This window comes from Halalkalibacter okhensis (assembly GCF_000787375.1).
Lineage (GTDB): Bacteria > Bacillota > Bacilli > Bacillales > Bacillaceae_D > Halalkalibacter > Halalkalibacter okhensis.
Genome location: NZ_JRJU01000005.1, coordinates 1 through 115,343 on the forward strand (window position 1 = coordinate 1; position 115,343 = coordinate 115,343).

The window sequence follows — 115,343 nt, forward strand, 5'->3', positions numbered from 1 at the left end:
GGCTCGTTGCCTCTTCAGTGACCACTGTAAGAAAATCGCTGTTGATCAATCATTTACATCCATCTTCGTACTATTTAGTTTAAATCAAAATGCTTTCCATTTACTTCATAAACGACCCACTCAGCAAGATTTGTCGCATAATCAGCAATTCGTTCAATGTAACGACCTATGAAAGCTAATTGAGTAATCTGATCAACTTCAATATGGTCATCTTTTAATTTAAAAAGCTCACGTATTAACTCTCCGTAGAGGGCATCCACTTTATCATCCATTGCAGCAATTTTTTGTGCTAGCAATAAATCCGTCTCTCTGTATGCCTGTAACGATTTATGAATCATTTCTTGAGCGAGTGTAAACATCGCTACAATCTTCACTTGATAGGGGAGGAGACTATCTTTTTTCATCCGCTTGGATTGCTTGGCAATATCTACGACTAAATCTGCTACGCGCTCTAAATCACTTGAAATTTTTAATGCGACAATTAACTTCCGTAAATCTGTTGCAACAGGCTGCTGCCTAGAGATTAATCTTGTCACTTGATCATGCATTCCAACCTCTAGCTGATTGATTAGGTAATCATGATGAATAATTTGTTCCATTTGCCTTGCATCTGAAGAGGCAAATGCTTGGATCATTTGATCAATTACCTCCTCAACCCGCGTTCCCATTTCTAAAAGGTGGTGTTTCACTAAATCAAGTTGTGAATGGAAACTTTCGCGAATATCCATGGCTCACCTACTTATCCGAATCTTCCTGTAATATAATCCTCTGTGCGTTTGTCTGATGGATTTGAAAAAATAACATCGGTTTGATCGTATTCAACCACTTCTCCATTTAAGAAGAATGCTGTCTTATCAGATATACGCGCGGCTTGCTGCATATTATGGGTGACAATAATAATCGAATAGTCTTTTTTCAATTCTTGAATTAATTCTTCTACTTTAAGAGTCGATTTAGGATCAAGAGCTGAAGTCGGTTCATCCATTAAAATGACATCAGGCTCAATAGCCAGACAACGAGCAATACATAGGCGCTGTTGTTGTCCCCCTGATAGGCCATACGCATTCTCATGAAGTCTCTCTTTCACTTCATCCCAAATGGCTGCCCCTCGTAAACTTTTCTCAACAATCTGGTCCAAGATTTTTTTGTTTTTAATACCATGAATTCTCGGTCCGTATGCGACATTGTCATAAATGGACTTAGGAAATGGATTCGGCTTTTGAAACACCATCCCGACACGAGTACGTAATTCTTCAACCTGATAGGATTTATCGAGAATACTCTTCCCTCGATAAGAGATTTCTCCAGAAATTCGTACAGTTGGAACTAGTTGAACCATTCGGTTTAATGTTTTAATATAGGTAGATTTCCCACAACCTGAAGGACCAATAATTGCCGTTACTTCTTTTTCATAAATAGCAAGATTTATATTTTTAAGAGCATGATCCTTTCCATACCACAGATTTAAATCTTTCGTATCATATACAACCTTTTTATCTAGAACGGCTGTTTCAACTGGTCCACCTTTGGGACTATACGCTACATTCGCTTTTTGTGACAAAGCCATCATTTTTACCCCCTAAAAAATTAATACCTTTGTTGGAATTTATTTCGAATCACAATCGCAATTGAGTTTAATAAAAATAGAACAACAAGCAAGACAACAATCGTCGCAGCTGCCAAATTCGCATACTCTGCTACAAGCGAAGAATCAAGCGTCCAATAATAGATTTGCATTGGCAAGATCGTAAATCGATCCATTATTCCACCAGGAAATGGGATTAATAGAGCAGGAATTCCAATAACAACGAGTGGAGCTGTCTCACCAATTGCACGTGATAATGACAAGATGGCCCCCGTTAAGATTCCAGGTAGAGCTGCAGGTAGAATGATATTTTTGATCGTCTGCCATTTGGTTGCACCCATTCCAAATGAAGCTTCACTTAAATGAGCAGGTACAGCACGAATCGCTTCTTGAGAAGCAACGACAACAATGGGCAATACCAATAAAGACATCGTTAATCCACCAGCTAAAATCACATTTCCAAAATCCATCGCACGAACAAAAATCGTCAACCCTAAAATACCAAAAACAATGGATGGTACCCCTGCTAAATTAGAAATATTTGTTTGAATGATTGAATGAATCCGTCCTTTTTTGGCATAACACTCTAAATAAATCGCTGTTCCGACACCTAGAAACATCGTAACAGGAGCAACAACTGCCATAAGCCATAGCGTGCCAAGAATTGCTCCCATAATTCCTGCTCGATCAGCATTTGTTGAAAGTTTTCCTGTTAGAAAATCGAGATTAATCCAACCTATCCCGTCTGAAACAACTCGATAAATTAATACGGCCAGAACGACAAGCCCAAATAAGGTCGATAGTAAAAAGACTGTTTTGGCAAACGTATTTAACAACAATCGTCCATTCATCTTCTTTTGAACAAGCGCTGTGTCAACATATTTCATGATTAATATTCCTCCCTAAACTTACGAGAGATATACCTAGCTAGTAAGTTCATCAAGAATGTGAAAACAAATAACGTCATCGCTACAGCATATAGGCTGTAATATATAGTCGATCCAGAAGGAGCATCCCCACTAGATACCTCAACAATATACGCAGTCATTGTCTGCATAGATTGAGTAATGTCAAAAGTAAAGTTTTTAGAACTTCCACTTGCAATCGTAACAATCATTGTCTCACCAATCGCACGTGAAATCCCAAGAACAAATGAAGCGATAATTCCAGACATAGCAGCAGGCATAATGACTTTTCTCGTCACCTCTAACTTCGTAGAACCAAGTGCTAATGCTCCCTCTCTCATAGAGTTAGGAACAGAGCTCATGGCATCTTCAGATAATGAAGCAACCATTGGAATAATCATTATCCCCATGACAATTCCTGGACTTAAAATATTAGTAGCTTGGAGTCCTGGTATAAACTCTCTTAGTATCGGTGTTACAAATGTAAAGGCAAAGAAACCATATACAATCGTAGGAATCCCGGCAAGGATTTCTAACATTGGTTTTAACAATCTTCTTACTTTATCTGATGCATATTCACTTAAATAAATCGCAGTCATCAAACCAATCGGCACAGCGACAAACATCGCAATCACCGAAGAAATAATCGTACCAGTTAATAAAGGCAAGACACCAAATTCAGGATTTTGACTAAGCGGCCTTAACACCGTTCCTGTAAAAAAATCAACGAAAGGAATTCTACTAAAAAATTCTACTGTTTCACTTAACAACGTAAAGATAATTCCAACTGTCGTTAAGACGGAGATGGTTGCAATCATAAGAAGAACTCTCGGCATAATTTTTTCTAATACATTCGTAATGCTTCGCTTGCTCTTCTTCTCTTCAATCATCTCTCTAACGTTAACAGCGTTCCCCTTTTTTAAAGCGCTGTTTGCTTCCATCATCTGCACCCCTTTTAGCCTATATCACTCAGGTAAATAAAGTAGAAGATGAGAACAAATGACCTGCCCTCATCCTCTTAAACCTTGCAAAGATTACTTAAGTCCTTCTAACACTTCTACATATGCTTGTACTTCTTCATCTGGTAATGGAGCAAAGCCAGTTTGACCAGCAAATTCATTTACATTGTTAGCTGTAAATAATGCGAAATCTAATACTTGAGGATTTGCTTTTGCCTTGTCAACATTTAAGTATGTGAACACAGGGCGTGTAAACGGTGCATATTCAGCCTCTTCACCAATTGTATCAAGTGACGGCTCAATAGGACCATCGCCAAAATCAACGTTTACAGCTTGTAATTTGTCTTGATTATTCACGTAATAACCAAAGCCAAAGAAGGCAATTCCATTCACATCTTCAGAAACAAGATTAACAAGTGTCGAGTATTCTTGTTGTAAGTTAACTCCATCTACTAAATCTTCTTTTTCAAGAATTGCTTCATAGAAGAACTCATATGTTCCATGATTTTCATTTGGTCCCATTGCGTGAATCTCTTCATCAGGGAACTCTGGACGAATATCAGACCATTTTTCCACTCCACCATCATGATGGAAGATCGAAATTAATTCTTCTTTTGTTAACTCTGTTGCCCAGTCATTTTCTTTGTTAATAACGAATGTTAATCCGTCTAACGCTACTTTCATTTCCATTACTTCAAAACCAGCTGCATCTGCTTCTGCTAACTCTTCGTCTTTAATTTGACGAGATGCGTTATTAAAATCAGTTCCATCTTCTACTAAAAATCGACCGAAACCAGCACTTGTCCCAGCGCGACTTACTTCAACCGAAACATTTTCTTGCTCCGTGTACATATATTCTTCAGCAACAACTGACATTAAAGGATAAACCGTACCTGAACCATCAACTACCACACTGCCCTCTAAATCCGCTGTCGCTTCTTCCGTCGTTTCATTTCCTTCTGTTTGTTCAGATGCCGTTTGCTCGTTTGACTCTGTTGTTGTCTCTTCATTCCCGCTACCACAAGCAGCCGCTACGAACATAACTGCTACCATTGCTACAAACAATAAAAACTTCTTCACTTCATTGTCCTCCCTTTTTATATCTGCATATGATTTCGTGAGGAACAACTCTCTCTCACAATTGCTAGTATAGTAGAGAAATGTTAAGGAGGTATGGTCGTAATGTAAAGGTTTTGTAAAAGAGCCCACACACAAAAGGACGTTCTTCCCTTTTGTGTGTGGGCTCTTTGCGATGTGCGGAGCCGCTGCTTTGGTTTGAGCCTAAAGGAGCGCTCTTCTCCTTTAGGCGTGCAGCGCGTGGAGCCATCGCCACATCTTCGCTCTCCTTACACAAAAGGACGATTTTCCCTTTTGTGGATTGGCTCTTTGCGATGTGCGGAGCCGACGTTTTGTTTTAAGCCTTTTGAGCGCTCTTCTCAAAAGGCGCACGGCGCGCGGAGCCATCGCCACTTGTTCGCACCCTTTACGCCAAAAGGACGTTCTTCCCTTTTGTGTGTGGGCTCTAAAAAAAGACTAAAGGCTGTATAGGACATCCTCAAGTCTATTAGATAAGTAACTATATTTTTGTCTTTTACATACATCTATCTTTTTCTTTCCGTATCTAAGTCTTCCAGTTCAGATACCTGAAATTATATCGTCTCCCTTTTCATTAAAAGAAATCATAGAAAAATGGCTTCTCCCTTGGAACCATTTCTTCAAATGCACGAATCGATTCCTCATCTCCTGTTATCTGTCCAATCTCCATTAACTCAAGGGGCCGCTTGTAACCAAAGAGAATCGCTGATAAGGCATTAATTGATAACTGTATAGTATTTGCTCTATTCTGATTCATACCACTTGCTTTTAGAACAGATACCTGACCTCCTTTTAATTGAAGTGTTTGGTTATTCCAAGGAGCATAATCATCACTTACTTGTAGAATCAATTGTTCTTGTGTTCCATTCTGGTTAAATGAAACCTCTTTTAAAAATGCTTCAACATCTACAATACGCGTCATAAAATATGGGGTAATCTCCAATTTGACTCGAGGCTCGTGTAAAGAAAACAACAATGGTTCTCTTTCATCTACAATCATTTCTAAATCCTCAATCATTGAATCATGTTGACAAATATAATTCCAAAGACCTCTTCTTGCTTGTGAATCTAGAGCTACAAATTCTTCTACTTTCATTTTTTTCTCTTTTACTGTGTAAGTCATATATCCTCTTGGTTCATTCGCATCATCAGAAAACATAGCTACATGTGTGTCTTTTAATCTATTTTTCCACCAGTCTACTGAACGAACTAACATCCCAGTAAAGCCTTTTGCATATTGCTCGTAAATGACATTCAAATCTGATACTGGCATTGTATTAGAAAAACGCCTTATTCTTCCACACGATTCACCTTGAAATTTCAAATCTGACTTTTTCATCGACACCGTTAACCGATTTGCAAACAATTCCCACCCATATTCTCGGTAAAAAGGAACTGAAAATGGATAAAGCATAGAGACTAGATACCCTTCTGCTTTCATCTTCTCTAAAATATGAGTGAGCATTCCTTTGACTAAACCCTTTCGTCTATACTCAGGATATGTAGCAACTCCAGCGACTCCACCCATATTCACTTTTTTCCTATTTATATAAACTTGTAAAGGCAGAAAGTGCAGTTTGGCAATTAATTTTTCTTCGTCTAACACTCCAATAATTTGATGGTTCTTCTTCATATGCTGTATTCTTTCATCTACTTCATCATTGGGTAATTTTCGTTGAAAGGCGTATTCTGATAACCGAACGGCTTCTAAATAGTGCTTTTCGGTAATATTATTGATATACAAATTGATCACTCCTTAAATGCATTGCTTTTTATTTAATGGTTTAACTTCAAATTATTCTTCTTTTAACTGTTCATTACCTTCTTATAAAAAAAATCCAACCTAAAATCATTTAGATTGGATCTTTTTTATGCTATTTGACAATTAGAACAGGCACTTCCACTCGTTTAGCAATTTTATGACTAACACTACCTAGTACCATCGTTTGCAAATTATTCAAACCTCGAGAACCTACTACTACACAATCATAATCTCTTTTATTGGCAAAGTTAACAACCGTAGGGCCAGGTTCTCCTTGAATAATATGAACTGCATGTTCTATACCTGCCTTCTCCAAAAGTTCAACAATCGGCTTCAATTTTTCCTTCCTTTTCCTTTCAATTTCAAACTTACTATTATTTGTTAACACATCAGCTTTAGACGCGGAGCCATCGACTGCATAAACTACATCTATTTTTCCGTTTTTTAATTTAGCTAAACTCACCGCTTTTTCTGCAGCGCGAATTGAATGTTGTGAACCATCCGATGCTAGTAAAATATGATTAAACATGTTTATGTCCTCCTATCAATACCTTACTTACCTATTTTTATCGTAATCAAACTTATTATGAAAGTAAAGGTCATTTTATTATCCGCTATAACCAAAAAAGACAGAGGATCTCCCCTGTCTTAATGTCCCGATGCTTTAGATAAACCACCAATTTGATCTTTTAACTTTTCACTTTCTGCATTTAGGCCAACGTATTCAACTTTAATACCAGCCTGCACGAACTTTCCTTCAATCTTATCAAGAGCACCTATAGCTGAGTCATCCCATAAATGAGCGTTCGTTAAATCAATCTCAACTACCTTTACGTCTTGCTTATAATCAAATTGATTAACAAAGTCTGTAACAGAAGCGAAGAAGATTTGACCGTGTACTTTATAAACTTGTTTATCTAAATGATTGATATAATTTTTTTCAACTTCTACTTTAGAGATCTTCGCAGCAAAGAAGATAGCACTTAATAGCACACCTGCAAATACTCCATATGCTAAATTATGCGTAATAACCACTGTTGCTACCGTTACGACCATAACAATGGCATCTGTACGTGGAAGCTTATGAATATTACGAACAGATCCCCAATCAAAGGTACTGAAAGAAACCATGAACATAACTCCAACTAATGCAGCCATTGGAATCTGAACAACTAATCCTCCAAGAACTAGAATTAAAAACATAAGCACGATTCCTGCAACTAAAGCTGACAAACGTCCTCTTCCACCTGACTTTACATTAATGACAGATTGACCAATCATCGCACAACCAGCCATCCCGCCAAAAAATCCAGCTACAATATTGGCAATCCCCTGCCCGCGACTCTCCTTGTTTTTATCACTTTCTGTATCCGTCATATCATCAACAATGTTAGCTGTGAGTAATGACTCAAGAAGTCCAACGATAGCAAGCGCTATAGAGTATGGCAATATAATCATCAATGTTTCAAGATTAAATGGAATTTGTGGAATCAAAAACATTGGTAAAGCTTGAGTTAATGCCCCCATATCTCCGACTGTGCGAATATCAATTCCCATAAAAATAACCAAAGCTGTTATCATGACAATTGCCACTAAGGCTGATGGAACAGCTTTCGTAATTCGAGGCAATCCATAAATGATAAACAACGTAGCAGCAACGAGCATATACATTACCCATGTTGCATCAACAAATTGATCAAGCTGAGCCATAAAAATTAAAATGGCTAACGCATTAACGAAACCAACCATAACTGAACGTGGAACAAACTTCATGATCCGCGCTAGCTTAAATACACCAAATAAGATCTGTAAAATACCTGTTAGAATCGTTGCAGCTAATAAATACTGTAACCCATGTTCAGCCACTAGCGTTACCATTAATAAGGCCATTGCTCCCGTTGCAGCAGAAATCATTCCTGGACGTCCACCAACAAAAGCAATCACAACCGCAATACAAAATGAAGCGTAAAGCCCTACCATTGGGTCAACACCTGCAATAATGGAGAAGGCAATCGCTTCTGGGATCAGTGCAAGTGCAACGACTATGCCGGCCAATACATCGCCCCTTACATTCCCAAACCATTCTTGTTTAATAGATTGAATGTTCAATCTAACACCTCTTTCCTATTAAGTTTTTTGTTCGACTTTTGACTCTCACAAAAGTCGGGGTCCGTTGTTAACAAAGGTATCTTACCACCATCCCACATAATTTCAAACTCTTATGTAAGCGTATAACATATTTTATTTACTCGATAATTCTTTATTTCTCTCTATCATTCTCTATTTTTAATGAAATTGTCATAAAATCGCCCAAACTAAATATTGCACAAAACATAATCAAATGAATGTTTCGACATTTGATAGGTGAAATTCTGTTCTCCTAAAAAAAGATTGTCCCAAAAAGTCAACACAGACCTTTTGGGACAATCCTGAAACTATATTTTCTCCATTACATACTTAATAAAACACTCTCTATGAACTTCCTTATCTATAATTTTGCGAACAAAATAAGGATCTTTCAATAAGCCATTTTCCTTATCTGAAGCAATCCAATCTTGCACATTCGGATTTTCTATTAACTTCATGTACCATTCTTCATTCTCTAATTCTTCCCACAGTTGCTCAATATTAGGTTTGTTTGATCTTAAAAACAATTTTTGTATCAATTGAATAAACAAACCACCCATTAATAAACATAATAATAACAAAACGAACATGTGTCTCTCCTGCTATGTTTAATTCTATCTTTCTTATTTATCTTACTACGAAATCTCCTAAGCCGCTTTAAGAATACAGAAAAAAACATAGCAATTTTTGTATCATTTGGTATGCTTTCCATTTAACTTTAACTTCCTAATGTTCAGCAATCTCAATCCATTTAACGTGACAAGCAACGTAGCACCCATATCAGCAATAATGGCAATCCATAGAGTAAGCCAACCTGGGATGACAAGCATTAGAGCCAAAAGCTTTAATACAAGTGACAGCGTAATATTTTGCTTAATAATCGTCCGTGCCTTGCGACTTAATTGAATCGTAAAAGGAAGCTTAGATAAGTCGTCTTTCATAAAGACAATATCCGCTGTTTCTAACGCGACATCTGAACCTGCTCCTCCCATTGCTATGCCGACATTGGCTGTTGCGAGCGCAGCAGCATCATTGACGCCATCACCGACCATTGCCACATGATTTCCTTTTTTGCGGATAGATTCAACATAAGACACTTTTTCGTTTGGCAGCAAATTCGCTTTAACATCCGTCATGCCAACTTGACTAGCAATCCTATGAGCAGACGTTTCATGATCTCCTGTTAGTAAAATCGTGTCACGAATTCCCATTTGATGAAGAGTTCCAATCAACTTCTTGCTTTCTTCACGAACAGAATCGGCAAGTGCGAGTAACCCTATTACCTGTTCTTTTGTTGCAAGAATGACAACCGTTTTCGCCTCACTCTTTAGTTTCTGAATCTTTTCTTTTGCTTGTTCCGATAGATCGGTTACTTGCTTAATAAACGCTTCGCTGCCTACATAGTAGGTCGTATCTGCTACTCTCCCCCTAATTCCTTTGCCTGTTTCTGATTGAAAATCAACGACGGATTCGAAGGAGTGACCGATTTTTTGTTCTGCAAAATGTACTATTGCAACAGCAAGGGGATGTTTGGAGTTTTGCTCTAATGAAGCGATCAATCTTAAACATTCAGATTCATTATGATGTTCCTCTACCCAAATGTCCGTAACTTCAGGTTCACCTTTCGTTAACGTTCCTGTTTTATCAAACGCTACTGCTTTAATTCGGCCTGCTTCTTCTAAGTGTATGCCACCTTTAATAAGAACTCCTTGGCGCGCAGCTGTTCCAAGAGCCGTCACAATGGATACAGGTGTTGAAATAACTAATGCACAAGGACAACCGACAACTAAGACCGCAAGACCTTGGTAAATCCAACTGCTCCACTCTGCTCCAAAAGCAAGGGGTGGAATGATGGCAACAAGAATGGCAATGAAGATAATGATCGGTGTGTATACTTTTGCAAAGCGGTCAATAAATGCTTCGGCTGATGCCCGCTTCGCTTGAGCTTCTTCAACTAATTTCATCATTTTTGAAAGAGTCGAGTCTTCATTGCGCTTCGTAATTTCTACCTCTAATTGACCTTCTTCATTTAACGTTCCTGCAAAAACGGTATCACCTATTTGTTTTTCAACAGGAATCGATTCCCCTGTTATCGCAGCTTGGTTCACTGACGATGCACCTTTTATTACCTTGCCATCAACCGTTACTTTTTCTCCAGGGCGGATCATAACGATTTCCCCAACCGCCAGTTCTTTCACATCAGCATCCATCCAAGCATCATTCCGCCAAACTCTTGCCATTTTTGGTGTGTTTTCAAATAAGGAACGAATGGATTTTCGCGCTCGTTCCATCGAATACGTTTCAAGCATTTGGCTAATCGCAAAAAGAAAAACAACAGTAGCCCCTTCTCCCCATTCTCCTATAATCGCTGCTCCAATCACCGCAATTGTCATTAATGTTTTCATATCAAAGCGTGCTTGTGTTAGATTTTTGATCCCTTGAAGGAAAAGACGATGTCCTCCTATAAGCATGGACGATGTATAAAAGAAAATAGCGAGGAGGCCTTCACCATATAATCCTTGCATCATAAACCCAATTACTAGAAAAAAACCTGAAACAATCGTTTTCCACATAACGGGTGATTTCCACTTCGAACGCCTTTCTATTTGCTCATCCTCTTGAAATAGTTTCAAATTTTCAAAGGCTCCTTCTTGCTCGACAGCCTTTTTCGTTACATTTCCAATGACCGTTATGGTCGAAGCTTGAAAATTCACTTCAGCTTTTTCGACTCCAGGTAGACTGTTAACATTATGTTCAAACTGAGCAGCACAGCTCGTGCATGAAAATCCTTGGACGTGGTACTTCACTTCCTTACTCACCCACGCACCTCCTCATTTTGATGGGCAATCGCCGTCATTAATAACGTTCGTATATGTTCATCATCAAGCGAATAAAATACGAGCTTCCCTCTTTTCTCACTTTTCGCTATACGAAGATTTTTTAGATGTCTAAGGTGATGAGACGCTGTCGCATTCGTTGTACCAATTATTGAGGCAACATCACAGACACAGAGTTCCTTCTCTTGGCAAAGTGCATAAGCTATTTTAACGCGTGTTTCATCAGCAAGAACTTTAAACATATCAGCAAGAAGATCAAAGCGTTGATTGACTAACTGATCTTTTACTTTTCCTACTACTTTTTCATCGTAAGAAAATACTTCACATGTTTCTATTGGTTGTTTCTGCTTGCTCATCTCAACATCCCCCATTCATTCAAACACTCATTTGATTATTAGTATATTCTATTTTTATAAAAAAGTGCAACAAAAAAGCGAGCAAATGGATAAAATTCCATTACTCGCTTGGTCTTAAAATGCAGCAAAGTTTCTCAGACAAGACGTCACTCATCGTTTTCTCATTTAATCGGTAGTAATTCCATTGCCCTTTTTTCTCTCGATCAATGAATCCTGCATCAAGCAATATTTTTAGGTGATAGGATAGTTTGGATTGAGGAATATCGAGAATCTCGGTTAAGTCACACACACATGTTTCTCCGCGTACGCAAAGCTCGTTTAATAATGTAAGTCTTTTTTCATCGGCTAGCGCTTTAAATTTTTGTTCAAAAAATTTAGGATCAAACGATTGACTCTTGGATTCAAATCGTACTGGAATATCCATAAGTACCTCCCATCAATTTTTATTGATATAATTAACATACCATTTTTATGCACTCTATATCAACCACAATAGAAAAGAAGAGGGTGTCTCACCTCTAAGTTAAAGACAACCTACTTCGTTAACGTTTTTAATTGGTCGTAGCCCGTTGCAAGTTCAAGCTGCCATGGAATCACGGCTACTTGTCCTGTTCTTTCTGTCGCCACAAGTTGAATCCATTTCATCTCTGAATGAGATCGAGCGTGTAAGATTGGATCAATAGTATTGGCTGCTGCAAAGCTTTGATTGACAATCCACCAGCTTGGTGTAATATTAGCACGAACTAAATCACCTTGCAGGCGGCTTGCTTCATGAACCGGTGTAGCCTCTGGCAGTGTAACAATGACTACATCTGTCTCTTTCTTATTTCGCAATCTTGGTAATAACTTAGAAACCGATTTTGGAACCTCTCCACTCGCTCGTTCTAACTCCTTATGATAAGACTGTGCTGCATCTAACAAAAGCAATGTGTGCCCAGTCGGAGCTGTGTCGATGACTACAAACGAGTCATCTGCTTGTTCTACGACATTCGCAAATGCGCGGAATACGGCAATTTCTTCTGTGCAAGGTGAGTTTAAATCTTCTTCTAAATAGGCAAGACCATTTTCATCAACTGTTTCTTTTGCCTTCGCTAGAACCTCATGCTTGTATGCATCTACTTCTGCTTTTGGATCAATTCGACTTACGACTAAACGTCCTTGAACTTGCTTTCCAAGAACATGGGACAAATGTGCGGCAGGGTCCGTTGTTGTTAGATGGACAGAATGACCGAGTTCAGCTAACCCAACCGCAATAGCTGCTGCAACCGTTGTCTTTCCGACGCCTCCTTTGCCCATGGTCATGACAACACCTTTTTTCTTTGCCGCTACTTGCTTGATTACGTCTTTTAACGCATATTTGTCTACGATCTCACTCGTTTCTTCACTTTTTTGTGCAAGATGCTGATCACGAAAGAGTGAGCGTAGGGCGTCCATTCCTGTTAATTGATAAGGGACATATGGAAGTTCATACGTAGTCAGAGACCTTAATTGCTCTGGGATATTCGCAAGAGCCTTTTCTTGACGATCATAAAAGGTAGTAGACACCTCATCATCTTCTACATAACTTTGAAGCTTTCCATTTATCAATAGAAGCTGATTCGTCAGCCCAACATGCTTCAACTCTTCAGCGGCTCGATTGGCTTCTTGAAGTGCCGACTCGTCAGGTCTTGAAACAAGAACGAGTGTCGTCTGCTCGGAATTGGATAATGCTTTCACTGCTTCAGCGTACAATTCTTTCTTTTCACCAAGTCCTGAAAGCGGTCCAAGGCATGAAGCACCGTGAGTACTATCTTCGAGAAAAGAGGACCAAGCCGTTGGAAGTTGCAGCAAACGAAGAGTATGCCCAGTAGGTGCCGTATCAAAAATGATATGGTCATATTCTCTTGTTCGCTCTGGATTTGTTAATATTGAAGCAAATTTATCAAAGGCGGCAATCTCAACCGTGCAGGCGCCAGAAAGTTGCTCTTCCATTTGGGCAATAACGGGAGCTGGTAGCTTATCCTTATATGGCCCGACTACCTTTTCTCGATAAGCTGCAGCTGCTTCCTCAGGGTCTAAGTTAATCGCAGATAGTCCAGGTACATTGGGAATTGGTGTTGTTTCATAACCAATCTCGCCTTCAAATACATCTTGTAAATTAGAAGCAGGATCTGTACTCACAATTAATACTTGTTTTCCTTCATCAGCAAGAGCAACGGCTGTAGCACATGCTGTTGACGTTTTTCCTACTCCGCCTTTTCCTGTGAAAAATAAATAGGGAGTAACATTCGTTGATGTTGGCTGAAATCGTCTTGTCATAGCAACTCGATCCCTTTTGATTTTGTCTCTGATTTCGTAAGCTCACTTACAGAAATGTTCGCCCACTGGGCAAACTCTTCATTCGTTGGATATCGCCCTTCTACCTTTAGTTCCCCATCGACGATCGCCGCAGGGAGCGCATCTGTTCCTTGCGTGTTTAAAACCTCTTGAATTTTTGCCTCATCGATAAAAGCTTGAGGTTCAGATCCTAAATTATACCGTGAAATATCGACATTCTTTTTTTCTAATAGAAAAATAGCGGTAGCGACACGCGTTAATTCTGGATCCACACTCGGACCACATACCCCCGTTGCACAACACATCGCAGGATCATAAATTCTAATTTTAGGCATAAGAAACTCCTCCTTCAATAGTGTAAAGAGATAAAGAGGGGTCTGACCCCCTCTTATTTCCCGGTTTCTCCAAATGTTTTAATACGGTCACCGATTTCATCACGGACGCGTTGGAAGAATGCCCATTTTTCTTCATCTGTGCCTTCTGCTTTAGCTGGGTCATCAAAGCCCCAGTGTACACGGTCTTTATTTGGCGGAGTTGCTGGACATACGTCATTTGCATGACCGCATAAAGTAACAACAAGATCTGCTTTCTTTAAAATGTCTGCATCAATCGTATCTGATGTTTGGCTAGAAATATCTACCCCCGCTTCTGCCATTGCTTTTACTGCATTTGGATTCACTCCATGCGCTTCAATTCCAGCAGAATAAACGTCATATTTATCTCCAAGGTATTTCTTTCCCCAGCCTTCTGCCATTTGGCTGCGGCATGAGTTTCCTGTACATAAAAAATAGATGATTGGTTTAGACATAATTAATTGCTCCTTTGGTAGTAAGAATTTTTATATGGAAGACGCAAACTATTGCATCGACTTACAAAATAATGACAAGCCATAAGTAAAGTCCAACAAGTGTGATAAAGAGAGTTGGAACGGTTAAAATGATTCCGACTTTAAAGTAATACCCCCATGAGATCTTCATGCCTTTTTGAGCAAGGACATGCAGCCATAAAAGAGTCGCTAAGGAACCAATTGGCGTAATTTTCGGTCCTAAATCTGAACCAATCACATTAGCATAAATCAGCGCTTCACGCATCGCTCCTGCTGTATTCGTCTCCGCAATAGCTAATGCGTTAATCATGACCGTTGGCATGTTGTTCATAACAGAAGACAAAATCGCTGCAATGAAGCCCATCGCGATCGTCCCGGCAAATAACCCCTGCTCTGCTGATCTCTCAATCACAACGGCTAGAAGGTCTGTTAACCCCACGTTACGCAGGCCATACACGACAACATACATTCCAATCGAAAAGACCACAATCGCCCAAGGTGCACTTTTAATAATTCCCACAGAGCTTAAGACTGGATTCTTTGCACTTATGGAACGGAAGATCAAGTAAAAAACAATGGCAATTGGCATCGCTACAAATGAAACGGGCAAATGGATGAACTCACTGACAAAGTATCCAACTAGAAGAAAAGCTAAGATGTACCATGATAGTTTGAACAGTTTAGGGTCTTTTATCGCTTCTTCTGGCTTTTTCAGTTGATTCATATCATAATTCTTCGGTATGTCTTTTCTGAAATATAAATACAAGACAAGAATGCTCGCACCTAATGCAAAGAAGTTCGGTACAATCATTCTAGAAGCATACTCGACAAATCCGATCCCAAAGAAATCTGCCGAAACAATGTTTACTAAGTTACTGACCAAAAGTGGTAGCGACGTCGTATCAGCAATAAATCCACTTGCCATTATAAAAGGCAAGATCATCGCTTCTTTAAAGCGAAGAGCACGAACCATTGCTAGAACGATCGGTGTTAAAATAAGCGCTGCCCCATCATTTGCAAATAACGCAGCAACAACTGCCCCAAGTAAAGAGACATAAAGGAACATTTTCACTCCGTTCCCTTTTGCAAAGCGGGCCATATGCAAGGCTGACCACTCGAAAAATCCAATTTCGTCTAATATTAGAGAAATAATAATAATAGCTACAAATGTTAACGTGGCATTCCAAACAATCCCTGTTACAGTAACGACATCTTGAAAGTCAACGACACCGACAATCAATGCTAACACAGCACCAATCGATGCTGACCAACCAATAGAAAGTCCTTTTGGTTGCCAAATGACTAATATGAGCGTAAACAGGAAAATGAGCGATGCTAACACTACAGATGTCATCTTCTCCACTCCTTTATTTCTATCTTTTTACTCACAACAACTTACCCGTAACCCTCGCTGCTCGAGATCGACTAAGCGTGCTTTCTGACTTGGAATGTGAGCTAATAAGCTTTCAACTAATGGATAAGCTTCATGTTTTTTATTCACACGATAAAAGATCCACTGCCCTTTTCTCTTTTCATAAACGAGGCCGATATCTTTTAACTTACGAATATGTTGGCTAATTGAAGGCTGGCTCATCTGAAATAACTCAACAAATTCACATACACAGCACTCATCTTCTGATAACATCGCCATCATCGCTAAGCGTGTTTTATCTCCAAGAAGCTTTAATACTTTCGAAGCTGCATCGATTTCAACAATAGAAATAGTATTGCTCATCCCAATCAGTCCTTTCTGTGACCATTATATAATTATATGCTTATATACACAATTAATTTTATGTAAAGAAAAAGTAAAGGGTAAGTAAAGGTGCACCATTTACTTACCCTCATATAATCTCTTATTCACTTACAACATATTCGTCAAAAAACTGTTGGAACTCGTTATTCGAAACGGCACTAACAATTCTCCCGACTTCTATTCCATTTTCAAAATGAACGACCGTAGGAGTGGATTCGAGATTGTACTGGTTCCATCCTTGTTCAAATTCCTTTAAATTATATTGAAGTAAGTTAATTCCATTTTCTTCTGCTAATGGAACCAATCTTGGTGTTGCTTCTTTACAATATGGACAAGTTGAGCTATAAAAATAAACTGTAACAGATTCCTCGTTAGCAAGCTTCTCTTCTAACTCATCAGGTAAAATGAGGTTCTGATAATTAGGATCATCAAGTAATTCAACAGTTGCGGGGTCTAACCGGTCTTTTCCATAAGGGTTTCCCGCTGCCTTTTGCGATTGATTTATATTTGAAACAACAATTAACGCCACAAAAATAAGAACAACAATACTACCAAATAAGATAATTTTCTTCATTTTGAATCCTCCTTCGTTAACTTCAACATAAATAAACTACAAACAAAGATAATGATAAAAGCCGTCATTGCTAGGAATGGAATGGTCACAAATCCAAACCAATTAATATATGCCCCTGTACAAGGCACACGCCCACATGCCGGAGCACTTTGAGTGAACACCGGAACTTTTTGTAACATATAATGATAGCTTGATAGACCCATACCAATAAACGATAAAACTGCTGAATAAAGAGCTACCGTTGCATCCTTTTTAATGATTCCAATAATGAAAATGATGACAAGCGGATACATGACGATTCGTTGATACCAACAAAGCGTACAAGGCTCATACATCCTTACTTGAGAAAAATATAATGAACCTAACGTTGCTACTAGAGCTGTTACCCAAGCCACTATACTTAAGTTCTCTACTTGTTTTTTCATTTTTTTATCCTCTTTTTCTATTTGTTCAATTACTAGATTCATTATACAGATATTCAAAAACCAATGCTACTTTCAAACTTTGACAATCTGGAGAATAAAAAAGAATGACGCCACTATTGTGATGTCATTCCTTGATTAGGCCCGTATAGGCAAGTTCTATGTCACCTGCAAACTGCAAAGATACTTCTTCTACTAACTGCTGATGATTTCCAACGTGTGGGAGGTGGCTTAATATTAGTGCTTTTGGCTTGGCTATACTTGCTAACTTACCAACGTCCTCACTTGTCATATGACCATATTGGGCAATTTGATCCCCTTTATACCCACTGCATTCTGCAATTAATACATCTACTTCTGCTGCGAACTCAGCTAATTCTAGAAAATAGCTGGAATCGGCTGTGTACACATATTTCTTCCCTTTGCTTTCTATCTTCATCGCATAGCAAGGAACAGGGTGTTCCGTCTTTAAAAACGAGAACGTAAACGGCCCAATTTGTAATGCCTGCTGATTATCATAAGCAACAGCCTTGATTAAATCTTTATAAGCAAGTTCTGAAAAAGCTTGTTCATCATCCTTATGTCCATAGATCTTCGGCTGTTTCATCTTTGTCCCTAAGCCATTATGCACGATTTGAGCGTATTGATAGGCGCCAATATCTGCTTTATGGTCATGATGATAATGAGACAAAACAATCGCATCAAGCTCTGTAACCGAACAAAATGCTTGTAATGAGGAGAGTACCCCACTTCCACAATCAAGCAGCACTTTAACATTCTCTTCTTCTATTAAATATCCCGAAGTTGCCCCTCCTTGTTCAGGATAAGCGTGCCAATTACCAACAACCGTTAGTTTCATGATTCCTCACTTCCCCATTTAGATTGAGATGAATTGGACGATTCCTCAATCCGTTCCCTTTCCATAATAAGGGCAAGTTCTGTCATGAGTTTCTTTTGCTCACCCTCATGTTTGGCATCAGATGCGCACTCTTGTAATCGCTTTATTTTTTCGCGTTCATTTTGTTTATTCACCGATAACACCTTTCCCATTTTCAGCATATCTTCCATTTTATCAAGCGTGAAAGATTTAGTAGCTCTAGAAGTAACCCTTTTAGAAAAAGGCAAATGCTGAGGCCACGGAGAGCACTGAAAAAGGAAGAAACGCCTTTTTCAGCACTCTTAAGAACATTACCTTTTTTTAGCGCACTCCAAACTTCTCCCTATTTCAGTGACTAGCTATCCCTATTCATTATACACACATTCCCCATTAATAAACGTCTTTTCAACAATCGCTTGAGCTGTTAATGGATGCGCGCTCCAAATAACGATATCAGCATCCTTCCCCTCTTCTAGACTTCCTACTTGATGCTCAATTCCTAAGTGTTCTGCTGCCCTAATCGTAATCGCCCTCAAAGCCGCTTCTTCTGACAATCCAAATTTTACAGCCGTAATGGCGGATGTAATCAAGTGATCAATCGTAACAACGGGATGATCTGTTGTAATCGAAAATGGAATTCCATGCTTTTCAAGTTCAACAAGAGTATGCCAACCTTTATTATTTAACTCTTGCTTTGTGCGCGAGGTCATCGTCGGTCCGACCGATACGCGAACATCATGCTTTGCAATATAGGAAGTAATCAGGTCGCCTTCTGTACAGTGCTCAATCGTTGCTTCAATATCAAATTCCTTGATAAGTCTTAACAATGTCGCTATATCATCAGCTCGATGTGCATGAGCCCGTAATGGAATCTCTTTGTTCAACACTTTCATTAGTTGTTCCATTCCAAGATCTCGTGTTTTCACTTCTCCAGCTTCTACATTCTTTTTATAGTCTTGTGCTTTCATAAATTGCTCACGAAACAGAGATGCTACTCCCATTCTTGTTATAGGCAACTTTCCTTTTCCACCATGAACACGCTTTGGGTTTTCTCCAAACGCCGCTTTCATACCCGACGGTGATTTGACAATCATCTCATCAACGACCGTTCCTTCCGTTTTAACAATCGACATCTCCCCGCCAATAACATTGGCACTGCCCGGCATAATTTGAACCGTTGTCACTCCGGCCATCCGCGCATCTTCAAACCCTCGGTCAAATGGATTGATCCCATCAATGGCGCGAATATAGGGAGTGGCTGCAGCTGTCGTTTCATTAAAATCATGTCCAGCCTGTCCTAATCCTTCTGAAAAGACACCTAAATGTGTATGAACATCAATTAGCCCTGGTGTTATGTATTTTCCACTTACATTAATAATTTCCGCCTCAGAGGGAATCGTCACTTCCTCCCCAACAGCAATGATTTTTCCCTGATTCATAAGGATGGTCCCTGATTGAATCATTTCATCAGATCCGATTAGAATTGTTCCGTTTACAAAAGCTTTCATTCAGTAGTCACCTCTTTTTATTTCGTAAGACGAATTATATTCTCACTATACTATGTTTCGTCTGAGTTGAATAGTACCGATGTTGTATTCACCTTTTCTTTCCAATACAAAAAAAGTCTCTTCACAGCTACTGCCATGAAGAGACTTTTTCATTATTAAGCTGGGTATACGCTCACTTGCTTGCGGTCACGACCAACGCGCTCATATTTCACAACGCCGTCTACTTTCGCAAATAGTGTATCGTCTCCACCTTTACCTACGTTCACACCAGGATATACGCGTGTTCCGCGTTGGCGTACTAGGATTGAACCACCTGTTACAGCTTGACCGTCAGCACGCTTAGCGCCTAAACGCTTAGAGATCGAGTCACGTCCGTTCTTTGTACTACCTACCCCTTTTTTCGATGCGAAAAATTGAAGGTTCATTTTTAACATGGAATTCACCTCCCGACTGTTTCATTGACTAAAATATTACGGCTGTACTCTTCAGCAATCGACTGAAGGGATATTAGCATCCCTTCGAGAAGAAGCTGAACTTTCTCAAATGTCACATCATCCAATCCAGTTGGAACATGACAGCGGAGAAAACCACCATCCTCCTCCATTTCAACATCAAGCTCTACATCACAAAGTGCAGCAATCGCATTGACGCATCCAAAAGAGACAGCTGAAGCTCCAGCACAAACGATATCATGACCATGCGGACCAGCGTCTGCATGTCCACTCATCGTAAAAGAGACAATGTTACGTTCGTCGTTACGAGCAATTTCAACCGTAATCATAAACTTAAGCGTTAATCTTTTCGATTACCACTTTCGTGTAAGGTTGACGGTGACCTTGCTTACGACGGTAGTTTTTCTTAGCTTTCATTTTCCAAACGATGATTTTCTTTGCACGACCTTGTTTTTCAACTTTAGCCGTTACAGTTGCGCCCTCAACATATGGAGCACCAACTTTCACCTCATCGCCACCTACGAATAAAACGTTATCGAAGCTAACTGTTTCACCAGCTTCTGCGTCTAATTTTTCGATGTAAACTTCTTGACCTTCTTGAACCTTTACTTGCTTACCACCAGTTTCAATAATTGCGTACATACTTGCACCTCCTCATATACTCAGACTCGCCATCCCAGGTAGGTTTGACCTTTAGAAAACCTGTTCTGTGCGGTTATAGTTGTTTGGGTGCGACCAAATAACTAACAAGCGATATTGTAGCATATTTTCTTGAATTATGTCAACGTGTTTATTTCTGTTTTAATCGTTCAAGCCGGGCAATCGCTTCGTCTAACGTCCCTATATAACGAAACGAAAACTTCTCTTCCTGTAAACGTTTATTTGGATAAACAAGAATTCTGAAACCTAGTGCTTCTTCAAGTCGTTTTAAATGCTCTCCTTTTTGTCCAAATAAAACAGTTGAAACTGGAGCTGGCAGTTCCAACACTAGTGCTTCTTCATCCATTCCGCGGTACTCCCATAATTGTCGTTCAATTTTAAATGCTTGCGCTTCATCTGAAAGAACGACCCCTTTTCCTGAACATGTCGGACATGTCTTTGAAAGACTAGACTGTAGGTTTTGTCGTACTTTTTTTCTTGTCATTTCTAACAAGCCTAATCCTGTCATACCAAGGACATTGGTCTTCGTCCGGTCATGTTTCAACGCTTTTTCAAATACATTTTGAACGTATTCACGATCTTCCGCGCGTTTCATATCAATAAAATCAATGACAATAATTCCAGAAATGTCACGTAACCGAAGCTGTCTTGCGATTTCTTTCGCCGCTTCACTGTTCGTTTTCCGAACGGTGTCATGAAGATTCGTTTTTCCAGTGAATTTACCCGTATTTACATCAATCACCGTAAGTGCTTCTGTTTGATCAATCATTAAATAAGCACCATTTTTCAACCAAATTTGGCGCCGCAATGCCCGCTCAAGCTCTTTTTCAATCCCATATGCCGAGAAGATATTTTCCTTTTCTCGGTAAAGCGATAGGGAATCTGCAAGCTTGGGAAAAGGCTCAAGAAGTTCCTTTAATACTTGATAATCATCAAGCCGGTCTACAACCATTTTATCAATATCAGCAAAAGAAAAGTCCCTGACAATTCGTTCAATTAGTCCAGAATCTTGATGAATTAAGGCTGGTGCTTTTTTGGTCTTTCCTTCTTTCCAAAGCTCCTTCCACAATTTGCGTAAGAAATGAAACTCTTGCGTAATAACCTCTGCCTGTTTTCCTTCACATGATGTACGAATAATCAAGCCTTCATTTCCCTCTATGATTCCTTCGGCAATGTCTCTCCACCTCTCGCGTTCTGCCTCATTTGAAAAACGACGAGAGACTCCAACATAATCACCTTCTGGCATATACACGAGAAATTGTCCTGGAAAAGAAACCACTCCAGTTAATCTTGGCCCCTTTGAACCAAATCCTTCTTTAGTAACTTGAACTAAGAGCTCTTCCCCTTGCTTTACAAATTCTGAAATGCTACGCTCTTTTTTCTTTTCTTCGTCTTCATTCGATAGATGAAAGGAGAGGAGATCATCACGATAAAGGAATCCATTTTTCTCACGTCCTATATCAACAAATGCTGCTTGCATTCCTGGTAAAACGTTTACAACTCTTCCTCTATACACATTGCTAACAATTCTATTTTCAAGTGTACGTTCAACCATTAATTCAACGACACGATCATTTTCAACAATAGCTGCTCTTCTTTCTCTTGTCGCCATATTAAAATATATTTTCTTCAATGAGAAAAGCCCCTTTAATTAACTCTTTTCTTCATTGTACCAGTTTCCTAATGAAAAGTCGTACCCTCTACGATTTTAAAATCGACTGAAATAGGGAGGGTTTGCTTCTTTACTTTTACAAACCTAAAAACCTGCTATGAACGTACTCATAACAGGCATACAATGCACAGTTTATTTTGACTTAAGACATAGCTTCTTAGGGATTCACCTTTCATGGCTTTTTTATTAAATGCATCAACTGCGCAAGCGGAGCCTGAGGCTTTTTGGTCGTAAAGAGCATTTGCAATAACTCTTTTTCTTCGACCATACATGCTGTTCCGCTTTTTAAATGAAACACTTTATATAAATGATACCGCCCACGTTTTAGTAATTTCATTGCTTCCCTTAATGGAACCGAATCGCGGACGGCTATCACAGTCTTTTGCTTTGTGTCACCGGATTTATCAAACTTTCTAGCCATAAGAAAGCGCATAAACCTATAATGCCGCTGCTTCCATTCAAGATAGTTTGTAATAAAAAGAAATGAGATGATCACCCATAAATTCAAATGGTAAGGAAACCAAATCAAACTAAGTACAATAATAGCTAACAAAACAAGACAAGATGAGAATCGCGAAATGGTAAGTGCTTGAACATATGGAAAACGGTACGTACACCATAGTTGAACGAGTCTTCCTCCATCTAGAGGTAAAATGGGGATCAAGTTAAATAATAAAATCATCATATTATGCCATACAAAAAGATGATGATCCGTACTCGTCCAAATAGAAGTTTGAACGAATAAATAAGACAGAACCATCATCCAAATATGCTGTAGTGGCCCTGCGATAATAACAATTAGCTCCTCGTGAAAAGGTCGATTTCCGACATCTTCCACTTCAGCCACACCACCAAATGGCAATAACTCAATTTTATGAATTCTCCATTTGAACAAGTGTGCCGCAATCGCATGTCCCATCTCATGAATAAACACAATCATAAAAATCATTAAAACTTCCCTAAAGTACCCAGTAACGACACCGATGGCGAGGACAAACCAAAATAATGGATTGATTTTAAATTTTGATACAAGTTCTCTCATCATTATTCGAAGGAAATAACTTCGCTAGGATTAATGTATTGGTCGCCGTCCTTCAACGCAAAATAGAAAATTCCTTTTTGCGCTTCTTCATTTGTTGAAACCGTACCAATCTTATAGCCCGCTTGGATATGGTCGTACATATTCACTTCGACTTGATCAAGCATGCCATACACTGCTTCGGTTCCATCATAATGCTTAACCGTGACGGTCTTCCCAAGATTTCCTCCCTCTTCATCAGCTCCAACTTTGCTCACTTGTCCACCTTTTACTGCCTCGATTTCAGCGTTCATCCCTGTTTCAATCAAAATTCCTCTACCGTCATGTTCAAAGTCTTGACTGACCGTACCAGATGCTGGTATGGCATAGACCATTTCTACTTGTTCATTTGGATCGCTTTGAGCCATATTTTGATTTCCCGGCAGTAGCGCTAACGGTCGTCCAAATTGATTTTCATACCAATTTGCAACTGCCGCAAACTGAATTTCTTGTTCATACGCCTGTTCCACAAAACGCTTTGCTCCTTCTGCCTGTGGAACGGTTGATTGAAAAAGAATGGCCGTCATCAAAAATATACAAACTGCTGCCATTAGACGAAAAATAAAAAAATCGCCCTTTGGAACATGCACTTTAGCTCCTTTTTCAGGTGTCGATGGTGGTACATAAAAGTCAGGCTCTTCTCTTGCATCCTCATGTCGATTTAAGAGCATGGGCGCCGTCCGCTCGCGATGTCTAACATTGCTATTAATTTGCCGTCGTCTATTTTCTAGCTTTCTACGTACCTTATTCAAATCCTTGGACATATGCTCCCCCATCCTTTTCAAACATAGTTTACTTAACTATATGACTTGTCCGTAGGTGTTATGACATAATAGAGATAATTGAAAAAGGGCGCCCTTGCCTTTTTCAATTATCTCTATTGCAATGAAGCGGAGCCGCCGTTATGTTTTAAGCCTTTTGAGTGCACTCCTCAAAAGGCGCACGGCGCGCGGAGCCATTGCCACGGGGACGCTCTTTTGCAGTGTTTATTTTTTTCAACGAACAGGAATACAACATAATAACTATTACATATTATCGAGAGGAGATGGACTAATGAATACACGTAAACTTGGACATTCTGATTTATTTGTTAGTGAAATAGGACTTGGCTGTATGAGCATTGGAACAGACGTGAGTCAAGCCAGGAAGGTTGTTGAAACAGCACTTGATGGTGGAATCAATTATTTAGATACCGCTGATTTGTACGATCAAGGAGTAAATGAGGAAGTGATTGGCGAGATCTTGAAAGGAAAACGAAACGATCTCATTCTTGCCACAAAAGCAGGCAATCGTTTTGAACAAGGTAAAGAAGGTTGGACTTGGGATCCTTCAAAAAAACACATTACAAATGCCGTGAAAGACAGCTTACGTAGACTCAAAACCGATTATATTGATTTATATCAACTACATGGCGGAACAATAGAAGACAATATTGACGAGACGATCGAGGCGTTTGACGAATTAAAGAAAGAAGGACTCATTCGCTACTATGGCATTTCTTCGATTCGTCCAAATGTTATTCGTGAATATGTTAAGCGTTCAGCCATTGTCAGCGTTATGATGCAATATAGTTTGCTCGATCGTCGTCCAGAAGAGCTATTTTCATTTTTACAGGAGAATGAAGTAAGTATTGTCGCTAGGGGACCTGTTGCTAAAGGATTGCTTACCAATCGGGCCATCCCCGATTCCATTAAAGAGAAAGGCTACCTTACTTATCCATACAATGATCTCGTATCATTACGTTCAAAAATCGAGCATGAACTGCTAAATGGTCGTCCACTTCAAGCATTAGCCTTACAATATTGCCTCGCCTCCCCAGTCGTAGCTTCTGTCGTAGCCGGAGCAAGCAGCGCAGAACAGGTGAAAGATAACATACGCTCCATCCAATCTTATGACGTAACAGCCGGTGACATCGCTTTACTTAAAGATATCACTAAACAAGATCGGTATGAACAGCATAGGTAATCATTTGAATGAAAGGGGTCATCCCTACTTGGCCCCTTTTCCTTTTCACGATATGATTTGTGGACAACAAAAAGACTACTTAAGATTTCCTCTCAAGCAGTCTTATATGATCAACTATACTCTTACTTTATCCATAAGTATTTCTTTCATAACGGATCCGATTTCAGGGAGAATAATTCGGTCCATAGCTAATTGAATCGCTCCAGTTGGTCGAGGCATCGAGAAGATTGCCTTCCCGTCACGTACACCTGCAATTGCACGACTTAAAATCGCAGCTGTACCGATTTCTTCTTTGAAACTTAAATGACGAAATAACTCTCCAAATCCAGGCATCTCTTTATCTAAACTATCTCTAACAGCTTCATGTGTCGTATCATGAAGGGCAATTCCTGTTCCACCTGTAATTAAAATAGCATCAACATCAGCACGAATCGCAGCAATTTTAATCCAGTGTTGAATTAAACTATACTCTGCATTTACAATTTGGTATTCTGTCACACAATGACCTTCTTCTTCTAACATGGATCTGACTAATGCTCCACTCTCATCATCCTCGTATGAACATGAATCCTTTACCGTTAACACCATACAACGAATGCTCTTTGTAGTTTCTTCCAAATGTTCTTCCATCATCGTCATGTATTTTGGCCTCCTATTTTTAAAAACCACATTCTTGGAAACAATCATAACATAGCCAACTTCCTCTGTTACCGAAGTCTGCCAAATAATTGGTACAGTGCCAAGAAAGTGAATGAAAAGAAGCGTCTTTAAACTCACCGCGCCTAATCCTACTTACTCGTTCATTTTCAAGAATAATGACAAAATATGAACTTTCAGAATAAAACCTTTAAAGTCGTACGTTAAGGACGAGTGCCTGACCTTTGCAGCCTAGGAGAATGATCACGAGAGTACCGAAACATATGGTGATAAGTGAGTCCGTGTAACAGTTCCATCTATTGATGACCGTCTTTTATTGCTTCTTCTTTTTTCAGGAGTCATTTCTTCTCATTGACGACTGTCCCCAATACTCCCTTCTCTTTTTCGGGAGTCATACACGCTCTTTGACTACCGTTCGCGCTTCTTCCCTCTCTTTTTGGTAGTCATTCCCACTCTTTGACGACCGTTCGACCACTTCGCCTTTCTTTTCGGGAGTCATCCCCACTCTTTGACGACCGTTCGCGCTTCTTTCCTCTCTTTCAGGTAGTCATTCCCACTCTTTGACGACCGTCCGACCACCTCGCTTCTCTTTTCGGGAGCCATCCCTCTTCTTTGACGATCGTTCGCTCAATTTTCGGGATCCACCCCCGCTCCGCCCTGTCACGTTGTTAATTCAAATGCTATTTGCGATGATATTTTAGGCTATCTATCTACAAAAATATGTCCAACAAAAAAGCATACCAATTAATAGGTTAATTGATATGCTAATTCGTATTCTATTTCTATTGTTTTTTGCCAATAACAGACCACTTACCAACCAGAGCACTTACTCTTGGTTCATAAATTATCTGACACTGAATAATTTTTTAATTTTTGCAAACATGCCTCTTTGTTCTTCAAGTGCCATTAATGGAACTGTTTCACCAAGAATTCTTCGTGCAATGTTCCGATAGGCAATCGAAGCTTTGCTTGTTGTGTGAAGGGCAATTGGTTCTCCCTTGTTAGAGTGCTTAATGACCTCTTCATCGTCAACGACAATCCCTAAAAGATCAATCGCTAAAATAGATGCAATCTCATCAACATCTAACATATCTCCATTTTTCATCATATGTCCGCGAATGCGGTTCACAATCAACCTTGGAGCTTCAACATCCTCCTGCTCAAGCAAACCGATGATTCGGTCAGCATCACGAACAGCAGAAACCTCAGGTGTTGTAACAACGATTGCACGATCTGCACCTGCTACAGCATTTTTAAATCCTTGCTCAATTCCTGCAGGACAGTCGATGAGAACATAATCATATTCTTGTTTTAATTCATCAACAATGACTTTCATTTGTTCTGGTTCAACAGATGTTTTATCTTTCGTTTGTGCAGCTGGCAGCAAGTACAAGCAATCAAAGCGCTTATCTTTGATTAATGCTTGTTTTAACTTACAGCGTCCCTCTATCACATCAACGAGGTCATATATAATTCGATTTTCAAGTCCCATGACAACATCAAGATTGCGGAGCCCGATGTCTGTATCGACTAAGCAAACTTTCTTCCCCGAAAGCGCAAGGGCTGTGCCTATGTTAGCAGACGTTGTTGTTTTCCCAACGCCACCCTTTCCACTTGTAATGACGATTGCCTCTCCCACGCTGATGACCCCTTTCTATAATGCTTTCTAAAATCCACGTTTAAAAAAGATACAAGTGCACTAATTAACTTTCTCCTACACTTGTAACTGTGCTTCATTTTTTGCAAGTTGAGGATGGGTATGTACAAGTTGCTGAACTCGTCCAATTTGAAAGGACTTCTGTTCAGTCAAAAAGGCACTAGCCATCATTTGTTCTCGTTTTTCTTCTGCCTCAAATTGCTTAATCTCATCAGCAATTCGCAACTGCGCCGGTGCTAAAAGAGAAGCAGATATGACCGCTTTTTCATTCCCACCAAAACCAGCATGGGCTATTCCCCTCAAAGCTCCCATTACATAGATATTACCGTTAGCAATTAACGTACCGCCTGGATTCACATCTCCAATTAATAATACATCACCCTTAACATGGAGCACTTGGCCAGAGCGAACAATTCGCATTAACGTGACCGTTTGTGATTCTTGGCGTAATTTCTCAGATTCTTCTTTCGAAAGGACACGAGATTCAAACTGGTCCACAGCTAAATTACGTCCGTTCGTAATAATGTTTTCTAGCTCGGTCAATTGATGTTCTTGAAGAAAGCGATAACCGATATCGACTTTCACACGGACATCAGGACCTTCTGATTGTTGATAATGCTTCGAGGATAACTTTTCGATCAATTCTTCTAGCAAATTTTCATAAGAACAGCTATCATCCAATAGGAAGATCAACCCATCCTTTGTACCTTTTATTGTAACATATTGCTTCTTTTGAACCATTGTTGTGTCCACCTCAGCCTCACTCACCTTCGTTGCTACTCAAAAAGTATGTTTTCCTTTACCTGAGTAAAACGAGAAAACAGTGATAGTACGTTATTCAACATAACGCATTGAAAACCCTTCTTCCATATGTAAGAAGATGTAGAAAAACACCGCATTTTTTGTCGTAACTTATCTTTCACGCAGACTAGCTTGTTTTTGAACATGAGAAAATAGCTTCTTCGCAGGATAGTAAATAATAATAGCAAATGCTACATTGACAATTAACCCCGGAAGGAATCTTTCATGAAAGAATAGCGCTGCTTGTAAATCAGCTAGTCCAATCAGTCTGTATAATCCATACTGATAATATTCAAACAATGAAACTGCGACCGTTGCAAATAGCAGTTGTAATAATAACGAATCTTGAATTTGTTTATAATTATAGGCAAATGCATACCCAATAAGACCAAACCCAAACATATATACACCGAGTAGTTGCGTATAGACAATATCATAGATAAAACCAAAAACAAGGCCATACACAATTGAACTATACCGACCAAAATGAATACCAATAAAGACAATCATCACGACAAGAAACCGCGGAACTAACGTTACATCAAGATCGTGATGAGAGGGCGTAACAATTTGAAACAGAGTCCCTTCTATAACCAACAACAGAAAGAGTAATGTAGGAATATAGAAGCGGCTCACGACGGTTCCTCCTCTAACAACTCAGGATCAAGTGATGTACTCGTCCGTTCAATGATATAAACATAATCTAAAGCATAAAAATCTGCTGTTGGTTCAATATACGCGTTTTGCGTTAATCCATATTCATCTGGTTCTACACGTACAACCTCACCAATTAATAAACCACTCGGATAAACGCCACCTTTTCCTGAGGTCATGACCATTTGATTTTCTTCTATTTCTGCCTCAATATCAATCTTACGCATAATTAATAAACCTGAGTCAACATCATATCCTTCAATAAATCCATATTTCGGTTGATCCATCGAAATCATGGCTGACACTCGATTTGTGCGATCATTATCAGAAAGGAGTTGAATCCTCGACGAAAATTCGCTTACTTGCTTTACCTTTCCAATGAGACCACCCTTTGAATCGACAACGCCCATATTTGGTTCAATTCCATCATTTGACCCTTTATTTAAGCCAATATAATCCGTCCAACGGTCAGGGCTACGATGGATAACGACAGCCGACCTCATTAAATAATCATGTAAGCTTTCTTCTAGCTCTAACATATCTTTTAACGTACTGTTTTCATTTCGTAGCAAATTTCGTTCGACCGAAATTTGTGCATATTCTTCAAGTCTGGCTTTTAACAGCTTGTTCTCTTCGTAGATGTTACGGATGTCTCGGACATTTTCAAAGAAACCCGCTACAGCGTATGCGGGTTTCGTAAAAGTGGTCTGCACCCATCCAACAGCATCTCTGATAACTTGTTCTGGTCCTGTAATTTGTTCTCTATCTGTACGCGAGTACCCAATCAATGCGACCAAAATGATTATGCTGACAAGAAGAATTATTAATTTTTTATTTGAAAAGAAGGATGGCATGCCATACACCTACTTACAATTTTCTATCTGAGCGTGACGTAATTCCCGCTTTGGAACGGAATAGATGTAGATTTTCAAGCGCTCTGCCAGTTCCAATCGCCACACAATCTAACGGATTTTCAGCCACTAATACTGGCATATTCGTCTCTTCGCTTAACACACGGTCAAGGTTACGTAAAAGCGCTCCCCCACCTGTTAGGACAATTCCTCGATCCATAATATCCGCCGCTAGCTCTGGAGGAGATTGCTCTAACGTATTTTTCACTGATTCAATAATCGTTGCCACAGTATCCGCTAATGCGCCAGCAATTTCTTCGGCCGTAACCGTAATCGTCTTTGGCAATCCTGTTAGTAAGTCTCGTCCACGGATATCCATGTCATCAACACCTTCTGGAGCCCCTGCTGAACCAATTTCAAGCTTCAATGCTTCTGATGTTCTTTCACCGATCATTAAATTATACTTCTTTTTAATATATTGGATAATCGATTCGTCCATTTCATCCCCTGCAACACGAATGGATTGGCTCGTGACAATTCCACCAAGTGAGATAATTGCTACTTCTGTTGTTCCGCCACCGATATCAACGACCATACTACCTGTTGGTTCCCATACTGGAAGATCGGCACCAATCGCTGCTGCAAATGGTTCTTCAAGCGTGTATGCTTCTTTTGCACCAGCTTGTTTTGTCGCATCCTCAACCGCTCGTTTTTCAACCGCTGTAATCCCAGATGGTACACATACCATAACTGAAGGTTTACGAGTAAAGATCGAACGATTTTTCAACGCTTGTTGAATAAAGTATTTTAGCATCGTTGCCGTTGTATCAAAATCAGCAATGACCCCATCTTTCATTGGACGAACAGCCACAATATTTCCTGGCGTACGACCGATCATATTCTTTGCATCATTACCTACTGCTTCAATGGAACCTGTATCTGTTCTTAGTGCAACAACCGACGGCTCACGAACGACGATGCCTTTGCTTTTTACGTAAACGAGCGTGTTTGCTGTTCCTAAATCAATTCCTATATCCTTTGAGAACCCACCAAACATCTATGTATCTCCCTTCATACAAATCCGAAATCATAACCTTCATTATAACGAATAATCATTAAAAAAAATAGCCTTAAGTTCCCCAAGTTTCGTAAAAATCTACGAATCAAAAACTTTCATGAACATTGCTTAAAAAATGAAACCTTCCCCCTTGCAAAGCACAGCCAAAGAAAAAAGGCAACAACCTTATGTTACCATTCTCTTACTCGAATCGCTATCCTCTTATTGACTCACATCCTTAAAAATCATTTTAGCCGAAATTATTATATGACATATCCTTGTTCTTTCAGACTAACAAATTTACGATCACCAATAATGATATGGTCAAGAAGCTCAATACCGAGTACTTTTCCTGATTCTGCTAACCTTTTCGTTACTTCAATATCTTCGCGGCTTGGAGTGGGATCGCCTGAGGGGTGGTTATGCATACATATAATCGAGGCGGCTGAACGGCGAAATGCTTCTTTGAATACCTCCCGCGGATGAACAATGCTTGCGTTTAAGCTACCTATAAAAATAGTCTTACGCAGAAGGACTTGGTTCTTTGTGTTTAAATAAAGGCAATCGAAATGCTCCTGCTGCAAAAAACGCATATCCTCCATCACATAATTAGACACATCCTCAGGGGAACGGATTACATAACGTTCATCTGGCTGCATACTATGAATTCTTCTGCCAAGCTCAATAGCTGCCGCAAGCTCTACCGCCTTCGCTTCCCCTATTCCATTAACCGTACATAATTCCTCAATGGCCGCATCTTTTAATAACATTAACCCATCAAACTTTGCTAAAAGATGTTGAGCGACTTGTAAAACGGATTCTTTTCGCGTACCGTTCCTCAGGATAATGGCAAGAATTTCTTGATTCGTCAACGCTTGAGGGCCTTCTTGCAGTAATCGTTCTCGCGGCCTTTCTCGAACAGGAACATCTCGAATAAGGAAGGATGAGTGGGACAACCGAAACACTCCTTTCTAATTTGCACAAATAGGGAAATTTTATGAAGTTGAAAAAGGAAATCGAACAAACCTACACTACCTACATAAAAAACTCAAAACAGTATTTCTTACATATTTGGAGTTATCCCGCATTTTTTTAACTCTCTCATCGTTCTTGCAAGGGGCAATCCAACAACAGCGAAATAATCACCCATAATTCTCTTCACTAAGAAGGCACCAAACCCTTGAATTCCATAGCTACCTGCTTTATCAAATGGCTCTCCACTACGAATGTACATCTCTATATCTTCTTTAGATAAATGGTAAAACTCTACATCCGTCTTCTCATAAAACGTTGTTACACCTTCGCTTGAACAAATAGATACACCTGTATAGACGCTATGCGTATGCCCTGATAACATTTCAAGCATGGCAATGGCTTCTTGTTCATTTTCTGGCTTTCCAAGGATATGGTCGCCAAAAGCCACGACCGTATCCGAGCCAAGGACAATGGAATCTTTTGCTTTTGACCATACATCCTCTGCCTTTTGGTTAGCTAATTGCAAAACAACCTCTTCAGGTGTTGAACCTGCTTTAACAATTTCTTCGACTGTACTTGCTTGAATGGAAAACGAATAATGAGCCTGTTCAAGGAGCTCTTTACGCCTCGGAGAACCTGAGGCTAAAATGAAAGATTTCATGAAGGGGTCACCTCTACAATGTTTTCTTTTTATTGTACAGGTTCAAAAGTAGAATACCAAATTCTTCTTTTTCCAGCCATTTATCTGGTAGAAAAACTACCAGACTACCCGTAATGAGCGGGGTTTCCTTTTCCATGTTCTCCAAGCAATGCGCAAAGACGTTGCTCCTTAATCAAAATAAGCGGGAAACACAAAAAGGATGACCTTCGACAAGGTTCATCCTTTCTTCTATCTATTGCATCGCTTCAATGACGAGCTCATAATTAACGAGTGCATCCAAAAGCGCTTGTTGCGCCAGCCAAAGATCTCTTTCTTCTTTTGTATTTACATAGGAGGAAAGCTTCTCATTGGCTAGGACAAGGTTATCCCCAAGCGCAAGTGCTTGATCCTGCACCGGCTGAGTCATATTGGCAAATGCTTGGTCTCGATCGGCTTGCAAGTTAGCGGTTGTACTCTCTACTTGCTCAATTCGTTCAGCCGTTAATAAAGAGCCCCCGCCAAATCCATCAACAGTCAACTGCAACAGCTCCTTATAATGAGAAATTGCATTTGTGAACCAAGTTGTTACTTCCTCTGCTTGTCCAGATACCGTTTGTCCATCAACACGGTATGTCTTCAAATACGTATCTTGCCCATACCCTTCATATAAAGCGCTAATTTTCGTCGCCTGAGCTCGGTCTCCCCCAGCTCCAATAAACATGTAGATCGGATCTGTCGATTGAGTTAACGTCGCAGCGAGTCCTTGCTCTTGTAGCTTCCCAACAACCTCTTGTCCTGTTGACTGCTCTCCAAATGCGCCCCCTTGTACAACTTCTAACGTAAGATCAGGGAGACCGCTTCCTCCTGCTTCAGATACAGCTGCAACCTCTGGCACAGATTCACCAGCATCTACTATGCTCGTCCCATTTCCAGTAAAAACAGTTAAAACCATAAAGCCCAAACTCAGCCCTACGACGACAGCTGAAAATAAAGCCATCACTAACATTACCGGAAATTTCGGTTTATTTTTTGCATGATACGACTTCTTCTTCCGTTTAAATGGCAGCTTTGGACTTTTCTCACTGAAGCCATCATCCCAATATGGCTGTTCATTTCTTTTTCTCTCTTCATGCTTGCTTCCAAAATCTATGATGTTATCTGGTTGAGGAATGATTTCAGCTTGATCTTCTACTGCATCTTCTCGGACCGCCGCCATTTCATTTTTTCCTTTTTGATGTTCATGAAATTTAGGTTCTTTGCCATTCAACCGGACCGAAATGGTTTGTTTTTTTTCTTCTTCCACAGGAGTCACTCCTCTCGTAACCTTTCTATACCTCCATTCTATTAAATAAGAGTGGATAATAGAACGACTAACACAAAAAAAGAAGGAAAGATTTCAAATGCATAAAAAAGTCCTTGTCTCCTTTATACCTTTCATCATTCCTTCTTCTTTTATTCGTTATAAAGAGGCGAGCGTTTCCCTGCTGGATTTGGGTAATCTATTAATGTTTGTTCTTGCTGTAATTCCTCACTAGCCTCCGGAAAATAAAATGCGGAAATCACCAGTCTAAAATCAAATGGTCTCGCTGATTCATCAACATACACTTGTTCATCTGGACCAATAAATGAAATGGAATCGATATTCAACAAACGCTCCATCCTGTCAATTTCCTCGATAAATAAAGCGAGGCCTTCATAATCATCTGCATGAATCTCAAGTGTAAATCGAACCGATTGTAAACCATCAATGTTGACAGGTAATGATACAGCCTCTACCTCCTCATCGTTAGAACCTGAGACTAATTCGATTGAGTTATTCGACTCTTGCTCATTTGATGGATCCCCTTCTACTAATACACTTCTCCCGTTTTCATCGACTTCGATTAAGGATATATAGGTGTTAGAAATTCCTTCAGCTTGTGAGAAAGCAAGCAGCATCTGATCGACAAGAGACGTCACTGGGAGTTTCTTAAGCAGTTGTTGGCTTGAGAGAGGCTGCGTGGTTTCAGGCCTTTCTTCAGCTTGGGTTTGTAGCTCACTTAATATTTGTTGTTCTACCAGCAATGTTTCTTCTGCTTGATCACGCTCCAACTGCGTGGGAAAAATGAAACTAGTTACGATAAAAAAGAAACATACGAGCAATGCGACAACAGAGCCAGTTGCGATATAGATATGTTTTCTAGTCCACTCTATTCTCATTGTGACTCACCTAAGTTCCTAACTTCAGACGTCTGAATATCTATTATAAAACTAGCAAAATACCTCGGTAATACTTGTTCATTCGAAAGGCTTGCTGCATGACTTGAATCAACGACAGATAACGTTACGGATGAAACAACCGGAGACGTTTCTAACGCATCATAATAAGCTGCCACTTCCTCTATTTGATCGAAGCTAGCCTCAACCTTCACTTCACCTGGCAGCTCATATTCAAAATTAAGAAAGAACCCTCGCTCTGGCAAAAGAGAAACAAGCTCATCAACTAACAATGAGGTTGGAATGACCTTATCTTCAAGGACCGTTACTGCTTGAGCATATTCAGCATAACCTGTGTCATCTTTGACCTGTAGTTGCTCTGTTAATTGCACCGACTCTAATTGAACAGCATAGATTTCCTCACGTAATTGAGTGGTTTCCTCTTTTACAGATGACTGATAGAAATAGAGGGCTGTCGTTCCAACCGCCACTAGGATTAATACAATAAAACTAATAAGAGGATACGTGATGTCACGCTTCTGTTTTTCTGGAAGTAGATTAATTTCAACGAGCATTATCGCACCTCTTTTTTTAAGATCAGCCCTAGTACATCATAATAACGGGCTGGTAACGGGACATCAGATAAGTCATCTAAGAAAACAAGCTGTAGTGAAAAGGAATTTTGAAAGCTTTTCTTAACAAGTTCCAAATACGGATGATCTCCACAAATAAGCATTCGTTCGATCGTCCCTGTCCCCTTTAATACATTAAATCTATAAAAATTTAACACTTTCTCGATTTCATTGGTTTGGTCATCAATTTGATTAAATAATTGATCTTGATCGCCACTCCACTCAAGCATTCCTTGTCTCTTGACTTGCCAATTCGCTTGGTCAAGTTCAGAGAAAATGGATCTTGAAAAGACGGGGTGGTGCTCGTTAAAAAAGGTCACGTTCGTATGGGTTGCATCAACCTGTACTAAAAGGGTGTAGCCATTTGTACTTGTCTGGTCGAGTTCGTGAAACAATCGATACGCGCTTAACGCTGTTAAATCGGCAGCATTTGGTCTTACTTTTACTTCTTCAAACACACTGACATAATCATGGATCGTCTTTTCTTTAGAGGCAAACACTAGCACCTCTTTTTGTCCGTCTTTCATTCCAAGCTCGTGAAAATCAAAAATGGGCTCATCAAAAGGAAGCAACAAAGAATCTCCTAAATCAAAATATAGTTTCCCTTTAATTTCCTCATGAGGAATCGCTCCATCAACTTGATGCATTCGGACGATCACTTGTCCATCTGGAACACAAAATTGAATGTCCTGACGCTTTATGTCCCACTCTTCTATACATTCTTCTAAGAATGTCACAAACGTCTCGCGTTCAACGACCTGACCCTCTCGAATAACCTCAGCAGGTAAATACCGCTCTCCATGTGCATAAACAGTTGATACATCACCTTTTTTACTGCCAACGTATCGCATGACATGGTCTTTTATCACAATCGCATGACGAGCACTTTTTGAACTTGTCCACTTTATCATAGAAATCACCTTACATTTCTAGAAGCATTCTCTTTTGAAAGCCCGTTTTATAAAAATAATCTCATATACCATTCTACTAAAGCTGATCCAAAATAATAAGAAGTAATTGTCCCCATAACAATAAATGGACCAAACGGAATTGGTTTCCTCCGCTCAACCTTGCCTATCAAAAGACCGACACCACCAATAATCGCTCCATATAAGCACGAGAAGAAAAACGCAAGCAAAGTCCCTTGCCAGCCAAGCACGAGGCCAAGCACCGCAAACAGCTTAATGTCTCCTCCACCCATCCCCCCGCGGCTAGCAACGGCTATAAGTAAAAGCAGAGTAAAGCCAATAACGGAACCCACTACCACATCCCACCAAGGATCTAATGGAGCTATCGTGACACGCAACAGCAATAAAATCGGCGCAAAAAAGAGCAGCACTTTATCAGGGATAATCATATACCGAATGTCACTAACAAATATAATAACCAAAAGCGACATTAGTACGATCGAAACGATGGTTTCTAAAGACCAGCCAAAAACAAGAAATGACGTAACAAACAACACCCCTGTCATGAACTCCACAAATGGATAGAGCGGAGAAACCTTCTGATGACAGCCCCGACATCGCCCTTTTAAAAAGAAATACGAAACAACAGGAATTAGATCTATGACGCCCAAATCCCGCCGACAAACCGTACAGTGTGAACGTGGCCTGACAATCGATTGACCATTAGGTACACGCAGCCCGACCACATTATAAAAAGATCCAAATGTCATCCCGAGTACAAACAAATAAATATAGATTAAGAGCATCATAGATTCGACCCTTCTTCACTCATTTCGTTCAATTAGATACGCCGCATAATGGTGAACACCATTTACATTCCAAACGACAACAAAAGACTCTTTAGAGAACTTCCGCAAAAACCGCTCATTCTCCTGCTCATCAAAATGCCCCTCATGAATCAGGTCCTCAACTGACATCGTCAGGCTCCCCCCAGCTTCCGATACATCTTGAAACAAAACCTCATGTTTAACGAGCTCAATTAAGAGCCGCTCGCTTTCTTTGTTACTCACCCGCTCAACCGAATCAAACACGCTCGGAAGCAGAACCACCCCACCTATATAGAGCATAATCATCAACAACACAACCGTCACGAGCTCAAAATGCGGAAAGCGATTCTTGTTGTGATTGAGTGAGAAGTGTTGGATAGGCATTGGGATCAACTCGATTCTAAGTTCCAAATTTGTATTGAAAAAGCCTATCAACAGCGATAGGCCATAAATCTAAATATGTTAAGGAACTGGGATTACTTGTCCTCTATCAAAAGAGCCCTCATCAGCTTCTTCAATTTGTCTCTCTGTACCCACTAATTGAACTCTATAGCTATAGGAACCGCTCTCTTCTCTAGTGACTAACACATAGGAGCCAACTAACTCATCAGTAGCATCGCGACTCCCCTCAACATAATCATCGTTTCCCGAATCAGGATCAACAAAATTTTCAATATAACCATCAGTCACAAGGTCTTGTAAATAAATTGCTACATTTTCATCACTTACAGTTGGCTGTAAACTAGTATCACCAGTCACTGCTAATTTAGCCGAATTAATCATCTGAGTAGCATTCGCCACATGTGCATCCTTTTTACTGTTATCTATAATCCCACCAATACTTGGTACAGCAATCGCTGCAATAATTCCTAAAATAACAACAACTGCTAATAATTCTACTAATGTTAACCCTTTTTGATTCTTTAGTTTTTGGTACCATTTACGCATTGTGTTTCTCCTCCTAAAGTAACTGTTTTTTCTTTTTTTACATGATTAGGGCGACTTGACGACATAAAAAAAACCAAATCTGTAACGGAATATGTACAAATCTGGCCGGTTGCACTACTTGCTCCTAACTACCCAAGTGCCCACATACAGGTAATTACTCATCGCGTCCTTCTAAGTTGTTATAAATCTAGTATACTACAAAAATATCTAATGTATGGCTTAATTTTAATGGGAATTTTTGCATTTGTCTAGTTCTTTTTACCCTATCGAATCAAATATTTCAAACATCGGGATCGCAATGGCTGCGACGATTATACCGACAACGCCTGCTAGCAAAACAATCATTAATGGTTCAATTAACGACTTAATTTGATCGGTTGATGCTTCCACTTCCGCCTCGTAAAAATCAGCAACTTTATCAAGCATCTGATCTAGTGATCCTGTCTTTTCTCCGACGGCAATCATCTGTGTCACAAGTGGTGGAAACGCCCAATGGGTCTCCATCGGAGCGGCAATCGATTCTCCTTTTTCAATCGACTGGCGGCAGTCTCGAATCACTTTGGCAATCACTTCATTTCCAACAATCCGTTCTGTGATGGCTAATGCTTGTAAAATCGGAACGCTACTAGCAAATAACGAGCTTAATGTTCTTGTGAGCCGGGCTAGTGCTGCTTTTTGAAAAAGCTTTCCAAAGAGCGGGAGCCGAAGAAGCGCAAAATCAAATGCATAGCGCTTGTCTTTTTGTTCTTTGATGACTCGCCAGAACAAATACAGTCCAACAAGCAATAAGAGGAACCCCCACCAATAGGCAGAAGCAATGTTCCCAGCTTGCAAGACGAGCACGGTAATAAACGGCAAATCGGCTCCAAAGCCTGCAAACATATCTGCAAAAGTCGGGACAACAAACGACAGAAGAAAGATAACAACAATAATAGCAACGAGACCTACTGCAATTGGGTACGAAAGAGCGGACATCACTTTTTGTTTCGTCCTGTGCTGCTTTTCGTAATAGGAGGCGAGTCGATCTAGAATTTCATCTAAATTCCCTCCGAGCTCCCCGGCCCGCATCATATTGATAAATAATGGTGGGAACAGCTTCCTTTGCTTTTCAGCTGCTTCTGAAAATGGATTTCCTGCTCGTAAGTCTTCTTCTATATCAGCTAAACCCGCTTTCAACGCTTTGCTCGCCGTTTGCTCTGCTAATATACTCGTTGCATCAACAACCGAAATTCCAGCTTGTAGCAATGTAGAAAACTGACGCAAATAAATGACAAAATCTTGTGATTTAATCCGCTTTGTTCCAAATGAAAGATCCTTATACAACACGCTATTTAACTCTTCCATGTGCGTAACAGCTGTCCCTTTTTCACGAATCAACTGTTTGGCTTCACGTTCTGAATCTGCTTTAACCTTCCCGGTTATTCGTTCACCTTTTTTGTTTCTACCTTGATACTTATAAACAGCCATCTAGCTTCCACTCTCTCCGATATATGGTGACGCTACTTCCTCACTAATCACTTGCTTTTCAACTAACTCTCTCACGGACATCTCTAATGTATGCATCCCACTTGCACGTCCGGTTTGCATTACACTAGGAATTTGATGAATTTTCTCATTCCGAATTAAGTTTTTTACAGCCGAATTATTAACGAGAATTTCTGTTGCTGCCCTGCGTCCTTTTCCATCAGCCGTTTTAAACAAACGCTGTGAAATAACCGCCCCAAGAACGGAGGCTAGTTGAATTCTCACTTGCGGTTGTTGCGCGGGTGGGAACACATCAATGATTCGATCAATTGTAGCTGGTGCATCTGTTGTATGCAACGTACCTAAAACAAGATGTCCCGTCTCAGCAGCTGTAATCGCTGTTGAGATCGTTTCAAGGTCACGCATCTCACCAACGAGAATAATATCAGGGTCTTGTCTCAAGCAGCCTTTTAAACCATTCGCAAAATTTTTGGTGTCAAAGCCGACTTCACGTTGGTTAATAATCGATTTCTTATGACGATGTAAGTATTCAATCGGGTCTTCTAGTGTAATGATATGCTTGTTGCACGTGTCATTTAAATAATCGATCATAGCCGCTAGTGTCGTCGACTTCCCACTTCCCGTTGGTCCAGTGACGAGCACAAGTCCTTGTGGCTTTCGTGCGATGTCACGTAATACAGGAGGCATATTTAAATCGTCCAGACTAGGGATCACCGTTGGCACAACACGAATGGCCAGACAAATACAAGACCGCTGGAAATACGCATTTACACGAAAGCGCGATACACTAACGATCCCATAAGAAAAGTCGAGCTCACCTCTTTTTTGGAATTCCTTCCATAACAGTTCTGAAATGATCGATTTCGCCATCCCTTCCGTATCTTTTGGCTTTAATACAGTGCTATCGTGATGGTGAAGCTCTCCATTAATTCGGAACACAGGAGGGACTCCTACTGTTAAATGAATATCTGAGGCTCCTTGATTAAATGCCTCGACTAATAATGCCTCTAATCGTTCTTTCATAGTTACCCTCCTACTCATCTAACGCGACACGAAGTACTTCATCCAATGTCGTTAAGCCTTGCTTTACTTTTAACAAGCCATCATCAATCAGAAAGATCATGCCATTCTTTAAGGCATACTCGCGAATTGAGCTCATCGACTGATTGTTCATCATGAGCTGCCTGATCGTATCATCTATGACGAGCACTTCTTGAATCGCAATCCGGCCTTTATAGCCAGTATCTTTACAAGTTTGGCATCCTTCTCCACGGTAGATCGTCCCCGGTTTCATGCCGCGCCTTTGAAATAAATTTCGTTCCATTTCATTCGGCTCGTATGCTTTTTTGCATTGTGGGCAATTTTTGCGGACCAAGCGTTGTGCAACAATACCAGATAACGAAGAAACGACCAAGTAAGGCTCAATGCCCATATCAATTAAACGCGGAATCGTTGCAATTGCGCTATTCGTGTGTAACGTGCTTAGGACAAGATGCCCTGTCAACGAAGCTCGGATGGCAATTTCCGCCGTTTCGGCATCACGAATCTCTCCTACCATCACAATATTAGGATCTTGACGCAAAATCGAACGTAAACCAGCTGCAAAGCTTAAACCAACCTGGTTATTAACTTGAACTTGGTTAATGCCTTCAATTTGATACTCAACTGGGTCCTCAATCGTAATAATGTTCACTTGATCTGTATTTAAATGATTTAGTCCAGCGTATAAGGTCGACGATTTTCCAGAACCAGTTGGACCCGTAATAACTAATAAACCAGAAGGCTGTTCAATAAGCTTCATAAATTTTTGGTGATTGAGCTTATTAAAGCCAAGCTGAGAAATTTTATTAAGTGTACTCCCTAGATCTAGAATACGAATTACAATCTTTTCTCCATAAACGGTAGGGAGTGTCGAAATTCTTAAATCAATCGGTGTTTTATTGACAAACGTTTTAATCCGCCCATCTTGAGGAAGACGCGTTTCTGTAATATTTAAATTAGCCATGATTTTCACTCGCGCAATTAACGAATTTTGAATACGTTTCGGGAAAGCTTGCTCTGTTTTCAGTACCCCATCTACCCTATAGCGGATAACAAGCTTCTTTTCTTGTGGGTCGATATGAATATCACTTGCTTTTTGACTTAGACCCGTTTGTAAAAGCTGATTGACCAACTTGATGACTGGTGCATCATTTTCTCCAACTTGGCCATTAGTTGTATTCGCTTTTTCCTCTAGTTCTTCTAGTAGTTCGTTATCTACAAGTGCTTCACCCATATTGTAGTGACGATCAATCGCTTGAGTAATCTCATCCTTTGTCGCAATGGCCGTATCGATTTGATAACCCGTAAGCATTCGTAAATCGTCTATCGCAAAATAATCCATCGGATCTGCCATCGCCACTAGCAACTGATTCCCATCGAGTTTTAATGGGATGAGTTTATTTCGTATAGCGAATTCCTTTGGGACAACCTTCATCAAATTCACATCAATCGGATAACGATACAAGCTAATTTGTTCAATCCCAAGTTGAATCTCTAGCGCCTCAATTAATTGCTGCTCTGTAATGAAACCAAGTTCTAGCAACGCATCTCCTAGCTTTTGATCCGATGCTTTTGCATCAAGTGCTTCATTCAGTTGCTTTTCTTGGAGGAGTCCAGCATCAACTAGGAGATCCCCTAACCGTTTTCTTCCTTTTGCCATGTTGCCCCTCCTTATTCTTCACCCTTCACCTTGCTCGGTGCATCTTCATCATTGTTTGAGCTAGACTGACCGCTAGTTGAATCCAACTCTGTGCTGTTTTGTTCATCTGTTTCATCTTGATTTTCTTCCGTTACACTCGAATCATTTGAATCAGTTGATTCCGTTGACCTCTCACTTTCAACATCTTCATTTTGACGCGTAAGCAATCCTCGCTCCTCTATATGATGGACAGCTGGATAATAATCACTTGAAAGTTTAACACGATTCCTCAACGTACCATCCCTATAATGGACCAATTGATACACATCGGCACGATAGCCTTTTTTTCCCGTTCGAATTAGCTGTTGATCACCTCGCATACGCTTACTCGCATATTGGATAATCGTCCTTGGTTCAATCTCCTCGATATTGTCTACAGCTAATGAGTATGTGTAGATAAATTCCTTCCCCTCCAAGGAAAAGTGTAATTTTTCATGTTCATAAGAGGTATGCAATCTGTAAGCATTTGCATTCGGGTTATATGCTTTAAAATCAAGCTCAAAAGACCCGGCTGCTGCATAGCCTACATTGGCATAGGTTGGCAAAACGACACTCGTATGACGTTCCATTAGTTCGAAGTTTGTTTGTCCAAATAATTGGTAAAAGGCCGTTGCTAAAATCGTTAACCCTTGACGGTCATTTACATGGACATTGACTTCTTTTAACACTTCATGCAAAGAAAACAACTGCTGTGGCTCGATTTCATAACCGTCTAATGCCTGTACCCAATTTCTCACATACATAGAGGACACACCTTCTAAAGTTACTTCAGCAACGACGCGTTCTTCTAATTTTGTAATAAAAAAATCATTCAGTTGATAGTTTTCCTGTGGCATTTGCAAGGACCGTACATCCTCGGCTACATGGGCCCCTAGCTGCTCCATGTCGACCTGGCTTGCCACCGTGTATTTCTGTAGTTCTTGCAAATAACTTTCAACTATTGGACGTTTGACAAGAGCATATAACTCAACCTGCCGGGCGTCCCATGCCTCATTTAAAGCTCGCTCGACGTCAAATTCAATTTCTTCCCCTCTAATTTGAACGCTCTCATCTAAGATAACAAAGTCAATAGTGACATTTTTTTGCCATTCTTCAATACGATCAAAAAGTCCTTGTCTTGCTTCTTCTTCTGTTAGTCCTTCTACGGTAATTCCAGCTATTTCGGTTCCTCGCTCATACGTTTTTTCCGATGAAAAAATCGCACCTGCTATCAGATGACCAACGACCGTAAAGAACATTAAGAAAACAATACAAAATAAAAGCCACAAACTAGCTTGTATAAATGGTTGTCTCATCAATCGGATTCATCCTTTACTTATCATTTTCAAGCTGCTCAAATAATTTGTGTCGATTGAACATAACTTCTGCATTCGTATTGTCTTCCTCTGTCCGTAACGTCTTTTCATGCTTGTCTTCAAGCGCTTCTCTATTCAAATCTACTTCGACATCATCCATTGGAATACGGATTGGAAGATCATCTTCATCTCTTGTGTCCTTGAGTTCTCGAGGCAACAAACTCAAGCTCTCCTCTTCTTCGTCATAATCGTCAACTTGTTCAAATATTCTCTTTGGTTGCTGTTCGAAATAATGGACAATATCTGTTTCTGAATCTAGCTCGTGGAAGCTCTCATCCTTCTCTTCGTCTACCGTCAGAAGAACAGCTTCCCTATTATTCTGATTTAAATTGATGGAGTCTTCTTCTACTAAATCCTCTTTCTCAGCACCTGCTATGGATACTGCATTCTCCTGAGGCCAATCCTCTTCCTTTAATCCTATTTCTAGCTCTAGTTGTTTTCCTAGAATAAGAGAAAAAAAGAGAAAGAGCCCAACAAAGGCCAACACGGCAATATATAATGAATAAAGGGAGTACAGTAAAAAAGTAACAAGTAAAAGCAAAGCAGCGATACAGATAAACTGTATTTGAAGTTTACGAGAAAATGAAGTTGGTTTCTTGTAAACAAGTACAAAGAGGACCATTGTTCCAATTAGTAGAGATACAAACAAGACCATCGTAGCTTTCCACCTTTATCAAATATGGTAATATAAACCTGTGAATATAGTCACTTTTCTTTGTGATACTGTGATCATTGTATACTATAGTAGTAGGAATGAAAAGGTACGATAACATGAAAAAAATGCCTCTCGTTTCCCTTTTGAAACAGGAGGCATTTTTCAAATTAAAGAAAAGCCGATACTTAGTCAAAGTTAGAATGAATACGTCTTTCTCACCCTCACTCACTTAAATTAAGTAGCGGCTTCCTTTGTGTTTTTCACTTCACTATATGTTGCTACTCGGTCGCGCCCTTTCTGCTTTGCTCCATTATACATCGCGCGGTCTGCTCTTCGAATCAATGAAAAAGCATCCATCATATTGTCCTCATGTTCATCGATTAACTCTGAACTTGCCACCCCAATACTCGCTGTTACTGTAACGAACTTAGTTTGATTTTCAGACTTCAAGTCACTTTTTATCAAAATAGGAGTTCCTTTTAATTTCTCTTGAAGTGCAAGCCCAATCTCATATGCTTCTGCTTCATTTCTTTTTGGTAAGAGCAATACGAACTCTTCCCCACCATACCTGGCAACTGTAACATCTCTGGGAACGACATCCACTAACCTTCTAGCCACTTCACATAGAACATCATTACCACTTTGGTGTCCATATGTGTCATTAATCCTCTTAAAGTGATCAAGGTCCAATAAAATGAGCGAGAGTGTATCCTCTTGATTTTCAAGGATCGTTTCTTTAAGTACTTCCTCGAAATATCGTAAATTGTACAAACTGGTAAGTGGACAATGGTAACTTTCTCGTTTCGTCTTTTCAAGATTTTGAACGGTTTCTATCGCAACAGATAACATGTTCGCAATGATTTCAACAACCATAATTTGATGTGGCAAAAAACCTTTTTTCTGCTTCGATGCAATGGTTATCACTCGTTTGATGTCCTGCCGATTCTTCAAAGGAATTGCTAGGATCGACTGCAAATCAAGAGGTAGCTCTTTTCCTGTAATCAACCATTGTTGGCGTTCTTCAGCCAAGGCTAGTTCTTTCGTTTTCAACACCTTCATCGAAAAATGATCTCCCTTTTTAAGCTCGAGTGGGACAGGGGCTGAATCTTTTTGATCCATATAAATTAACGAAAGATGGTCATCCTTCACATCATACAAATAGAGATGGTCCCAATTTAAAAATTCATCTAACCTCTCTCTAACTTTCGTCATCAATTCATCTACTGATCGACTTGAACTTAATTCATAGCCAAATTCTGTAACCTTTTTTAATAGATGGTTTATTCGCTTTGTTGAGTTATACACTTTAAAAACAATTGAAATCCCAACAAAAATAATTCCAGATAATAATATCGCCAGTGTTCCAATTTCAGCATAAAGGACAACAAGAATGATGACGAGAGGTAAAAGGATTCCGGCTGCTGTACCTTCCATCCAAAGCCCTTTGATAAAATGTTGTTTTTTTATCCCAAACAAATATTTCCTTGTGGCAAATATAAAGAAATGATTAGCAAATAGAAAAGTCGCCGCATATAACACTAAAGCATGACCATGTCGGATTAATGAGAAGACTTCTCCGACTTGTCCCCCTACTAAATAAAACACAGATGCAGCTGCAATAGACGTTAGCAAAAAAATAATGGAATTAATCGGAATGCGATAAAGCTCCTTCCGTTTTAAGCCAGATACAACTAACACAACTAGTAAAGCTATCTGGGTAACGAATACTTCTAGACTAAAGCCATAATAGATAAAAATAGCAAGAGTTCCCCACTGAAAAGAGGTCAGTGTATGATTTCGATAATGGATAGGAAAGAAGGAGGCGAGTACAACTAAAGCAAGGAACGCCCACACTTGGGGAAACTGGAACATCAAAAAGGCTTCCCTTTGAATGAGAAATATCAACAAGAACACCATTAATAGGAACCAAACCATCCAGATAAACTGTTCTTTTTTCCTTGTCATGTCTCGCAACCTCCTTCCTTATTTCATATAATTCTTACGCCATTCTTCCCTAATCGCCGAGATGAAATAAAGCGATCCAGCGACTACAAGCATTTCCTCATCCTTTAATGCTTGTACTTCCTCAGCTAACGCTTTTTCCCATTGGTCTTCATAACGCTTCACTTCGACTGCTGCCTGATCAAACAAAACTTGGCTACTAGCCGCACGAAAGAAGTCAAAGCTTGTAAATGTAAAAGATGCATCCATTCCTTCAAACGGTTTTAATAATTTCCCCATATCTTTTTCTTTCGTAGCAGCCAGTAAAAAACGAAATGTTTTCTTCGGATAATGAAGAATTAATGTCTTTGCTAATGATTCCATTCCTTCTTGATTATGAGCACCGTCAATAACAACAAGCGGGTGTTCATTCAATTTCTCAAATCTCCCAATCCATGTGGTCGCTTTGAGCCCTTCACGGATCGCTTCTGCAGATATAATAAATCCATATTTTTCGATTAATAATTCTAAGGCACATATGGCAACGGACGCATTTTCACGTTGATGTGGGCCTGGCATTTGAATCGTGACATTCTCAAATGCATGACGGTCACTTGTATAGGTAAATGATTGAACATGTCTATCAATGTCTACTAATGATTCCTCGAAGTGTTCCCTTAATTGAAAATAAGGAGCTTGTTTTTCTTTCGCTGTTTCCATGATGATTTCCTGCGCCTCTTTTTGAGCAATCCCAGAAACAATAGGCGTGTTTCTTTTAATGATTCCTGCTTTTTCAAAAGCAATTTCGCCAAGAGTCTCTCCAAGAATATGCATATGGTCAAATCCAATAGATGTGATCACTGACAATAAAGGGGTAATCACATTGGTCGAGTCTAATCTACCACCTAGTCCTACTTCTAACAAGACGATATCAGGCTTGGCCACATGGGCAAAATAGTCAAATGCGATCGTAGTGATCACCTCAAATTCTGTCGGACTTCCAAGCTCTGTTTGTGCTAATTCCTCTACTAACGGTCGAATCTTGTTTGCTGATTCCACTAGTGAATGTTCATCGATCGGCTGGCCATTCAAAGAAATCCGTTCTTCAAACCGTTCAATATATGGGGAGGTAAACGTGCCAACATTATAATCTGCCTTTTCCAAGACATGTCTCATAAAACTAACCGTTGAGCCCTTGCCATTCGTTCCGCCAATATGAACAACTTTCATCTTTTGTTCAGGATTCCCAAGGCGCTTAAGCATCCATTCCATTCGTTTTAATCCTGGCTTGATCCCAAAAGGGAGTAGACTATGAATCCATTCAATTACTTCCATTCCTTTTTGCACATTCCCACTCCTAATCTTGAAAAACAATAAATATCATAGTAACTTTATTATTTTATCTTACCATTATAATGATGAAAGGCTGACTACAATTCTAGCATCCTAACACTCAATTCTTTAATCAATTTGTCGAACTACCTAGTGGGAAATCTGCTTCATTTTCAATATACTCATCGATGTTTTTAAAGATTACCTTTGTTCCACCACTTGTAACATGAAAACCATCCCTTGCAATGACAAGTCCTTCAAAATGAGTACCATGAAACGTTACTTTTCCATTTGGTGCAAATAACACACCGGTCATTTTGTTAACCCATTGATTATTTCCAATTGTAATATCTCCTTGACTCACAATAATCGCATCTGTAAACGTAGAAATATGCCTCCCTAACTGATCATCATAATAGCTTTGAATATTAACATTATTTGCGAATATTTTCATATTGTTTTCTCTTATCGTTTGATCATACCCTTTATTCCTATACCAATCATCAGCTCGTAACTGTGGAATGCCTAGATCTGGTATTTGTTTAGTCTCAACCTCTGATTGATGAATAACTTTAGAAAGGATGTTTTGATTATAATTATTAGGGTGCTGCAAAGACCCTGTATAATAAATTCTTGTATGTTCACTTAAAGTCGGTGTCCACCCAAGTTCAACATCACCATTCACATACACATTTCCAAATATACGAGCATCTTTCAAACGAAAGTTCCCATTCACATATACATCTCCATACACATTGCGAGAACCACTCCACAATCCAAGGTTCCCATTAATAATTATATCTCCAGGATGCGTCAGTGAACCTAGGCTAGCACTTCCACCATCTAATTGAGCAGAACCATCAATAAAAATATGAGAGACATTGCTAAAGGCCCCCCCATTTAATTGATTCGTCTCTAAATTTCCTCTAATAATCATCGTAGCATTTGGCCCTTCCACATCTCCACCGCTGAAGATAAGTTGGGATCCATATACAAACACATTATCATTTCGAACGATTGTATAAAACGTATCTTCCTCTGATCCTGAATCAGGGATGTCAATTACAATCGGCTCAGAATACATCTCTTTCTGTTTTCCTTCAATAATGGTATCGACAGAAAAATGATAGTCCTTGTTTTCAATCGTAAATTGAACGGGTAAATGTTCATATGGATCAATCAAATTTTCGGTACACGCTTGATCTAAAACATGAGCTTCTTTTAACAACATTTCACTAACGGTTATATGATTAGAAATGAACAATTCATCTACACAAACGCTATAATTTGCTATTTCAGCTTGATGTTTCTGCCTTAGTTGCGTAATAATAATATTAGCCTCTTGTCTTAGGTCGATATGAGATTGGGTTTTGTCATTGTGTTTTGATGTCGTCGTTAAAACACCAAATGCGATTCCGATTATCATCGTAAATAACGCTAACGTTATTAATAGTTCAATTAATGTAATCCCCGATTGCTCTTTGAGATATCTATTTAACAAAAAATTCACCACACTTTTCACTAATTGGCATCAAAGGAGAATTTATGAGATACATTCAAACCAAATTAAATAGTAATGGTCTAACGTTAATTGAATTACTAGCATCTATTACTCTCCTAAGTATCGTCATTCTTACATTCTTAAGTTTCTTTTCTCAATCTATCATGCTTTCAGGAAAAGTTGAAGATAAATTAGTTGCCATTAATTTAGCAGAAAAAGTATTAGTCTCTGTTAAAGAAGAAAAAGAATTGTTTAATGGCCTATACGAGAATGAGGCTTTTGAATATGAACTGGACGAAATAACACAAAATGGAAAGCTATATTGTCCAAAAATAACCTCGTTCCCATTAAACGAACATAGTGAAAACGAGGTCCATCTCGGCTTACGGCAAATTAGCATATCGATTTTCCCTTCTAGTGAGCAATGTAATTATACGACACCTCTAGCTGAAGTTTATAGTTACATTAAGATAGGAGGCGATTAAATTGAGGAAGAAAATAGGCTTGAAAGAAGATGGTTACGCCCTCATTTTAGTTCTCCTCGTCATTGCCGTCATTGGAATATTAGCACCAATCATTATTTCAAATATCATGAGTAGCGCTAATCAATTTAATAAATCTGAAGAGGATATTCAAATGGCGAAGCTAGAAGAAATGGGCACTTTATATATCGAAACAGCCTTGCAAAAAACAATAGAAGACGTACAAGAAGAAGGGGCGTGGCGTGAAACTTTACCAACTAACCCTGGAATGACAGAAATAGGAGATTCGTTAAGAAGTGCCTTGCAAATGAAACTTCAAAACCAAGGCTACACAGAAGAAGTTGAAATCATCGTGCTGGGAGACCATTCGAAAATCTTTCTATCCATTGATGAGATTCATATTCAAATTGAAAATGATCAGACATTTTCTTTGAACATCCATTATACGATACAGACGGCTTTACACTCAGAATTTAGAAACACGTTAAAGGCTGAGACAAGTATACCCTTTACAATTAATTAAGCATGGCTTTCAAACAAAAGAGGGCAGTGAAAAGGTTATAAACCTACCTTTTCACTGCCCTCGACCATTTTTGTCTTATTTATGCCTTCAACTCGGCAATTCTCGCCTCAACTGTTTCACGTTTAGCGATATAATCAGCCTGCTTTGCTTTTTCTTCTTCAATTACTTTTGCCGGTGCTTTGGCAATAAAACCTTGATTTCCTAATTTTTTCTCAACACGCTCAACTTCTTTATTCCATTTATCAAGTTCCTTTTCTAAACGAGCGATCTCGGCATCTAAATCTAACAAGCCAGCAAGTGGTAAGAACAATTCTACTCCTGATAGTACTTGCGACATCGATTTTTCAGGCGCCTTCACATCTGTACCTATTTCAAGCTTGCTCGGATTACAGAACTTCTCAATATAACTTTGACCGCGAGTCAGTTTTCCTAATACATGGTCATCTTTCGCATGAACGAGTAACTCAATTTGCTTACTCATCGGGACGTTTAACTCCGCTCTCGTATTACGAACTGAACGGATCATTTCCTTAAGTAGCTCCATATCTTCAACTGCCTCTTCAAACATATATGCTTCCTGTTTCGTTGGCCATGCAGCAATGGTGATCGATTCGCCTTTATGCGGCAAATGTTGCCAAATTTCCTCGGTAATAAATGGCATCATTGGATGAAGAAGTCGCATCGTCTGATCTAATACATAAGCTAGTACTGAACGTGTCGTTTTCTTTGCTTCCTCATCTTCTCCGTATAATGGTAACTTCGCCATTTCAATATACCAATCACAGAAATCATCCCAGATGAAGTTATAAAGCAAACGCCCAACTTCACCAAATTCATATGCATCGATTAAGCGTGTTACATCAGCGATCGTCTCCTGTAGACGAGTTAAAATCCACTTATCCGCAATCGTTTTTTCACCACTTAAATCAATTTCTTCATACGTTAACCCTTCCATGTTCATTAACGCAAAACGTGATGCATTCCAAATCTTGTTTCCAAAATTCCATGTTGATTCGACCTTTTCCCAGTAAAAACGCAAGTCATTTCCCGGGGAACTACCGGTAGATAAGAAGAATCGTAATGAATCAGCACCGTATTTGTCGATAACATCCATAGGATCAACACCGTTTCCAAGTGACTTACTCATCTTGCGTCCCTCAGAATCCCGAACAAGCCCGTGGATTAATACATCATCAAATGGGCGCTTCCCTGTAAATTCAAGACCTTGGAAAATCATTCTTGATACCCAGAAGAAAATGATATCATAGCCCGTGACTAAAACATTCGTAGAATAGAAACGGTCATAGTCTAACGATGCTTCATCAGGCCAACCCATTGTTGAAAACGGCCATAGAGCTGAGCTGAACCACGTATCTAAAACATCTTCATCTTGCTTCCAATTTTCTATGTCTGCTGGCGCTTCGTGACCGACATACACTTCACCTGTTTCCTTATGGTACCAAGCTGGTATACGGTGTCCCCACCATAGCTGCCTAGAGATACACCAATCACGGATGTTTTCCATCCAACGTAAGTATGTCTTTTCAAATCGCTCTGGTACAAAATTCACTTTTTCTTCTGAGTTCTGTAGGTCAATCGCTGCATCTGCAAGTGGTTGCATTTTCACGAACCATTGTGTTGATAAATATGGTTCGACGACAGCTCCACTGCGCTCTGAGTGCCCTACGGAATGCATGTGCTCTTCAACTTTGAACAGAATGCCTTCGTCTTGTAAATCCTTAACGATTTGCTTGCGGCACTCAAAACGGTCCATGCCTTGGTATTTCCCTGCTTTTGCATTCATCGTTCCATCTTCGTTCATGACAAGAATGCGTTCAAGATTGTGCCTATTCCCAATTTCAAAATCATTCGGATCATGTGCTGGCGTGATTTTTACTGCTCCTGAACCGAATTCCATGTCCACATATTCATCGCCCACAATAGGAATTTCACGATTCGTGATAGGTAAAGTAACCGTCTTACCGATCAGGTGCTTATAACGTTCATCTTCTGGATGAACAGCAACCGCTGTATCACCGAGCATCGTTTCAGGACGAGTTGTTGCAACTTCAATCTGTCCACTTCCATCAGTTAAAGGATAATTCATGTGATAAAACGCGCCTTGAACATCTTGATAAATGACCTCAATGTCTGATAGAGCTGTTTTCGTTTGTGGATCCCAGTTGATGATATATTCCCCGCGATAGATTAATCCTTTTTCATATAGTTTCACAAACACTTCTCGAACCGCTTTAGATAGACCTTCATCTAGAGTAAAGCGCTCCCTGGAATAATCTAATGAAAGACCCATCTTAGACCATTGGTTACGGATAAACGACGCATACTCTTCTTTCCACTCCCAAGACTTTTCCAAAAACTTTTCTCTACCTAAATCATAACGACTAAGTCCTTGTTCTTTAAGCTTCCCTTCGACCTTTGCCTGAGTGGCAATTCCTGCATGATCCATTCCAGGTAACCATAGAGTATCGTAGCCTTGCATTCTCTTTACACGAGCTAAAATATCTTGTAAAGTTGTATCCCACGCATGACCTAAATGCAGTTTCCCTGTAACGTTAGGTGGTGGGATCACAATTGAATATGGTTGTTTCGACTCATCACCAGTCGCCTCAAAGAATTTACCTTCCTTCCAAAAAGAATACCATTTTGCTTCGGTCTCTTGCGGATTGTATTTTGTTGGCATCGTTAACTTTTCATCACTCATCATGTTTCCTCCTCAATTCAAACAAATAAAAAAACCCCCTCCATCCAAAGGACGAAGAAAGTTCACTCGCGGTACCACCTTTGTTTGCAGTACAAAAAATCTAACGTACTACACACTCAATCTGATAACGGTCAGCTGCCGGCTAGCCTTATGAATCAAACGATTTTTCAGGATAGCTGCTCCTAGGCGACATTCGAATCGTACATCTTAAGAAATCTCTCAGCTAATGATTTCTCTCTCTGAAAGGTTCGGATCCTACTCTTCCTATTCAATGCATTCATTATTGTGGTTATATTTTAGCTCGAATTGAGCTCATTCGTCAATAAAAGGATCGCCTATTTTTTTCTTTTGTATACCTTTTTCATGATTATAGACTCCTACCTAAGAGCTAGCACAACTAAATGCAAGCTGCATACCGTAGTAGTAAGGAGTTTATGGAAAGTGAGGTGTTACGATGCGTCGTCGATTTGGACGTTTTCATCATCATCATTATAATCATAACAAGCCAGGCTGGTGGCTAAAAATACGAGCAATATTTGCTCAAATTCTTGTTCCGCTCATCTTTTTTCAACTATTACGTACCCTGCTTTTACCAACTACATTTGATATGATTTTGCTAACGCTAATGATCGTTATGTACTTTTCCATTACATTACGCCTCATATAAAACAGAAAAAACGTTCTCTTTATGAAAAGAGAACGCTACTGATCCATTTGCTGTGCTTGCTGTTGCTCTTGAATGATAATAAGCTTTTGCGTCAGTCGCTGAACCCTGCGCATTGACGTAAGACGCTTTTCAACTCTTTGGACATGCTCAAATTCTCGCATGGTCCCTTTACCAGCAACGTATGCATCAACGGCAAAAGCGATCGGCTCTGGGAAGTTTAAATAGGCACATATTAAGTGCTTTTCTTCCTCTAACAATGGCAGATGTCGTTCATAATTCATAAACCATTGCAGAACCTCTTCTTCGACCCAATATGCATATTTAAAACTGTATCGGCAAAAGCTTGCCAAATCCCGAGATGGTGTATCAATCCCCGCTCGTTCAAAATTAAGCAACATCGGTTCATTTTCTGGTGAGAAAAAAGAATGGGATCGATTGACTCTGCCATGACATAAAACGGTACGGTATTTCCCCTTCTCTAAACAAATGTCATACCACTTCTTTAAATGTTCCTTTGCGGCTTCTGCCATTTGATCGAGCATATAGGCGTGTGTAATAAACGTTAATTCAAAAGGAGACATATATGTCTTTTGTTCTGCCTGATCCGCGAACCGTTTTAATTCAAGCTGGCGCATTTCCCAGCGATGAAGCAATTGATGATAAGCTTCTTCTACATTTTCCTTGACAAAAGGCTGCGTTTTAACCGTCAAACGATGGATGACACCTAGTTGAGAGGCCAGCTTTTGCTCTTGTGATTCTTTGGCTGTATACTCAATTGGCTCGATCCATGGCATAAGATAATACGTATGTCTACCTGTTGATAGAGTATACTCTCCATATTTAGTTGGTAGAATTGGAATTGCTTTATTAAAGCCAAGCTTTGATAACCTCCTCAAAGCATGAATAAATTCATCCGCCTGATGTCTTCCCATCGTTGTCTCTTTTAACGCATACACACCATGATTAGTTGTTATTTTTTTTATTTTCCCGAAATCTTCAATTCGTTGTGGATAAAGATCATAATAAAAGAGCACAGAATCATAGGGTGATTGTGCTTGAATCATTGTGTTAACACCTTCTTTTTCTTATCTATGAGTGAGCTAATCACTTGAACGAGCTCTTTTGATCGTTCCCATTCACTTGACACTTTTTGTAACTCTTCTGCTATTTCCTGATCGGTAACATTTCGTTTCACAACGGCTATCAAGCGGTCAAGCTCATATACTTTTAGACACTCTATTAATAGTACCAGTGCTTGGTCTCTTGACACCTTTTCATGTTCAATGATTGCTGAAACTAATCGAGTCAATGATTCCTTCCCGTATTCCTCTAGCCAACTTGATAAGAACTCCCGTAATGAATAATAACCTAACTCAGGGTTTTGTTTTGACCCATACCAAATGATGACATCATACACTTTCTTCACTTGATCTGACGATGAAACCGGATCGATTAATGGAATCTTTTCCTCTTTTACTTGCTCTTTAAGCATCCTTGCTTTCTTCATCCGTTGATCGGATTCACGAAGAAGTGCTCGGATAAAGGCCCTATCTTTTTCATTAAAATAAGACAAATGAGAGTACAAAGTACGAAATTCGGGTTCTTTTCTTGGTTTCGGTTTTATATCTGGGGCTGCATGAAGTCCGTAATGAATCATATTTCCGATCAGTTGCCCGATTTTGTCTTCCTTCTTTAAGGGTTGAAATGGTTGCTCCAAGTCATCATGAACAGTAACCCATCCTTCTTTCCACTCAATTGCTGGGGCTTGCTCCTTATTTCTTATCATTCGGTCGGTTAGCATATAGGGCGTGACACTACATTTGTCACGCCACGTAATATGCCAATCAAGGAGGGCTTTATCGGACCAATAGCGCAACCTTTTTCGACCATGGTCTGTCTCTATCAATGCTTCATTAACAAATTTTACGTCTCGCCATTGATAATTCTCCTTCAGCCATTCCAACAATTCCATGTTGTAACTCCTTTTTTAAGACTCTGTGCTAACCGGTATATAAAGAATTTGCCCTTCTTCTACCTGCTCCCCTTGCAAGCGATTCATTCTTACAATTTGACTCGTACTAATAGAATACCGATCAGCTATCGTGTCTAATGATTCATTTTCTTGAATGATGCACATTCTCCACTTTGAAAATCTCTCTTCTCCTTTTGAGAGCATTTTTGTTAAGTATAGAGCGTTTTCCTCACGAGGAGTCGGTGCTTTCCCTTGTGCTTCAACCGATTCTTCTTCCTCTGGACGGTCTTCTAATACTGATTCTTCCGCTAGTTCTTTTAATGGATTTAAATTGATTTTCGTTTCACGCTGTGTTGGTACTTCTCTTTCTTCTTCTACTTCTACTATTTCCTCTATCTCTTCTACCTCTCCTGCTGTCTCAAGAGTTGGTTCAGTAGCTTCAATTTCATCCGCTTCTACTTCCTCTTCTCGTTCAGCTTGTTCCGCTGCAGCCTCTGTATATAATTCTTTGTGTGAGTCATTAGATGTCAAAGTAGGTTCCTCCTCTTTTGGTTGCTCATATCTTGATGTTGGAGCTCCCGCCATTGTAGGTGGTTTTTCATGATGTTGGAAAGGTTCGGCATTGAATGGTGGCGATACTGCTAATTGTTCTGCGGGCTCATTTCGTACGGGTACCTCAGGTTCAGGGCGCCTTTTCGCCTCAAAGGAAAATGCTGTTGGGATCGCCTCTTCTTCAGGCTCAGATTGCTGTAATGCCGCTGCTTTTTCGATTTCTTTTTCTACACGTTTTTCAACCGTTTCTTGATGCTGCGTCATACCAGAGATACTAATATCAGCTGTTAGCTGAATGCAGCTTCTCTCCGGTAAATCATAATCAAAAGAGTCGACCTCCACATAGACATCATCAAGATTTTGGATTCTACTTAATGGGATCGTTACATCAATCGGGAAAAAGTGTTTGATTTGTCCAGAACCATCTGCTGCAATCGTTACATCGCCTGCAGAACGAAAAGAAACTTGTTGTTCAAGCGTCTGATAGTTATCACTAGAAGAATCATCTGTGCCTGTAGGACGATATTCCCCAACGAGACGTAAACCACCCCGGATATATACATGATGATCTTTTTCTTCAATAACAATTTCAGGCTCAAGAGACATACCTAAGATTTCCTCTACTTCTTGACCTTTATTTAACCAAACCGATTCCTCAATCGAAAATGATAACTTAGACGGGTGTTCTTGTGTCACGTTGCATTCCTCCTCATCGAATTCTCTACCTTCTGCTACGGTCATAGTCAGTACAATATCACTCTATGACAAGTTCTATTGCAATATGCAAGTTAACGATAAAAAAAGCCTATTCATTACGACAAATCTGTAATGAATAGGCTTTTCTTGCTATTTTAATTTTGAAAATGCTACTTCTGCAGCGGCAATCGTTTGATCGATATCCTTTTCCGTGTGCTTAGTTGATAAGAACATTCCTTCAAACTGAGATGGAGGTAATGAAATACCTTGGTTTAACATCTCTTGGAAATATTTCGTGAAATAATCTAAATTTGAAGTGGACGCCTTCTCAAAGTTAATCACTTTCTCATCCGTGAAGAAAAATCCAACCATTGAACCCGCTCGGTTAATTGAATGAGGAATATCATGTTTAGTTGCTGCAGCGGATAAACCATTGGCTAAACGCTTGGCAAGCTGTTCAAAACGGTCATAATCTGCTTCTGTTAATTGAGCTAACGTCTCATAACCTGCCGTCATGGCAAGTGGGTTTCCAGATAACGTTCCTGCTTGATAAATCGGGCCACTTGGTGCTATTTGTTCCATAATTTCACGCTTCCCACCATAGGCTCCAACTGGCAAGCCACCACCAATCACTTTTCCAAGACACGTAAGGTCAGGTGTTACGCCAAGCTTCCCTTGAGCACAATTGTAGCCAACACGGAACCCTGTCATAACTTCATCAAAAATAAGTAGTGTACCATTTTCTTCTGTAATCTCACGTAGTTCCTCAAGGAATCCTGGCTCTGGTGGGACAACACCCATGTTACCAGCAACTGGTTCAACGATCACACCAGCAATATCATCCCCGAATTCTTTAAACGCATAGCGAACACTCTCTAGGTCGTTGTAAGGAACGGTTAATGTATTCTTAGCAACTGATTCAGGGACACCAGGACTATCTGGTAAGCCAAGTGTTGCTACACCAGATCCTGCTTTAATGAGCAATGAGTCCCCATGCCCGTGATAACAACCAACAAATTTCAGGATTTTATTGCGTCCAGTATAACCTCTTGCTAAGCGAAGGGCACTCATCGTTGCTTCAGTCCCCGAGTTTACCATTCTCACAACTTCAATTGACGGAACTCTCTCAATCACCAATTCTGCAAGCTTTGTCTCAAGTTCACTTGGAGCCCCAAAGCTTGTCCCTTTTTCTGCTACTTCTTTTAAGGAGGCAACGACTTGTTCATCGGCATGCCCTAAAATAAGAGGCCCCCATGATAACACATAATCAATGTATTCATTTCCATCAATATCATAAATTTTCGAACCGACTCCACGTTCCATATAAACCGGATCCATTTTCACCGATTTAAACGCACGAACGGGGCTATTTACCCCACCTGGCATTACTGGTTTTGCTTTTGCAAATGCTTCTTTTGACTTTGTATATGTACGCATGACTTTGCTCCCTTCTTATTGATCTTCTCGTAACCAACGAACAGCATCTTTCGCATGGTACGTCAATATTAAATCGGCACCTGCACGCTTCATGCTTGTAAGCTTCTCTAACACAATTTCTTTTTCATTGATCCAGCCATTTTGACTAGCTGCTTTGACCATCGAATACTCACCACTAACGTTATAAGCAACAACCGGATAACCAGAGAAGTCCTTTACTTCTCGGATCACATCCAAATAAGAAAGCGCTGGTTTCACTATAAGGAAATCGGCCCCTTCATCCATATCCGACTCTGCTTCGCGAATGGCTTCTAGGCGATTGGCTGGGTCCATTTGGTACGTTTTGCGATCTCCAAACTTTGGTGAACTATGAGCGGCATCGCGAAACGGGCCATAAAACGCAGAAGAGTATTTCACGGCATAAGACATGATTGGTACATCCGTATAGCCTGCTGAATCTAACCCATAACGAATCGCAGCTACAAAGCCGTCCATCATATTAGAAGGAGCTATAATATCAGCTCCAGCTTCAGCTTGAGATACAGCCGTTTTTGCAAGCAAATCAAGGGTACGATCATTTAATACTTTGCCTTCCTCAATCACACCACAGTGACCGTGATCTGTAAATTGACATAAGCATGTATCAGCAATAACCGTTAGTTCAGGGTGATTTTCTTTAATTTGACGAATCGCTTTTTGAACAATTCCTTGATCATGGAAAGCAGATGAACCAACATCGTCTTTTGAGTTTGGGACACCAAATACGATGATGGCTGGAATTCCAAGTTCTACTACTTCATTTACTTCAGCATCTATTAAATCTAAAGACCACTGATAAACTCCCGGCATAGATGGTACTTCATTTTTTTCGTTTGACCCTTCTGTCACAAAGATCGGATAAATAAAATCTTCACGATGTAAATGTGTTTCTCTTACCATACTACGAACACTAGCACTTTGTCTTAGTCTGCGATGACGGCGAAATGACAGATCTTTCATGATAACTCTCCTCCTCTTGAATGGATGACGATTTGTTCTACTAAATGTTCAATTGTATAAATAGGTGGAACAATCGTTACGTTCAATCCGTTTTTGACTGCGGTATGAGCTGCGATCGGCCCAATACAAGCAATCGTTGACTGGAATTCACGCTGTTCATATTTAAGCTGATTATGTAGCTTTATGTAATGCATAACAGTGGAAGAGCTAGTAAAAGTGATATAGTCCAGTTTCTTATGTACAATCAGAGCTCTGTGTAACTGCTCTTTTGCCAATTTTGGGCAGACCGTTTCATAAACAAATAGATCTGTTACAATTGCCCCCATTTGAGATAATTGATGAATCAAGTCCAGTCTTCCTAAATTACCTCGAGCTACAATAACCCGCTCACCTTTTTTAATGTGCCCTCTTAAAGCTTCTACTAGCCCTTCGGCAACGTATTCCTTAGGGACAATCGTTGCTTTTAAACCGAAGCTTTCTAGCGTTTGTTTCGTTTTTTCCCCTACTACAGCAATATTTATTGCCGTAAAGTCAAACGCCTGCTTTACGTCCTGGAGCTGTTGCATAAAGAAACGGACTCCATTAGTACTTGTAAAAATAAGCCACTGGTAATTTTGCAAATTGCTTACTGTTCGTTGAACATGCTGATGATTGGTTGATTGAAATTCAATCAAAGGGACTTCAATTGCCACTCCTCCATGTCTTTCAATCAACCTTGATAAATCTTGCGCTTGGTCCTTTGCTCGTGTAACGAGAACCGTCTTACCAGCTAAAGGTCCATTTCTCATCCTTCGTCTAGCTCTTTCTTTACTTGGTCAAGAATTTCCTTCGCTCCTTGATCTAGCAACAGCTGTGATGCTAGTTCTCCTACCGTAACTGGATCAGCTCCTTGAACCGTTTCCTTTAACAAGACCTTTCCATCAGGTGATCCAACCAAAGCGGTAAGCTGCACTTCATTGCTATCATTAATCGTTGCGTAACCTGCAATTGGCACTTGGCATCCACCTTCCATTCGATTTAAGAAGGTACGTTCAGCTGTTACCGTACGAGCGGTATGATCATTATTAATATGTTGTAACAATTCGATTAAATCTTCATCATCAGAACGACATTCTAGTCCTAAAGCACCTTGCCCTACAGCGGGAACACACATGGTCTCATCGAGATATTCTGTGATTAAATCATCTGGGAATCCTAACCGTTTAATACCAGCTACCGCTAAGATGATTGCATCAAACTCTTCTTCTTTTAACTTTCTTAACCTTGTTTCCACATTTCCACGAATCCATTTCACTTCAAGATCAGGGCGCGCTGCTAAGATCTGGGCAGAACGCCTTAAGCTGCTCGTACCAATAATCGAACCAGATGGTAGATCCGCTAATTTTACATGATCATTTGAAATGAATGCATCACGTGGATCTTCGCGCTCTGTAATGGCTGCAAGCGCAAAACCCTCTTGTAGCACAGACGGAACATCTTTCATGCTATGAACTGCCAAATCGATTTGTCCATCAGCCAATGCTTGTTCAATTTCTTTCACGAATAATCCCTTTCCACCTACTTTAGAAAGGGTCACATCTAGAATTTTGTCACCTTTTGTGACGATTTTTTTTCACTTCAAACTCATAAGGCAATCCTGTCTTTTTCAGTTGTTCAATTACCCAATCGGTTTGTACAAGAGCTAGGTTGCTCTTTCTTGATCCAATTACAATTTTACGCATAAAATCCTCCTGTTTTTTACTTACATTTTGGACTATTTATTCATATTTTAAAAGGTTTTTAGTTAGCCGAAACAGAAAAAGGGAAGTTCGTCCTTTTTCCTGAGTTTGCTGGTAACTCGTGGCAGTGGCTTCACTCGCCGTGCGCCTTTTGAGAAGATCGCTCGAATGGCTTAAAACATAGCATCCGCTTCTCTCATTGCTTAGCAGTAACAGAAAAAGATTAGTGCGTCCTTTTTCCTGAGTTTGCTGGTAACTCGGTGGCAGTGGCTTCACTCGCCGTGCGCCTTTTGAGAAGATCGCTCAAAAGGCTTAAAACATAACGGCGGCTCCGCTCACTGCTTCGCCGAAACAGAAAAAGGGAAGTTCGTCCTTTTTCTGTTTCGGCTAATACCACATATGAAACGATGAGTATTGGCCGGATAGGAAGTAGTTGATGAGTAGAACTAGAAATCCGGCTATTCCGAGTAAGGACATGTTGTAGCCTCTTGATAGTTTGACGACTCTTTGATAAATAAAGACGGCATAAATGCCTAACACAAATAATGAGCTGATTACTTTTGAATCAAAAAATGGTACATATGTAAGTTGGCTATGTGCCCAAATAAACCCTAGTATAAGGCCAATTAACAAGAAAGGCCATGCAATCATGACGGCAATAAAAGAAAATGAATCTAATTTTGACAGCGCTCCAAATCGTAACAATCGCTTTCCCCAAACTTTACGCTTTAACATTTGATGTTGAATGACGTACATAATTTGACAGGCAAATGAGAAGGTAAAGGCTGCATAGGAGAGTATAATGAACGAAATGTGGATGATGAGGAGCTCTGAGGCTAAAAGAGCAGAAAGTGATTCAGGGACATCACCATCAGGTGTAAACAAACTAAAGGCCATCATACTAAATCCTATGACATTTGTGAATAAGACAAGAAAGTCAACGCGAAAAGACCAGTTGATTGCTAGTGAAAGTGTAACGACAAGCCAAGCATAGAAAAACAGTCCTTCAAAAGGTGTTAGTAAAGGAACACGATCTAACTCGATAGCCCTAATAACAAAAAAGACCGTTTGAAGTACCCAAACAATAGAAAGCAACCAGAAGGCCATAATATTGACCTTCCGGTTGTGCTGTAAGAAATCAACGAAATAACCAATTAAGCTAATACTGTATAAAACAATCGTAATAGGATAAATCCAATTCATACGTTTGTCCCTTCTTCCCTATGAACGGACAACTGCTGTACGTTGTCTAGATACGTTGACGTATTCTTGTTTATGATTCTCCCATTGTTTCTCGGCTTTTTCAATTCGAAGCTCTTCTTCTTGTGAGGCTAATTCATCTTCAAGTGCAAAGATCTTCGTAAAGAGTTCTAATGCTGTATCCGCATCTGGCTCAGCAGCAAGCTCTTTCACTCTTGTTACTGGATCACGTAAAAGCTGATTCACAATGCTTTTTGTATGCTTGCGTAACACTTTCATTTCACGCTCTGATAAGTTTGGAAGCTTTCTTTCAATGCTTTCCATTGTTTCAGCTTGTACAGCAAGTGCTTTTGTTCGAAGAGCTGAAATGATTGGTACGACACCAAGCGTATTTAGCCACTGCTTAAACTCATCAATCTCGGCTTCGACCATGATTTCAATCTTTTTTGCTTCGCGCTTTCGTTCTGCTAGGTTCGCTTCCACAATATTTTGCAAATCATCAATATCATAAAGATATACATCATCAAAATCAGCTATTGCTGGATCGAGATCACGTGGAACAGCAATATCGACCATAAAAAGCGGACGGCCCTTACGTTTTTTCATAGAACCTTGCATGATGTCTTTTGTTATGACGAAGTCCCGAGCTCCTGTTGAACTAATCAATACATCTGCATCAACTAATGTTTGTTGGAGTTCTTCAAAAGGACGAGCTTGACCGAGAAAACGAGCGGCAAGCTCAATGGCTTTTGCTTCCGTTCGATTTATCACAGTAATTTGCTTTGCTCCATTTGCATGCAGATGCTTTGCCGTTAATTCGCTCATTTTTCCTGCACCTAAAATGACTACATGCTTTCCTGAAAAGTCGCCAAATATATTTTTCCCAAGCTCAACAGCTGCATAGCTAACAGATACAGCGTGAGCTCCAATTTCCGTTCCTGTATGAGCTTTCTTTGCAAGCGTGACTGCTTGTTTGAATAGCTGATTGAAAATCGTTCCTGTAGCTTGATGTTCTTGAGCTAATAAGAAACTATCTCTTACTTGTCCTAAAATTTGCGTTTCTCCAAGGATCATCGAATCTAACCCACAGGAAACACGGAACAAATGCTCAATTGCATGATGATCTTCCCGAATATCTAAATATGGAATGAACTTGTCCTTAGGTAAGTCAAACCACTCTGCCAGAAAGGATTTTGTGAAATGACGCCCCGTATGCAATTGGTCTGCCACAACATACACTTCTGTCCGGTTACAGGTTGATATAATTGTACATTCTAGAATGCTTTTCATCTTGCGTAGTTGTGCCAACGCATTCGGTAGCTCTCCTTCTTGGAACGAGAACTTTTCTCTTAATTCGACAGGAGCTGTTTTGTAATTAAATCCGACAACAAGAATATGCATCCTGACGTTCACCCCCATTGTTAATATCCGTTCAAATCTCTTTATATCTATTATAAAAGGTAACCTTTTCATAAACAACATACTGGATTGACCCTACCAGTATAACTCAGTACATTATAACATGTCTAATGTAGGACTCCAAAAAAAAATTGTGAACAGATCATGAAGCATATGCTATCATGATGGTATTGTTTCAACGTATTGGCTTATCATCCAAACCTTGCCTTATCGCTTTATTGTATCCAATTCATTTAATATGTATGAATAAATGTATAAATTTCAAAAGAATTTATGGTAAGGCACCCATTGTGTAGTCAAAGCTATTCTACTTAGTCACTGGGTAACAGTGTGACTCATTTGAAAGGAGAAGACAAATGAAGACACAGCGCATTTTTCCAGGTGTTTTACTTATTGGGGCTGGTTGCTATTATTTGCTACAGCAAATCTCTATCCCTTTTGATCAACAACTTTTAAGTTGGCCCTCTATCTTACTCGTGCTCGGTCTAGCTCTTCTTTTACAGGCATATGTCGGCAGAGAATATGCAATGATTTTTCCAGGAATCATTTTATTTGGGTTAGCTATTCACTTTCATCTTCAATCCATTGCCAGTTGGTGGCCAGACCATTGGGGAGTGTATACAACTATTGCAGGACTAGCCTTTTTGCTTTCTGCAAAAAAGCAGAAACAAGAAGGTTTGCTCATCGGGTCCATTTTTATTATCTTTTCACTACTTAGCTTCGCTTCTATTAATCCATTTAGCTGGTTATATGATGCTTATTCCTTCTTAAGTTCGCTGTGGCCGATTATGCTTATTGCAATTGGACTCATGTTATTATTTAAACGAAAATAAGATAAGGGTGCCCAAAGGTCAGTATGCTACCTTATGGCACCCTTATCTTATGAATTCATATCACTTAATCCTGGACTGTGTTCATTCGGCATGTCAGGCATCTCAGGTACAGGATGACCTTGAGGTGGTGGGGTAACTTGCAACTGTCCACCATTTCTACTTGGCGTCTCTCCTTGAAAAATCTCTCCCATTCGTGTTTCATCCAGTCTAAAATTAAATTGAGCGTTATGAAAACCCATTTCAACATATTTTCTACATTCCGGATATTTATTAATATCATAATTAGGAACAGGGAACAGCTTAGCCCAGTCTACTCCTAGCGTTTCTAACGCCTTCGCAAACGCATTTTGATGGGCATTATCACGTACAATCAAAAAGGCAAGAGTTTCTCTGAATGCTTTGTTTGTACTCATTTCATAAATTCTCGACTTTTGTAGCACTCCTGTTGACTCTAAAACGACATTATCTAAAAGATCACTGATTAAGTTTCCATGACTGTAGACATACGCACCTGTCCATGGGTTTCCTGCTGCATCGACGGGTAAAGAGGCTTGTGCGCCCATAATAAAGTGGTGTGGATTGGCATCCTTGATCGCATCCTCCAATGGCGCCCCACTTGGCCCTTCTGCTCCAACTGCGTCTTCTCCTGATCCATTTAAAAGCTGATTGATGGTGGATTGGACTAATTCAACATGACTTAATTCTTCTAAGAACACCCCTCGAATCAAATCACGATATTGCTTCGCTTTCCCACGAAAGTTTGCACTTTGAAACGAGAATTGCATTAATGTTCTCATCTCTCCAAATCGTCCACCTAATGCTTCTTGTAATACTTTTGCTGCTACGGGGTCGGGTTTGTCTGGAACAATCATATTAATGAGATCTTCTCTATAAAAATACAATGAACTGCCTCCTTTTTCCTAGCTTTCTTTTTAAAGCAGTTATAATATCTGTTAAAAAGGCTTGTCTCATACAAAAAAAGGTTTCTAAAAGAGTGTTCACCCTTTTAGAAACCTTTTTTCCTTACCACTACTTTGATATATAATACTGAATGGTTTTCCATACCTGTTCTTTCCCTTGTGCTGTTTCAGACGAGAAAAGAAGCAATGGATCTGATTCTACCTTTTCTAAATCATTTCTTATTACTTTTAGATGCTTCTCCCATTTTCCTTTTGGGATCTTATCGCTTTTGGTTGCAACAACAATAACAGGAATATCAAAGTGTTTGAGCCAGTTATACATCATCTTATCATCTGAAGATGGTGGATGACGCAAATCCACAATCAGTACCACCGCTTTTAATTGTTCACGGTCTTGTAAATACGTCTCAATCATTCGGCCCCAAGCTTCTCGCTCAGGCTTTGGAACTTTCGCAAATCCATATCCAGGGACATCAACAAAATAAAGCATTTCATTGATCTCATAAAAGTTTAACGTTTGCGTTTTACCAGGTCGCTGAGATGTACGCGCCAACCCTTTTCGGTTAATCATTTTATTTATAAATGATGACTTCCCAACGTTTGATCGGCCAGACAAGGCAATCTCGGGCAACCGAGAAGTTGGGTATTGTTCTGGTTTAACTGCCACATGGGCTAAATCTGATTTTGTTACTTTCATTCTACTCTCCTAACGCGTGCTTTAAGACTTCATCTAGGTGAGATACAAGAATGAAGTGTAAGTCTTTTCGCACGCTCTCTGGTACATCTTCTAAATCTTTTTCATTGTCTTTTGGGATCAAAATCGTTTTTAATCCAGCACGGTGAGCACTCATTGATTTTTCTTTTAAGCCACCGATTGGAAGAACACGCCCTCGAAGTGTAATTTCACCCGTCATTCCCACTTCTTTTTTTACTTTTCGTCCTGTTAGTGCTGATACTAATGCCGTAGCCATTGTAATCCCTGCAGAAGGACCATCCTTTGGTGTTGCCCCTTCTGGCACATGAATGTGGATATCATTTTTCTCATTAAAATCAGGGTCAATATTTAGTTCAGCGGAACGTGAGCGAATATAGCTAAAGGCCGCTTGAGCCGATTCCTTCATCACGTCACCAAGCTTACCAGTTAACGTTAGCTTCCCTTTTCCTGGCGCTATTGACACTTCAATAGATAACGTATCTCCACCAACAGTCGTATAAGCAAGGCCTGTTGCTGCCCCAACTTGATCTTCCTCTTCTGCTAAGCCGTAGCGGAACCGTGGTTTTCCAAGCATTTCTTCTACCTTCTTAGCTGTCAGTACCACTTTTTTCTTTTCAGCCGTTACAATCGTCTTTGCTGTTTTTCGGCAAAGTGTTGCAAGTTGACGTTCAAGGTTACGAACCCCTGCTTCACGTGTATAATAGCGAACGACCTTTTGGATGGCTTCATCCTTCATTTGAAGCATTCCTTTAGTTAGTCCATGATCTTTCATTTGCTTAGGTAGTAAATAATCCTTAGCAATGTTAATCTTCTCAAGCTCTGTATAGCCAGCTAACGAGATTATTTCCATTCGATCAAGGAGCGGCCCTGGAATCGTTCCGATATTATTTGCCGTTGTGATGAACATAACTTTAGAAAGGTCATATGGCTCCTCAATATAATGATCACTAAAGGTGTTGTTTTGTTCTGGGTCAAGAACTTCAAGAAGCGCAGATGATGGATCACCTCTAAAATCATTGGCCATTTTATCAATTTCATCTAAAAGAAAGACTGGATTTATAGAACCCGCTTTTTTCATCCCTTGAATTAAACGTCCAGGCATGGCCCCGACGTACGTTCTGCGATGACCACGAATTTCTGCTTCATCACGAACCCCACCAAGAGAAATACGGACGAACTTTCGATTTAATGAACGCGCAATTGAACGTGCTAGCGATGTTTTCCCTACCCCCGGAGGACCAGCTAAACAGAGAATGGGTCCTTTCAGTTCACGAGTTAGTTGTTGAACGGCCAAATATTCAAGAATACGTTCTTTTACTTTTTCAAGTCCATAATGATCTTCATCTAGAATTTGTTCTGCTTGAACGACATCTAATTGATCCGTTGTTTCATATGTCCAAGGTAACTGTATGAGCCAATCTAAGTAATTACGTAATACAGAGCTTTCTGCCGAGTTTGCAGGCATTTTTTCATAGCGATCAAGCTCTTTAAAAAATTTCTCCTTCACTGAATCAGGCATTTCTACTTCATTTGCCTTTTCTCGTAATGTTGAAATCTCTCCTGTTCGACCTTCTTTGTCGCCTAGCTCTTTCTGAATCGCCTTCATTTGTTCTCGTAAGTAATACTCTTTTTGCGTCTTTTCCATTGACTTCTTGACTCGTTGGCTTATCTTCTTCTCAAGCCCAAGAACTTCTTGCTCATTGTTCAGAAATTCGATTAGTTTTAGTAGTCGAGCTTTTATCGAATGAATTTCTAGTAACTCTTGCTTTTCAGCCAATTTCAACGGCAAATTAGCCGCAATCACATCTGCAAACGGGCCAGCTTCATGAATATCTTTCACTGATGCTAACGTTTCTGCTGACACTTTTTTCGAAACCTTTGTATACTGTTCAAACATACTTAGAAGATTTCTCATTAATGCTTGTATTTCTGGCGTGAGAAAAGCATCTTCTTCAACAATAAGCTCAGCTTCTACTTGTAAGTAATCATCTTTTTTAATAAACTGGTCAATTCGTGCACGCTGCAAACCTTCAACGTGAATTCGAACCGTACCATTCGGTAATTTCAGAAGGCTCTTTACTTTAGCCAAAGTACCAATTTGATAAATTTCCTCTTCCGTTGGATCATCTATTGATATTTCTTTCTGAGTTGCGAGTAAAATTTGATGGTCTGCTTCCATCACTTGTTCTAACGCCTGAACGGATTTCGGTCTTCCAACATCTAAATGAAGAACCATTGCTGGAAAAACGAGCAATCCGCGTAACGGTAGAAGCGGAATTTGTCGCCTGCCATTTGATTCGACCATCCGCATACACCTCCATCTCCAATACATCCTATTTCCCTAGACCAAATCTTCTCCAAATCGTTCATTTGGTATGATTTGGTGTTTTTACTAAATGGTTTGAATGATTCAATTTTATCTTATCACTATTTGTTTGTCTAATATTAGACCGGCGCGATGGAAGTGTTAAGGTCTGTACTTGCTGGTACCACTTCTTTTTCTTCTTGCTCAATGGCAAGATCAAGCACTTCGTCTAAATGCTCCACAGCGACAACTTCAATCCCTGTTATCTGCTGTAAAATGGCTTGTTCATTATCTTTTGGAATAATTACCATTTCAGCACCAGCTAGCTTTGCAGCCTCCACCTTGGCAACTACTCCGCCAATTGGTTTCACTTTTCCATGAATGCCAAGTTCACCAGTCATAGCAATGGTATTCTTTACTTTTTCTCCTTGAATGGCTGAATAGATGCCTGTTGCGATAGCTGTACCTGCAGATGGACCATCAACTGGTCCGCCACCAGGGAAATTCACGTGAATATCATAATCTTGTGTTGGTATTCCCATGCGTCTTAATACGGTTACGACATTTTCAACTGAGCCTTTTGCCATACTCTTTCTTCTAATCGAACGCATTTGATTACCTGTGCTTTCCTCTTCTGCAATACCTGTTATATTTACGGTCCCTTTCCCTGCATTTTCAAGGACATTCACTTCGATTTCTAATAAAGCTCCTAAATTCGGACCATAAACAGCAAGCCCATTAACAAGTCCAATTGCTGATTCACTATGGATCTTCCTTTCAGGTCTTGGGGCAATTTGGCTTGCATGAAGGACCCACTCGACATCTGCAACCGTAAGTTCCTGGCGATTTTCAGACGTGGCAATTCCAGCTGCAATTTGAACAATATTTACTGCCTCACGTCCATTTGTCGCATATTTTGCAATTCGTTCAATCGCTCCATCTTCTGCATTGAAATTAATTTTATCGGCTGCTTTTTCAGCAATCTGTATAATCTCTTTCGGTTTAAGTGCACGGAAATACACTTCTAAACAACGTGAGCGAATCGCAGGTGGCAGTTCGTCTGGGGTTCTGGTAGTCGCCCCCACCAGTCTGAAATCCGCAGGTAATCCCTTTTGAAAAATCTCGTGAATATGTCGTGGGATTTGTTGATTTTCTTCACTATAATATGCACTCTCAAGAAATACTTTTCGATCTTCTAACACCTTTAATAACTTATTTAATTGAATAGAGTGAAGTTCACCAATTTCATCAATAAATAGCATACCACCATGAGCTTTAGTAACTGCTCCATGTTTCGGTTGTGGAATCCCAGCTTGTCCCATTGCTCCTGCCCCTTGATAAATCGGGTCATGAACCGAACCAATAAGTGGATCGGCAATTCCTCTTTCATCAAACCGAGCCGTTGTGCCATCAAGCTCAACAAATACTGCATCCTGCTTAAATGGAGATCCCGCATTCTTCTTTGCTTCTTCTAATACCAGTCGTGCTGCTGCAGTCTTTCCGACACCTGGTGGTCCGTAAATAATGACATGTTGAGGATTCGGTCCACACAATGCAGCACGCAATGAGCGAATGCCTTCTTCTTGTCCAACAATATCTTCAAACGAAATCGGGCGAACCTTCTCTGATAAAGGCTCACTTAGTGAGACAGAACGCATTTTTCTTAGCTCTTCCATCTCTTTGCGTGATTCACGGTCAATTGAGACCTTCTGATTACGTTGACTTTTTAATAAATTCCAAAAGTAGACACCAATGATGACCCCAAAAAATAGTTGGACCACCAAAGCAATTCCTGTCCAGTTCATGATGAAACCTCCCAGAAGTAGTCGTTTTTGTTTCCCTTAGTATGACCGGGAAAAACAACACTAATCAAAGAAAGTTTTGAGAATGATTGGAGAAATTCAACATCGGAAATCTTTAAGCGGTTATTTGCTGAATTTACTAGTTGCCGCTTGAAATTATTCCCTTTTTCTATATTTATCTGTTCGAAAAAGGACACTCCATAAAAAAGCGAACCCGTACATTCACGGATCCGCTTTTTTCATTATGCGCTCTCTTTTGGTTCTGTTTTTGGTAAGGTAATTTCCTCACCTTCAGCTGTTAGTAATGTTGGTAAGTCGTTCTCTGTTACACACTTCTCATGAATAATACACTTAACGATATCCTCACGTGACGGAAGGTCAAACATTACATCGAGCATAAGTGTTTCAATGATAGAGCGTAATCCACGAGCACCCGTTTTACGTTCTATTGCTTTATTAGCAATTTCACGTAATGCTTGTTCTGTAAACTCAAGCTCTACATCATCTAGCTCTAACAATTTTTTATATTGTTTTACTAAAGCATTTTTCGGTTGCGTTAAGATCTCTACCAACGCATCTACATCTAGTGGTTCTAAACTAGAGATCACTGGTAGACGACCGATGAATTCCGGAATTAAACCGAAACGTAGCAAATCTTCAGGCAATACTTTCCCTAAATATTCGCCTGGCTTAAGATCCTCTTGCTTCACATCAGATCCAAAGCCGATGACCTTCTTACCAAGACGACGCTTAATAATTTGCTCAATTCCATCAAAAGCACCACCACAGATAAATAGAACATTAGTCGTATCAATTTGGATAAATTCTTGGTGTGGATGCTTGCGTCCGCCTTGTGGAGGAACACTTGCACTTGTTCCTTCAAGAATTTTTAGTAGCGCTTGCTGAACACCCTCACCTGAAACATCACGTGTAATGGATGGATTTTCAGACTTACGTGCAACCTTATCAATCTCATCAATATAGATGATTCCTTTTTCTGCTTTCTCCACATCATAATCTGCAGCTTGAATCAATTTCAGAAGAATGTTTTCTACATCTTCCCCAACATATCCAGCTTCTGTTAATGATGTTGCATCTGCAATCGCAAAAGGTACATTTAAAATACGAGCCAACGTTTGAGCTAGCAACGTTTTTCCACTACCTGTAGGTCCGATCATACAAATATTACTCTTTGATAATTCAACATCATCAGAACGCGAAAGCGAGTTAACACGCTTATAATGGTTATATACTGCAACCGAAAGCGATTTCTTCGCACGATCCTGTCCAATGACGTAATCATTTAATATTTGTCTAATTTCATTTGGTTTGGGAATCTCTTGAAATTCCACTTCTTCTTCCGTTCCTAATTCCTCTTCCACAATTTCTGTACAAAGTTCAATACATTCATCGCATATATACACGCCTGGTCCGGCAACTAACTTTCGAACTTGGTCTTGTGTTTTTCCGCAAAAAGAACACTTAAGTTGTCCTTTTTCTTCATTAAACTTAAACATTCAATCATCACCCCTTAGAAAATATTGTACCATCCTCAAGTAACTCTAGCCTAAAATGGCTTTTTTATGAATGGACACGACAATACAATAACTACGAACGGATAGTACAAAGACTATAATCGTATGTGTGGTCATTGTAACATATAAATAACAAGAATCCCTAAAGATAACCCCTATGGCCTATGTCATGCTTTAAAAAACTACTTTTATACTTGCCAATAGGCTCTCGCTTTACACCTCCATGCCGCTTTAAATTAACAGAATTTCTATGTACTTTTGACTAGACATAGAAGACGAGCAATCAAGTATGATTACTTCATTTTATGTATGGATTGATTATACATTCAAGATTAAGTAAGAAAAATCCTTTTTCTTGTAGAAAATTCATTACACTTCTATTTTTGTTCGTGCCCATCCCTATACTAAGCTTGTTCAATTCCTTCAAACTCCATACATACCGCCTACACTAGCTAGCCGGCAAGGAAAAAAACAAGGCACGGAAAATCGCACCTTGTTTTAAAGATTAATCTACATTCGTAATCAAATACTTACGCTTTTTTGCTGTTTTCGACAAGAAATTCAACAGCTTTTTGGATTTTTAGATCGCCTTTGATTCCTTCAAGTCCACCTTGAGCTGCAAAAATATTTTTAATTTCTTCAACAGAACGTTGGTACATTTCTGCCATTTTCTCAATTTCTTTATCCACATCTTCATCTGTAGCTTCAAGATTTTCAGCCGCTGCGATCGCTTCAAGTGTAAGATTTACACGAACACGCTTCTCTGCGTCTGTTTTAAACTGCTCACGCATTGCATCTTCATCTTGACCTGAGAATTGGAAGTACATTTCAAGGTTCATGCCTTGAGCTTGAAGACGTTGCTCAAATTCTTGAAGCATACGATCTACTTCAGTTGTAACCATTGCTTCAGGAATATCAATTGTTGCATTATCCGCAGCTTTTTGTACTAATGTATCACGAACTGCATGCTCAGCTTGATGATCTTTATCTTTTTGTAGCTTGTCTTTTAATTGAGTCTTAAGCTCATCTAACGTTTCTACTTCTTCGTTTGCATCTTTTGCAAACTCATCATCAAGTGCTGGTAATTCCTTGCGCTTAATGTCATGAATTTTCACTTTAAATGTTGCTGGTTTACCAGCTAGGTTTTCTGCATGATACTCTTCAGGGAATGATACTTCTACGTCTTTTTCTTCGCCAGATTTTAAACCAACAAGTTGCTCTTCAAAACCTGGGATGAATTGACCAGAACCTACTTCTAAAGAATAGTTTTCAGCTTGTCCACCTTCAAATGCTTCGCCATCTACGAAACCTTCGAAATCAAATACTGCTGTATCACCGTTTTCGATTGCTCCATCTTCCACAACAACTAACTCAGCTTGACGCTCTTGAAGTTGTTTAAGTTCTGCATCAACATCTTCATCTGTTACTGTCGTGTCTTGTTCTTCAACTTCAAGACCTTTGTACTCGCCAAGTTCTACTTCTGGTTTCACAGTTACTTTTGCTGTAAATACGAGAGTAGCTCCTTTTTCCATTGTTTCAATATCAATTTCAGGACGATCCACTGGCTCAATTCCAGCTTCTGCAACTGCACCTGCATATGCTTCAGGTAGTAAAATATCAAGAGCATCTTGGTAAAGTGATTCCACACCATATTGCTTCTCAAATAATGAACGAGGTACTTTCCCTTTACGGAAACCAGGTACATTCACCTTTTTTACAACCTTCTTAAATGCTTGATCAAGTGCTGCGTCAACTTTTTCAGCTGCTACATCAACTGTTAGGACGCCTTCATTTCCTTCTAATTTTTCCCATTTTGTAGTCATTTACTTTCCCTCCAACTTATACACATCTCGTTTTTTCAAACGATAGATTTCTTCTATTATCATTGACAACCACTCTAGTATAACACAACGTCAGTTCAATTCAAATAGTTGATCCAAGCCCAGTCTACGTTTCATCGTTTTGATTAAGGTAACCTGTATCAATTTGATAGACAGACGATTCTATTTCTTTTACTTCTTGAACTTTCTCCATAAATAATGCATGTTTAAATTGATAGCGCTCTAATAGAATTTCAAGATCTTCATCTAGTCCAATTCGCTCCGCACCACAATAGTGGAAGACATCCCCCCATAATTTAACCTCTTCAGGTTCTGGTAAGAAGGGATAGAGTGACCATAGATGTGTCCAGCTTAGTTGCTTTGTGATTTCATATAAAAGTGGGTCTGTATGTTCAAGCTCTCCACTTATATAGGTAAGCAGCCTCTCATGAAAGTCTTGTTGAAGATCACTATTTAAATCTTTTGGTACGATCTGCTTTTCTCGACCCTGTTTCTTAATATGTATCATTTTATCGTACTCTTTGTCCTCTAAAGCTTTTATTGCCATGCTTTGCAAAACATAATCACGATCTTTTTTATGTAAAAATTCTACGATTGCGCTTGTCGCATCTTTATGATCTAATTCTCTTAAATGCTGAAGCGCTTTAGATTGAAGTTCCAATGAATCAGAATGAAGCATTTCTACTAGCTCTAGCGGAAGTGGTTCATCTTTTGTTTCAATTTGATTCAACCACTCTTGGTCCCCTACCATTTGTCTACTAAAATGGAGCAATTGGTAAAAAGACTCGGCAAATTGAGAAGGAAATTGGTTTTCAGACAAAACAGCATCTAATATGTCCACTACTTCTTGGTATTTGCCTAATTGGACTAGGAGAGAGATATGTACTTGTAAATTTTCGAAATAATCTCCTATGCCCTCTTTAAGTAAACTATCGGTATGCTCTACAGCCTCTTCTAAGCGCCCTAACTCGACTAAACTTAACATTTTGCCAAATAGGACTTGTGGGTGTTCGGGCTCATGTTCTTCTGCGGATAAAAAAAAGTCATAGGCTGCTTGTCCATCTTTATCTTTTAACGCGTCCATCCCTTTTTCAATTAACCGCTTTACGAGTCCAGGGTAAAGTATTACTTTCTTATTTTTTTTTATGTATTCGTTTATCCACTAGATAACCGCCTCACTCTATATCATGAGTTTACGTGAGTTTAAAATGAATCAGAAACAGTTGTCAATAATAGTATCCTTTTTAAACTAATGAATTGTCGTTCACGCTATTTCCTAATTTTATCAGTTCCATCCTTTCATTACAATGAATCGCATGAAGAAATACGCACAGCGGCCATTTTCTATAGAGGCCGCGCGTGGTCTAAAAGATCACTCATCATTCAAGTATGTATTTTGACCTCTTTAAAAAAAGGGCAACCCTTTCCGCCTTTGGCGTTAGAATTACCCTTGACCTTATGCTTTTTGTTCAAATGCTTTGATTTGATCTTCGTATTTGAGTGTTAACCCAATTTCATCCCATCCATTAAGCAGCATCTCTCTCCAATATGGATCAATCTCAAAAGTAGATTCAAATCCGTCTCCACTAATCGTTTGTTTCTCTAAACTAATGCTCAGCTCAAAAGACTCACTTACCCCTTTTTGCAGGAGTTGTTGAACCTTTTTCTCGTCTAGTCTAATCGGTAGCATGCCGTTTTTCACACAGTTATTATAGAAGATATCGGCAAAACTAGGGGCAATGATGACCTTAAATCCATAATCATGAAGTGCCCATGGCGCATGCTCGCGCGAGGAGCCACATCCAAAATTATGTGCGGCAACCAATATAGTCGCACCTTGATTATGCTCTTGATTTAACTCGAATGAAGGATCTGGGCTACCATCGGCTAAAAAGCGCCAGTCATAAAACAAAAATTGACCAAACCCCGTTCTTTCAACACGCTTTAAAAATTGCTTTGGTATAATTTGATCTGTATCTACGTTAACTCTATCCATTGCTGCCACGGTGCCTTGATGTTTTACAATCGGTTCCATAGTTGTCCCTCCCTTACTGCGTTACTTGTTGTTTTTTCCATTCACGTACATCAACGAAATGTCCAGCTATTGCTGCAGCTGCTGCCATTTCAGGACTAACTAAGTGCGTACGTGCTCCTTTTCCTTGACGCCCTTCAAAATTTCGGTTAGACGTTGAAGCACAACGCTCCCCTTCTGGAACAACATCTGGGTTCATACTTAAGCACATGCTACAGCCGGAGCTACGCCACTGGAAACCTGCTTCGGTAAAAATTTGATCTAATCCTTCCTCTTCAGCTCGCTGCTTTACTTTTTGCGATCCTGGAACAACAAGGGCTCGGACATGTCCTGCTACTTTTTTCCCTTTAACAACACTTGCTGCAGCTCTCAGGTCACTTAAACGTGAGTTCGTACAGGATCCAATAAATACATGTTGGATTTCAATTTCTGAAATGGGTGTACCTGGAGTTAGTTCCATGTATGTTAGTGCTTGTTGTATCGCACGTCGATCCGTTTCTGTCTTCCCATCGGATGGAGAAGGGACCATTTTTGATACACCAACCCCTTGCGAAGGATTTGTTCCCCATGTGACCATTGGTTCAATTTCAGAAGCATCTATCGTTACGACACGATCATACGTAGCATTTTCATCTGTCGCTAATTGCTTCCATTGTTCTACTAACTCATCAAAAGCGATGCCAGTTGGAATGTACTGTCGACCTTGTAAATAGTCAAATGTCACCTGATCTGGACTGATCAAACCAGCTTTTGCCCCTGCTTCAATGGACATATTACAAATTGTCATTCGTTCTTCCATCGTCATTCCACGAATGGCATCACCTGTAAATTCAATGACAGATCCAGTACCAACGTCCACTCCAAATTTAGCAATAATCGCTAGAATTACATCTTTTGCTGATAACTCTGAGGATAATTTTCCCGTTACGCGAACCTCTAGTGTTTTCGGACGTGATTGCCATAATGTTTGAGTCGCTAGAACATGTTCTACTTCACTCGTTCCAATTCCAAAAGCTAGTGCTCCAAATGCACCATGTGTTGACGTATGACTATCTCCACAAACAATGGTTTTTCCAGGCTGCGTTAGTCCAAGTTCTGGCCCAATGACATGAACAATTCCATTTTCAGGATGATCTAAATCAGCTAGATCAACCCCGAATTCCTTGCAGTTAGCCTCAAGTGTTTCCATTTGAGTTCTTGCAATTTGGTCGGTTATATCATAGCGATTTACCGTCGGGACATTATGATCCATGGTTGCAAAGGTTAAATCAGGTCGTCGAACTTTTCGATTAGCTAATCTTAACCCTTCAAATGCTTGAGGGGATGTCACTTCATGAACCATGTGCAAATCGATATAGAGGAGACTTGGCTTACCTTCTTCTTGTATTACTTCATGCGCTTCCCAAATTTTCTCAATAATCGTTTTAGGTGCCATATTCGCTCCTCCTTTTACTATTTTAATAGACTAATAAGAGATGACACCGGAAGCTTTCCCTCTACTCACTAGATTGACTAGTAAACTAAAGATACCGGCTTTTGCTTCCTTTAGTCATCCCTTTATGAATTTATTTTTTATGAGATGACGGCTTTTTTGGTTAAAGCATCAATTACTTGATTTGTCATTTCTTCCGTTGATAAAGCTTTGCTAGCATCATTTGTTAGATCCGCTGTTCGGTGGCCTGCTTCAAGCACATCATTAATTGCTTCAGCCAATGCATCCGCCTCATCAGTCATTTCAAATGCGTACGTGAGCATCATAACAACTGAAGATAATGTTGCTAATGGATTGGCAACCCCTTTTCCTGCTATATCAGGAGCAGAACCATGAATAGGCTCAAAAAGACCTGGACCATCTTGACTTAAACTAGCAGATGGCAGCATTCCTAGTGATCCTGTAATCATCGATGCCTCGTCACTTAAAATATCACCAAACATATTTTCTGTAACGATGACATCAAATTGCCTTGGATTACGAACCAATTGCATTGCCGCATTATCAACGAGCATATGACTATACTCAATATCAGGATAATCCTGTGCCACTTCGTCAACGACTTCTCTCCACAAGCGACTTGATTCTAGTACATTTGCTTTATCCACTGACGTTAGAGTGCCACCGCGAATCTTAGCAAACTCAAAGCCTTTGCGCACAATGCGCTCGATTTCTTTTCTTGAATAGACAAGGGTATCAACAGCTAGTTGCTCTTTTCCTTCACCACGGCGTTCACGCGGCTCACCAAAGTACAAACCACCCGTCAACTCTCTAACAATCACAAGATCCACACCTTGAATGATGTCATCTTTCAGTGGTGAAGCATCAGCGAGAGCATCATAAATGGTAACGGGACGCAGATTGGCAAAAAGATCAAGCTCTTTCCTAAGACCTAGTAATCCTTTTTCCGGACGCTGATCCCCAGGAAGCGTATCCCATTTAGGTCCCCCCACTGCACCAAGTAACACCGCATCACTTTGTTTACAAACTGATAACGTCTCAGCCGGAAGAGGTGTCCCAGATTTATCTATCGCTACTCCCCCAAGATCAGCAAATGTAAATTCAAACTGATGTTGATACATTTTGCCAATTTCAGAAAGAACCTTTGTAGCAGCTTCACAAACTTCTGGCCCGATTCCATCCCCTGGGAGAATCGCAATGTGTTTCTTCATGAATAGCCCTCCCTTATACGTTTAATGGATTCGTACGTTGCTGTTCATTAAATTGTTTTCGATTAATAGTTCGGTTAACCGCGTTAATATAAGCTTTCGCTGAAGCTTCTAGTACATCATGCGCAGTACCGCGGCCAGATGACTCCAATCCGTCGTACTTCACCGTAACATACACTTCTGCTAACGAGTCGCGGCCAGCTGTTGTTGATTGAATACGATAGTCCATAAGCAGAACCTCTTCATCTATCACACGCTCTAATGTATTGTAAATCGCTTCAACACTACCTGAACCCGTCGCTGCTTCTTGAACGGTTTCACCCGTTGGCAATTTCATCGTAATCGTAGCCGTTGGAATATTGGTTGTTCCATAGTTTACTTGTAACGTTTCTAATTCGTAATGAGCAACCGCTGCTCCTACTGTTGCTTCCGTCATCAGTGCAAATAGATCTTCTTCAGTGATATCTTTCTTTTTATCAGCTAAGTCTTTAAAGGCAACAAATGTTTTTTGTAGCTGTTCATCTGTACCATTAAAGCCAAGCTCCATAAGCTTTTCTTTAAAGGCATGGCGTCCTGAATGCTTACCTAGCACCATTCGATTTGAAGAGACTCCAACAAGCTCAGGAGTGATAATTTCGTACGTTTCTTTATTTTTCAACACACCATCTTGATGAATTCCGGATTCATGCGCAAATGCATTAGCCCCTACTACAGCTTTGTTGTTTGGGACAACCATACCAGTTAACTTACTTACTAGAGAGCTCGTGCGTTTGATCTCTTTTAAAGTAAGCCCTGTGTCTGCTTTATAATGATCTTGGCGTATATTTAACGCAACGGCGATTTCTTCAAGTGATGCATTCCCTGCTCTCTCTCCGATTCCATTAACCGTACACTCTACTTGACCAGCACCATTTTGAATCGCAGCTAAAGAGTTAGCTACCGCCATTCCAAGGTCATCATGATTGTGTGTTGAAAGAATAGCACGATCGATGTTAGGTACATTTTCTGTCACATAACGAAACATTTGACCAATCTCATATGGAGTCGTGTAACCAACTGTATCAGGTAAATTAATCACCGTTGCTCCTGCATCAATTACTTCGCGAATAATTCTAGCAAGAAACGGAAGCTCCGTTCGGCTCGCATCTTCAGCAGACCATTGAACTTCTGGAAAGGTCTTCTTTGCCTTTTTCACTGCCGCGACTGCATTCTCAATCACTTGCTCTGGTGTCATCTTTAATTTATATTCCATGTGAATCGGTGAAGTTGCAATGAACACATGAATTCTTGGTTCGGCACTTTCTTTGAGTGCTTCCCAAGTTGTCTCAATGTCACGCTCTAGTGAACGGGAAAGACCTGTAATTGAACTGCTCTTAATCGTTTGAGCAATAGCTTTTACGGAGGCAAAATCTCCTTGTGAGGAGGCTGGAAAACCAGCCTCAATAATATCGACTCCCAAACGTTCAAGCTGCTTTGCAATTTCAAGTTTCTCTTGAAAGTTTAAGTTAACTCCTGCTGATTGTTCTCCGTCCCTTAGCGTGGTATCGAAGACATTAATTTTTCGCACTACCAACCACTCCTTTAGATTTTACAAACGGCATCATTTCACGAAGTTCACGTCCAACCACTTCAATTGGGTGTTGGCTCTCTGCTCTTGTGATCGCTGTGAATTCCGGACGATTTGCTTGGTTTTCAAGAATCCAACCTTTTGCAAATTTACCAGTTTGAATATCTGATAGAATGCTCTTCATTGCTTTCTTCGTTTCATCTGTCACAACTTGAGGTCCTGCTACATAATCGCCCCATTGAGCTGTATCAGAGATAGAGTAACGCATTCCTTCAAGTCCACCTTCATACATAAGGTCAACGATTAATTTCAATTCATGTAAACACTCAAAGTAAGCAACTTCTGGTTGGTATCCTGCTTCTACTAATGTTTCAAACCCAGCTTTTACAAGGGCTGCTGTTCCTCCACAAAGTACTGCTTGCTCCCCGAATAGATCTGTTTCTGTTTCTTCTTGGAATGTTGTTTCAAGAACACCTGCACGTGCTGAACCAATTTGTTTTGCATAAGCTAATGCGATGTCTTTTGCTTGACCTGTTGCATCTTGGAATACAGCAATTAATCCTGGAACCCCTGCTCCATCAACGAATGTACGACGTACAAGATGCCCTGGTCCTTTTGGTGCTGCTAAAAATACGTCAACATCTGCTGGTGGAACGATTTGATTGAAATGAACGTTAAAACCATGTGCGAATGCTAATGCATTTCCTGCATGTAATTCTGGCTCAATTTCGTTTTTGTAAACCGTTGGTTGATGCTCATCTGGTAGTAAGATCATGATAAGATCCGCTTGCGCTGCAGCTTCTCTTACAGGGTATACTTCAAAACCATCACTTACCGCTTGGTCCCATGATTTTCCTGGACGAAGTCCGATGATTACATTTACTCCATTTTCACGAGCATTTTGTGCATGCGCATGACCTTGTGAACCATATCCTACGATTGCTACTTTTTTCCCACTTAATACTGCTTCGTTAACGTCTCCATTGTAATAAACCTTTGCCATAATAAATCTCTCCTCTTGTTTTAATAGTTTTTTTATATGTTGAATTTATGAATTCACTAATTTAATTGATGAGTGTTAATCGATATGGATCATGTGTTGGCTTTTTCGTACTGCGATTAAATGCTGTAATACCCGTACGAGCAATTTCTTTGATTCCATAAGGGCGAAGCAAATCAATAAATGCTTCTACCTTCGTGTGATCACCTGTAATTTGAATCGTCATTGATTCTCGACCAACATCGATGATCGTTGCTCTAAATGGGTTGACAAGTGCAGCTACTTCTCCACGTTGCTGTGGTGTAGCGACAATTTTTACTAGAGCTAATTCACGAGCAACAATCGACTCATCGGTTATATCTTTTACTTTTAGTACGTCAACTTGTTTGTTTAATTGCTTAATAACTTGCTCAACATTTTCCATGCTGTCAGCTGCAACGACAAATGTCATTCTTGAAATGGATGGGTTTTCTGTTACACCCACTGTAATACTCTCGATATTGTAATGCCTTCGAGCAAACAGACCAGTGATCCTGTTCAGCACACCTGAAGTGTTATTTACAAGTGCTGTGATCGTACGTTTCATTGTGGCTTAACCCCCTCCATTTGATGTTGCCCTTTCCCTGGCGCGATCATTGGATAGACATTTTCTTCTTTTGCTACACGTACATCCACAAGCACCGGTCCGGGATGAGCCATCATTTCTTCTAAAGCTCCCTTCAGATCAGAAAGGTGATCAACCCGCATTCCTTTAATGTCATATGCTTCTGCAAGTTTGACGAAATTTGGTTGGATCGGGAACAATGAGTTAGAATAGCGCTCTCCATGAAATAGCTGCTGCCATTGCCTTACCATCCCTAGAGATGCATTGTTTACAATAACAATTTTTACTGGCATATTTAACTCTTGTAAAATCGACATTTCCTGCGCTGTCATCTGGAAACCCGCATCACCTATCACTGCAATAACAGGTGTTTTCGGCTCTGCAAATTGTGCTCCAATTGCTGCCGGGAAACCAAATCCCATTGTTCCTAGACCACCCGAGGTTACCCAGCGATTCGGCTTATTGAACCGATAAAATTGCGCTGACCACATTTGATGTTGACCAACATCTGTTGTAACAATTGCTTCTCCATTTGTTACTTCATGAATCAACTCAATTAAATGTTGAGGTTTAATGACTTCCCCATCTTCTTTGTACCAAAGTGGATAATCCGTTTTTCTTTGTTGCTGAATCTCAAGCCATTCTTTCGTATCACCAGGTGTGCCTTCTTCATCCAGCAGCATTTGCAATGCTTGCTTCGCGTCTCCAACTACAGGAATTTCCGTTTTGATGTTTTTTCCAATTTCTGCTGGATCAATATCAATGTGAACGACACGAGCATTTGGTGCAAAGTAAGCAAGATTCCCTGTTAATCGATCATCAAATCTCGCCCCGATGCTAATAAGTAAATCAGATTCATAGATTGCCATATTAGCGGTATAGGTTCCGTGCATCCCAGCCATGCCAAGACATAATGAGTGGTCTCCAGGGAAACTCCCTAGACCAAGCAGCGTATTTACTACAGGGATTTTTGTTTTTTCGACATATTCAAATAATTCACTCGACGCCCTCCCGTGTAGAACTCCCGCTCCAGCTAAAATAACAGGCTTCTTTGCTTCCGTTACGGCATCAACTACTTTACGAATTTGCAGACGATTTGGAACAACCGTTGGCTGATATCCAGGAATATTCACTTCCTTGCTATAATCGAACATCCCAGTTGCTAGTGAGACATCTTTTGGTAAATCAATTAATACAGGACCAGGACGGCCTGTTGTCGCAATATGGAAAGCTTCTTTAATGATTCTCGGAAATTCTTCTACCGATCGAACTTGGTAGTTATGCTTTGTAATTGGCATCGTAATCCCGATCATATCCGCTTCCTGAAAAGCATCTGTCCCGATAACTGTTGTTGCTACTTGACCAGTAATAACGACAAGCGGCAAAGAATCAATCATCGCATCGGCTATTCCTGTCACTACGTTTGTTGCTCCAGGTCCAGAGGTGACAATACAGACACCTGGTTTGCCCGATACTCTTGCATATCCTTCAGCAGCATGAATGGCTCCTTGTTCATGCCTCGCTAGAACGTGATGAATACCTGTTTTATATATTTCATCATACGTAGGTAAGATCGCTCCCCCTGGATAACCAAAGATGACATCAACATCCTCTTTTGCCAAAGCTTCCATTAACATACTTGAACCAGAAAGTTGTTTCGGTTCTTCACTTGTTTGTTGTTCTTTCTTTTTCACGTTCGTACTCATGTTTCATGCCTCCTTACAAAGATTCTCTCGAAAACAACCCCAACATCTTAACAATACAAAGTGAACAACGAAAAAATGTAAAATAAAAAAATCTTTCCACCCCATATAAGCTATTAACTCATAGCTAGAAGGGGCGAAAAGATTTTCTTTCCACGGTACCACCCTTATTCATTAAACAGATTCTCATCTATTTAATCTTAATTGTTTTAATAACGAGTGCTGTGTACACCCGACCAATCTTAATAGAATAAGTCGTTCAGATTGGTACTCTGAGGCGAGCTTCGTCAATAGCAACAACACCGCATCTCAGCACCACGGCTCTCTGTTGAAGTTGCAACATTGAGTACTTTTCCTCTTCTTCGTTTTGAATTATTAGATTTTCATAACTCCACCAGTATTGGCTGAAGTAACTAATTTTGCATATCTAGCAAGATAACCCTTTTTCACTTTTGGCTCAGGCTCAACCCAACCTTCTTTGCGCTTCGCATGTTCTTCGTCTGATACTAACCATTCAATCGTTCGACTCGGTAGATCAATTCGAATGCGATCTCCATTTTCAACGAAAGCGATTGGCCCGCCATCTGCTGCTTCTGGAGAAATATGACCGATGGAGATACCTCTTGATGCTCCCGAGAAACGTCCGTCGGTAATTAAGGCAACTTTTGTACCGAGACCTCTACCAGCAATTGCTGACGTTGGTGCTAGCATCTCAGGCATTCCAGGTCCGCCTTTTGGTCCTTCGTATCGAATGACAACGACATGACCTTCACGAACAAGCCCTTCATCAATTCCTTTTTGAGCCTCTTCTTGAGAGTTGAAAACAATCGCTTCACCATCAAAAACTTTAATCGACGGATCGACTGCCCCTACTTTAATAACCGCTCCATCTGGTGCAATGTTTCCGTATAATACCGAAAGACCACCAACTGGGCTATATGGATTGTTTTTACGACGAATAACATCATCATTCGTAATTTCTGCATCTTTTACATTATCATATAAGCTTTTACCAGTAATCGTAATTCGATCTGGGTGAATGGCTCCCTCGATGTTACAAAGCTCTTTAATGATTGCACTTACTCCTCCTGCATGATGTACATCATCCATGGAATAATCTGATGCAGGGCTAATTTTTGATAAATAAGGAACTCGTTCAGCCACTTTATTAATTCGATTCAGATCGTAATCAATTTCTGCTTCGTTCGCTATTGCTAACGTATGAAGAACGGTATTTGTAGAGCCTCCCATTGCCATATCAAGTGCAAATGCATCGTCAATCGTTTCTTCTGTAACAATATCTCGAGGTCTAATATCTTTTTCAATTAAGTTCATTAAATGTTTAGCCGCATCCTTAATCAATTGGTGGCGGTCATTAGACGTAGCAACAATTGTTCCATTTCCAGGTAAGGCAAGCCCAAGCATTTCCATTAATGAGTTCATTGAGTTAGCTGTAAACATTCCGGAACAGGACCCACATGTTGGACATGCTGTTTGTTCGATTTCAAGTAACTCTTCTCTTGTCATATTACCTGACGCAAATGCGCCTACACCTTCAAAAACAGATACTAATGATAAGTTCTGCCCATCTTTTGTTTTACCAGCTTCCATTGGACCACCTGATACAAATACGGATGGGACATTTGTTCTTACAGATGCCATTAACATCCCTGGAGTGATCTTGTCACAGTTTGGAATATAAAAAACTCCATCAAACCAGTGAGCATTAATGACCGTCTCTGCTGCGTCACAAATAATTTCGCGACTTGGGAGCGAATATCTCATGCCGATGTGCCCCATAGCAATTCCATCATCTACCCCGATTGTATTAAATTCAAATGGAATGCCTCCTGCTTCACGAATTGCTTGTTTTGCTACTTCTGCAAATTTGTTTAAGTGCATATGTCCTGGAATGATGTCGATGTATGAGTTACATACGCCAATGAATGGTTTATCCATCTCATCTTCTTTTACCCCAGCTGCTCGAAGTAAACTTCGATGAGGCGCACGATCAATCCCCTTTTTAATCATATTACTTCTCATTACTACCCGCTCCCTATTTCAATCAATGTATCTATCGCTCAGCTCTCCTATGCTTAACTTATCTCAAGGTTTCGGAATAAACCTTTTCTCCCTCTATTACCACTCTTTCTCTAAATGCTTCTAATAATTTCTTTGTTTCTTCTCCTGGCTTTCCTTCACCAATAACTCGACCATCTACTTTAACAACTGCGATCACTTCTGCTGCTGTCCCTGTCAAAAACACTTCATCAGCGACATACACATCATGTCTAGTAAATGGTTCCTCTTTAACTGTATACCCTAGGTCTTTCGCAAACTCTATAATGGCATTTCTCGTTATCCCTTCAAGAGCTCCTACGTAACCTGGAGGTGTTATCAACTCTGTTCCTTTAACAATGAAAACATTATCAGCTGAACCTTCAGCTACATAACCTTGATCGTTAAGCATTAGGGCTTCACTTACACCAGCCAAACTTGCTTCTATTTTGACAAGAATATTATTCAAATAGTTCAGAGATTTCACTTTAGGACTTAAGACATCTGGGCGATTTCGGCGAGTTGCCACTGTAACAATTTCTAATCCAGATTCATATAATTCCTTTGGGAAGAGGGCTAACTCTTCAGCGATTATAATCACTTGAGGTGCCGCACATGATGCAGGATCAAGTCCTAAGTTTCCTACTCCCCTTGAAATAACAAGTCGAATGTATGCATTACTTAATTGATTCTTCTGTAATGTTTTAACGACTAATTGTTTCATTTCTTCTTTCGAATGCGGAATGGAAAGCATAATTGACTTTGCAGAGTTGTATAGTCTGTCAAGATGCTCTTGCAGCCTAAAAACATTCCCCTCATATACACGAATGCCCTCAAAGACACCATCGCCATATAAAAAACCGTGATCATATACTGAAATCTTTGCTTCGTGTTTTCGAACGAAGTCTCCGTTTAGATAAATCCATTGCTCACTCATGACGTATACTCTCCTCGTGTATCATGTACATTTGCATAAATTTAGCCTACAAACATTACATAATTTTATCTCTCTAGAGCGGACATTTGTTTTTTTATATAGTGTTGTTTGAGATTTATCATACGCTCATTCCTCACTATGGTCAACCATTTTTTTAAAATAATTTGACTATTTTGATTAGTAGTCTAAATTGAATACGCTTACACTATTGCCATTACTAGAATTTGAAAATAAGATTTCCATTCTTGCCTAATATGGGGCATATTCCTCATTCTTACGGACATCCTATATGTGGGTGATAAAAAATGTTAAAAAAATACAAAAAGTACATTAGAATTTCAAAAAAATTTCCGTTCATTCGAATTCAAAAGCGTAAACGTGCCTCCTTGGTGTTAGTAGAAGAGTTAGGGAAAATCTGTAATACAGAAGCGGAAAAACTACTGTATCACCAATTGCTGGCAAACATGTATTACCCTACACCACATTTTTGGATTGAGAACATCCACGCAAACTTGGCACTAGTACCTTACAAGCTAGCATTGATTGAAATGCGACCTGGATTAAACGAAAAAAGGATCGTTCGTCAATTAAAAAAACGTGGATGGCGAGTACTTTTTTATGACACAGAACAATTGCTACAAAACGAGTCGCAATATGTGAATCAAGTGTTGCAACAAGCACCGTCCAACACAAAAAACGTCTCCACCTCATCATAGGTGGAGACGTTTGAATTATGTAAGTTAAATGGCGTCCCAGGAGAGATTCGAACTCCCGACCGACGGCTTAGAAGGCCGTTGCTCTATCCTGCTGAGCTACTGGGACAAAAGCGGGTGATGAGAATCGAACTCACGACATCAGCTTGGAAGGCTGAGGTTTTACCACTAAACTACACCCGCACAATGTGGTAATATGAAATTTATTATGTAGACGTAACGCCTAACATGTCTTTTCCTCTTCTAGTATTTCACAGATGCAAATGCGTCAAGACAACTCGAAGATTACTCGGCAGATGTTTCGCTCGTGGCTGAGGTTTTACCACTAAACTACACCCGCACAGTGTGTTAATATGTTTGCATATTATTGTTGTCGTCCTTATTACCTTGCGGCGACATATATTAATATAACTCAATCAAAAAAAAATGTCAACAATTCCTCAGAAAAAAAGTTTAAAATTTTTCTCTCTCCACAAAAACGCTATTTCTGCAGAGAGAGTCATGTTATTCCTTTAGTTTACCTCAAAATGATAAACCATGTCTGTAACAATTTTTCCGTCATAATCATAATACGTTACGGTAGCTTTCGTCTTATGATACTCACAGATGCAGTACGTTTTTTCTTCTCGATTTCTCGGAAGTCGGATACTCCCCGGATTTATGTAAATGACTCCATTTTCTACAAAAGCTCCTGCTACATGAGAATGTCCAAAACAAGCAATTTGAGCCGCTTTTTCTTCGGCACGATAACTTAGAGGAACATGTGTCATTTTCACATTATAAAGGTGGCCATGAGTCACATAAATTCCCACACCTTGAACTTTTTCAAAGAGATCATCTGGGAAATCAGAGCCAAAATCACAGTTGCCCTTTACAACATTTACGCCTTTTAGTGCAGAATGCCCCTCTTCAAGTTCAGAATCTCCACAGTGGATGAGAATATCTACTTCTTCTCTATGTCGATGAATCACTTTCTCAAGCTCGCTTTCCAAGCCATGACTATCACTTATAATAAAAGCTTTCATACTTCCCTCCTACAAGCCCCATTCCCTTTGATGAGCTAGTAATTCCTTTAATGCATTCGCTCGATGACTTCGCTTATTTTTCTCTTCAGCCGTTAACTGTGCCATCGTTCTATCTAGCTCTGGAATATAAAATATGGGATCATACCCAAACCCGTTCGCCCCACGAGCTTCTGTAGCGATCATTCCTTCGCATGTCCCCTTATACAATTTCGTTTCTTGGTTCGGACTAGCAACAGCGATCAAACAGATAAATCGGGCCGTTCGATCTTCACTTGGAACGTCCTTTAGTTCCATTAGTACTTTCTCCATATTATTCTTATCATTTTTGCTCTCTCCTGCATAGCGAGCTGAATACACACCGGGTCTTCCATCAAGTGCATCAACTTGTAATCCTGAGTCATCAGCTATCACCATTTGATTGATATGCAAGGCTAATGTTTCTGCTTTCTTTGCTGCATTCTCCGCAAATGTCTCTCCATCTTCGACAATATCTGGAATGGTAGGATAGTCTAACAATGAACGGATTTCGAATCCATGAAATAACTGCTTGAACTCAGCTATTTTCCCTTTGTTCTGTGTTGCAATAACAATTTCCTTCATGTTTAGCTCCTTTATTTCATTCTCTCAGCTATGTTCCCAAGAGCCTCTTTTTGCTTTCCGATCAGAGCATCAATTCCAAGCTCTGCTAAATCAAGAATTTGGTTTAGTTGAGAACGAGAGAACGTTGCTTCTTCACCAGTACCTTGAAGCTCGACAAATTCATGTTTGCCAGTCATCACGACATTCATGTCCACTTCGGCTGAAGCATCTTCAACATAACACAAGTCAAGAAGTTCCCCTTTTTTCGAATCTACTCCAACGGATATGGCTGCTAAATAGTCTTTGATGGGCCATTCTTTTATTTTCCCTTTAGAGATAACTTTATCCATCGCAAGAGCTAATGCGACAAATGCTCCTGTGATTGAAGCTGTTCTCGTTCCCCCATCTGCTTGAATGACATCACAATCAATCCAGACCGTTCTCTCCCCAATCTTTTCTAAATCAATGACTGAACGCAACGAACGTCCGATCAATCGTTGAATCTCCATCGTCCTTCCCGACACTTTTCCTTTGGAAGACTCTCGGATATTTCTCGTTTCCGTCGCTCGTGGAAGCATGGCATATTCTGCTGCAATCCAACCTTTTCCTTGACCTCTCAAAAAAGGAGGCACTCGGTCTTCTACTGTTGCTGTACAAATGACACGAGTGTCACCCATTGAAATTAAGACCGAACCTTCAGGGTGCTTTACAAAATCAGTCTCAATAGAAACCTCTCTTATTTGATCCGATGCACGTCCATCCACTCTCATATTTGTTACCCCCTAATATTCATCACATTGTCTGTTCATTCTAAACTCTTATGTAAGGTTAAAAAGGAGGAAGCAATAAGCTCCTCCTTTCAATTATTTATCATTATAAAGAAATTTAGTAATAGAGTCCAATCAATCCATTAGTAACTTCCTGTATTCACAAGGCTTGGCCTTGAAACAGGCTCTGCAACCTCTCCAGACTCAGTTAACACTTCAGCATCACCATTTACTTGAACAGCAACTTTTTCAATTCCTGTCTGTTCTGTTAGAGTAAGAGCTAACATGTTTAATACTTCAGAAGAAACCGCTGTAGATTGATTTTGAGAAAGAAGCGACTCGTTGAAATTTAACGTAACTGTTCCATTCTCATATGACGGCTCTTCAAGTAAAGCTACCTCTTGGCGGAAATCTGTTAACAACTGTGATTCATTTGAAGGTCCTTTTAACAGTTCTTCAACAGCAGCGGTTAATGATTCCGTATTCGAAGCAACTCGTCTCGTAACGGGAACATAGTACGTGTTCTCGCCATTTTCTGCTAAGAAGTATAAAGTAACCCCCTTACTATTAACTACATCAGTAACAGAGCCCGTTTCTAGGTTTATCCCATTAGCCCGACTAACCCCTTCTCCAATTGGCGTTCCACCAACCGGCATCGTGTCTTGCTTGTAGCCATTAATATTAATCTGAACACTTTCGACATTTTCAAATTGAGTTAGTGTCCACGTGATTGCTTCAAGAATTTGTTTTTCTTGATTAGCATCATACTCTTTGAACTCATTTGAAAAATCAGCTACAGCAATTCCATCTTCTTTTAAATTCACACTAATTTTCGTTCCAGCTGGGAGTACGGCACGGAAACCATTTGGTAACAATTCAGTTACAGGACCTCCATCAACTAAATACTCTAACGATTGTTTTAAGACACTTTCTGTTTTTGGCAAGTCAAGCGTTTGCGGAACAACAAGTCCATTCGAATCGATTAAGTATAATTCACGTTGAACATAGTCTTCTGTTGCTTCTTCTCCTTCTCCTGTCCCTTCACCTTCATCTTTTCCTGCATCTTCATCCACAGCCTCTTCAGGATCTTCTTCTAAACCTAATGATTCATTTTCCTCTACATAATTTGTTGGTGGTGTATCCATTTCATTGGCCGCTTCATTCGATCCAAACGAACAAGCTGACATTGTTAACATTGTAAGTGCAAGAATGGGAACCCCTTTTCGTAAAACTTTGCGCATTGTTTTCCCTCCTAAGATAGTTTGTACTACATGTATACGAGCCTCAAAAAATAATAGACCACCTTTATCTATTTTTTGTCCTATTTTTTTCAACAAAAAAAATCACTAAGAAGATCCTTAGCGATTTGCCTAAACAACTATAATATTAACACTACAAGATTAGTGATTTCACGCAGTCTACATTCATTTCTAACCACTGATCAGCTAAACTTTTGAAACGTCTAGGATTACCTGTCGTATAAAAACGATGAGCAGGATGTCGATCTTGCGTATAAAGAAGGTTATTATGATAGAGAAGACTACTAACTTCTCGTGCTGTCTCATCACCAGACGAAATTAATTGAATCTCTCTACCAACTCTCTCAGCTATTACTTCTTTTAACAATGGATAGTGAGTGCAACCTAAAATAAGCGTATCAAACTGTAAATGATCTAGAGGTTTCAACGCCTCATCTACAATCCTCTCCGCTTTTGGTCCATCAAACACACCACTTTCTACTAATGGAACGAAAGGTGGACAAGCAAGGCTCTCTACTTTTACTTCGCTATTTATGTCTTTTAATGCTTTCTCATATGCTTGACTCCGAATCGTTCCTGTTGTTCCTATTATGGCCACATGGTCCCTCTTCGTGACTTTTAATGCACTGATTGCCCCTGGATGAACAACCCCAACAACAGGGATAGAGAGTTCTCTTTTCACTTCTTCTAGAACAACAGCCGTAGCCGTATTGCATGCAATGACGAGCATTTTCATGTTTTCTTTTAATAATTGATCTATCAGTTCCCAAGTGAATTTTCTTACTTCTTCTTCTGATCTAGGCCCATATGGACAACGTGCTGAATCTCCAATATAGACAATTTCCTCTTTTGGAAGCTGCCGCATGATCTCTTTTGCCACGGTTAATCCACCTAAACCAGAATCAATTACTCCTATTGGTCTATCCAACAAACTTCCCCTCATTCTACTCGATGCCTCGTTACGGGTTCATTCTTGTCGCTTTCATTTCTTCATGAAGAACATGCAAACTCTTTTCAAGGAAATCCACTTCTTCTTGTGAAAAATCTTGCAGAATTCCTTCTAGATAATCTTGACGCTTTTTTATTACTTCCTCAATGATCGTACGACCTTTATTTAATAAATGAATCCGGACTACGCGTCGGTCATTTTTATCTTTCACTCGCTCAACTAATTCATTTTTTTCCATTCTATCAACAAGATCTGTCGTTGTACTGCATGCAAGATACATTTTTGTAGACAGTTCTCCTATCGTCATATCACCATATTCATTTAACCATTGTAATGCTACAAACTGCGGTGGGGTAATGGGAAATTGCGTTAGGATTTCTCGCCCCTTTTGCTTTACCATTTCTGCCACTCTTCGTAACGATCGTTCGATCTGCTCTATTTGGCGATGATCCACCTGTACGCACCTCCAATAATAACTAGTACCATTTCCTTAATTGTCGCCTGTTTCTATAGGAAAAGCAAGCAATATATGTGACAATTCCATGCACATAGTTGAAGTAGTGATCATAATAAGAAAGAGGTTGACCACGATCAGTCAACCTCTCAGTCTTACTTCAAATAAGTTTCACGAACTCGTTTTTCGACTTCATCCGCTGTGTCTAAATAAATCATTTCATTTGCAAACGCTGCAAGTTCTTCTTTAGAAAGAGTTAGCATTTGATTACGAGCTGGTAAAATGGACGTAGCACTCATACTAAATTCATCTAAACCAAGACCTAATAGAAGTGGGATCGCGACTTCATCTCCAGCCATTTCTCCGCACATTCCTGCCCATTTGCCTTCTTTATGAGCTGCATCCACAACCATTTTTACTAAACGCAAAATAGCCGGGTGGTATGGTTGGTATAAATAAGATACACGTTCATTCATCCGATCCGCTGCCATCGTGTACTGAATTAAATCATTCGTACCAATACTGAAGAAGTCAACTTCTTTAGCAAACAAATCAGCCGCTACTGCTGTTGACGGAATTTCAACCATCATACCGATTTCGATTGAATCTGAAACAGACACTCCATTTGCAACTAACTTGTCTTTTTCTTCAAGAAGCATTGCTTTTCCTTGACGGAATTCATCAAGCGTTGCAATCATTGGGAACATTACTTTTAGGTTACCAAAAGCACTTGCTCGCAGAAGCGCACGCAATTGCGTACGGAAAATTTCTTTCTCTTCTAAGCAGAGGCGAATGGCACGGAAGCCTAAAAATGGGTTCATTTCTTTCGGAAGATCTAAGTATGGTAGTTCTTTATCTCCACCGATGTCTAATGTACGAATGACAACAGGCTTGCCTTCCATACGTTCAACAACCTCTTTATATGCTTCAAATTGCTCTTCCTCAGATGGAAGTTCTGTTCTTCCCATATAAAGAAATTCTGTACGGTAAAGACCAATCCCTTCAGCTCCATTGTTAATAACACCTTCTAAATCTTTAGGTGTTCCAATGTTTGCTGCAAGTTCAACATGTTGACCGTCTTTTGTCGTTGTTTGTTCATTTACAAGTTTCGCCCATTCTGCTTTTTGCTTCGCAAAATCATCACGCTTCTTTGTATATGTCGCTACTTCTTCGTCAGAAGGTTCTACAATAACAACACCTTCTAACCCATCAACAATAACAGTCATTCCCGTTTGGATTTTCGCTGTAACTTCTTTTGTTCCAACAACAGCAGGGATTTCTAACGATCTAGACATAATAGCTGAATGAGATGTACGTCCACCAATATCCGTTGCAAACCCTTTAATAAATACTGGGTTTAATTGCGCTGTATCAGAAGGGGTCAAATCTTCAGCAATAATAATTGTTTCTTCTGAAATCGTTGCTAGTGATTGCACTTCAATTCCAAGCAAATGACCAAGTACACGCTTTGATACATCACGAATATCTGCTGCACGTTCCTTCATATATTCATTATCCATGTTTTCAAACATAGTAATAAACATTGAAGAAACTTCATTCATTGCATACTCTGCGTTTTGCTTGTCATCTGTGATTTTTGCTTTAACTGCATCGACAAGTTCAGGGTCACTAAGGACAAGTAGATGAGCAGCAAAAATTTCTGCTTTATCAGCTCCGAGCTCTTTTTCTGTTTTATCTTTGATAACAGAAAGCTCTTCTTTTGAGGTTGAAAGTGCATCTTCAAGACGCTTAACTTCACTGGCTGGATCTTGAATTTCTTTTAATTCAATTGTCATATCAGGCTCTTCATGTACGAAAGCTTTCGCAATCGCCACACCAGAAGAAGCAGCGATACCAGTAAGTGTTTGCATTATTCCCCTAACCCTTCCTTAATAACATCTTCAATTGCTTGAAGAGCTTCATCTGCATCTGAACCTTCAGCTTTCACTGTAACTTCAGCACCTTTACCAACACCTAGAGACATAACGCCCATGATTGATTTTAAGTTAACAGACTTTCCTTTGAACTCAAGAGTAATATCTGAAGAAAATTGTCCTGCCTTGTTTACTAACTGTGTTGCTGGACGTGCGTGAATTCCCGTATCTGCTGTAATTAAAAATGTTTTTTCTGCCATAATCATCTACCTCTTTCTTTTCAATAAAATTTAATTTAAGAAAAAAGACTTTTTCTTATTTTTCATATACTTATTGTCTTCTACTTTTGCACATTTAAACGAGAAAGATACTTAAAAAAGGCATAAGTAAAGAAAGGGATATGTAGATCACAATAAGAGCGTACAAGTATAGAGTACCCTAACTGAGTCCCATATACACTTCAATACTTATGCCTGATCGAATCAGTAACACGTATAAAATGCACAATTTGGAAGTAATACAATATAGTATTTGTAAGATGTATGCTTTCTTAAAGCCATAAACAGTATAGCATAGGCATTTAATCCTTTTCAATATATTTACTTGAAATGCAGTAGAACCTTGTCGAAAAAATGTCGAAAAGACGTCAAGAAAAAATATAAAGAAAAAGGCTAAAGTTAATGTCGAAAATAAAACACGTAGTTCGACTCTCACACATATACTATCGAGACTAAAACCCTTCAATAGGTGGGCATTTTAGTCCCCACTATTCGCTCTCAGCCCGAGCAAGAAGGAGTGAACTCATTGAAAGGAGCAGAATTCGGACCTAAACCCTTGCTTACGAAAAGGGAACGCGAAGTTTTCGAATTACTTGTCCAAGACAAAACCACAAGAGATATCGCGCAAGAGCTTTTCATAAGTGAGAAAACAGTACGAAATCACATCTCTAATACGATGCAAAAGTTGGGAGTTAAGGGGCGCTCTCAAGCAGTTATTGAGTTAGTACGACTAGGAGAACTTGAAATATAGGTACACTAAAATTCATAGGCTCATCTATTATTTCGTTGATCGCTTACGTTTTAGTCGTCTCATATTTTAATGATCCGCAAACTAAGAAAGATCGGTTTGCGGATCTTCTTCTATTTTAATTTCCCTCTAGAAGTTTTCTTGCTTCTTCATCAAAAGCTACACCTCTCCCCGTTTCCTTACTGATCTGAACAATCGTCCCCCTCCCAGTTAAGCATATGGACTCTTCTTTTGTTAAAGCTATATAATGCAAATCAACTGAAGAAGTACCAAGTCTTTCTACTTTAACTCCTATCCTTAATTGTTCATCAAAAAGGACCTGCTTATGAAAGTCACACTGAAGATCAGCTACGACAATGATCTGGGAATAAGAAGACTTAGCCCACTTTTGCATAAGCCCTAATTCCTTAAACAAAGCTAAACGCGCATCCTCAAAAAAAACAAAAGCATTTGTATTATTTAAATGACCAAACGCATCAGTTTCCGAAAACCGAACCTGTACCGGTATATAAAAATGAAAGGAACTCAGCCAACTTTCTAGATCTTCAATATATGACGGTATTTTCATTTTTTCACAACCTTTTCTTTAAATATGTGCTCATTTCGAAAGCGCTTTATCGATCTTTTCTTAAAAAGGCCTAATCTCTTACCATTAAAGAGACTAGACCTTTCATCAATTATGCACCAAAGAAGTTTTTAAACGATTGTAATGTTGTAGAACGGTTCAAAGCTGCAATGGATGTCGTTAAAGGAATGCCTTTCGGACATGATTGCACACAGTTTTGTGAGTTTCCGCAGTTTGCAAGCCCGCCTTCACCCATAATCGTTTCTAAACGTTCTTCTTTATTCATTTCACCCGTTGGATGAGCATTAAATAAACGTACTTGAGATAACGGTGCTGGTCCAATGAAATCAGACTTACTATTTACATTAGGACACGCCTCCAAACAAACGCCACATGTCATACATTTTGAAAGCTCATATGCCCATTGACGCTTTGTTTCAGCCATACGTGGCCCTGGTCCAAGGTCATAGGTTCCATCAATCGGAATCCATGCTTTCACTTTCTTAAGGGAGTCAAACATCCGACTACGGTCAACCATTAAATCACGAACAACGGGGAACGTCTTCATTGGTTCAAGACGAATTGGTTGCTCAAGCTGATCAACTAAAGCCGTACAAGATTGACGAGGCTTACCGTTAATGACCATTGAACATGCGCCACAAACTTCTTCTAAACAGTTCATATCCCACGCAATCGGAGTTGTCTCTTTCCCACTAGATGTAACAGGGTTACGACGAAACTCCATGAGGGCTGAGATCACGTTCATATTTTGACGATATGGTACTTCAAACTCCTCAACATAAGGAGCACTGTTTGGATCATCTTGACGTGTTACTTTAAATTTAATTGTTTTTTCACTCATGATTTAGCAGCTCCTTGCTTCTTTTGTGAGTAGTCACGTTTACGAGGCTTAATAAGCGACGTATCAACTTCTTCCCATGAAAAGTCAGGACCATTTTTCGCAGGGTTAAATGTAGCCTTTGTTGTTTTCAAGAACTCTTCATCATTACGTTCAGGGAACTCAGGCTTGTAATGTGCTCCTCGGCTTTCATTACGGTTATATGCACCTAGTGTAATAACACGTGCGAGACTTAACATTCCGTCTAACTGACGTGTAAATGAGGCTCCTTGGTTGCTCCACTTGGCTGTATCGTTGATATTAATATTTTTATAACGTTCCATTAACTCTTGGATCTTCTCATCAGTTTTTAATAGCTTTTCATTGTAACGAACAACTGTTACGTTATCTGTCATCCATTCACCAAGTTCTTTATGAAGGATGTAGGCATTTTCTTTTCCATCCATTTTCATGATGTCATCAAATGCTTGTTGTTCTTTCTTCACTTCTCCTTCAAATAATGAAGAAGGCATCGCATCAGCCGTTTTATCTAGTCCGTTCATGTATTCAACAGCTTTCGGTCCCGCTACCATACCTCCATAAATCGCTGATAGAAGCGAGTTAGCACCTAGGCGATTTCCGCCGTGCTGTGAGTAATCACACTCACCAGCTGCGAACAGTCCAGGAATATTTGTCATTTGATCATAATCGATCCACATACCACCCATAGAGTAGTGAACCGCTGGGAAAATCTTCATTGGCACTTTACGAGGGTCATCACCCATGAACTTCTCATAGATTTCAATGATGCCTCCAAGTTTGATATCAAGCTCTTTCGGATCTTTATGAGAAAGGTCTAGATAAACCATGTTCTCGCCATTAATTCCTAGTTTTTGCTCCACACACACATCAAAGATTTCACGTGTAGCAATATCACGTGGAACAAGGTTACCATATGCAGGATATTTTTCTTCAAGAAAATACCATGGTTTCCCATCTTTATACGTCCATACTCGTCCACCTTCACCACGAGCAGATTCACTCATTAGACGAAGTTTATCGTCACCAGGAATCGCCGTTGGGTGAATTTGGATAAACTCACCATTAGCATAGTGAACACCTTGTTGATAAAGCTTAGCAGCTGCATAGCCCGTATTGATAACTGAGTTGGTGGATTTTCCGAAAATAATCCCTGGGCCCCCAGTAGCCATAATAACGGCATCACCTTGGAAGCTGCGAATCTCTGATGATTTTAAATCTTGAGCTGTAATCCCGCGACAGGTTCCTTCATCATCAACAATAGCTGATAGGAATTCCCATCCTTCATACTTCGTAACAAGTCCACTTACTTCATGACGACGAACTTGCTCATCAAGTGCGTATAATAATTGCTGACCTGTAGTTGCGCCCGCAAAAGCTGTACGGTGATGTTGCGTTCCACCGAAACGACGGAAATCTAGTAACCCTTCAGGCGTACGGTTAAACATAACCCCCATACGATCCATTAAGTGAATAATTCCAGGCGCTGCCTCAGTCATCGCTTTTACTGGAGGTTGGTTCGCCAAGAAGTCTCCACCATAAACTGTATCATCGAAGTGCTCCCACGGAGAATCTCCTTCCCCTTTCGTGTTAACCGCACCATTTATTCCACCTTGTGCACAAACTGAGTGTGAACGTTTTACCGGAACTAATGAGAAGAGATCAACGGGTACCCCTTTTTCTGCTGCTTTAATTGTTGCCATCAGACCAGCTAGTCCGCCTCCGACAACAATAATTCTACCTTTACTCATATTTGACCCACTCCTTAAATGTTTGCTAAGTCTGGATTAATGAATGCTAGAATTGCTCTAATTCCAACAAACGTTAATGCGAAGAAAATACCTAGTGTTACATATGTTGCAATTTGTTGTGAACGAGGTGTTACTGTAATCCCCCAAGATACTGCAAATGACCAAAGACCATTAGCAAAGTGGAACGTCGCTGCAATAACCCCGACAATATAGAATACGATCATAAAAGGATTACTAAAGATGTTAGCCATCATATCAAAGTTTACTTCTGCACCTAATGCAGCAGCTACTCTAGTTTCCCATACGTGCCAAGTAATCCAGATAACTAAGAATACTCCAGTCCAACGTTGAATACGGAACATCCAGTTACGGAAGAAACCATATCGAGCTGTGTTGTTTTTTGCTTGAAATGCAATGTATAAACCATAAATTGCATGATAAAGCAATGGAATAAAAATTAAAAAGATTTCAAGAAGATAACGGAATGGTAAGTTTTCCATGAAGTGAGCTGCTTGATTAAAAGCACTCGCACCTCGTGTTGCAAAATGGTTAATTACAAAGTGTTGAACTAGGAATAGTCCAACTGGAATGACGCCAAGTAATGAATGTAGCTTACGATTAAAAAATTCCCGGTTGCCAGCCATACCTTTTTCCCCCTACAAATGATTTTGATCCTACTAAATCGTGTAAATCAATGATTTTTTTCTATCCTTCTATAGTATATTGGAACCGACAAACAAAAAATGATAGATTGCAAGCACCAATATTATGAAACTTTTAGCAAGTTTCTGTGAAAAAAATCTGACAAATTTATTGTACTCCCATCAGATAACCTCGTCAAGAAAACGTATACAACTCTTTTTAGTTTCTAAGAGAGGAAAAAGCCCTTTTCTAAGGACTTTTCCATTAAAATAACAATATTTCCAACTTATCTACTAAATTTACCCGATAATAATTCTTTCTGTTGGATATTTAAAATGTGTTTTTGTTTCACGTTTTCGGACCGAGAATAAAAAGGCAATAAGTCCCACTCGACCTATAAACATCAGAATCATTAAGACAAATTGGCTTGGTAAGGACAGATCAGGAGTAATTCCCATTGACAAACCACACGTTCCGAAGGCTGATGCTGTTTCAAAAATAATCGACATGAGTGTAATGTTGTTCCTTGCCTCAAATGCCGAGATCAGTGTCACAGCGGCAAATAACAAAACAAGAAACACAGATAAGACAATAAACGCCTTTTGCCTATCCTCAGGGTGAATCTCTCTTCCAAATACTTTCACATCATCTTTTCCTAATGCAAAACTTCGAATCGTTAAAAACATGACTGCGACCGTTGTCGTACGTATTCCACCACCCACACTAGAAGGGCTCGCTCCAATGATCATTAAACCTGAAATAAAGAGCAATGTTCCAATATTTAACTCAGACACATCCATAATGGATAATCCACCACTTCTAGCTGTTGCTGAATTAAAGATCGAATAAAACAATTGCTGATGCCACTCTAATCCAACATAATAAAAACCGCTTTCGAGTGCCCAAATTCCGATGATCCCAATTGCAAAGACTGCGAAGTAAGTGGTTGTTGTAATTTTTGTAAACAAACTAAATTTGAAATTGTTGTTCTTCCTAGAAAAGTATTCTTTTAATTCGAGCAAGACAGGAAACCCTATGGCTCCCGCAAAGATAAGCAAGATCACGACGAATTGAACGTAGTAATCATTAGCAAATGGAATCAAGGACTCTCCCGTCACATCAAAACCAGCGTTTGTAAAAGCACTTAACGATGCAAATGCCCCTTGATAATATGCCTCACCTACCGTATCAAAATAACGAATAAAATAAGTACCAAGTATGAGTGCACCGATGAATTCAATGATGAGGGCCACTAACAAGATTCCTCTCATTAGATTGACTAACCCAGAAAAATTATTTTGATTTTGGTCGACCATAATTAACATTCGTTGTGCCAAATTAATTTTGCGTCCAAATAACATCCAGACAAAAGTCCCCATTGTCATGATACCAATTCCACCAAGCTGAATGGCAAGTGCTAAAAAGACAATTCCTATGTAACTATATGTATCAGGTACATTAACGACCGTTAATCCCGTAACGCTCACAGCGCTAACCGACGTAAAAAGAGCTTCTGAATAAGTTACATCGACTCCAGGTTGATGCGATATAGGCAAGTAAAGCAAAACACTAAACACAAACATCGCTATAATGTAGGCTATAATAATAACCCTAAAAGGCGATAAAAATTGATTCAACCCTGATTTCATTGATTATGTACCTCCATTTTATTCGCGGTTAAGTATACCATTTAAAGAGGTGAAAGAAAAAGGGGGCTCTTCCCTTTTTCTTTCACCTCGAAGCGATGAGCGGAACCGCCGTTTGGGTTTAAGCGCAAAGGAGTGGGGTTCTCCTTTGCGCGCACGGCGTGTGCAGCCAGCGCTACTTCTTCGCTTTTCAAAAAAGGGGGCTCTTCCCTTTTTCTTTCACCTCGAAGCGATGAGCGGAACCGCCGTTTAGGTTTAAGCGCAAAGGAGTGGGGTTCTCCTTTGCGCGCACGGCGTGTGGAGCCAGCGCTACTTCTTCGCTTTTCAAAAAAAGGGGGCTCTTCCCTTTTTCTTTCACCTCGAAGCGATGAGCGGAACCGCCGTTTGGGTTTAAGCGCAAAGGAGTGGGGTTCTCCTTTGCGCGCACGGCGTGTGCAGCCAGCGCTACTTCTTCGCTTTTCAAAAAAGGGGGCTCTTCCCTTTTTCTTTCACCTCTCCTACTTATGTTCTGTATTCCAGCTTTTGTCTTGTACCCAGAAGCGACTTCGTTTATCATCAAAAAGTAGCTATATTTTAAAGCAATTGGAACGATAGTATACATAGACGATGATCACTTATTGGCTTCATGGAGAACGGAGAGGAGCATATTTTTATGGACGTTCAATCAACTCAATTTGGATACGACCTTATACGGAATGATATACTGAAAGACCTTTTAGGTAAGGATCATGATGGCATTTTATACTGGATCGGAAAATCACTCGCAAGAAAATATCCCCTTTCAACAGTAGAAGACGCCATTCTTTTCTTTGAGAAAGCTAATTGGGGTTCTTTATCGCAAATAAAAGAAAAAAAGCAAGTACAAGTCTTCGAATTAAAAGGGGCATGGATGAACAATGATGATGGACGTTGCTATCAATTAGAAGCGGGGTTTCTTGCTCAACAAGTGGAGATGTGGCTCGAATGTATTAGTGGAGCTACTTACACAAAGTCGAAAAACCATGTCCTTATTACCGTTGAAACAGATAAGCGAGATTCTATTGAAGAAAAAAGGTGAAGCATGTTGAGCTTCACCTTTTTTCTTATACTGTAACAGCTGCTTCTTCTGTTTCTTCTGCAAGCTGGAACTCTTCATGTAACATCTCTACAGCTAAAACCATATCAGCTTCATCGACAACAACTGATACTTTAATTTCAGAAGTACTAACCATTTTTACAAAGATCTCGTTCTTTGCTAACACATCAAACATTTTTGCTGCTACACCCGGATTCGATACCATGCCAGAGCCAACAATTGATACTTTTGCAAGTTCTTCTTCAAACGTAACATCCTCAAATTGTAACTCCTCTTGAGCTTCCTGCAGGACCGCTAACGTTTCTTTTAATGAGCTTTGGGTAATTGAAAATGAAATATTTACATGCTTATCGTCATATTGATTTTGAATAATAATATCCACATTTACTTGATTCTCTGACAAAGTAGTAAACAGTTTGGATAATGTATTTAATCGATTAGGTAAACCACTTACTGTTACTTTTGTTACATCATTTTCAAAGGCAATTCCACGAATGATTAAATTTTGTTCCATCGTTACTTCCTCCTCGATCATTGTACCTACTGTATCTTCCATGCTAGATGCAACCATTAATGGCACATCGTAATTTTTTGCAAACTCGACCGCTCTTGGGTGCAATACTCCAGCTCCAAGATTAGCCATTTCAAGCATTTCATCATAAGAAATAGAATGTAACTTCCTTGCTTTCTTTACATAGCGAGGGTCAGTTGTATAAACCCCCTCTACATCCGTATAAATATCACAACGACTTGCCTTTAACGACGCTGCTAAAGCGACAGCTGTTGTATCAGAACCACCACGTCCAAGTGTTGTAATTTCCCCATCTTCGCTGATTCCTTGAAATCCTGCAACAATCACCACTTTGCCCTGCGCTAATTCTGCTTCCATTCGTTCATTATTTATAGCTTCGATTCGCGCATTTCCATGGCTAGCTTCTGTTTTCATACCTGCTTGCCAACCTGTTAAAGAAATAGCATCAATCCCACGAGCTTGTAGAGCCATGGAAAGCAATGATATTGTTACTTGTTCACCAGTCGTAAGTAACATATCCATTTCTCGTTTGCTTGGTGTATCTGTTATTTGGTTTGCTAACGAAACCAATTCATCTGTGGACTTCCCCATTGCCGATACAACTACGACAAGCTCATTTCCTGCTTGCACTGCACGTTCAATTCTTGAAGCAACATGTTGAATTCTTTCCACTGAACCTACTGATGTTCCGCCATATTTCTGTACAATCCTTGCCATTATTCGTTTCCTCTCCTTGGTCCTCACGTTGTGATGGAATGCAAAAAAGCAACAATAAGGAAAACCCCTCACTGTTGCATGTATACCAGTCCGGTACCACACTGCTCCCTTTTCTCTCGTGAGATAGTTCTCCACATACCTCTTGGGTGTAGGTATGTGACAGCCCTATGCTTCTTCAACATAGGTCCAGCACAAGTCAGATGAGTCTTCCTTGCACTTCGGCGAATTCCCCTTTCTTCTTTCATCACCGAGGCTCATTCCTCTCAGAAAGCTTACTATTGGTTTTCGCTCCTCTACCAATCACTTCATTTGAAGTGTGGCATATTCAATTGATTAACATTCTAGCAAACGATCGCTATTTTCGCAAGTAGTTATTTTTCTTCTGCATTTAGTTTCTCTAGAATGGCTTCTGCTACTTTCTCAGGAATGGATAGATTCCGTAACTCATCGACACTTGCCTCTTTAATCTTTTTAACAGATCCAAAATGCTTTAACAGCTCACGTTTTCGTTTTTCTCCCACTCCAGGAATATCATCTAGCTTCGATTTAAAAAAGGTCTTTGACCGTGATTGTCGATGAAACGTAATAGCAAAACGGTGAACTTCATCTTGAATTCGTTGCAACAAATAAAATTCGTGACTGTCACGCTTAAGAGGTACAATAACAGGAGGATCTCCCATTAACAGCTGAGATGTTCGGTGCTTTTCATCCTTAGCTAAGCCACATACCGGAATAGCTAGACCAAGCTCATCTACGATTACTTCTTGCGCACTTGCAATTTGTCCTTTTCCTCCATCAATGACGATTAAATCTGGCATTGGAAGCGATTCTTTTAGAAGGCGAACATATCTCCTACGAATGACTTCACGCATCGAACCATAATCATCCGGTCCTTCTACTGACTTAATTTTATACTTTCTGTAGTCTTTTCGACTCGGTTTCCCATCTACAAAGCACACCATCGCCGAAACGGGATCGGTCCCTTGGATATTTGAGTTATCAAAGGCTTCAATTCGGTAAGGAGTCCCAATCCCCATCGCTTCCCCTAAGCGATCAATTGCTTTAATTGTTCGTTCTTCATCTCGTTCAATTAACGAGAATTTATCTTTAAGAGCAATAGCTGCATTTTGATTAGCAAGATCAAGCAATTCTTTTTTCTTTCCGCGTTTTGGGTGATGGGTTTTCACCTCTAAAAGCTGTTCCATCAAATCTTTGTCTACCTCATCAGGCAGTAAGATCTCCGCAGGTTTTAGATGTTCTTTTTTCATATAAAACTGCCCAATAAAGGTCATTAAATCCTCAGGAGCTTCTTTATAAAAAGGAAAAATAGAGACGTCTCGTTCAATAAGCTTCCCTTGGCGAATAAAGAACACTTGAACACACATCCAGCCTTTATCATAAGCAAACCCGAACACATCGCGATCTACAAGGTCGCCAATCATCATTTTTTGTTTTTCAATGACGGTATCCATATGCGAGAGCGTATCACGGATTTCTTTTGCACGCTCAAAATCCATGTCTTCTGCAGCTTTCATCATTTTCTCTGTAAGCTGATCTTTGATTTCATCATGACCAGAGCGGAGAAATTTTGTAATATCTTGAACCATCGTTTGATTTTGCTCTTTGGTAACCTCTGTCACACATGGAGCCAGGCATTGTCCAATATGATAATACAAACAAACTTTATCCGGAAGAGTCCGGCACTTTCTTAGTGGATAAAGGCGATCCAACAGCTTCTTCGTTTCATTAGCGGCTCCAGCGTTGGGGTATGGACCGAAATACTTTCCTCCGTCTTTTTTTACTTGACGAGTCGTAATTAATCTCGGGTGCTCTTCATTTGTAATTTTAAGATAAGGATACGATTTATCATCCTTTAACATGACGTTATATTTCGGGTCATGTTTTTTAATTAAGTTCATTTCTAATATTAATGCTTCGATATTTGATGATGTAACAATATATTCAAAATCAGCAATCTCACTAACAAGACGCTGGGTTTTTCCATCGTGTGACCCAGTAAAGTAGGATCGGACTCTATTTTTTAGTACTTTTGCTTTTCCGACATAAATAATCGTACCTTGTCGATCCTTCATTAAGTAACAGCCAGGCTGATCAGGAAGAATCAATAATTTTTCTTTAATCTGACTCATCGTATTCCACCTCTCCTTCTATTGTTTGCTAGAAGGGCAACAAATGCAAGTTAGAAAAACTGGAATTCACCGAAAAAAAGTGACCCCCATATTCTTTTCGAATACAGGAGTCACCCTTAAAACTTATAGATGTTTATTTAGAAGCTCAGCTAAAGCTTCTTTTGGTTGGAATCCCACTACTTGATCCACAACTTCTCCGCCTTTGAAAACAAGCAGTGTTGGAATACTCATAACGCTGTATTTACCAGCTGTCTCTTGATTTTCATCGACATTAAGCTTCGCAATCTTTACTTTATCGCCCATTTCAGAATCTAGTTCTTCAAGGACTGGAGCAATCATCTTACAAGGTCCGCACCACGGTGCCCAGAAATCTGCAAGAACAACTCCGTCACTTGTTTCAGAAGCAAATGTTTGATCTGTTACATTTACGATCGCCATAAAAAAATCCTCCTTTTTGCTTTACATTATACCTTCAGCACAATTATACCAAACACTTCCACTGCTGGCGAATTTGTTGCTCATCCTTATTGTTTCCAAACTAAATCCTTTTTGATTCCAAGACTTTTGATTTCAGCGGAACTAGTAGGAGACATTGGTTTCTTTGACTCCCGTTCTTTTGCATCCGCCCGCTTTTCAGGCTTCATCCGACTCTTTTGACTCCCGTTCTTTTGCACCCGCCCGCTTTTCGGGCTTCATCCTCCCCTTTTGACTCCCGTTTTTTTGCACCCGATCGTTTTTCAGGCTTCATCCTCCCCTTTTGCCTCCGTTCTTTTGCGGCGGCCAGCTTTTGGGGGGCTTCATCCGCTCTCCCTGACTCCCGTTCTTTGGCACCCGATCGCTTTTCAGGCTTCATCTTCAATTGAAAAAAGACGCAAATCAAATTATGATATGCGCCCTACTTCTTTTTTAATTTGCGACTAATACATTTTTTAATTCTTCTGTTAAGATTGGTACAATTTCAAACAAGTCACCAACGATGCCATAATCTGCGATCTCAAAAATAGGAGCTTCTGGGTCTTTGTTAATTGCTACAATCACTTTTGAGTTCGACATGCCAGCTAAATGTTGAATAGCACCTGAGATACCGATGGCAAAATACAAGTCTGGTGTGACGACCTTGCCTGTTTGCCCAATTTGTAATCCGTAATCGCAGTAGTCTGCATCACACGCTCCACGTGATGCCCCAACAGCCCCTCCTAAAAGATCAGCAAGCTCTTGAAGTGGTCCAAAGCCTTCTTTGCTTTTGACCCCACGGCCACCCGCAACCACTACATTCGCTTCAGAAAGGTCCACTCCACCGGTAGCTTTGCGTACGACATCTTTAATCGTTGTCCGTAGATCTTTAATATCTACAGTGAGGTTAGTAATATCCACTTTGCGTGCTGAGTCCGGTTCAAGCGCTTCGATGTTATTCGGGCGAATCGTCGCAAAAACAACGCCTTCCTTTACTTTTTTCTTTTCAAACGCTTTTCCTGAATAGATTGGACGAGTAAATACTGCATCCTCCCCATCTAGTTCAATGGAAACAGCATCAGAAATAAGTCCTGCATTTAACTTCATGGCTAGACGTGGAGAAACGTCCTTGCCTATGGATGTATGACCTAAAATAACACCTTCTGGATTTTCTACATCAAACACCTGCAGCAATGCTTGTTGATACGCATCTGTTGTATAGCTTGATAAGTCAGCATGGTCAACAACAATGACCCGATCAGCTCCATACTGAATTAGCTCATCAGTTAAACCGCTTACATTTTCACCTAAAAGAACACCGACTACTTCTCCACCATTGGCAACCGTTTTTCCTGCAGCAATGGCTTCAAATGAGACATTACGTAATACCCCATCTTTAACTTCTCCGATGACAAGAACTTTTTTTGCCATATTGATCCCTCCTAATTATATGACTTTCGCTTCAGATTTAAGTAATGATACAAGCTCTTTGACTTGAGTAGCCGCATCGCCCTCAAGAATTTTCCCAGCCTGTTTTCCTGGTGGCAAGAAAATTTCGACGGTAGTTGTTTTTGCTTCGACATCCTCTTCATCTAGATCAAGGTCATCTAAATCAAGCGTTTCTAATGGCTTTTTCTTCGCCTTCATGATTCCTGGTAATGATGGATAGCGTGGCTCATTAAGTCCTTGTTGTGCTGTCACAAGAACTGGAAGCGACACTTCAATAGTCTCTTCGTCCCCTTCAACATCACGTGTGATTGTTGCCGTTTGACCTGCTACCTTTAATTGGGTGATGGTCGTTACTTGTGGAATTTCTAATATTTCTGCAACACGTGGTCCGACCTGACCAGATCCCCCATCTACAGCCACATTTCCCCCTAAAATGATATCGGGTTCTTGCTCTTTTAAATAAGCCGCAAGAAGAGTTGCCGTTGTAAATTGATCTAATTCATCCAGTTCCTCACTGTCGATAAGTACGGCTTTGTCAGCTCCCATAGCAAGTGCCGTTCGTAGTTCTTTTTCTGATTCTTCTTCGCCAACGGTGACAACGGTCACTTCTCCGCCATGCTCATCTCGCAAAACAATTGCTTCTTCAATGGCGTATTCATCATATGGATTAATGATAAATTCTGCTCCGCTGTCATCAATTTGACCACCACTAATGACTATTTTTTCTTCCGTATCAAATGTACGTTTCATCAAAACAAAAATATTCATCTTCGTCCCTCCTAATATTCTAACAAGATTACTAGTTTAAAAAGCTGATATTCTTTATTAATATTATTCTATTGCCTCGTGTAGGTAGATCATGCTTACTTCTTAGTTTGATTAAATTTCGGTTTGCGTTTCTCCATAAAAGCGTTAATTCCTTCTTTCGCATCATCCGTGTTAAATACTTCTCCGAATAATTCCGCTTCACGAATCGAGCCTTTTTCATGGTCACCCGGTTGACTATATTGCAATAACTCTAATGTCATTTTAACGGCTATTTTGCTTTTAGCTGCTATTTTAGTGGCTAGCTTCTGTGCTTCATCTAAAAGCTGTTCTTCTGGATAGGTGTGATTAACTAGTCCTAGTTGTTTTGCCTCAAGACCGGTTATTGGCTCACTTGTTAAAAGCATTTCACAAGCTTTCGCTGTACCAACAAATCGAGGAAGCCTCTGACTTCCAGCAAAACCCGGTATTAATCCGAGCTGCAATTCAGGTAATCCTAATTTGGCTTCATCAGTTGATAAGCGGATATGACATGCCATCGCAAGCTCCAATCCACCTCCTAAAGCCGCACCGTGAATAACAGCAATAATCGGCTTAGAAAATTGCTCAATTCGGTCAAACAACTGTTGACCACTTCTTGCAAGTTTGGCTTGTTCAGTCTCGTCTTTAACTAGCGTAAACTCTTTTATATCTGCTCCAGCAGCGAAGAACCGTCCCTCTCCGTTAATAAGAAGAACGTGAACTTCATCCTTTTTTTCAAGCTCTGTTAACACCTCATCAAGCTCCATTAAGACAGCTCTTGATAAGGCATTTGCTGGTGGCCGATGTAAGGTGATGCTAGCAACATGATCATGAATCTTTACTTTTAAATACTTCACATTCTCACTCCTATCATGAAGGTTTCGAACAAAGTCCTCCGAGTAGCATTTTGTGAACTGGAGCAGCCAGGCTGCTTAAGTCATACTTACATTCTTTCATCACCCAATTGGTGACGACCTCATCGATGGTTCCAAAGATCATTTGCCTTGCTAAGCGGTTATCCAATTCATCAGGGAAAAAGCCCACTTCTTTTCCTTCAGTTAATAATTCATCTACTAACAATAAATATCCTTTTAAAATTTCATTAATTTTCAAACGAAGATCGGTGTTTGATTGACGTAATTCAAGTTGTGTCACGACCGCCAAATGATGATCTTGTTCTAGTTGTTCCAAATGCTTCGTTATAAGAAGTAAAAACTTATCTTCCATCGACAAATCTTCCGTAATCTGATTACGAATGATTTGGACAAAATTCCCCATTTTTTCTTCAAATAACGAAGTAAGTATGTCTTCTTTGTTTTCAAAATATAAATAAATGGTTCCATCAGCTACACCAGCTTCTTTTGCAATTTTAGAAACTTGAGCTTGATGATACCCGTGGTTGGCAATTACTTTTACTGCTGCATCAATAATCTGGTTGTATTTAGGTCCTTTTTTCTTTCCCACTGTTGTCTCTCCTTTTCTGAATGAATATTCATTCATATTTCTTATTTTAGTGAAAAAGAAAGGTATTGTCAATGATCTCCTTACAATTTCCCATTAATTCAACTTGTTTTTTCTGTTCCTAGTTTTTTCTTTTCTTCTTCTATTAATACTCGTTTTAAAATTTTGCCCACCATCGTTTTAGGTAGCTCTTCCCTAAACTCATACATCCTCGGAACCTTATAAGCAGCCAGATTCTTTCGGCAATAAGCAGTGAGCGTTTCTTCTGTTAACGATGATCCCTCTTTTCTCACAACAAAGACTTTTACTGTTTCACCACGATACGCATCAGGAACCCCAATAGCAACTGCCTCTTGAACCTCATCGTGATTGTAAAGTACCTCTTCAATTTCTCTTGGATAAATATTGAAACCTCCTGCAATAATCATATCTTTTTTGCGGTCAACAAGATAAAAATATCCATCTTCATCCATATAGCCCATATCGCCGGTTAATAGCCAATCCTCTTTCATTGTCGCTGCGGTATCTTCAGGACGGTTCCAATACCCCTTCATCACTTGCGGACCGCGAACGGCTAATTCCCCCATTTCGCCAATTCGTGCTGGCTCTTTCGTTTCCATTGATAATATCGCAGCTTCCGTATCTGGCCATGGCAATCCAATACTGGCTTCTTGCCGTTTCCCCCAGACCAAATTACAATGAGTCACCGGTGATGCTTCGGTTAGCCCATACCCTTCAACAAGCTTACCGCCGGTTAATTGCTCAAAACGCTGTTGAACTTCCAGAGGCAATGAAGCCGACCCACTAATACATGCTTTGATTGAAGAAAGATCGTATTTTTGAATATCTGGTTGATTGATTAAGCCGATATACATTGTTGGGGCACCTGGAAAAGATGTAATCTTTTTTTCTTGTATGATTTTCAAAATTTGCGTTGGATCAAATTTCGGCACCATGTGTAACTCATTTCCCATCGACAAAGTGAGATTCATACAAGTCGTCATCCCATACACATGAAAAAAAGGCAGTGCTGCGAGTGTTCGTTCTTTTCCCTCTGCTAATTTATAGAGCCAATGGCGGCATTGAATTGTGTTCGCAACTAAATTACGGTGGGTAAGCATCACTCCCTTGGCGACACCCGTTGTTCCACCCGTATATTGCAATAATGCAAGATCTTCTTTTGGATTCACACGTACATTTGGACGCTCACTTGATCCTTTTTGTAACAATTGTACAAATTTGTGAACTTTATCACTATACATAATATCCACTTTCATCCCTGTATTTTTTTTCTGGATAAATGGGTAAATCAAATTTTTTGGAAAAGGGAGATAGTCTTTGATAGCGGTTACAATTATATGTTCCAATTTTGTTGATTTCCGAACCTTCGTTACTCTTGGATACAATAAATCCAAGCACAAGATGATTTTTGCTCCTGAATCAACTAATTGATGCTCTAACTCTCGTTCGACATATAATGGATTTGTTTGAACGACAACCCCACCGACCATCAACGTTGCAAAATAGGCAATCACTCCTTGAGGACAATTAGGCAACATGATGGAAACTCGTTCACCCTTTTTTAGGCCTAGCGTTTGTAATTGATTTGCAAAACGTCTAACTGATTGATCAAACTCTCTATATGTAAGCGACTTACCCATGAACTCAAGCGCTACATGATCAGGAAAACGCTGACCAGCTTGCTCAACCAGTTCGTGTAAAGATAGATTAGGATATGCAATTGAAGTTGGTATTTCTGTTTGATAACGTTCTAGCCAATTCATCTTGACTTCTTTTAGCAAGTAAATAGCCTCCTTAATTCTCTCCTTTCAATCTATTCATCCTCTCTCCTCCATTGTAATGAATGTTCATTCATTTTTAAATAGCTTTTTAGTAATTTTTTAAATTTTTCTTCAATAAAAAAATTAGGGGTGCAGCATTAAATCAACTTTTGCTACACCCAAACAATCACTACACTATTCTCACTGATCTACATATTATAAAAAATGGTTAGAAACTCAAAAGAATACGGCTATTTCATTACCTTTTTATTCATTACCTACTTTTTCTTCTCCTGCAAGCTTTTTATTTTCTTCTTCAACAAGAACTCTGCGAAGGATCTTACCTACTAATGTCTTTGGCAACTCATCCCTAAACTCATAATACCGTGGCACTTTATATGCTGCGAGGTGCTTTCTACAATATTCATTTAACTCTTTTTCAGTGAGGCTTTTTCCTTCTTTTAAGACAACAAATGTCTTCACCGTTTCTCCGCGATACTCATCAGGAACACCAATGACAACAGCCTCCAAAATGGACTCATGTTCATAAAGAACTTCCTCAATCTCTCTTGGATAAATATTAAATCCACCAGCAATGATCATATCCTTTTTACGATCAACGATATAAAAATACCCTTCTTCATCCATATACCCCATATCACCGGTAAGGAACCAATCATCTTTAAAGACACGTGCGGTTTCTTCAGGGCGATTCCAATACCCTTTCATTACTTGCGGTCCTCTCACCGCAATTTCTCCGACCTCTTTCACCTCACACGAGTCTCCTGTTTCTGCTGAAATGACATTCACATCCGTATCTGGCCAAGGAATCCCAACACTTCCCGATTTTCTTTTTCCCCAGATTGGATTGGCCACAGCTACTGGGGCCGTTTCTGTCAGTCCATAGCCTTCTACGAGCTTCCCATCTGTTAATGCTTCAAATTTTTGCTGCACTTCTAACGGGAGTGGAGCCGCACCACTTAGGCAAGCTTTGATCGATGATAGATCATAGTCTTTGATCGCTGGATTGTTAATTAATGCAACATACATAGTCGGTGCTCCTGGAAATAGGGTAATTCTTTGCTTTTCAATTGTCTTTAACACATCTTTTGGGTCAAACTTTGGCAGAATTACCGTTGTAAAGCCATTCATTATTCCCAAGTTCATGCTCACAGTCATTCCATAGACATGGAAAAATGGCAAAACAGCCAACATCTTTTCTTTCCCTGGTGTTGTTTTATAAGTCCAATGTATACATTGCATTGTGTTAACAACTAAGTTTTGATGGGTGAGCATAACTCCTTTTGCCGGACCTGTTGTACCACCTGTGTATTGCAGGAGAGCTAAGTCCTCGACCGGATCCATATCGACAACTACTTCATTAGCTGCTCCGGCTTTTAGGAATGGTTTAAATGCTAGGGTCTTGCTATCATACACAACTTCTACTTTAATACCTGTATTTTTCTTTTGAACGAAAGGATAGAGTACATTTTTAGGGAAAGGCAGATAGTCTTTAATACTTGTCACTATGACATATTCAAGATTCGTTTTTGAACGCACTTTTTGAACACGTGGGAATACGAGATCAAGACAGATGATGACTTTAGCTCCAGAATCAATTAACTGATGCTCTAGCTCTCTCTCAACATAAAGCGGATTTGTTTGCACGACAACTGCACCAATCATAAGTGCTCCGTAGTAACTAATTACGCCTTGAGGGCAATTAGCAAGCATGATGGCTACTCGATCCCCCTTTTTTACGCCGAGGGTGAGCAATTGATTCGCGAATTTTTTTGATTCCTCATATAACTCTTTGTAAGTTATATCCTTCCCAAGAAAATGCAACGCGTCATGATTAGGATACTTTTCAGCTGATTGTTTTAAGTAGTCATGTAAGCAGTTCTCATCATACGTAATTGAATGGGGCACCTCTTTTGGGTAGCTTTGTAACCAAACCTTATCCATTGTCGTCAACACTATCTCCTCCTTGCCATATTGTAAACTACTCCTTTCTCATCGTTCATTCTCCTCTTCTCTATTCTATTCTATTGCAAACGCTTACAATTTTATATATATTTTTGAAATTTTCTCTAAATATTTTTCGACTTTTTTCTGTTGTCTATAGGATTTAATGCCTAAATAGAAAAGCAGGCTTATTTACATAATGATAAACAAGCCTGCTTTAACAAAGCTTAAGGAGCAAAAAAGAGCATAAAAATAATTCCTGCTACGATAAATGCACCACAACTAACATATAAAATTTTCATTAATAGTTCCACATGCTTGACTCCTTTTACCTAGTAATAATACTTGCTCCAATGACGTATGACAATCCAACTGAGATCATCATCGCAATAAAACCAACTGCCCGATTATCACGTTCGATCTCTTCGTCAACCTTAAAGCCTGGTGTTAAAAATTCGAACACAAAGTAACTGAATAGCAATAGAAAAAAGCCTAAAACGCCCCAAGCTAGCATCATTAATAGTGAATCCGAATACTCAATGGAATGCCTAAATATATTAGCCACACCAAAAATCTTGCCCCCTGTTGCCAAAGCCACAGCAATGTTGCCATTTTTGATTTCATCCCAGTTTCGATATTTTGTTACCGTCTCAAATATCGTCAAAAATAAAACGAGGGCCAGGAGAGAGACGCTATAGTATGCTGCTGTTCGAATCCATTCATTTTCAAGTAATACATCCATATTATTCGCCTCTTTTATTTCAATTCAACGACCGTATTTCCAAGGCCACCTTCGTTCATGCCGCCATCTCGTTCCCCTTTTACATGAGGATGTTTTTTAAGAAGTTGTTTAACACCTTTACGAAGGGCTCCGCTTCCTTTACCGTGAATAATGGACACTTGATGATAACCTGCTAACAATGCATCATCAATATATTTCTCAACAAGACGCATCGCATCTTCATACCTCTCACCACGTAAATCCAATTCCGCTTTCACATGAGATTCTCCACCTCTTATCATCGCAAGAGGTTTTGTTTCTACTGGTTTGGGACGATCTAGCAGTTGGAGGTCATCTTTTTTCACTTTCATCTTCATGATTCCCATTTGGACTTGGAATTCTTGGTCACTGATCTTTTCTACAACAAAGCCTTTTTGTCCAAAACTAATGACTTTTACTTCATCACCAGGTTGAATGTTTTGCTTTGCTTTTGCCGCATCTTTTTTAATTTTCTTTTGTTTTGACGTTAATTTCGGCGTGGCTTGTTCAAGATGCTTCTTCGCATCAATTATTTGATGCTCCTTTACAGATAGTCCTGCTTTTTGCATCTCTCTTAACTCACCAATGATAAGTTCAGCTTCATCCTTGGCTTCTTGCACCGCTTTTTCTGCCTTTTCCTCCGCTTCTTTGAAGATTCGTTCTTTCTCTCGCTCTAATTGTTCGAGTTGCTTAATCAAATCTTCTCGTAATTGTTCCGCTTCGACGCGAAGGGAGTGAGCTTCTTCTCTTTCTGATTCTGCTGTTATTTGGCTTGTTTCTAGTGAGCTGATCATCTTTTCAATTTGATTTGTTTCACTATCAATTTGTTCCTTCGCTTTTTCTATGACTCGTTCATCTAAACCTAATCTTCTAGAAATCGCAAAAGCATTACTTCGACCAGGAACTCCGATTAAGAGACGATACGTTGGTCTTAACGTCTCTACATTAAATTCAACACTTGCATTTATCGCTCCTTCACGATTGTATGCATAACCTTTTAACTCACTATAGTGGGTTGTCGCTACCACACATGCTCCGCGATTATAAACATCGTCTAAAATTGAAATAGCAAGCGCTGCTCCCTCTGTCGGGTCTGTCCCAGCCCCTAATTCATCAAATAAGACTAAGCTTTGGAAATCGACTTTGTCTAATATATCCACAATGTTCGTCATATGCGAAGAAAACGTACTTAAGCTTTGTTCAATCGATTGTTCGTCACCAATATCCGCAAAAACCTGTTTAAATACAGCTAGCTCTGAATCTTCTTCAACTGGCACATGTAAGCCGGATTGTGCCATGAGCGTTAGTAAGCCAACCGTCTTTAATGTTACCGTTTTTCCTCCTGTATTTGGACCAGTAATAATTAAAGAACGGTATTCTCCACCTAATTCAACATCAATTGGTACAACTTCATCCTCCTCTAATAACGGATGTCTTGCCCTTTTTAGATACATATAGCCGTCTTCATTCAGCTTCGGCTCTGTTGCTTTAATTAGATGAGCATAACGAGCTTTTGCAAAAATAAAATCTAATATGGCAAGGATCGATAAGTTATGCAAAAGGAAATCTGCTATTTCTGCAACTTGGTTTGAAAGCATCGCTAAAATCCGTTCGATTTCCTGCTTTTCTTTGACCTTCGCCTC

At 39.8% G+C, this 115,343-nt stretch carries 109 protein-coding genes, 2 tRNA genes, 1 pseudogene, 2 riboswitches and 3 other annotated features (1 of these 117 running past the window's edge); of the genes and pseudogenes, 8 read left to right on the forward strand and 104 right to left on the reverse strand.

Features of this window, described 5'->3' with window-relative positions; translation table 11 throughout:
- Window positions 1-74 precede the first annotated feature (74 nt).
- The 28 genes from phoU to LQ50_RS05560 form a co-directional block, all read right to left on the reverse strand.
- The gene (phoU, locus tag LQ50_RS05420; RefSeq protein WP_034626897.1) at window positions 75-728 is read right to left on the reverse strand and encodes a phosphate signaling complex protein PhoU; all 654 of its coding nucleotides are present in this window, start codon (window positions 726-728) and stop codon (window positions 75-77) included.
- A gap of 11 nt (window positions 729-739) precedes the next feature.
- A complete protein-coding gene (pstB, locus tag LQ50_RS05425) occupies window positions 740-1,570 on the reverse strand; it encodes a phosphate ABC transporter ATP-binding protein PstB (protein WP_084138630.1) in 831 nt (276 codons plus the stop codon).
- A 17-nt stretch (window positions 1,571-1,587) separates the two neighbouring features.
- Complete coding sequence (gene pstA / locus LQ50_RS05430) at window positions 1,588-2,472, reverse strand: phosphate ABC transporter permease PstA (RefSeq protein ID WP_034626900.1); 885 nt, start codon at window positions 2,470-2,472, stop codon at window positions 1,588-1,590.
- Window positions 2,473-2,474: 2 nt separating this feature from the next.
- The gene (gene pstC, locus LQ50_RS05435; protein ID WP_034626901.1) at window positions 2,475-3,431 is read right to left on the reverse strand and encodes a phosphate ABC transporter permease subunit PstC; all 957 of its coding nucleotides are present in this window, start codon (window positions 3,429-3,431) and stop codon (window positions 2,475-2,477) included.
- Window positions 3,432-3,524: 93 nt separating this feature from the next.
- Window positions 3,525-4,529, reverse strand: coding sequence for a PstS family phosphate ABC transporter substrate-binding protein (locus tag LQ50_RS05440; RefSeq protein ID WP_034626902.1), 1,005 nt, complete (start codon window positions 4,527-4,529; stop codon window positions 3,525-3,527).
- 589 nt (window positions 4,530-5,118) lie between these two features.
- The gene (locus LQ50_RS05450) at window positions 5,119-6,288 is read right to left on the reverse strand and encodes a GNAT family N-acetyltransferase (protein ID WP_034626905.1); all 1,170 of its coding nucleotides are present in this window, start codon (window positions 6,286-6,288) and stop codon (window positions 5,119-5,121) included.
- 130 nt (window positions 6,289-6,418) lie between these two features.
- Complete coding sequence (locus LQ50_RS05455) at window positions 6,419-6,835, reverse strand: universal stress protein (protein WP_034626907.1); 417 nt, start codon at window positions 6,833-6,835, stop codon at window positions 6,419-6,421.
- A 119-nt stretch (window positions 6,836-6,954) separates the two neighbouring features.
- Window positions 6,955-8,415: a SulP family inorganic anion transporter gene (locus tag LQ50_RS05460; RefSeq protein ID WP_034626908.1), complete on the reverse strand. Its 1,461-nt coding sequence runs from the start codon at window positions 8,413-8,415 to the stop codon at window positions 6,955-6,957.
- Window positions 8,416-8,741: 326 nt separating this feature from the next.
- Window positions 8,742-9,023, reverse strand: coding sequence for a hypothetical protein (locus LQ50_RS05465; protein ID WP_034626910.1), 282 nt, complete (start codon window positions 9,021-9,023; stop codon window positions 8,742-8,744).
- Between the two features lie 102 nt (window positions 9,024-9,125).
- Complete coding sequence (locus LQ50_RS05470) at window positions 9,126-11,252, reverse strand: heavy metal translocating P-type ATPase (RefSeq protein ID WP_034626912.1); 2,127 nt, start codon at window positions 11,250-11,252, stop codon at window positions 9,126-9,128.
- Window positions 11,249-11,626: an ArsR/SmtB family transcription factor gene (locus tag LQ50_RS05475; protein WP_034626913.1), complete on the reverse strand. Its 378-nt coding sequence runs from the start codon at window positions 11,624-11,626 to the stop codon at window positions 11,249-11,251. Before LQ50_RS05475 ends, LQ50_RS05470 begins: the two co-directional genes overlap by 4 nt.
- Window positions 11,627-11,726: 100 nt before the next feature.
- The gene (locus LQ50_RS05480; protein ID WP_052144601.1) at window positions 11,727-12,050 is read right to left on the reverse strand and encodes an ArsR/SmtB family transcription factor; all 324 of its coding nucleotides are present in this window, start codon (window positions 12,048-12,050) and stop codon (window positions 11,727-11,729) included.
- 110 nt (window positions 12,051-12,160) lie between these two features.
- Window positions 12,161-13,924 (reverse strand): arsenical pump-driving ATPase, encoded by a 1,764-nt coding sequence (gene arsA / locus LQ50_RS05485; protein ID WP_034626915.1) that lies wholly within the window; start codon window positions 13,922-13,924, stop codon window positions 12,161-12,163.
- A complete protein-coding gene (gene arsD, locus LQ50_RS05490; protein WP_034626917.1) occupies window positions 13,921-14,277 on the reverse strand; it encodes an arsenite efflux transporter metallochaperone ArsD in 357 nt (118 codons plus the stop codon). The genes arsA and arsD overlap by 4 nt, the downstream gene beginning before the upstream one ends.
- A gap of 53 nt (window positions 14,278-14,330) precedes the next feature.
- Window positions 14,331-14,750, reverse strand: a complete 420-nt coding sequence (gene arsC / locus LQ50_RS05495; RefSeq protein WP_034626920.1) for an arsenate reductase (thioredoxin) — start codon at window positions 14,748-14,750, stop codon at window positions 14,331-14,333.
- 61 nt (window positions 14,751-14,811) lie between these two features.
- Entirely contained in the window at window positions 14,812-16,122 is a 1,311-nt protein-coding gene (locus tag LQ50_RS05500; RefSeq protein WP_034626922.1) for an arsenic transporter, read from the reverse strand.
- A gap of 27 nt (window positions 16,123-16,149) precedes the next feature.
- Entirely contained in the window at window positions 16,150-16,503 is a 354-nt protein-coding gene (locus tag LQ50_RS05505) for an ArsR/SmtB family transcription factor (RefSeq protein WP_034626924.1), read from the reverse strand.
- 121 nt (window positions 16,504-16,624) lie between these two features.
- A complete protein-coding gene (locus LQ50_RS05510) occupies window positions 16,625-17,098 on the reverse strand; it encodes a thioredoxin family protein (protein WP_034626926.1) in 474 nt (157 codons plus the stop codon).
- Window positions 17,095-17,523, reverse strand: a complete 429-nt coding sequence (locus LQ50_RS05515) for a disulfide oxidoreductase (protein WP_034626930.1) — start codon at window positions 17,521-17,523, stop codon at window positions 17,095-17,097. The genes LQ50_RS05510 and LQ50_RS05515 overlap by 4 nt, the downstream gene beginning before the upstream one ends.
- 124 nt (window positions 17,524-17,647) lie before the next feature.
- Window positions 17,648-18,379: an MBL fold metallo-hydrolase gene (locus LQ50_RS05520; RefSeq protein WP_034626932.1), complete on the reverse strand. Its 732-nt coding sequence runs from the start codon at window positions 18,377-18,379 to the stop codon at window positions 17,648-17,650.
- Window positions 18,376-18,552 carry a hypothetical protein gene (locus LQ50_RS25340; RefSeq protein ID WP_161784659.1) on the reverse strand — a complete coding sequence of 59 codons (177 nt, stop codon included), beginning with the start codon at window positions 18,550-18,552 and terminating at the stop codon, window positions 18,376-18,378. The genes LQ50_RS05520 and LQ50_RS25340 overlap by 4 nt, the downstream gene beginning before the upstream one ends.
- 210 nt (window positions 18,553-18,762) lie before the next feature.
- Window positions 18,763-19,905, reverse strand: coding sequence for an amidohydrolase (locus LQ50_RS05530; RefSeq protein WP_034626937.1), 1,143 nt, complete (start codon window positions 19,903-19,905; stop codon window positions 18,763-18,765).
- 155 nt (window positions 19,906-20,060) lie between these two features.
- On the reverse strand, window positions 20,061-20,339 hold the full coding sequence (gene rpmA / locus LQ50_RS05535) for a 50S ribosomal protein L27 (RefSeq protein WP_034626940.1): 279 nt from the start codon (window positions 20,337-20,339) through the stop codon (window positions 20,061-20,063).
- A 5-nt stretch (window positions 20,340-20,344) separates the two neighbouring features.
- Entirely contained in the window at window positions 20,345-20,686 is a 342-nt protein-coding gene (locus LQ50_RS05540; protein WP_034626942.1) for a ribosomal-processing cysteine protease Prp, read from the reverse strand.
- Between the two features lie 4 nt (window positions 20,687-20,690).
- Window positions 20,691-20,999: a 50S ribosomal protein L21 gene (gene rplU / locus LQ50_RS05545; RefSeq protein ID WP_034626944.1), complete on the reverse strand. Its 309-nt coding sequence runs from the start codon at window positions 20,997-20,999 to the stop codon at window positions 20,691-20,693.
- 12 nt (window positions 21,000-21,011) lie between these two features.
- Window positions 21,012-21,084: a sequence feature (ribosomal protein L21 leader region), on the reverse strand.
- A gap of 63 nt (window positions 21,085-21,147) precedes the next feature.
- Window positions 21,148-22,650 (reverse strand): Rne/Rng family ribonuclease, encoded by a 1,503-nt coding sequence (locus tag LQ50_RS05550; RefSeq protein WP_052144602.1) that lies wholly within the window; start codon window positions 22,648-22,650, stop codon window positions 21,148-21,150.
- A 211-nt stretch (window positions 22,651-22,861) separates the two neighbouring features.
- Window positions 22,862-23,638 carry a M50 family metallopeptidase gene (locus LQ50_RS05555; RefSeq protein WP_237563657.1) on the reverse strand — a complete coding sequence of 259 codons (777 nt, stop codon included), beginning with the start codon at window positions 23,636-23,638 and terminating at the stop codon, window positions 22,862-22,864.
- A gap of 95 nt (window positions 23,639-23,733) precedes the next feature.
- Entirely contained in the window at window positions 23,734-24,531 is a 798-nt protein-coding gene (locus LQ50_RS05560) for a M23 family metallopeptidase (RefSeq protein WP_034626945.1), read from the reverse strand.
- A 289-nt stretch (window positions 24,532-24,820) separates the two neighbouring features.
- On the opposite strand from LQ50_RS05560, the gene LQ50_RS05565 reads away from it, so the two are divergent.
- Complete coding sequence (locus LQ50_RS05565; protein WP_034626948.1) at window positions 24,821-25,732, forward strand: aldo/keto reductase; 912 nt, start codon at window positions 24,821-24,823, stop codon at window positions 25,730-25,732.
- Between the two features lie 114 nt (window positions 25,733-25,846).
- On the opposite strand, the gene LQ50_RS05570 is transcribed toward LQ50_RS05565, so the two are convergent.
- The 23 genes from LQ50_RS05570 to LQ50_RS05680 form a co-directional block, all read right to left on the reverse strand.
- Window positions 25,847-26,371, reverse strand: coding sequence for a MogA/MoaB family molybdenum cofactor biosynthesis protein (locus tag LQ50_RS05570; RefSeq protein ID WP_034626950.1), 525 nt, complete (start codon window positions 26,369-26,371; stop codon window positions 25,847-25,849).
- A gap of 862 nt (window positions 26,372-27,233) precedes the next feature.
- Complete coding sequence (gene minD, locus LQ50_RS05575) at window positions 27,234-28,028, reverse strand: septum site-determining protein MinD (RefSeq protein ID WP_034626951.1); 795 nt, start codon at window positions 28,026-28,028, stop codon at window positions 27,234-27,236.
- Window positions 28,029-28,103: 75 nt separating this feature from the next.
- Window positions 28,104-28,787: a septum site-determining protein MinC gene (minC, locus tag LQ50_RS05580; protein WP_034626952.1), complete on the reverse strand. Its 684-nt coding sequence runs from the start codon at window positions 28,785-28,787 to the stop codon at window positions 28,104-28,106.
- A gap of 171 nt (window positions 28,788-28,958) precedes the next feature.
- Window positions 28,959-29,483, reverse strand: coding sequence for a rod shape-determining protein MreD (gene mreD / locus LQ50_RS05585; RefSeq protein ID WP_034626953.1), 525 nt, complete (start codon window positions 29,481-29,483; stop codon window positions 28,959-28,961).
- Entirely contained in the window at window positions 29,480-30,355 is an 876-nt protein-coding gene (mreC, locus tag LQ50_RS05590; protein WP_034626954.1) for a rod shape-determining protein MreC, read from the reverse strand. Before mreC ends, mreD begins: the two co-directional genes overlap by 4 nt.
- Window positions 30,356-30,368: 13 nt before the next feature.
- Window positions 30,369-31,409: a rod shape-determining protein gene (locus tag LQ50_RS05595; RefSeq protein WP_034626955.1), complete on the reverse strand. Its 1,041-nt coding sequence runs from the start codon at window positions 31,407-31,409 to the stop codon at window positions 30,369-30,371.
- A 263-nt stretch (window positions 31,410-31,672) separates the two neighbouring features.
- Window positions 31,673-32,365: a RadC family protein gene (gene radC, locus LQ50_RS05600; RefSeq protein ID WP_034626956.1), complete on the reverse strand. Its 693-nt coding sequence runs from the start codon at window positions 32,363-32,365 to the stop codon at window positions 31,673-31,675.
- Window positions 32,366-32,472: 107 nt separating this feature from the next.
- Window positions 32,473-33,045 (reverse strand): Maf family protein, encoded by a 573-nt coding sequence (locus LQ50_RS05605; protein ID WP_034626958.1) that lies wholly within the window; start codon window positions 33,043-33,045, stop codon window positions 32,473-32,475.
- A 232-nt stretch (window positions 33,046-33,277) separates the two neighbouring features.
- A complete protein-coding gene (locus LQ50_RS05610; RefSeq protein WP_034626959.1) occupies window positions 33,278-34,327 on the reverse strand; it encodes a hypothetical protein in 1,050 nt (349 codons plus the stop codon).
- A gap of 149 nt (window positions 34,328-34,476) precedes the next feature.
- A complete protein-coding gene (locus LQ50_RS05615) occupies window positions 34,477-35,223 on the reverse strand; it encodes a hypothetical protein (RefSeq protein WP_034626961.1) in 747 nt (248 codons plus the stop codon).
- Window positions 35,220-35,795 carry a PilN family protein gene (locus tag LQ50_RS05620; protein WP_034626962.1) on the reverse strand — a complete coding sequence of 192 codons (576 nt, stop codon included), beginning with the start codon at window positions 35,793-35,795 and terminating at the stop codon, window positions 35,220-35,222. The genes LQ50_RS05615 and LQ50_RS05620 overlap by 4 nt, the downstream gene beginning before the upstream one ends.
- Window positions 35,795-36,763, reverse strand: coding sequence for a type IV pilus biogenesis protein PilM (pilM, locus tag LQ50_RS05625; RefSeq protein WP_034626964.1), 969 nt, complete (start codon window positions 36,761-36,763; stop codon window positions 35,795-35,797). The genes LQ50_RS05620 and pilM overlap by 1 nt, the downstream gene beginning before the upstream one ends.
- A 47-nt stretch (window positions 36,764-36,810) precedes the next feature.
- A complete protein-coding gene (locus LQ50_RS05630; protein WP_034626966.1) occupies window positions 36,811-37,569 on the reverse strand; it encodes a prepilin peptidase in 759 nt (252 codons plus the stop codon).
- Between the two features lie 15 nt (window positions 37,570-37,584).
- Window positions 37,585-37,971, reverse strand: coding sequence for a hypothetical protein (locus LQ50_RS05635; protein ID WP_152608167.1), 387 nt, complete (start codon window positions 37,969-37,971; stop codon window positions 37,585-37,587).
- 78 nt (window positions 37,972-38,049) lie between these two features.
- Window positions 38,050-38,535: a competence type IV pilus major pilin ComGC gene (locus LQ50_RS05640; RefSeq protein ID WP_052144604.1), complete on the reverse strand. Its 486-nt coding sequence runs from the start codon at window positions 38,533-38,535 to the stop codon at window positions 38,050-38,052.
- A 94-nt stretch (window positions 38,536-38,629) separates the two neighbouring features.
- Window positions 38,630-38,713, reverse strand: a riboswitch (cyclic di-GMP riboswitch).
- 80 nt (window positions 38,714-38,793) lie between these two features.
- Window positions 38,794-40,002: a type II secretion system F family protein gene (locus LQ50_RS05645; RefSeq protein WP_034626970.1), complete on the reverse strand. Its 1,209-nt coding sequence runs from the start codon at window positions 40,000-40,002 to the stop codon at window positions 38,794-38,796.
- Window positions 40,003-41,043 (reverse strand): type IV pilus twitching motility protein PilT, encoded by a 1,041-nt coding sequence (locus LQ50_RS05650; protein WP_034626972.1) that lies wholly within the window; start codon window positions 41,041-41,043, stop codon window positions 40,003-40,005.
- A 10-nt stretch (window positions 41,044-41,053) separates the two neighbouring features.
- Entirely contained in the window at window positions 41,054-42,721 is a 1,668-nt protein-coding gene (locus LQ50_RS05655; RefSeq protein ID WP_034626973.1) for a GspE/PulE family protein, read from the reverse strand.
- Between the two features lie 11 nt (window positions 42,722-42,732).
- Window positions 42,733-44,055 carry a G5 domain-containing protein gene (locus tag LQ50_RS05660; protein WP_034626974.1) on the reverse strand — a complete coding sequence of 441 codons (1,323 nt, stop codon included), beginning with the start codon at window positions 44,053-44,055 and terminating at the stop codon, window positions 42,733-42,735.
- A 16-nt stretch (window positions 44,056-44,071) separates the two neighbouring features.
- On the reverse strand, window positions 44,072-44,770 hold the full coding sequence (locus LQ50_RS05665) for a hypothetical protein (RefSeq protein ID WP_034626976.1): 699 nt from the start codon (window positions 44,768-44,770) through the stop codon (window positions 44,072-44,074).
- A gap of 234 nt (window positions 44,771-45,004) precedes the next feature.
- On the reverse strand, window positions 45,005-46,735 hold the full coding sequence (locus tag LQ50_RS05670) for a sensor domain-containing diguanylate cyclase (RefSeq protein WP_034626978.1): 1,731 nt from the start codon (window positions 46,733-46,735) through the stop codon (window positions 45,005-45,007).
- Between the two features lie 18 nt (window positions 46,736-46,753).
- Entirely contained in the window at window positions 46,754-48,058 is a 1,305-nt protein-coding gene (locus LQ50_RS05675; protein WP_052144605.1) for a bifunctional folylpolyglutamate synthase/dihydrofolate synthase, read from the reverse strand.
- A 118-nt stretch (window positions 48,059-48,176) separates the two neighbouring features.
- Window positions 48,177-49,544, reverse strand: coding sequence for a PulJ/GspJ family protein (locus tag LQ50_RS05680; RefSeq protein ID WP_034626980.1), 1,368 nt, complete (start codon window positions 49,542-49,544; stop codon window positions 48,177-48,179).
- A gap of 44 nt (window positions 49,545-49,588) precedes the next feature.
- Between LQ50_RS05680 and LQ50_RS05685 the strand changes: the two genes are divergently transcribed.
- Both LQ50_RS05685 and LQ50_RS05690 read left to right on the forward strand, forming a co-directional pair.
- The gene (locus LQ50_RS05685; protein WP_034626981.1) at window positions 49,589-50,029 is read left to right on the forward strand and encodes a type IV pilus modification PilV family protein; all 441 of its coding nucleotides are present in this window, start codon (window positions 49,589-49,591) and stop codon (window positions 50,027-50,029) included.
- A gap of 1 nt (window position 50,030) precedes the next feature.
- Entirely contained in the window at window positions 50,031-50,549 is a 519-nt protein-coding gene (locus LQ50_RS05690; protein WP_034626982.1) for a type II secretion system protein, read from the forward strand.
- Window positions 50,550-50,628: 79 nt separating this feature from the next.
- On the opposite strand, the gene LQ50_RS05695 is transcribed toward LQ50_RS05690, so the two are convergent.
- Window positions 50,629-53,271 carry a valine--tRNA ligase gene (locus tag LQ50_RS05695; RefSeq protein ID WP_034626984.1) on the reverse strand — a complete coding sequence of 881 codons (2,643 nt, stop codon included), beginning with the start codon at window positions 53,269-53,271 and terminating at the stop codon, window positions 50,629-50,631.
- A 44-nt stretch (window positions 53,272-53,315) separates the two neighbouring features.
- Window positions 53,316-53,552, reverse strand: a binding site (T-box leader).
- A gap of 173 nt (window positions 53,553-53,725) precedes the next feature.
- Between LQ50_RS05695 and LQ50_RS24855 the strand changes: the two genes are divergently transcribed.
- Window positions 53,726-53,938, forward strand: coding sequence for a YszA family small membrane protein (locus tag LQ50_RS24855; RefSeq protein WP_084138631.1), 213 nt, complete (start codon window positions 53,726-53,728; stop codon window positions 53,936-53,938).
- Window positions 53,939-53,973: 35 nt separating this feature from the next.
- On the opposite strand, the gene ysxE is transcribed toward LQ50_RS24855, so the two are convergent.
- The 9 genes and pseudogenes from ysxE to hemA all read right to left on the reverse strand — a co-directional run bounded on the left by ysxE (window position 53,974) and on the right by hemA (window position 63,913).
- Window positions 53,974-55,002, reverse strand: a complete 1,029-nt coding sequence (ysxE, locus tag LQ50_RS05700) for a spore coat protein YsxE (protein ID WP_034626985.1) — start codon at window positions 55,000-55,002, stop codon at window positions 53,974-53,976.
- Window positions 54,999-55,910: a hypothetical protein gene (locus LQ50_RS05705; protein WP_034626986.1), complete on the reverse strand. Its 912-nt coding sequence runs from the start codon at window positions 55,908-55,910 to the stop codon at window positions 54,999-55,001. The genes ysxE and LQ50_RS05705 overlap by 4 nt, the downstream gene beginning before the upstream one ends.
- 15 nt (window positions 55,911-55,925) lie before the next feature.
- Entirely contained in the window at window positions 55,926-57,158 is a 1,233-nt protein-coding gene (spoVID, locus tag LQ50_RS05710) for a stage VI sporulation protein D (protein WP_034626988.1), read from the reverse strand.
- A 150-nt stretch (window positions 57,159-57,308) separates the two neighbouring features.
- Window positions 57,309-58,595 (reverse strand): glutamate-1-semialdehyde 2,1-aminomutase, encoded by a 1,287-nt coding sequence (hemL, locus tag LQ50_RS05715; RefSeq protein WP_034626989.1) that lies wholly within the window; start codon window positions 58,593-58,595, stop codon window positions 57,309-57,311.
- Window positions 58,596-58,610: 15 nt separating this feature from the next.
- Window positions 58,611-59,594, reverse strand: a complete 984-nt coding sequence (gene hemB, locus LQ50_RS05720; RefSeq protein WP_034626990.1) for a porphobilinogen synthase — start codon at window positions 59,592-59,594, stop codon at window positions 58,611-58,613.
- Entirely contained in the window at window positions 59,591-60,382 is a 792-nt protein-coding gene (locus LQ50_RS05725; RefSeq protein WP_034626992.1) for a uroporphyrinogen-III synthase, read from the reverse strand. The genes hemB and LQ50_RS05725 overlap by 4 nt, the downstream gene beginning before the upstream one ends.
- Window positions 60,379-61,315 (reverse strand): annotated as a pseudogene (gene hemC, locus LQ50_RS05730) (hydroxymethylbilane synthase). Before hemC ends, LQ50_RS05725 begins: the two are co-directional and overlap by 4 nt.
- Before the next feature lie 384 nt (window positions 61,316-61,699).
- Window positions 61,700-62,515, reverse strand: a complete 816-nt coding sequence (locus LQ50_RS05735; RefSeq protein WP_034626993.1) for a cytochrome C assembly family protein — start codon at window positions 62,513-62,515, stop codon at window positions 61,700-61,702.
- 18 nt (window positions 62,516-62,533) lie between these two features.
- Window positions 62,534-63,913, reverse strand: coding sequence for a glutamyl-tRNA reductase (gene hemA / locus LQ50_RS05740; RefSeq protein WP_034626994.1), 1,380 nt, complete (start codon window positions 63,911-63,913; stop codon window positions 62,534-62,536).
- A 374-nt stretch (window positions 63,914-64,287) separates the two neighbouring features.
- Here hemA and LQ50_RS05745 point away from each other — a divergent pair, with 374 nt between their 5' ends.
- Window positions 64,288-64,764, forward strand: a complete 477-nt coding sequence (locus LQ50_RS05745; RefSeq protein WP_034626997.1) for a LiaI-LiaF-like domain-containing protein — start codon at window positions 64,288-64,290, stop codon at window positions 64,762-64,764.
- 47 nt (window positions 64,765-64,811) lie between these two features.
- Here the strand turns inward: LQ50_RS05745 and LQ50_RS05750 are convergent, their stop codons facing one another.
- The 16 genes from LQ50_RS05750 to ilvE all read right to left on the reverse strand — a co-directional run bounded on the left by LQ50_RS05750 (window position 64,812) and on the right by ilvE (window position 86,444).
- Window positions 64,812-65,666, reverse strand: coding sequence for a manganese catalase family protein (locus LQ50_RS05750; RefSeq protein WP_034626999.1), 855 nt, complete (start codon window positions 65,664-65,666; stop codon window positions 64,812-64,814).
- A 127-nt stretch (window positions 65,667-65,793) separates the two neighbouring features.
- Entirely contained in the window at window positions 65,794-66,381 is a 588-nt protein-coding gene (gene yihA, locus LQ50_RS05755; RefSeq protein ID WP_034627001.1) for a ribosome biogenesis GTP-binding protein YihA/YsxC, read from the reverse strand.
- A 1-nt stretch (window position 66,382) separates the two neighbouring features.
- Entirely contained in the window at window positions 66,383-68,704 is a 2,322-nt protein-coding gene (lon, locus tag LQ50_RS05760; RefSeq protein ID WP_034627003.1) for an endopeptidase La, read from the reverse strand.
- Between the two features lie 140 nt (window positions 68,705-68,844).
- On the reverse strand, window positions 68,845-70,509 hold the full coding sequence (gene lonB / locus LQ50_RS05765) for an ATP-dependent protease LonB (protein WP_034627005.1): 1,665 nt from the start codon (window positions 70,507-70,509) through the stop codon (window positions 68,845-68,847).
- Window positions 70,510-70,748: 239 nt separating this feature from the next.
- Window positions 70,749-72,023 (reverse strand): ATP-dependent protease ATP-binding subunit ClpX, encoded by a 1,275-nt coding sequence (gene clpX, locus LQ50_RS05770; protein WP_034627006.1) that lies wholly within the window; start codon window positions 72,021-72,023, stop codon window positions 70,749-70,751.
- Between the two features lie 548 nt (window positions 72,024-72,571).
- A complete protein-coding gene (gene tig, locus LQ50_RS05775; RefSeq protein ID WP_034627008.1) occupies window positions 72,572-73,864 on the reverse strand; it encodes a trigger factor in 1,293 nt (430 codons plus the stop codon).
- A gap of 124 nt (window positions 73,865-73,988) precedes the next feature.
- Entirely contained in the window at window positions 73,989-74,966 is a 978-nt protein-coding gene (locus LQ50_RS05780; RefSeq protein WP_052144606.1) for a tetratricopeptide repeat protein, read from the reverse strand.
- 372 nt (window positions 74,967-75,338) lie between these two features.
- The gene (gene leuD / locus LQ50_RS05785) at window positions 75,339-75,917 is read right to left on the reverse strand and encodes a 3-isopropylmalate dehydratase small subunit (protein ID WP_034627012.1); all 579 of its coding nucleotides are present in this window, start codon (window positions 75,915-75,917) and stop codon (window positions 75,339-75,341) included.
- 13 nt (window positions 75,918-75,930) lie between these two features.
- Complete coding sequence (leuC, locus tag LQ50_RS05790) at window positions 75,931-77,349, reverse strand: 3-isopropylmalate dehydratase large subunit (protein ID WP_034627015.1); 1,419 nt, start codon at window positions 77,347-77,349, stop codon at window positions 75,931-75,933.
- 137 nt (window positions 77,350-77,486) lie between these two features.
- Entirely contained in the window at window positions 77,487-78,578 is a 1,092-nt protein-coding gene (leuB, locus tag LQ50_RS05795; RefSeq protein WP_034627018.1) for a 3-isopropylmalate dehydrogenase, read from the reverse strand.
- A 13-nt stretch (window positions 78,579-78,591) separates the two neighbouring features.
- The gene (locus LQ50_RS05800; protein WP_034627020.1) at window positions 78,592-80,142 is read right to left on the reverse strand and encodes a 2-isopropylmalate synthase; all 1,551 of its coding nucleotides are present in this window, start codon (window positions 80,140-80,142) and stop codon (window positions 78,592-78,594) included.
- Window positions 80,129-81,145 carry a ketol-acid reductoisomerase gene (gene ilvC / locus LQ50_RS05805; protein ID WP_034627022.1) on the reverse strand — a complete coding sequence of 339 codons (1,017 nt, stop codon included), beginning with the start codon at window positions 81,143-81,145 and terminating at the stop codon, window positions 80,129-80,131. Before ilvC ends, LQ50_RS05800 begins: the two co-directional genes overlap by 14 nt.
- A gap of 61 nt (window positions 81,146-81,206) precedes the next feature.
- The gene (ilvN, locus tag LQ50_RS05810; protein WP_034627024.1) at window positions 81,207-81,728 is read right to left on the reverse strand and encodes an acetolactate synthase small subunit; all 522 of its coding nucleotides are present in this window, start codon (window positions 81,726-81,728) and stop codon (window positions 81,207-81,209) included.
- Window positions 81,725-83,452: an acetolactate synthase large subunit gene (ilvB, locus tag LQ50_RS05815; protein WP_034627026.1), complete on the reverse strand. Its 1,728-nt coding sequence runs from the start codon at window positions 83,450-83,452 to the stop codon at window positions 81,725-81,727. Before ilvB ends, ilvN begins: the two co-directional genes overlap by 4 nt.
- Before the next feature lie 126 nt (window positions 83,453-83,578).
- Window positions 83,579-83,821 (reverse strand) — a binding site (T-box leader).
- Window positions 83,822-83,824: 3 nt separating this feature from the next.
- Window positions 83,825-85,492, reverse strand: coding sequence for a dihydroxy-acid dehydratase (ilvD, locus tag LQ50_RS05820; RefSeq protein ID WP_034627029.1), 1,668 nt, complete (start codon window positions 85,490-85,492; stop codon window positions 83,825-83,827).
- Window positions 85,493-85,550: 58 nt separating this feature from the next.
- A complete protein-coding gene (ilvE, locus tag LQ50_RS05825) occupies window positions 85,551-86,444 on the reverse strand; it encodes a branched-chain-amino-acid transaminase (RefSeq protein WP_034627031.1) in 894 nt (297 codons plus the stop codon).
- A 305-nt stretch (window positions 86,445-86,749) separates the two neighbouring features.
- Between ilvE and LQ50_RS05830 the strand changes: the two genes are divergently transcribed.
- Window positions 86,750-87,160, forward strand: coding sequence for a hypothetical protein (locus LQ50_RS05830; protein WP_034627033.1), 411 nt, complete (start codon window positions 86,750-86,752; stop codon window positions 87,158-87,160).
- A gap of 29 nt (window positions 87,161-87,189) precedes the next feature.
- Here LQ50_RS05830 and LQ50_RS05835 read toward each other — a convergent pair.
- The 10 genes from LQ50_RS05835 to LQ50_RS05880 all read right to left on the reverse strand — a co-directional run bounded on the left by LQ50_RS05835 (window position 87,190) and on the right by LQ50_RS05880 (window position 94,324).
- Window positions 87,190-87,266: transfer RNA gene (locus LQ50_RS05835), tRNA-Arg, on the reverse strand.
- A 3-nt stretch (window positions 87,267-87,269) separates the two neighbouring features.
- Window positions 87,270-87,340 (reverse strand) — tRNA-Gly (locus tag LQ50_RS05840).
- Window positions 87,341-87,669: 329 nt separating this feature from the next.
- Complete coding sequence (locus LQ50_RS05845; RefSeq protein WP_034627036.1) at window positions 87,670-88,182, reverse strand: metallophosphoesterase family protein; 513 nt, start codon at window positions 88,180-88,182, stop codon at window positions 87,670-87,672.
- A gap of 9 nt (window positions 88,183-88,191) precedes the next feature.
- Window positions 88,192-88,782: an XTP/dITP diphosphatase gene (locus LQ50_RS05850; protein ID WP_034627038.1), complete on the reverse strand. Its 591-nt coding sequence runs from the start codon at window positions 88,780-88,782 to the stop codon at window positions 88,192-88,194.
- A gap of 11 nt (window positions 88,783-88,793) precedes the next feature.
- The gene (gene rph / locus LQ50_RS05855; protein WP_034627040.1) at window positions 88,794-89,531 is read right to left on the reverse strand and encodes a ribonuclease PH; all 738 of its coding nucleotides are present in this window, start codon (window positions 89,529-89,531) and stop codon (window positions 88,794-88,796) included.
- 140 nt (window positions 89,532-89,671) lie between these two features.
- Window positions 89,672-90,769: a GerMN domain-containing protein gene (locus LQ50_RS05860; protein WP_034627042.1), complete on the reverse strand. Its 1,098-nt coding sequence runs from the start codon at window positions 90,767-90,769 to the stop codon at window positions 89,672-89,674.
- Window positions 90,770-90,920: 151 nt separating this feature from the next.
- A complete protein-coding gene (gene racE, locus LQ50_RS05865; RefSeq protein ID WP_034627043.1) occupies window positions 90,921-91,715 on the reverse strand; it encodes a glutamate racemase in 795 nt (264 codons plus the stop codon).
- A gap of 31 nt (window positions 91,716-91,746) precedes the next feature.
- On the reverse strand, window positions 91,747-92,190 hold the full coding sequence (locus LQ50_RS05870; protein ID WP_034627044.1) for a MarR family winged helix-turn-helix transcriptional regulator: 444 nt from the start codon (window positions 92,188-92,190) through the stop codon (window positions 91,747-91,749).
- A gap of 155 nt (window positions 92,191-92,345) precedes the next feature.
- On the reverse strand, window positions 92,346-94,061 hold the full coding sequence (gene ptsP / locus LQ50_RS05875; RefSeq protein WP_034627045.1) for a phosphoenolpyruvate--protein phosphotransferase: 1,716 nt from the start codon (window positions 94,059-94,061) through the stop codon (window positions 92,346-92,348).
- Window positions 94,061-94,324: a phosphocarrier protein HPr gene (locus LQ50_RS05880; protein ID WP_034627046.1), complete on the reverse strand. Its 264-nt coding sequence runs from the start codon at window positions 94,322-94,324 to the stop codon at window positions 94,061-94,063. Before LQ50_RS05880 ends, ptsP begins: the two co-directional genes overlap by 1 nt.
- Window positions 94,325-94,868: 544 nt before the next feature.
- Between LQ50_RS05880 and LQ50_RS05885 the strand changes: the two genes are divergently transcribed.
- A complete protein-coding gene (locus LQ50_RS05885) occupies window positions 94,869-95,093 on the forward strand; it encodes a helix-turn-helix domain-containing protein (protein ID WP_034627048.1) in 225 nt (74 codons plus the stop codon).
- 115 nt (window positions 95,094-95,208) lie between these two features.
- Here the strand turns inward: LQ50_RS05885 and LQ50_RS05890 are convergent, their stop codons facing one another.
- From LQ50_RS05890 to LQ50_RS05915, 6 genes are all read right to left on the reverse strand, one after another.
- On the reverse strand, window positions 95,209-95,658 hold the full coding sequence (locus tag LQ50_RS05890; protein WP_034627050.1) for an acyl-CoA thioesterase: 450 nt from the start codon (window positions 95,656-95,658) through the stop codon (window positions 95,209-95,211).
- 109 nt (window positions 95,659-95,767) lie between these two features.
- On the reverse strand, window positions 95,768-96,517 hold the full coding sequence (gene sdhB / locus LQ50_RS05895; protein WP_034627052.1) for a succinate dehydrogenase iron-sulfur subunit: 750 nt from the start codon (window positions 96,515-96,517) through the stop codon (window positions 95,768-95,770).
- The gene (gene sdhA / locus LQ50_RS05900; RefSeq protein WP_034627053.1) at window positions 96,514-98,283 is read right to left on the reverse strand and encodes a succinate dehydrogenase flavoprotein subunit; all 1,770 of its coding nucleotides are present in this window, start codon (window positions 98,281-98,283) and stop codon (window positions 96,514-96,516) included. Before sdhA ends, sdhB begins: the two co-directional genes overlap by 4 nt.
- Window positions 98,284-98,297: 14 nt before the next feature.
- The gene (locus LQ50_RS05905) at window positions 98,298-98,927 is read right to left on the reverse strand and encodes a succinate dehydrogenase cytochrome b558 subunit (protein ID WP_034627055.1); all 630 of its coding nucleotides are present in this window, start codon (window positions 98,925-98,927) and stop codon (window positions 98,298-98,300) included.
- Between the two features lie 297 nt (window positions 98,928-99,224).
- On the reverse strand, window positions 99,225-100,574 hold the full coding sequence (locus LQ50_RS05910; RefSeq protein ID WP_034627056.1) for a TrkH family potassium uptake protein: 1,350 nt from the start codon (window positions 100,572-100,574) through the stop codon (window positions 99,225-99,227).
- A gap of 187 nt (window positions 100,575-100,761) precedes the next feature.
- Window positions 100,762-101,172, reverse strand: a complete 411-nt coding sequence (locus tag LQ50_RS05915; RefSeq protein WP_034627057.1) for a hypothetical protein — start codon at window positions 101,170-101,172, stop codon at window positions 100,762-100,764.
- Between the two features lie 51 nt (window positions 101,173-101,223).
- Here LQ50_RS05915 and LQ50_RS05920 point away from each other — a divergent pair, with 51 nt between their 5' ends.
- On the forward strand, window positions 101,224-101,628 hold the full coding sequence (locus tag LQ50_RS05920) for a YslB family protein (protein WP_034627060.1): 405 nt from the start codon (window positions 101,224-101,226) through the stop codon (window positions 101,626-101,628).
- A gap of 25 nt (window positions 101,629-101,653) precedes the next feature.
- On the opposite strand, the gene LQ50_RS05925 is transcribed toward LQ50_RS05920, so the two are convergent.
- The 11 genes from LQ50_RS05925 to LQ50_RS05980 form a co-directional block, all read right to left on the reverse strand.
- Window positions 101,654-102,895, reverse strand: a complete 1,242-nt coding sequence (locus LQ50_RS05925; RefSeq protein ID WP_034627061.1) for an aspartate kinase — start codon at window positions 102,893-102,895, stop codon at window positions 101,654-101,656.
- Window positions 102,896-103,011: 116 nt separating this feature from the next.
- Window positions 103,012-103,199, reverse strand: a riboswitch (Lysine riboswitch).
- Window positions 103,200-103,266: 67 nt separating this feature from the next.
- Entirely contained in the window at window positions 103,267-105,045 is a 1,779-nt protein-coding gene (gene uvrC, locus LQ50_RS05930; RefSeq protein WP_034627063.1) for an excinuclease ABC subunit UvrC, read from the reverse strand.
- A 123-nt stretch (window positions 105,046-105,168) separates the two neighbouring features.
- Complete coding sequence (gene trxA / locus LQ50_RS05935) at window positions 105,169-105,483, reverse strand: thioredoxin (protein ID WP_034627065.1); 315 nt, start codon at window positions 105,481-105,483, stop codon at window positions 105,169-105,171.
- Between the two features lie 468 nt (window positions 105,484-105,951).
- Complete coding sequence (locus LQ50_RS05945) at window positions 105,952-106,929, reverse strand: electron transfer flavoprotein subunit alpha/FixB family protein (protein ID WP_034627069.1); 978 nt, start codon at window positions 106,927-106,929, stop codon at window positions 105,952-105,954.
- A 15-nt stretch (window positions 106,930-106,944) separates the two neighbouring features.
- Window positions 106,945-107,715, reverse strand: a complete 771-nt coding sequence (locus LQ50_RS05950; RefSeq protein WP_034627070.1) for an electron transfer flavoprotein subunit beta/FixA family protein — start codon at window positions 107,713-107,715, stop codon at window positions 106,945-106,947.
- Window positions 107,716-107,810: 95 nt separating this feature from the next.
- A complete protein-coding gene (locus tag LQ50_RS05955; protein ID WP_034627073.1) occupies window positions 107,811-108,590 on the reverse strand; it encodes an enoyl-CoA hydratase in 780 nt (259 codons plus the stop codon).
- A gap of 13 nt (window positions 108,591-108,603) precedes the next feature.
- The gene (gene fadR, locus LQ50_RS05960) at window positions 108,604-109,197 is read right to left on the reverse strand and encodes a fatty acid metabolism transcriptional regulator FadR (RefSeq protein ID WP_034627075.1); all 594 of its coding nucleotides are present in this window, start codon (window positions 109,195-109,197) and stop codon (window positions 108,604-108,606) included.
- A gap of 98 nt (window positions 109,198-109,295) precedes the next feature.
- Window positions 109,296-110,978 (reverse strand): AMP-binding protein, encoded by a 1,683-nt coding sequence (locus LQ50_RS05965; protein WP_034627195.1) that lies wholly within the window; start codon window positions 110,976-110,978, stop codon window positions 109,296-109,298.
- A gap of 264 nt (window positions 110,979-111,242) precedes the next feature.
- Window positions 111,243-112,940: a long-chain-fatty-acid--CoA ligase gene (locus LQ50_RS05970; protein WP_034627196.1), complete on the reverse strand. Its 1,698-nt coding sequence runs from the start codon at window positions 112,938-112,940 to the stop codon at window positions 111,243-111,245.
- Window positions 112,941-113,268: 328 nt separating this feature from the next.
- Window positions 113,269-113,682, reverse strand: coding sequence for a DUF350 domain-containing protein (locus tag LQ50_RS05975; protein ID WP_034627076.1), 414 nt, complete (start codon window positions 113,680-113,682; stop codon window positions 113,269-113,271).
- Between the two features lie 14 nt (window positions 113,683-113,696).
- Window positions 113,697-115,343, reverse strand: partial view of an endonuclease MutS2 gene (locus LQ50_RS05980; RefSeq protein WP_034627077.1) — the 3' portion only. 714 nt of this gene lie beyond the right edge of the window; 1,647 of the gene's 2,361 nt are visible here — the last part of the coding sequence; its start codon lies off the right edge, out of view; it ends in the stop codon at window positions 113,697-113,699.

Excerpts from the sequence above, each read along its gene's own strand:
- LQ50_RS05565 (WP_034626948.1), top strand. The coding sequence starts at position 24,821 with ATGAATACACGTAAACTTGGACATTCTGATTTATTTGTTAGTGAAATA.
- LQ50_RS05950 (WP_034627070.1), bottom strand. The coding sequence starts at position 107,715 with ATGAATATTTTTGTTTTGATGAAACGTACATTTGATACGGAAGAAAAA.
- LQ50_RS05880 (WP_034627046.1), bottom strand. The coding sequence starts at position 94,324 with ATGGCAGAAAAAACATTTTTAATTACAGCAGATACGGGAATTCACGCA.
- rpmA (WP_034626940.1), bottom strand. The coding sequence starts at position 20,339 with ATGTTAAAAATGAACCTTCAATTTTTCGCATCGAAAAAAGGGGTAGGT.
- LQ50_RS05780 (WP_052144606.1), bottom strand. The coding sequence starts at position 74,966 with ATGGACGCGTTAAAAGATAAAGATGGACAAGCAGCCTATGACTTTTTT.
- LQ50_RS05630 (WP_034626966.1), bottom strand. The coding sequence starts at position 37,569 with ATGATGCTCTTAATCTATATTTATTTGTTTGTACTCGGGATGACATTT.
- arsD (WP_034626917.1), bottom strand. The coding sequence starts at position 14,277 with ATGCCTAAAATTAGAATTTATGATCCTGCGATGTGTTGTGCAACGGGG.
- leuC (WP_034627015.1), bottom strand. The coding sequence starts at position 77,349 with ATGGCACCTAAAACGATTATTGAGAAAATTTGGGAAGCGCATGAAGTA.
- lon (WP_034627003.1), bottom strand. The coding sequence starts at position 68,704 with ATGGTCGAATCAAATGGCAGGCGACAAATTCCGCTTCTACCGTTACGC.
- hemL (WP_034626989.1), bottom strand. The coding sequence starts at position 58,595 with ATGCGTACATATACAAAGTCAAAAGAAGCATTTGCAAAAGCAAAACCA.
- mreC (WP_034626954.1), bottom strand. The coding sequence starts at position 30,355 with ATGCCATCCTTCTTTTCAAATAAAAAATTAATAATTCTTCTTGTCAGC.
- LQ50_RS05660 (WP_034626974.1), bottom strand. The coding sequence starts at position 44,055 with ATGAGACAACCATTTATACAAGCTAGTTTGTGGCTTTTATTTTGTATT.
- ilvD (WP_034627029.1), bottom strand. The coding sequence starts at position 85,492 with ATGAGAAGTAATATGATTAAAAAGGGGATTGATCGTGCGCCTCATCGA.
- LQ50_RS05685 (WP_034626981.1), top strand. The coding sequence starts at position 49,589 with ATGAGATACATTCAAACCAAATTAAATAGTAATGGTCTAACGTTAATT.
- clpX (WP_034627006.1), bottom strand. The coding sequence starts at position 72,023 with ATGTTTAAGTTTAATGAAGAAAAAGGACAACTTAAGTGTTCTTTTTGC.
- LQ50_RS05920 (WP_034627060.1), top strand. The coding sequence starts at position 101,224 with ATGGACGTTCAATCAACTCAATTTGGATACGACCTTATACGGAATGAT.
- LQ50_RS05830 (WP_034627033.1), top strand. The coding sequence starts at position 86,750 with ATGTTAAAAAAATACAAAAAGTACATTAGAATTTCAAAAAAATTTCCG.
- hemA (WP_034626994.1), bottom strand. The coding sequence starts at position 63,913 with ATGCATATTCTTGTTGTCGGATTTAATTACAAAACAGCTCCTGTCGAA.
- LQ50_RS05645 (WP_034626970.1), bottom strand. The coding sequence starts at position 40,002 with ATGGCTGTTTATAAGTATCAAGGTAGAAACAAAAAAGGTGAACGAATA.
- LQ50_RS05860 (WP_034627042.1), bottom strand. The coding sequence starts at position 90,769 with ATGCGCAAAGTTTTACGAAAAGGGGTTCCCATTCTTGCACTTACAATG.
- LQ50_RS05925 (WP_034627061.1), bottom strand. The coding sequence starts at position 102,895 with ATGGCAAGGATTGTACAGAAATATGGCGGAACATCAGTAGGTTCAGTG.
- LQ50_RS05595 (WP_034626955.1), bottom strand. The coding sequence starts at position 31,409 with ATGTTTGGTGGGTTCTCAAAGGATATAGGAATTGATTTAGGAACAGCA.
- LQ50_RS05505 (WP_034626924.1), bottom strand. The coding sequence starts at position 16,503 with ATGAGCAATACTATTTCTATTGTTGAAATCGATGCAGCTTCGAAAGTA.
- LQ50_RS05570 (WP_034626950.1), bottom strand. The coding sequence starts at position 26,371 with ATGACGATGATGGAAGAACATTTGGAAGAAACTACAAAGAGCATTCGT.
- LQ50_RS05845 (WP_034627036.1), bottom strand. The coding sequence starts at position 88,182 with ATGAAAGCTTTTATTATAAGTGATAGTCATGGCTTGGAAAGCGAGCTT.
- LQ50_RS24855 (WP_084138631.1), top strand. The coding sequence starts at position 53,726 with ATGCGTCGTCGATTTGGACGTTTTCATCATCATCATTATAATCATAAC.
- lonB (WP_034627005.1), bottom strand. The coding sequence starts at position 70,509 with ATGAACTGGACAGGAATTGCTTTGGTGGTCCAACTATTTTTTGGGGTC.
- LQ50_RS05705 (WP_034626986.1), bottom strand. The coding sequence starts at position 55,910 with ATGGAATTGTTGGAATGGCTGAAGGAGAATTATCAATGGCGAGACGTA.
- LQ50_RS05615 (WP_034626961.1), bottom strand. The coding sequence starts at position 35,223 with ATGAGAATAGAGTGGACTAGAAAACATATCTATATCGCAACTGGCTCT.
- LQ50_RS05850 (WP_034627038.1), bottom strand. The coding sequence starts at position 88,782 with ATGAAGGAAATTGTTATTGCAACACAGAACAAAGGGAAAATAGCTGAG.
- minC (WP_034626952.1), bottom strand. The coding sequence starts at position 28,787 with ATGGTTCAAAAGAAGCAATATGTTACAATAAAAGGTACAAAGGATGGG.
- uvrC (WP_034627063.1), bottom strand. The coding sequence starts at position 105,045 with ATGAGTCAGATTAAAGAAAAATTATTGATTCTTCCTGATCAGCCTGGC.
- LQ50_RS05910 (WP_034627056.1), bottom strand. The coding sequence starts at position 100,574 with ATGAAATCAGGGTTGAATCAATTTTTATCGCCTTTTAGGGTTATTATT.
- LQ50_RS05975 (WP_034627076.1), bottom strand. The coding sequence starts at position 113,682 with ATGGATGTATTACTTGAAAATGAATGGATTCGAACAGCAGCATACTAT.
- LQ50_RS05480 (WP_052144601.1), bottom strand. The coding sequence starts at position 12,050 with ATGGATATTCCAGTACGATTTGAATCCAAGAGTCAATCGTTTGATCCT.
- yihA (WP_034627001.1), bottom strand. The coding sequence starts at position 66,381 with ATGAAAGTAACAAAATCAGATTTAGCCCATGTGGCAGTTAAACCAGAA.
- LQ50_RS05540 (WP_034626942.1), bottom strand. The coding sequence starts at position 20,686 with ATGATTACGGTTGAAATTGCTCGTAACGACGAACGTAACATTGTCTCT.
- trxA (WP_034627065.1), bottom strand. The coding sequence starts at position 105,483 with ATGGCGATCGTAAATGTAACAGATCAAACATTTGCTTCTGAAACAAGT.
- LQ50_RS05965 (WP_034627195.1), bottom strand. The coding sequence starts at position 110,978 with ATGAATTGGCTAGAACGTTATCAAACAGAAATACCAACTTCAATTGCA.
- LQ50_RS05650 (WP_034626972.1), bottom strand. The coding sequence starts at position 41,043 with ATGAAAGAACGATTAGAGGCATTATTAGTCGAGGCATTTAATCAAGGA.
- LQ50_RS05465 (WP_034626910.1), bottom strand. The coding sequence starts at position 9,023 with ATGTTCGTTTTGTTATTATTATGTTTATTAATGGGTGGTTTGTTTATT.
- pstC (WP_034626901.1), bottom strand. The coding sequence starts at position 3,431 with ATGGAAGCAAACAGCGCTTTAAAAAAGGGGAACGCTGTTAACGTTAGA.
- LQ50_RS05670 (WP_034626978.1), bottom strand. The coding sequence starts at position 46,735 with ATGACAAGGAAAAAAGAACAGTTTATCTGGATGGTTTGGTTCCTATTA.
- LQ50_RS05655 (WP_034626973.1), bottom strand. The coding sequence starts at position 42,721 with ATGGCAAAAGGAAGAAAACGGTTAGGGGATCTCCTAGTTGATGCTGGA.
- leuB (WP_034627018.1), bottom strand. The coding sequence starts at position 78,578 with ATGAAGAAACACATTGCGATTCTCCCAGGGGATGGAATCGGGCCAGAA.
- LQ50_RS05640 (WP_052144604.1), bottom strand. The coding sequence starts at position 38,535 with ATGCGTAAATGGTACCAAAAACTAAAGAATCAAAAAGGGTTAACATTA.
- ilvC (WP_034627022.1), bottom strand. The coding sequence starts at position 81,145 with ATGGCAAAGGTTTATTACAATGGAGACGTTAACGAAGCAGTATTAAGT.
- LQ50_RS05665 (WP_034626976.1), bottom strand. The coding sequence starts at position 44,770 with ATGGTCTTGTTTGTATCTCTACTAATTGGAACAATGGTCCTCTTTGTA.
- LQ50_RS05455 (WP_034626907.1), bottom strand. The coding sequence starts at position 6,835 with ATGTTTAATCATATTTTACTAGCATCGGATGGTTCACAACATTCAATT.
- LQ50_RS05970 (WP_034627196.1), bottom strand. The coding sequence starts at position 112,940 with ATGGATAAGGTTTGGTTACAAAGCTACCCAAAAGAGGTGCCCCATTCA.
- LQ50_RS05945 (WP_034627069.1), bottom strand. The coding sequence starts at position 106,929 with ATGGCAAAAAAAGTTCTTGTCATCGGAGAAGTTAAAGATGGGGTATTA.
- hemB (WP_034626990.1), bottom strand. The coding sequence starts at position 59,594 with ATGAAAGATCTGTCATTTCGCCGTCATCGCAGACTAAGACAAAGTGCT.
- pstA (WP_034626900.1), bottom strand. The coding sequence starts at position 2,472 with ATGAAATATGTTGACACAGCGCTTGTTCAAAAGAAGATGAATGGACGA.
- LQ50_RS05915 (WP_034627057.1), bottom strand. The coding sequence starts at position 101,172 with ATGTATACTATCGTTCCAATTGCTTTAAAATATAGCTACTTTTTGATG.
- LQ50_RS05510 (WP_034626926.1), bottom strand. The coding sequence starts at position 17,098 with ATGAAGAAAATTATCTTATTTGGTAGTATTGTTGTTCTTATTTTTGTG.
- LQ50_RS05560 (WP_034626945.1), bottom strand. The coding sequence starts at position 24,531 with ATGTCCAAGGATTTGAATAAGGTACGTAGAAAGCTAGAAAATAGACGA.
- ilvE (WP_034627031.1), bottom strand. The coding sequence starts at position 86,444 with ATGAGTGAGCAATGGATTTATCTAAACGGAGACTTCGTTCGAAAACAC.
- LQ50_RS05890 (WP_034627050.1), bottom strand. The coding sequence starts at position 95,658 with ATGAAAATACCGTCATATATTGAAGATCTAGAAAGTTGGCTGAGTTCC.
- LQ50_RS05695 (WP_034626984.1), bottom strand. The coding sequence starts at position 53,271 with ATGAGTGATGAAAAGTTAACGATGCCAACAAAATACAATCCGCAAGAG.
- sdhA (WP_034627053.1), bottom strand. The coding sequence starts at position 98,283 with ATGAGTAAAGGTAGAATTATTGTTGTCGGAGGCGGACTAGCTGGTCTG.
- ilvN (WP_034627024.1), bottom strand. The coding sequence starts at position 81,728 with ATGAAACGTACGATCACAGCACTTGTAAATAACACTTCAGGTGTGCTG.
- LQ50_RS05605 (WP_034626958.1), bottom strand. The coding sequence starts at position 33,045 with ATGAAATCTTTCATTTTAGCCTCAGGTTCTCCGAGGCGTAAAGAGCTC.
- LQ50_RS05500 (WP_034626922.1), bottom strand. The coding sequence starts at position 16,122 with ATGACATCTGTAGTGTTAGCATCGCTCATTTTCCTGTTTACGCTCATA.
- LQ50_RS05475 (WP_034626913.1), bottom strand. The coding sequence starts at position 11,626 with ATGAGCAAGCAGAAACAACCAATAGAAACATGTGAAGTATTTTCTTAC.
- ptsP (WP_034627045.1), bottom strand. The coding sequence starts at position 94,061 with ATGCAAACACTTACTGGTATCGCTGCTTCTTCTGGTGTGGCGATTGCG.
- LQ50_RS05530 (WP_034626937.1), bottom strand. The coding sequence starts at position 19,905 with ATGAAAGCTTTTGTAAACGGAACAATTCTAATCGGATCTGATGAAATG.
- phoU (WP_034626897.1), bottom strand. The coding sequence starts at position 728 with ATGGATATTCGCGAAAGTTTCCATTCACAACTTGATTTAGTGAAACAC.
- leuD (WP_034627012.1), bottom strand. The coding sequence starts at position 75,917 with ATGGAACCGATTGTAAAACATCAAGGCACCGTGGCAGCAATGGATAGA.
- pilM (WP_034626964.1), bottom strand. The coding sequence starts at position 36,763 with ATGATAAAGTGGACAAGTTCAAAAAGTGCTCGTCATGCGATTGTGATA.
- LQ50_RS05725 (WP_034626992.1), bottom strand. The coding sequence starts at position 60,382 with ATGAGAAATGGACCTTTAGCTGGTAAGACGGTTCTCGTTACACGAGCA.
- arsC (WP_034626920.1), bottom strand. The coding sequence starts at position 14,750 with ATGTCTAAACCAATCATCTATTTTTTATGTACAGGAAACTCATGCCGC.
- LQ50_RS05745 (WP_034626997.1), top strand. The coding sequence starts at position 64,288 with ATGAAGACACAGCGCATTTTTCCAGGTGTTTTACTTATTGGGGCTGGT.
- rplU (WP_034626944.1), bottom strand. The coding sequence starts at position 20,999 with ATGTACGCAATTATTGAAACTGGTGGTAAGCAAGTAAAGGTTCAAGAA.
- pstB (WP_084138630.1), bottom strand. The coding sequence starts at position 1,570 with ATGATGGCTTTGTCACAAAAAGCGAATGTAGCGTATAGTCCCAAAGGT.
- LQ50_RS05735 (WP_034626993.1), bottom strand. The coding sequence starts at position 62,515 with ATGAATTGGATTTATCCTATTACGATTGTTTTATACAGTATTAGCTTA.
- LQ50_RS05905 (WP_034627055.1), bottom strand. The coding sequence starts at position 98,927 with ATGGCTGGCAACCGGGAATTTTTTAATCGTAAGCTACATTCATTACTT.
- rph (WP_034627040.1), bottom strand. The coding sequence starts at position 89,531 with ATGAGAGTGGATGGACGTGCATCGGATCAAATAAGAGAGGTTTCTATT.
- tig (WP_034627008.1), bottom strand. The coding sequence starts at position 73,864 with ATGACTACAAAATGGGAAAAATTAGAAGGAAATGAAGGCGTCCTAACA.
- LQ50_RS05515 (WP_034626930.1), bottom strand. The coding sequence starts at position 17,523 with ATGAAAAAACAAGTAGAGAACTTAAGTATAGTGGCTTGGGTAACAGCT.
- LQ50_RS05620 (WP_034626962.1), bottom strand. The coding sequence starts at position 35,795 with ATGCTCGTTGAAATTAATCTACTTCCAGAAAAACAGAAGCGTGACATC.
- LQ50_RS05520 (WP_034626932.1), bottom strand. The coding sequence starts at position 18,379 with ATGAAACTAACGGTTGTTGGTAATTGGCACGCTTATCCTGAACAAGGA.
- ilvB (WP_034627026.1), bottom strand. The coding sequence starts at position 83,452 with ATGAGTACGAACGTGAAAAAGAAAGAACAACAAACAAGTGAAGAACCG.
- sdhB (WP_034627052.1), bottom strand. The coding sequence starts at position 96,517 with ATGAGTGAAAAAACAATTAAATTTAAAGTAACACGTCAAGATGATCCA.
- arsA (WP_034626915.1), bottom strand. The coding sequence starts at position 13,924 with ATGACAAGACGATTTCAGCCAACATCAACGAATGTTACTCCCTATTTA.
- ysxE (WP_034626985.1), bottom strand. The coding sequence starts at position 55,002 with ATGATTCAAGCACAATCACCCTATGATTCTGTGCTCTTTTATTATGAT.
- LQ50_RS05555 (WP_237563657.1), bottom strand. The coding sequence starts at position 23,638 with ATGATTTTTATGATTGTGTTTATTCATGAGATGGGACATGCGATTGCG.
- LQ50_RS05635 (WP_152608167.1), bottom strand. The coding sequence starts at position 37,971 with ATGCCTATCCAACACTTCTCACTCAATCACAACAAGAATCGCTTTCCG.